Consider the following 115343-nt stretch of genomic DNA (forward strand, 5'->3'; position numbering starts at 1 on the left):
CCTCGTCGAGCGACTCGGTCGCCGTCGCCATCTCACCGAGGTGGAACAGCACGGTGACGAGGTTGCCGGGGCTCGCGTCGATCTTGTCGGCGAAGTCGCTGATCGAAGCCCCACGGCGCAGACGGATGACGGTGTTGCCGTCACCGCGGGGAACGCTGACGCCACCGAGCGACGGGGCTTCCCGCATCTCGAATTCGGCCCTCTTCGTCCGCTTCGACTTGCGCGATTTGCTCTTGCTGCCACCGCGACCGAACGCACCGGCCGTGCCACCGCCGGGGCCACGGCCACGGCCGCCACCACCTGCGGGACGAGGACCGCCGAAGCCACCGCCCGGACGGTTGAATCCGCCCGCACCAGCACCGGTGCCGGCACCGGCACCGCCGGGACGCTGGAAGCCGCCTGGGCGACCGCCACCTGCGCCGGCCGGACGCGGCCCGCGCTGCCCGGCACCGGCCGGACGCGGACCACCGGGACGCGGCGAACCGGGGCGAGGAGCCTGCGGACGCGGGATGTTGCCCGGCGTCGGGCGCTGGCCCATGCCCTGCGAGCTCGAGAACGGGTTGTTACCCGGACGCGGCGTGCCGGCCGGGCGCTGACCCATGCCCTGCGAGCTCGAGAAAGGATTGTTGCCCGGACGCGGACCACCGGGACGCGGCGAACCGGGACGCGGCGCGGAATCGGCCGACTTCGGGCTCGCGGGCTTCGTGTCCGCAGGCTTCGCCGCGGCTGGCTTCGCCTCCGCGGGCTTCGCCTCTGCGGCGGGCGCGGGCGCAGGGGTCGGCGCGGCCGGGGGCTTCGGCGCGGCGGGGCGCGGCGCAGCGGCACCGGCCGGCACCGTTGCGGGTGTGCCCGACTGTCTCGATGCCGGAGTCGCGACCGGCTTGGCCACCTCGGCCGGTGCGGCCGAACCGGTGCCCTCAGCCTGCAGGGCAGCCCTCAGCTTGCGAGCCACCGGGGGTTCGATGCTCGACGACGGTCCCTTGACGAATTCGCCGAGTTCCTTGAGCTTCGCGAGCGCGACCTTGCTGTCGACGCCGAGCTCGCTCGCGATCTCATGTACACGTGGTTTTGCAGCCACAATTCTCCTGTTCGGGGCTTGCCCGAGCAGGGGCAAGCCTTAGTGGTGGACGGGTCTCATTTCGAGCCGCTCATCAGTTGTCCATTAGCCGTTCAGCCCGTTCTCTAGTGGCCGAGTGTCCAGAGATCCTTCGACTCGCAGCGCACGCCCGAAGGCTCTGCGTCGGAGTGCTTTGTCGAGACACTCGGAAGTCGGATGCAGCCACGCTCCTCGACCGGGCATCCGGGCGGACTCGTCCACCACAAGTTGCGAATTCCGGGCGACGACCCTCAGAAGAGAAGATCGGGGGGCGCGGGAACGGCATCCGACGCACGTTCTCACAGCTACAAGCTTACCCCACGGAGGACCGAGGGCGGTGCGGGTGTGCTCAGACGGCCGAGGCCGACGCCGTGGTCGAGGCGCGCGGCCTCACCCGTGACGAAAACCGGAGGGATCACGCTCTCAGCACGAAAACCGGACGAAAGCTCCGGTATTCGATGCGTTCTCCGGTATTTGGAACGGATGCCACCGGCGTCGCCGGGCTGCTGTCCCTCCTGACGTCCGGGCATGCAACCGAGCGCAGCACAGCTGCGCTCGGCGCTGGCGTCGCGGGGGGGGGGAGAAGATCGACATCAACCCGACGCGGCTATTCAGCCGTGTCGGGTTGGATGTCGATCTTCGCGCCCGTCAGCTTGGCGGCGAGGCGGGCGTTCTGCCCCTCCTTGCCGATCGCGAGCGACAGCTGGTAATCCGGCACGAGGGCGCGGACCGCTTTCAATGACTCATCCACCACGAACGCCTTCGTCACCTTCGCCGGCGACAACGCGCTCGCCACGAAGGTGGGCAGGTCAGGCGAATAGTCGACGATGTCGATCTTCTCGTTGTTCAACTCCGCCGTGACGGCACGGACCCGCTGACCCAGCTCACCGATGCACGCACCCTTGGCGTTCACGCCGGGCTGATTGGCACGAACGGCGATCTTGGTGCGGTGTCCTGCCTCGCGTGCGAGCGACACGATCTCGACGACTCCGCTGGCGATCTCGGGCACCTCGAGCGCGAACAGCTTGCGCACGAGCGCCGGGTGCGTGCGCGACACGGTGATGGACGGCCCCTTCGGCCCCTTCGACACGCTCGTCACGTACACCCGGATCCGCGATCCGTGCGCATAGTCCTCCCCCGGCACCTGCTCCTCCGGGGGCAAAATGCCCTCGACGCTGCCCAGGTCGACGTGGATCATTCGCGGGTTCGGACCCTGCTGGATGACGCCGGCGACCACGTCGCCCTCTCGGCCCTTGAACTCGCCGAGCACCGCGTCATCCTGGATATCGCGCAGCCGCTGGTTGATCACCTGCTTCGCAGCGAACGCCGCGATGCGACCGAAGTCGCTTGGGCTGTCCTCCGACTCGCCGACGATGACGCCCTCATCGTCGAACTCCGGCACATAGACGGTCACGTGGCCGGTCTTCCGGTCGAGGTGTACGCGCGCGGCAGGCGCCTCCTCGCTGTGGCCCTGGCTGTGCCTGTGCTCCGCCTGGTTCGTGTGCTTGAGGTAGGCCGTCAGAATCGCCTGCTCGATGATTTCCACGAGTTCGTCGAACGGGATCTCCCGCTCTCGCTCCATCAGGCGCAAGACACTGAGGTCGATGTCCACCTTCGGCCCCCTTTATTCAGTTCGTAGTTACGTTTTCATGTCAGCGCCCGCAGTCTCCGCACTGCGGATTCACCTGCGGGCGCACGACGCCTCAACCCTTCGAGGGCTGACCACTCAGGATACCGGATGCACGCGCTCCCGTCATCGCCGCAGCCGACCGAATCGACGACCGATCTGCGCATGCAGTTGGATGACACGCGGATCGCCGGGGATGCCGTCACCGGCGTCAGCACGGAAACACGACGTGCGCGAGCGCCCGCATCCGGTTCGCGCCATCCATGACACTTCATCCTCGAGGGCCATCGGCGCCGAGCGCAGAAATGCTGCTCTCAGTTCGCTGGCCCAGCGGACGGCAGTTCGTTGATCGCCCCGATCAGGGCGAACAGGTCGCCGACGCGATGCTGATCCAGCCGGAGCACGAGTCGTGGCAGCTCGAGCCGATCCTGGTCCCTGCGCTCGGCGCGCAGCGGCTCGCTTCGTCGGATGCCTCCGGGAGCGAAGTCACCGAACCTGTCGTTCAGAGCCAGCAGTTCGTCATCCGTCGGCTCGTTCCTCAGCCGGAGGACCAGGGTGTCTCCGACCCAGCGCAGCGACTCGTAGTTGCGCCAGAAGCCAGTGATCTCGGCCACTGCCTTCTCCACCGAGTCGGTGATCAGGATGCGGTCGAAGTCATGTGGGGAGATGACGCCGGTCGGGATCAGCTGCTCATCGACGAAGCGCTGCAGCGCCGCCCAGAACGTGCCGCCGACGGCGTCGAGCAGGACGATCGGAACGGGTTCGGCCTTTCCCGTCTGTTGCAGGGTGAGCAGCTCGAACATCTCGTCGAGCGTGCCGAACCCTCCGGGAAGGCAGATGAAACCACTCGATTCCTTCACCAGCATGAGCTTTCGGGTGAAGAAGTACTTCATGGTGACGGTGTTCGGATCGTTCTGCACAGCGGCATCCGGATGCTCCTCGAACGGCAGCCGGATCGATACGCCGATCGAATGGTCCAGCCCGGCGCCCTGCACCGCGGCCTGCATGATGCCGGGCCCGGCTCCCGTGACGGCCATCCAGCCGCGGGTCGCAAGCTCCTCCGCCACGCGCGTGGTCTGGCGGTACAGGGCATCCTGTTCCCTGGTTCTGGCCGATCCGAAGATCGTGACCTTGGGGATGCCCGCGAACGGCGCGAACACCCGGAACGCGGCGCGCATCTCGGCCAGCGCCGCTTCCGCGATTTTGAGGTCGAGGCGGCCAGGGGCATCGGTGCCGAGGCCGAGCGCCGTCACCACCATGCGCTCGACGAGGTCGCGGTCGGCCTGGACGCCGGCGTCCTCGATCATGCGTCTGATCTCGATCTCCGGCTCGTCTCGGACGGGATCGATCGAATCGTCGGACATGCAGCCAGAATGTCACGCGGACGCTGTCCTGCGGAGGACCGGCCCCGCCTGAGGACGGTATCGCGCGGATGCGCACATGCGACGATCGTCTCGTGGCTGCGATCTTCACCGGACCGCGCCACCGATGCGCGGCTTCCGCTGACCGATCGCTTGCGGGCAGCGGACCGGCGCTTCGCCCGATTCGGCAGCGATCAGGCGGGTATGCCGAGCCCGTCGAGCGCGCTTTCGACGATCTGCAGTCCGTCGAGCCCAGGAAGCGCCGCGATCGACCTGTCGACCTTGCGCGCAGCATCCCTTCCCGTCTCCCCGCTCATCAGGTGGGTCATGACGTGCACGACGTCGTCGCGCTCCATAATGGTGGACCCGACGGGCGCCCAGAACCGACTCAGCGCGAAGCGTGTCAGCTTCTGAGCCTTCGTGCTCGCGGCAAGCCTGGCCCGCGCCTGCGACGTGTAGAAGGCGACGTGGCGAGCCTCCTGCTTGGCGATGCGGCGCAGCAGCTCTGCCAGTACGGGGTTGTCCTCGAGCTCGGCCATCCGGTTGTACGCGGTGATCGCCGACCACTCGTTCGCCGCGCCCCATGCCATGTGCGTCGCGATGAAGTCACTGCCGACGAGCGTGCCGAGCACGGACTGCTTGATGGGATCGAGTTTGTCCTTCCAACCGAGTTTCAGGCGCTTCGCCCTCAGCTCGTCGTACTGCACGGTGATTCCGTGCATCGCCAGCACCGCGGCGAGCGCTTCGCCGTGCCAGAACTCCTCGCGATTCCACATGGTCATGAAGGCGCTGACATCGGGGTCGCGGTGCGACGGTGTCGTGAGCAGATCCCGGGTGTAGCAGACCGTGTGGTACTCGACGTCGGTCATGTAGCGCAGTGTACGCAGGGAGCGTTCGTCGAGCGGATGCGCGCGAAAGCCCTCGAAATCGAGGTCGCCCCAGTGCACCGCGGCGCTGGTCGCCGTGTACTTGTCGATGTCGAACGCCATGTCAGGCTCCCTTCGCCAGTGCGCTCGCGAGTGCCGACGCCGTCGTCGCAGCGATGCCCGGCAGCCGCGCGATCCGTTCGGCGACGGCCTCGGCACGTCGCACGCCCTTCGCGCCGCCGAAGACGGTTGCGGTGAATGCGTCGCCGTCGTCGGTGTCCAGCAGCAGTGCGCCGATGGGCCATGGCCCGCGGCGGATGCTCAGTCCCGCCAACCGACGTGCTCGACCGTCCTCGCTCAGCAGGCGACGAGACTCGGCCGCGAAGAAGGCGGTGTGCCTGGCTTTCGTGTCTCGGATGGCCGCGAGCAGCTCGTGCAAAGAAGCCGTCGCCTTCAGCGCCACCACGTCGTACGCGGCGTCGAGCACGAGATCATCGACGAGTCCGGCGACCGTGTGAACCGGGACGATGGACGTTCCGGCGAGGAATCCGCCGATGGACCGGCGCACCGGACCGCCTGGCAGGCCGGTGCGCGCTGGTCTGCCGGCGAGCGGCGAGCTGCCGGGAGTCGACGCGACGGATCGGGAAACAGCGGCGAGCGCATCCGCTATCCAGTACTTCTCGAACGCCCAGGTGACGAGGAAGGCCGTGACGCGTGCGTCCTTGTGCGTCGCAGTGACGAGCACATTGCGCAGATGCGCCATCGTGGCGCCTTCGAGCACGGAGAGCGTCGCCAGCAGCCGCGCGGCGTCGACGTCGACGTCGACGGCGATCGCGTCCAGGTCGAACCGTTCGCGAAGGCTTCCCCGTGCGGTGCGCGTGAAGGCGGGCACATCGAACACGTCCTGGTCATCGATGGTCGTCGGCGAGCGCACGCCCTCAAGTCTGCACCAGGAGCCGCCGGGAGGTCCTTGCGCCCGCGCCCGTCGCCGGAGCTCACCCGCGGAGTCGCTCCTCGGGCCGGATCCGCCCCTCAGCTCAGCGCGGACAGCGTCGCCGCGACCTCGTCGACGGCCACCTTCGTGCGCTCACCCGTGCGGCGATCCCACAGCTCGGCGACCCCGTCGGCGGCATCCCGTCCCACGATCACGATGTGCGGAACGCCCACGAGCTCGGCATCCCCGAACTTCACGCCGGGCGACACCTTGGGGCGGTCGTCGTAGAGAACGTCGAACCCGGATGCCTCCAACGAAGCGACGACGCCGTCCGCGACCTCGTACACCGCGGCATCCTTGCCCGTCGCCACGACGTGCACGTCGAACGGGGCGACGGACTCCGGCCAGATCAGGCCCTTGTCGTCGTTGTTCTCCTCGGCGATGATCGCCAGGATGCGGGTCACGCCGATGCCGTACGAACCCATCGTGACGGTGACGAGCTTGCCGTTCTCGTCGAGCACCTTGAGCCCGAGCGCCTCCGCGTACTTGCGGCCGAGCTGGAAGACGTGTCCGATCTCCATGCCGCGCGCCAGCTCGACGGGACCGGAGCCGTCCGGCGCGGGGTCACCGGGCAGAACCTCGGCGACCTCGACCGTGTCGTCCCACGTGAAGTCGCGGCCGGCGACAAGGCCGAGCACATGCTTGCCCTCGATGTTCGCTCCGGTGATCCAGCCGGTTCCGTCAACGACCCGAGGATCGACGACGTAGCGGATGCCGGTGAGCGATTCCTCGCCGAGCACCTGGCCCGCGGGCGACCACGGTCCGATGTAGCCCTTGACGAGTCCCGGATGCTTCGCGAAGTCCGCATCCGTCGCCGGCTCGACCTCGGCCGGCGCGAACGCCACTTCGGCGCGCTTCAGGTCCACCTCGCGGTCGCCCGGCAGACCGACCACGACCACCTCGCGCGTTCCGTCGAGGTTGGTGAGCCCGAGCACGACGTTCTTGAGCGTGTCGGCGGCGGTCCACGCACGACCATCCGGACGCGGGTGCTTCTCGTTCGCGATCGTCACCAGCGACTCGATCGTCGGAGTGTTCGGGGTGTCGACGACCTCCTGCGGCGTCAGCTTCTCGTACGAGCGCGCGGGCGGCGCGGTCGTGACGTACGCCTCGACGTTGGCCGCGTATCCGCCGGCGGACTGCACGAACGTGTCCTCGCCGACGGGCGTCGGGTGGAGGAACTCCTCGCTGCGCGAGCCGCCCATGGCACCGGCATCCGCCTGCACGATGACGTAGTCGAGCCCGAGGCGGGTGAAGATGCGTTCGTACGCGTCGCGCTGGGACATGTAGCTGGCGTCGAGGCCGGCGTCGGACGAGTCGAAGGAGTAGGCGTCCTTCATCGTGAACTCGCGGCCGCGCAGCAGGCCAGCACGCGGACGCGCCTCGTCGCGGTACTTGTCCTGGATCTGGTAGATCGTGATCGGCAGGTCCTTGTACGACGAGTAGAGGTCCTTCACGAGCAGCGTGAACGCCTCCTCGTGCGTCGGGGCGAGCAGGTAGTCGCCGCCCTTGCGGTCCTGCAGGCGGAAGAGCAGGTCGCCGTACTCGTCCCAGCGGCCCGTCGCCTCGTACGCCTCGCGCGGCATGAGCGCCGGGAAGTGCACCTCCTGCGCACCGGCGGCCGTCATCTCCTCGCGGATGATCTGCTCGATCTTCGCCTTCACGCGAAGTCCGAGCGGCAGCCAGGCGAAGATGCCTGCAGCCTGCGGTCGGATGTATCCGGCGCGGATCAGCAGCTTGTGGCTGGTGACCTCTGCGGCTGCCGGGTCTTCACGGAGCGTGCGGAGAAAGAAGTTGCTCAGACGGGTTGCCACGAGCATCAAGTCTAGGGTCGTGCCGAGCACCCGCCGGTCAGCCCGAGCACCGGGCCCGATCCGGCCTACGGTGGACGGGTGCCCACCCGTCGCGCCCGCCTCACAGCCTCGACCGCTCAGGGACAGCTGGCCGAAGCCCTCGCGAACCTCAGGACCGAACTCGGCCTGCCCGTCGACTTCTCCTCAGACGTGCTGGCTGAGGCGGAGGCCGCGTCCGCAGCTCCCCCGCGATTCGACCTGCGCGACATCCCGTTCGCCACCCTCGACCCGGCCGGTTCCCGCGACCTCGACCAGGCGTTTCACCTCGAGCGCTCGGGCAGCGGTTGGCGTGTCCGGTACGCCATCGCCGACGTGCCCGCCTTCGTGCCGGCGGGTGGTGCCGTCGATGCCGAGGCCCGTCGTCGCGGAGAGACCGTCTACGCGGCAGACGGAACCGTGCCGCTGCATCCGACCAGGATCAGCGAAGACAAGGCGTCGCTGCTGCCCGATCAAGACCGGTCCGCGTACGTGTGGACGTTCGAGCTCGACGACCACGGCGCAGAGGACTCGCACCGCGTGGAGCGCGCGCTAGTGCGCTCACGGGTGCAGCTCGACTACGCGTCGACTCAGGCGGACCTGGATGCCGGTGCCACCGACACGCCGGCGGCTCTGCTTCCCGAGATCGGTCGCGCCCGCCTCGAGCAGGAGCGTCTGCGCGGCGGGGCGAGCCTCAACCTGCCTGACGAGCAGATCGTGCGCGACGCCTCCGGTTCGTACAGCATCGAGCGTCGTCGTCCGCTCCCGGTCGAGGACTGGAACGCGCAGCTGTCCCTGATGACGGGGATGACCGCCGCGTCGATGATGTTGGACGCCGGGATCGGCATCCTGCGCACCATGCCCGCCGCCGACGACGAGGCACTGAGCGCGTTTCGCGTGCGCACCCTCGCGCTCGGGCTGCCCTGGCCGGAGGGCGTGCAGTACGGGGACTACCTGCGCGGACTCGACCGTGAGGATCCGCAGACGCTCGCTGTGCTGCAGGCAGCCGCATCCCTGTTTCGCGGCGCGGGGTACGTCGCGTTCGACGGCACGCTGCCGCCGAATCCTCGGCAGGCCGCCGTCGCCGCGCCATACGCTCACGTCACGGCACCTCTGCGTCGGCTCGTGGACCGCTGGGGACTCGTCGTCTGCGCCGCGGTGTCGAGCGGAGCATCCGTTCCCGACTGGGTGAGGCAGAGTCTTCCCGACGTTCCCGGGCTGATGCACACGGCGATCGAGAGGGAGTCGCGACTGGCATCGGCGTCGATCGACCGTGTGGAGGCCGCGTTGCTGCGCGACCGTGTCGGCGAACGGTTCACCGCCTGGGTGCTGGAGATGCGGGGCGGCAGGGCTCGCGTGCAGCTGACCGACCCGATCGTCACGGCGTCGTGCCGTGTCGCGGCCGACGTCGTCGCAGGCGACACGATCACCGTCGTGCTGCAGGCCGCAGACATCGCCGGCGGAACCGTGCGTCTCGAGGCCGAGCCGGTCGGGCCGGCGGATGCGACGCACGAAGGATCGCCGGGCTCGCGGTCCTCCGGTACGGCATCCGCCGACACGAGAGCGGAGACCCGGTGACCACCGTGCTGCTGACCGGGTTCGAGCCGTTCGGCTCTGACGCCGTCAACCCGTCGGGCGACGCCGTGCGCCTCGTGGCGTCGCGATGGCGCGGTCCGGAACGTCTGGTCACCGACATCCTGCCGGTGTCGTTCCGCGGGTCGGCCGAGCGTCTCGCAGAACTCATCGCGACGACCGATCCCGATGTCGTGATCGCGACGGGCCTGGCCGGCTGGCGGTCGCGGGTGTCCGTCGAGCGCGTCGCCGTGAACCTCATCGACGCGCGGATCCCCGACAACGACGGCGAACAGCCCGTCGACGTGCCGTCGCGTGTCGGTGCACCGACCGCCGTGTTCGCGTCGCTGCCGGTGAAGGCGATCGTGCGCGACATCGCTGCCGCAGGCATCCCGGTCGCCCTCTCGCTGACCGCCGGTTCGTTCGTGTGCAATCACGTGCTTATGCATGCCGCGGCGTGGGCCCGTAACGCGAGCAGGAAGGCCGGCTTCATCCACGTTCCGTGGGCACTAGGGCAAGCTCCGAACGGTGAACCGGAGCTGCCGCTCGACGACCTCGCGCATGCCATCGAGATCGCGGTGCGTACGACGCTCGACACCGGAGTGGATATCGACACGGTCGGCGGGACGCTGCACTGACGAAGCTCCATCCGTCCCCAACCGATGTGATCCACCGCCTGGTCACAGTTGTGGTTCGAGCTCGAATGGTATCAAGCGCGATACCATAGCTTAATGGCCATGACACTTCGATTGACCGACGAGGAAACCGAGGCATTGCGTCACCGCGCTGCTGCCGAGAATCGTTCGATGCAGGAGGTCGCCCGAGACGCGGTACGGCAGTACATCCAGGCTACGGACAAGCGTGAGTTGCTGCGGCAGGCGATCGAAAGCGAGCTGCCTCGCTATGCGGAAGCCCTGAGACGCCTGGGCGAGGAAGAGTGAACTATCCGGACTCAGACGACCTACGGCTGCTCGCTGCCGTCATCCTTGGAGGCGAGCCCGCAATCCGTGACCTGGGACTGCTCGAATCCGCTGTCGCCAGGCCGGCCGCGGGCTATGGCGGAGAGGACCTCTACCCGACGATCACGCTCAAGGCAGCAGCACTGTTCCACTCGATCGCGCGCAATCACGCCCTGGTCGACGGAAACAAACGGCTAGCCCTGGGATCGTTGCTCACGTTCCTCTGGATGAACGGTCATCAGCTGACGATGACCAACGACGAAGCGTTCTCCTTCACCAAACGCGTCGCGTCCGGCGAACTAGACGATGTCGCCGACATCGCCGCAGCTATCGCAAACCGACTCCGCGATCGGGACTGAATCGACAGCACGCTCCGATGGTCGCCGCTCTCGTCGTGCTCTCAGTGCCCGACGGCCACCGTCGGCTCGCCGGACGGCCGCTCGTCGGCCATCTCGGCCGCGATGCGGTTCGCCTCTGCGATGAGCGTCTGAACGATCTCCGACTCCGGCACGGTCTTGATGACCTCGCCCTTGACGAAGATCTGCCCCTTGCCGTTGCCGGAGGCCACGCCGAGGTCCGCCTCGCGCGCCTCCCCTGGACCGTTGACAACGCATCCCATGACCGCCACGCGCAACGGCACGCTCATGCCCTGAAGGCCCTCGGTGACGCTGTCCGCGAGCGTGTAGACGTCGACCTGGGCGCGACCGCACGACGGGCAGGAGACGATCTCGAGCTTGCGCTCGCGCAGGTTCAGCGACTGCAGGATCTGCAGGCCCACCTTGACCTCTTCGACCGGCGGAGCGGAGAGCGAGACGCGGATCGTGTCGCCGATGCCCTCTGCCAGCAGGATGCCGAACGCCGTCGCCGACTTGATCGTGCCCTGGAACGCCGGCCCGGCCTCGGTGACACCGAGGTGCAGCGGCCAGTCGCCGCGCTCTGCGAGCTGCCGGTACGCCTTCACCATGACGATCGGGTCGTTGTGCTTGACCGAGATCTTGAAGTCGTGGAAGTCGTGCTCCTCGAACAGGCTCGCCTCCCAGACCGCGGACTCGACGAGCGCCTCGGCCGTCGGCTTGCCGTACTTCTGCAGGATGCTCGGCTCCAGCGATCCCGCGTTCACGCCGATGCGGATGGAGACTCCAGCCTCCTTGGCACGCCTCGCGATCTCACCGACCTGGTCGTCGAACTTGCGGATGTTGCCGGGGTTGACGCGCACCGCGGCGCACCCCGCGTCGATGGCCGCGAAGACGTAGTTGGGCTGGAAGTGGATGTCGGCGATCACCGGGATCTGCGACTTCTTCGCGATGATCGGCAGTGCCTCGGCGTCGTCGCGGCTCGGCACAGCCACGCGCACGATGTCGCATCCGGATGCCGTCAGCTCGGCGATCTGCTGCAGCGTCGCGTTGATGTTCGTGGTCGGAGTGGTGCACATCGACTGCACGCTCACCGGAGCGTCACCGCCGACGAGCACCTTGCCCACCCGGATCTGCCGCGATTTGCGACGAGGGTGGAGCACTTCGGGGACGGTCGGCATACCGAGATTCACTGCTGGCACGGCACTCAGTCTAGGTCGCGCGACCCGGGCGGACCCGGGCGCGACCTGCACGTCCGGGTCCACGTGGCACGCCGCGCAGACTTGACTGCACGACCCGCCCGGCCCCGCTCAGCTGCCCGACTCGCCGCCGAGCACGACCGCCAGCGGTGGCTCCGTCGCCGCCGTCACGTCGTCAACGGTGACGCCGGGAGCGAGTTCGCGCAGCACGAGGCCGTCCGGCGTCACGTCGATCACGGCGAGATCGGTGATGATCCGGTCGACGACGGCCTTGCCGGTGAGCGGCAGGGTGCACGCATTCACGATCTTGGGTGATCCGTCCTTCGCGACGTGCTCCATCAGCACGATGACGCGGCCTGCACCGTGCACGAGATCCATGGCACCGCCCGGACCCTTCACCATCTTTCCGGGGATCATCCAGTTGGCGAGATCGCCGGATGCCGACACCTGCATGGCGCCGAGGATGGCGGCATCGATCTTGCCGCCGCGGATCATGCCGAAGCTCAGCGCGGAGTCGAAGAACGCGGCACCGGGAAGGACCGTCACGGTCTCCTTGCCCGCGTTGATGAGGTCGGGATCGACGGCGTTCTCCTCCGGATACGGGCCGACGCCCAGGATTCCGTTCTCCGACTGCAGAACGACCGTCACCCCATCCGGCACGTAGTTGGGCACCAGCGTCGGCAGCCCGATCCCGAGGTTCACGTAGGCGCCGTCCGGCAGCTCTCTGGCGGCACGCGCCGCCATCTGCTCTCGCGTCAATGCCATGGTCAGTCCGCCTTCCGCACGGTGCGGCGCTCGATGCGCTTCTCGATGTCGGACCCGACGCCGACGATGCGGTGAACGTACGCGCCGGGCAGGTGCACGGCATCCGGATCGATGGTCCCCGGTTCCACCAGTTCCTCGACCTCGGCGATGCACACCCGGCCGGCCATGGCCGCCAGCGGCGAGAAGTTGCGGGCCGACTCGTGGAAAACCAGGTTGCCGTGCCAGTCGCCCCGGATGGCGTGCACGAGCGAGAAGTCCGTGCGGATCGCCTCCTCCAGCACGAACTCCTTCAGCACGCCGTCGACCTCGAACGGCCGCACCTCTTTGGCGGGCGAAGCCAACGCGACGGATCCGTCCGGGTTGTGCCGCAGCGGAAGGCCGCCGTCGGCCATCTGCGTTCCGACACCGGTCTGCGTGAAGAACGCCGCGATGCCGCTGCCGCCTGCGCGCAGCTTCTCCGCGAGCGTGCCCTGCGGCGTCAGATGCACCTCGAGCTCGCCGGTGAGGAACTGCCGCTCGAATTCCTTGTTCTCCCCCACGTACGACGAGGTCATCCTGCTGATGCGCTTCTCCTGCAGCAGGATGCCGAGCCCCCAGTCATCCACTCCGCAGTTGTTGCTGACCACCGAGAGTCCGCCGACACCCGAGTCCAGCACGGCCCGGATGAGTGCCATCGGATTTCCGCACAGCCCGAAGCCGCCCACCGCGATGCTCGCGCCCTCCGTGATGTCGGCGACGGCATCCGCCGCGCAGTCCATCCGCTTGTCTATCGTCATGCCCGTTCAGCCTCCTTGCTGACCACAGCGACGCCGCGAGCGTTCTGCCCGACGACGGGACGTGAGGCACGAGACGATTCCTCGTGGGAACCGTTCGGTCGCCGATGACGTCCTCGTTCCCATCATGCCCGCCGCGCTGCACCGTCGGGTCGGCGACCGTCGCGAATGCCGGAACGAGTCGAAGGCAGCGGAGCGGTGAATTCGGCGAGCTGAGGCGGAGAAGGACGCGATCAGCCGGGCAGCGTGATGGGCTTGACGATGTCGGCGTACGCCAGCAGCAGGCTCATCGCGCCGAGCACGATGATGACGGCGTACGTGACGGGCATCAGTCGCGCCATGTCGACGGGCTTCGGCGAGGCTGCCCTGCGGGTCGCTCTGAACCAGCCGCGCTTCACCCACTCCCAGATGGCGCCCGCGATGTGGCCGCCGTCGAGCGGAAGCAGCGGGATCATGTTGAACACGAAGAGCGCGAGGTTCAGCGAGGCCAGCAGGCTCAGCATCAGCTGGATCTTCGCGATGAAGGCGTAGGAGTCGCTGTCGGCGATCTCGCCGGCCATGCGTCCGACGCCGATGATGCCGACCGGAGAAGATGCCGAGCGCTCGCCCGACCCGAACGCCGCGTTCCACACGCCGACCATCCGCTCCGGGAGGTTGATGACCACACCGGCGACCTGACCCAGCTGTTGTCCGGTGGTGGCGACGGCGGTGCCGAACGACTGCGGCTGCAGCTCGGTGGTGGGCGCGATGCCGATCATGCCGACGTCCTTCACGACCGTCCCACCTGAGGCGTCAGACACCTCGGCCTGTGTCTGCTTCGGCGTGACCTGCAGCGTGACGCGTTCACCGTCGCGAACGACGACGACGGGCACGGTTCGGCCGGCCGAGCCCTGGATCCTCGTCGACAGCTGCGTCCAATCCGTGATGGCCGTGCCGTCGTACTCGACGACCCGGTCGCCCGCCTTGAAACCCGCGGCAGCGGCCGGGGATGCCGGATCCGACGTCGAACACGTGGTGGACGTCGACGACGCCGGCTTGAGGCACTCCGATACCGATTGCACCGTCGTGCTCGCACCCTGCACGCCGATTCCGCACAGCATGATGGCGATCAGGACGAACGCGATCACGAGGTTCATGAACGGCCCCGCGAACATCACGACGATGCGCTTCAACGGATGCAGCAGATAGAAGGCGCGGTGCTCCTCGCCCTCGGGAATGGTCTCCGCGCTCGCCTGCCGCGCCTCGTCGGCCATCGTGCCCAGCACGCTCCGTCGCTGCTGCTCACGCTCCTCGCGCGGCGCACCGATCGCGCCGTCGGTCACGACGAGCGAGTTGTAGAAGCCGGTGGAGGCGTCCCGCGGCGCCTCTCCAGGATGCTTGGGCGGGAACATCCCGATCATCGCGATGTACCCGCCGAACGGCAGCATCTTCACGCCGTATTCGGTCTCGCCCTTGCGGAACGAGAACACGGTCTTGCCGAAGCCGATCATGTACTGCGTCACCTTGACGCCGAACGCCTTCGCAGCCGTGAGATGGCCGAGTTCGTGCAGCGCGATCGAGACGGCGAGGCCGACCACGAAGATCAGCACGCCGACGATGAAGGGCAGCACGGAGGACATGCAGAAATGCTAGCCGCGCCCGCCTGGATGCTCCCCCGAAGTCCCTGCCAGGACGGAGCATCCGCAGCGTCTGCTCACGAAACGCATAGCCCGGTCACGTTAGGGTGATGATCTGTCGCCGGTGCTCACATCGGCTCACCCGCTTCCACTACTCCCCTGAACGAAGAGGACGTCAATGGCTACTGGCCGCGGTGCGAACGGTCCGAGCAAGAAGGACCGCCGAGAGGCTGCGCGGGAGCACGCCCGCCTCATGCGTGAGGAGGCCGCGAAGAAGGCCAGGCGCCGCAAGTGGTGGATCCAGGGATCCGTCGGCGTCGTGATCATCGCTGTGCTCGCCGTGGTGGCTCTGGTGATCGTGAACTCGATTCCGCAGGGACAGACATCCGCCGGCCCGAAGAACATGATCAGCGACGGCATCGTGATGACCTCGAGCACGAAGGCCGTGCGCACTCCTGCTCTGCAGGCCGGCGACTCGCCGACGCCGACCACCCAGTCGGACACGTCGACCAAGGCCTACATCACCATCTACGAAGACCTGCAGTGCCCGTACTGCCAGCAGTTCGAGCAGACGAACATGTCGCAGATCACGCAGTGGCTCGACTCCGGCCTGGCCACGCTGGAGCTGCACCCGCTGAACTACCTCACCAACAAGGGGAACGGCGGATACTCGCTGCGGGCGGGCAATGCGCTCGCGTGCGTCGCGAACTACTTCCCCGACAAATTCATCACCGTGAACACGGCGTTGTACGCCAAGCAGCCCCAGGAGAACACGGGTGGCTTGCCGAATTCCCAGATCCTGTCGATTCTGAAGAGCGCAGGGGTGAGCTCCGACAACGTCACCAAGTGCGTGAACAACACGAGATTCTCGAGCTGGCTCAACGCTGCGACGACCCGCGCCACGACGAAGAAGCTGCCCAACTCGAACGTCACGACGTTCGGGGGAACCCCGACGGTGATCGTGAACGGTCAGCAGTACAAGGGATCGCTCACCGACGCGTCGGCGTTCGCCTCGTTCGTGGAGTCGGCCGTCGGATCGTCTACCTCGACGCCGACCCCCACCCCGACGGCCACGCAGTGAGGCGGTGGCCTCGTCAGTGTCCGGATGACGACCCGGCCGCCGATGAGGCCGATGGCGGCTCATCGGGCTCGGGCAGACCGAGACGTGCAGCCATGAGCACGATGAGCGCTTCGGTATAGGCGTCCACGTCGTCGATCACGCCGACGTAGTGCCCGAAGAGCTCGAACGAGATGTGGCCGAAGAGCTGCGACCACACCTGAACACCCGCGACCAGAGACGGACGCAGCGCCGGCGGGAATCCGAGCTCGTCGCCGAGACGCACGAACGAGGGCGCGAGCACGTCGCGTGCCGGGTCCTGCGGAGGGCGGCATCCGGCGGCCGCGGCGTCCTGGAGCAGCCTGGCGAGAAGCCTGCCGATGATCGATGCGGGTTGCAGTGTGCTCGGCGGAACGCTGTATCCGGGCACCGGCGCGCCGTAGATGAGCGCGTACCTGTGCGGGTGCTGCTTCGCCCACTCCCGCGCACTGCGGACGATCACGGCGAAGCGTTCGCCGAGGCGCTCCCTGCCGATGTCGTGCTCGGCATCCGAGACCCATTCGCCGAGTTCGGTGTGGGCCTGCACGATCAGATCGGTGAGCAAGGCATCGCGACTCGGGTAGTGCCGGTAGATCGCCGAGCTGACCACCCCGAGTTCGCGGGCGATGGCGCGCAGCGAGACGGTCTCGGCTCCGCTGTGTTCCAGGGTGGCCGCGGCCGCGTCGAGCACCTGCTCACGCGAGATCACGGGCTTCCGACCGCGATGGACTGACCGGTCTGTCACCCTTCCATCCTGCCATCGTTCTTCTCGAATTAGTGATCGATGCTCTTGAAATCCCGCCGCCGATCCCCTAGGTTTCCGGTGAGCGGTGCTCACAAATCATGCGGGCTCTCGTACTCGTCGATGCGAGCTCGTGACCATTGCTCGTGAAGACTGCTCGCGAATCGCGGTGGTTTCGCACAGCGGGATCATCGCGTGCTGTCGTCCCCCACGACAGCCGTCGAAACGGAAACACGAGGCACATGACGACTCGACTGGTCCTCGGAGCCGGCCTCATCGGCTCCCTGCTCACAGCACAGCTCGCCGAGCGGGGCGACTCGGTACGCGTCGCGAGCCGGAGCGGTACGAAGGTGGACGGCGCGCTCTCCATTCGACTCGACGCGTCCGACCCGGATGCCGTCACCCGCGCCGCCGAGGGCGCCGAGACCATTTTCGTGGTCACCAATCCCCCGTACACGTCGTGGCCGCGCGACTGGCCGCCCGTGTTCCGGGCCGTGATCGCCGCCGCCGAACGATCGGGGGCATCCCTCGTCGTCATGGGCAACCTGTATCCGTACGGCTCACCGACCGGACCGATGTCCGAGAACTCGCCAGAGCTGACGAACGAGACGAAAGGCCTCGTGCGCAAAGCCGGATGGCTCCAGGTGCGCGAGGCGACGCAGGAGGGGCGCATCCGCGGGGTCGAGGTGCGGGCCAGCGATTACTTCGGTCCCGGATCGGACGCCACGGCACACCTTGGAAAGGCCTTCTTCACCGGAATCCTGGGGTCGAAGACGGTGCGCGGTGTCGGCGGCGTCGATCTCGACCACAGCTGGAGCTACCTCCCCGATATCGCGGCCACACTCGCGGCGGCGGCCGACTGGACCGGAGACTGGGGTCGCGTGTGGCACGTGCCGAGCGGCGCCCCGCATCCCCGAGCGGAGATCGCCGCCCAGCTGAACGCGCTGTACGGGACGACGGGCGAGGCCGCTGCGATACCGCAGTGGGTGCTGCGCGCCGCCGGACTCGTGAGTCCGATGATGCGCGAGATCCACGCGTCCAGCTATCAGTTCACCGTGCCGTACGTGATCGACGCAGCCGAGACCAGCGAGCTCCTGGGCGTCGAGGAGACGCCATGGCACGAGTCGCTCACCACCACCGCGGAGTGGTACCGCACCCGGATGTGATCACGCACCCGCCGGGCCTCCGCGAGACGCCCGCCGGGCTCCTGCGCGTCGTCCGCCGGTTCACAACTCAGGAAGCGACGGCGCGCAGTGCGTCCGGACGATGAGGATTCGCGGCCAACGGGCGCCGCAGCGCGCTCCGATCCTGAATTGTGAACGTCGACCGGTGCGAGCCGGCCGCGACCGGCGGTGGTCAGGCGGAGGCGATGATCTTCTCCGCCCGCTCCCTCGCCCAGCGCTCCGCTTCGGCGAGCGTCGGGAGATCCAGCGCCACCGGCGCATCGTGCTCGTCGACGACGCGCTCGATCGTGTCGACGATGCCGAGGAAGCCGAGACGCCCGGCGTGGAACGCAGCGACGGCCTGCTCGTTGGCGGCGTTGAACACCGCCGGATAGCTGCCGCCTGCTCCGCCGACGCGTTTGGCGAGGGCCACGGAGGGAAAGGCGTCCGCGTCGAGGGGCTCGAACGTCCACTGCTGAGCGCTCGTGAAATCGAGCGGGACACCGACGCCTGCGACGCGGTGCGGCCAGTCGAGTCCCAGCGAGATGGGCAGCCGCATGTCGGGTGGCGATGCCTGGGCGATCGTCGACCCGTCGACGAACTCGACCATGGAGTGCACGATCGACTGCGGATGCACGGCAATGTCGATCCGCTCGTACGGCACGTCGAACAGCAGGTGCGCCTCGATGACCTCGAGACCCTTGTTCACGAGGGTCGCCGAGTTGGTCGTGACGACGAGCCCCATGTTCCAGGTGGGGTGCGCGAGCGCCTGCTGCGGGGTGACATCCGCCAGTTCGGCGCGGCTGAAGCCCCTGAACGGACCGCCGGATGCCGTGACCACCAGCCTGCGCACCTCGCCCTTGTCCCCCGCGAACAGCGCCTGCGCGATGGCGGAGTGCTCCGAGTCCACCGGCACGATCTGGCCCGGATCCGCACGTGAGGTCACCAGGTCACCGCCGACGATCAGCGACTCCTTGTTCGCCAGCGCGAGCGTGACGCCCTTGTCCAGGGCGGCGAGGGTCGGGCCGAGTCCGACGGATCCGGTGATGCCGTTGAGCACGACGTCGGCGTCGACGTCGCGGATGAGCTGCTCGGCCTCGTCCACGCCGAGGGCGGTGTGCTCAACAGCGAACTCCGCGGCCTGGGCATCCATCGCGTCGCGGTTGCGGCCCGCCGCGAGCCCGACGACCTCGAAGCGGTCCGGGTTCGCACGGATGACGTCGAGCGCCTGGGTTCCGATCGAACCGGTGGATCCGAGAATCAGTACCCGTCGCATCCGCTCATCGTATCGGCGGGCGGAGTGATGAACCCGCCCACAGCGATCAGTGCTGCGTCTCCAGGATGTCGATCACGAAGACGAGCGTGTCGGTGCCCTTGATGCCGGCCTGCGACTGACCCGTCGTGCCGTATCCGTCGGCCGGCGGGATGACCGCGACCACCTGAGAGCCGACCTTCTGTCCGACCAGTGCCTTGGTGAACCCGGGGATCACCTCCGAGGTCTGCATCGTGGAAAGGCCGCGACCCCAGCTCTGGTCGAAGACCTTGCCGGTGCGCCAGTTGACGCCCTGATACTGCAGCGTCACCGAGTCGCCGTCCGCCACCGTGGCGCCGTCACCCTGCTTGAGCACCTCGACCTTGGTCTCGGTGGGAGCCTTGAGGCTCTTCGGGATGGTGACCGTCGGCTGGCCACTTGCCGCCACCTTCACGGTGGGGAATCCGGCCTGCGCGGCCTGCGGCGCGCCGTCGGCCTTCGACGGAACGGAAGAGAGGATGTCCACCACGAAGACGACGGTGTCCGTGGCCTTCAGACTGCTGACGTTCGACGACGGGTCGCCGCCCCAGGCGTCCTTCGCCGTTGCCGTCGTGACCAAGCGGGATCCGACGGGTGCGCACTCGACGGCCTGCGTCAGGCCGGGGATCAGCGAGCTGCCGCCCACGGTGACGGGAATGGTCGCGGTGCCCGCGTAGCCGTTGCTGGTGAGCTTCGTGCCGCTCGTGCCGTTGTAGACGACCATCGAGATGTCGACCGTCGCACCCGTCTTGGCCTGCTCGCCGTCGCCCTTGCTGATGTAGCTGCGCTGGGTGTCCGAGGCCTTCAGCGGCTTCGAGAACGTCACCGTCGGCTCGGCGGCGGAGTTGTCCTTGGCCGCGTCGCCCGCCACCTTCACCGAATCGGACACGCTTCCCGACTTCGGCGGGTTGCACGCCGTCGACGCGGACTTCGCGGAGGCGGAAGGCGTCGCCGTGCTCGTTCCGTTGCCCGAGCCGGCGCATCCGGCGAGCAGCAGGGCGGCAGCGGCGGACACGGCGAGGACTGCTGGGATCTTCAGGCGCACGGCATCGCTTTCTGAATGTGGAGTGGGGGCCACCTCAGTGTGCACCATGCGCCTAGGCTCCCGCTGGGAACGGGCGTGCACGCACCCTGGAATCGACATCCGCCCGCCCACCGTACGATGGTGGGATGCCCCGCGAATTCTCCGTGCCGCAGTCTCGTGCCGTCGTGACCCCCCTCCCCGGACCGCGGTCCGTTGAGCTGCAGAAACGCCGCGAAGCATCCGTTTCGCGCGGCGCAGGCACACTGGCCAACATCTACATGGACCACGCCTCGGGCGCCATCCTCGTGGACGTCGACGGCAACCGGCTCATCGACCTCGGATGCGGCATCGGCGTCACGACGATCGGTCACGCGCACCCTGCTGTGGCGGCCGCCGCCTTCGAGCAGGCGAGCAAGCTCACGCACACGCTCTTCACGGTGACCCCGTACGAGAACTACGTTCGGGTGGCCGAGAAGCTCGCCCAGATCACGCCGGGCGACTTCGAGAAGCACTCCATCCTGGTGAACTCCGGCGCGGAGGCCGTCGAGAACGCGGTGAAGATCGCGCGCAAGTACACGGGACGCCGCGCGATCGTCTCACTCGAGCACGCCTTCCACGGCCGCACGAACCTCACGATGGCGATGACCTACCGCCCGTGGCCGGAACGTGCAGGCATGGGTCCGTTCCCCGGCGAGCTCTACAGCGTCCCAGGCAGCTATCCGTTCAAGGACGGTCTCAGCGGCGACGAGGCCGCCGACCGGACGATCGACTACATCGAGACCCACATCGGCGCGAGCGAGATCGCGGCGTTCTTCGCCGAACCGATCCAGGGCGACGGCGGCATCGTCATCCCGGCCGACGGATACTTCACCCGCATCGCCGAGTACTGCCGCGAGAACGGCATCGTCTTCGTCGCCGACGAGATCCAGGCCGGCATCGGCCGCACCGGAACCTGGTATTCCATCGAGCACTTCGGCGCGGTTCCCGACCTCGTGACGAGCGCGAAGGGCATCGCGGGCGGCTTCCCGCTCGCAGCCGTGACCGGTCGCGCCGAGATCATGGATGCCGTGCAGCCCGGCGGCATCGGCGGAACGTTCGGCGGCAACCCGGTCTCGACGGCCGCCGCACTGGCGACGTTCGAGGCCATCGAGAACGAGAACCTCATCGCGGAGGCGCAGCGCGTCGAGCACGTCCTGCGGGCACGGATCGGCGACTGGGCCGAACGCTTCGGGGTCGTGGGCGAGGTGCGCGGCAAGGGCGCCATGTGGGGCATCGAGCTCGTCGTGCCCGGAACACGCAAGCCCAACCCCGAAGCGTTGACCGCCGTGCTGCGTCACGCGACGAGCAACGGCGTGATCGCTCTCGACTCGGGCAGCTGGGACAGCGTTCTGCGCCTCCTGCCCTCCGTCGTGATCAGCGAGGAACTCATCGACGACGCGGCGAGCGTGATCGAGGTCGCACTGGCGGCGCAGTCGGTCTGAGCCGACCTCCTGCCGCTCAGGCCGCGAGCAGCAGCGGCTTCCCGGCCGCTGACACGAATGCGCGCACCTCGCCGACCGGCGGCCGATGCGCCGGCGCAGGCATCCGTGCCTCGCTCCTGCGCGGTGCTCCCGGATCGCTGGCGCTCGGCAGAAGGTGCCGCGTGCCCGTCGATGCGGCCTCTTCCTGGTCGCGACGTCTGGCCGTGAGGTCGAGGATGGGCGCCATGCCTCGGGCGGCCGCGCGTTCCGCGACGACGAGTTCGACATCCGTCTCCCTCATCAGCTCGCGCAGCGTCACGCCGAGCACGACGCACACCGTCTGAATGATCTCGCTGGAGGGCTCCTTGCGGCCGCGCTCGATCTCGGACAGGTAGGGAAGCGAGATCGCTGACGCCTGCGACACCTCCCGCAGCGTGAGCCCGCGTGCCTGCCTCAGTCGCCGGATCGCCGATCCGACCGCGTGCCTCAACAGCATCACCGCTCCCTCCCGTCGGTCCCATCAGGCTACGCGTCGTCGGCCATCGGATCGTCAGGACGCGTTCTGCTCTGCGCGAAGTCGCCGTGGGCAGAAACCACGGTCCCGGAACGGGTCGCCGCCCCAGCATGGGCACACGACGACAGGAGACGACACCATGACGGAGTCCCGCACCATCAGCCCAGCGCAGCAGCCCGTGTTCGACCGCCTGCTGGACGACCGCATCCTCTTCCTCGGCGTTGAGGTGGACGACGGCATCGCCAACGAGCTCTGCGCCAAGCTGCTGCTGCTCGCCGCGACGGACCCGCACCGCGACATCCAGCTGTACATCAACTCCCCCGGCGGATCGGTCACGGCGGGCTTCGCCATCTACGACGCCATGCAGTTTGTCAGCCCGGACATCGTGACCGTCGGCATCGGCTTCGCCGCCTCGATGGGCCAGTTCCTGCTGAGCTCCGGCACGCCTGGCAAGCGCTTCGTGCTGCCCAACACGAGGGTGGTGATGCACCAGCCGCACGGCGGATTCGGCGGCACGGCGGCGGACATCAGCCGGCAGGCCGAGCAGATCGTGAAGTTCAAGAACGAGATGGCGCGACTCACCGCGGAGCAGACGGGACACACGATCGAGGAGATCCTGCGGGACGGCGACCGGGATGCCTGGTACAACGCGAGCGAGGCCGTCGACTACGGGTTCGCGGACGCGGTGATCTCCTCGCAAGATGCGCTGTCGGGTGCAGGCATCCGCTGACAACGCGCCGCCGATGACCCGGCATGTGCGCACGCCTGGGCCAGCGTCTCCCCCGGGTACGCCCTAAGGTCGAAGGCATGCCCGAGCGCGACCGCGAGACAGCACGCATCGGCGACTGGACGGTCCGTGCCCCGACCGCCGACCTCGTGATCGTGGCGATCGCCGCGCTGTCCGTGATCGTGTTCGCCTTGGCGGTGGCGCTCGCGCCCCGAGCAGAGCCGGAGCGAGCGCCGTCCGACGCCCGATTCCGTGCAGGCCTGATCATCAGCGACGCAGCCTTCTACGACCCGGACACCATGACGGTCGGGCAGGTGCAGCGCTTCCTCCAGAAGCAGCGATGCTCATCGGACGACGGATCCCCGTGCCTCGCCGACTATCGTCAAGACACGCCGGACGAGCCAACGCAGTATGCCCACTGCGCCGCGATCACCGGGCAGAAGGCGGAGCGTGCGAGCTCGATCATCGTGCGCATCGCGCAGGCGTGCCGCATCAGCCCGAAGGTGCTGCTCGTGCTGCTGCAGAAGGAGCAGTCTCTGCTCACGCATCCGAGCGCGTACGGGTACCAGCGGGCGACCGGATACGGATGCCCGGACACCGCCGCCTGCGACACCCGATACTTCGGATTCTTCAATCAGCTCTACAACGCAGCGTGGCAGTTCCGCGAGTACACGGTGGGCGGCACGTCGTGGCGCTACCACGTCGGGAAGGTCGCCATCCAGTACCACCCGAACGCGGCGTGTGGATCCAGCGTGGTCGACATCCGCACGCAGGCGACGGCGAACCTCTACAACTACACGCCGTACCAGCCGTCGCCGCAGACGCTCGCGCATCCGGATGTCGTCACCGACTGCTCCACGTTCGGCAACCTCAACTTCTGGCGCCTGTACACGGAGTGGTTCGGGTCGCCTCTGGTGGAACCGTTCCCGCCCCAATACGACGGATGCCTCAACCTCACGGGCGGAACACGCTGCTCCATCGATCCCCGCACCGGGCTCTGATACGGGAACCGGCATGCCATCGCCGGAATACGACGCTACGTAGGGTCGCATCATGACCACACTGTCGCGGCCGGAGCGCCCCATCGCGTCATCCGCAGTCCTTCCGCCCCTGGCCACGACAGCCGGACGAACGGACATGGCCTCGGCCGGACGGCCGGGATCTGGGGCTCCGGCCGCATCCGCCGCCCACGCCGACGCCCACGAGACGCGTCAGGCCGCGTCCAGCCCGCGCCCCGGATTCCTGTACTCCTTCGGCCGTTTCGTCGTGGCGCCCGTCGCCCGCGTGCTCTACCGTCCGCGCGTGGTCGGCCGCCGTAACGTGCCGAAACAGGGTGCCGTCATCCTCGCCAGCAACCATCTGTCGTTCATCGACAGTGTCGTGATCCCGGTGGTCGCGCCGCGGCGCATCCAGTTCCTCGCCAAGTCGCACTACTTCGAGGGCACAGGCATCGTCGGCTGGATCAAGCGCACGTTCTTCGCGGCGATCGGCGCCGTCGGAGTGAAGCGGGGTGCGGGACGGGACTCCCAGACGGCGCTCGAGATCAGCCGGAGCATCCTGGATGCCGGCAGCGCCTTCGCCCTCTACCCCGAGGGCACTCGGTCGCGTGACGGTCGCATCTACCGAGGTCGCACCGGCGTCGCCTGGCTCGCACTCACCACGGGAGCGCCCGTCATTCCCGTCGGCCTCATCGGCACCGAGCGCCTGCAGCCCGTCGGCAAGCGGATGCCCCTCTTCGCCCCCGTGACGGTCGCGTTCGGCGAGCCCATCGACCTGTCGTCGTTCGGTCCGGCGACCAGCGGCAAGGCGCGCCGTGAGGCGACGGATGCCGTGATGGCCGCGATCCAGAAGCTGAGCGGCCAGGTCGAGGCCGGCATCTACAACGAGGCACCGTCGGACGAGCCCGTCGCCTGAGGCGATGCGTCACGGCCTCCTCCGCGGTGGGCCGCTGCGACACGACGCCTGCGGACGGACGAATCGCGGCGTTTCCGCGTGCCGGGCCGGTTCAGGCGCTGCGCGTCACGGGCTCATGCTCCACGGGGAAGTTCACGGATGACGCGATGAAGCACAGCCGCGACGCCTCGGCATGCAGGCTCTCCGCGAGCTCGAGCTGCGCCGCATCGGCGATCGTCACCTCGGGGCGCAGGGTCACGACCGTGAAGTGACCTCCCCCATCGGAGGTCGCCGTCATGGTTCCGGTCGGCGTGTCGACGTAGGCGGTGACGACGACGCCGTTGCGCTGGGCCACATGCAGGTAGCTGAGCATGTGGCACTGGCTCAGCGCCGCCACCAGCAGCTCCTCGGGGTTCCAGCGATCGGCGTCTCCGAAGAACGCCCGGTCGCTCGAACCTTCGATCGGCGGATTGCCCTCGGCGCTGATCAGGTGATCGCGACCGTAGTCCCGATATCCGCTCGTGCCTGATCCCCGGTTTCCTGTCCACTCGATGGTCAGCGCGTAGTGGTGATCGACGTTCATACGCTCGTAGTCCTCGTCTCGTGCGGGTGTGGCCCGTGCCATCGCTCCGCGGTCATCGGCTGCAGAGCACCGGATGACGACTACTCTGCCGGATCGTCGACGGCGCCGCAGGCGATGAGGCCCACCGCCTGTCGTCGCCCGTGCCACTCGCGACGAGCGGACGGCCTCCGTGATGAGCGACCGTCCCGACGAGATCCCCGGCCGTCATCGGCGGAGCGCACGGCGTTGCGCCATGGCCGCATGGCACGCACGAATCGTGCGCTCCCCGGCCGCATCCGCGGCAACCCGCCTGGCTAGACTCGAAAGCACCATGAGCGATTCGGTGCGTGTTCCGCGGCCCCCCATCGGCACCTTCGAAGCAGCGAACGCGGTGGAACTCGCCGTGCAGGAGCGCAGTGGGTTCGTCGAGAACCGGCACGTCGGATCCGCCGTGGTCCTCGGCTCGGACGGCGAACGCGTGCTCGCCCTCGGCGATCCGGAGGCGCTCGTACTCCCCCGGTCCACCATGAAGCCGTTCCAGGCCGTCGCGTCGATCGGCGCCGGGGCCGTACTCGATCCGGAACAGACGGCGATCGCCACGGCCAGCCACGCGGGAACGGCGGATCACGTCGCGCTGGTGCGCGGCATCCTCGCCAGCGTCGGGTTGGACGACAGCGCGCTGCTGTGTCCCGCGGCGCTTCCGGCCGACCGGGAGTCGCGCGAGCAGGTGCTGCGCTCGGGCGGATCCGCCGCATCCGTCTACATGGAGTGCTCCGGCAAGCACGCGGCCATGCTCGCCGCCTGCGTTGCCAACAGCTGGACGACGGCGGACTACACGGATCCGCGGCATCCGCTGCAACAGCACGTCAAGGACGTCGTCGAGCGCCTCACCGGCGAGAAGATCGCGCACACGGCCGTCGACGGATGCGGCGCCCCGGTGTTCGCCATCTCGCTGACCGGACTGGCACGCGGCATCCATCGCATGGCGAGCGCCTCGGAGCAGTCGCCGTTCGCTCTTTACAGAAACGCGGCGCGGGTGCACCGGAGCGCCAGGGAGCATCCGTGGGCGATCTCCGGCCGTGGGCGCCCCGACACCGTGCTGATGGAGACGCTCGGCGGGTATGCGAAGGCCGGAACGGACGGCGTGATGACGATGTCGACGGTCGAGGGCGCGACGGTGGCGGTGAAGGTGCTGGACGGCAGCGTTCCCGCCGCTCGCGTCAGCGCAGTGGCACTGCTGGCGGCGGCGGGCGCGATCGACAAGGCCGCCGCGGCACAAGCTCTGGAGCACGTGGACACCACGATCCTGGGCGGCGGCGCCCCGGTGGGTCGGATGCGACCCGTGGTCTGAGCCGAAATCCCTCTGGTCGAGGGCGGAGCTTCGCGGTCAACGAAGACCGCGATCGGGCCGGTCGGTCCGAGAGGCAAGAGAACGGAACACGATGAGAATCTCCATTCCTCGCGAGATCAAGAACAACGAGTACCGGGTGGCGATCACGCCTGCCGGAGTACACGATCTCGTCTCGCACGGGCACGAGGTGCATGTGGAGCGCGGAGCAGGCGACGGCTCATCCATTCCCGATTCGGCATACGTCGAGGCGGGGGCACTGATCGAGCCGGATGCGGCGTCCACCTGGGCGAGCGCCGACCTGCTGCTCAAGGTCAAGGAGCCGATCGAGTCCGAGTACGCGCACTTCCGCGACGGGCTCGTGTTGTTCGCGTACCTGCATCTCGCGGCCGAACCCGCGCTCACCCGTGCCCTCGTGGACAACGGCGTGACGGCCATCGCGTACGAGACGGTGCAGCGCGCTGACCGCACGCTGCCGCTCCTCGCACCGATGAGCGAGGTGGCCGGACGGCTGGCCCCCATCGTCGGCGCGAACGCGCTGCTGAAGCCGCAGGGCGGATCCGGACTGCTCGTTCCCGGCGTGCCGGGCACCTATCCGGCGAAGGTCGTCGTGCTCGGCGGCGGGGTGGCCGGTACGAATGCGGCATCCGTCGCCGTCGGCCTCGGTGCCGACGTGACCGTGCTCGACACGAACGTGGGTCGGTTGCGCGAGCTCGACGCGCTCTATGCGGGACGGATCAAGACCGTGGCATCCACGGCCTTCGAGGTGGAGCGAGCCGTGATCGATGCCGATCTCGTGATCGGATCCGTGCTCGTGCCGGGGGCCAAGGCGCCCAAGCTGGTGCGCAACGACATGGTGGCCAGGATGCGACCGGGCAGCGTGCTCGTCGACATCGCCGTCGACCAGGGCGGATGCTTCGAGGACTCGCATGCCACGACGCACGACGCACCGACCTTCCGCGTGCACGACACCGTCTTCTACTGCGTGGCGAACATGCCGGGTGCCGTGCCGCACACCTCCACCCACGCCCTGACCAATGCGACGCTCCCCTACCTGAGGGCCATCGCGAACAACGGATGGAAGGCGGCACTGGGCTCGGATCCGGCGCTCGCGCTCGGGCTCAACGTCGTGGACGGCAGGATCACGAACCCCGGTGTCGCCGAGGCGAACGGGATGCAGGCCACGCCCTTGAGCGCCGCCCTGGCTTAGGCCTGTCAGATGATCAGGGCCGGCGACGGTGCGCTCGGCGCGATCGTTCGACGCAGAGCCGTCATCACGTCTCATCCCTCGGGTCCGGCCACGCCGCGCGAGCGAAGGTGCCGGAGGAATCGCAGACCAGCAGGCGACCCGCCGCCGTCACCGGCGGCAGCACCCGCGAATGCAGCGTCGACCGGATCTGGGCGAGACTGCATCCGTCGAACACGATCGAGGCACGGGGGCGCAGACGCCCGAGGAGGGACCACTGCGCCTGCCACGCATCCGGATCCCCGACGATCACGGTGGGCGGATTGCCGTTGCTCACGCGAAGGGAGCCAGGGTTCGCGGCGTTCGCAGGACCCTCGTCCGGCCCACCGAACAGATCCGCAGCGAGTCCGGTCACCGGGCGGGCGCCCTTCCGGACGACTCCGTCGGCCAGGCTCGTCGTCGCCCCGAGGGATCGGCGTGGGTCGAGCTCGTCCAGTGCGATGACCTCCACCTCGGTGTCGGCAGCGCGCACCCGGCGCGCCGCTTCGGCCGGCGCCGCGGTGACGACGAGCGTGACGGTGCCGGAGCCGAAGGCCAGGGGAACCGTGCGTGCGGGGACGGCGCTCGATGCGGGCGCTCCCGCCGGTGCGGGGGCAGATCCCGACGTCGGCCGAGCCGGATGGGAGCCGATTTCGCCCGGCGAACCATTTGACCCCTCTGCGTGCGGCGCAACGAGCACGACCTGAGCGGCTCTGTCGTGCCACACGCCGCGTCCCGGAGGCGCCTCCGGGTCGAAGAACTCGGTCGGGGCCCCAGCCAGCGTGTGCTCCTGCCTGTCGGCCTGCCGAAGCAGGAGCCGCTCGCCGAAGTGCGACGCCACGCCTCTGAGCGCGCTCGGCAGCACGGATCCGGAGCACACGACGGCGATGCCGGCCCGCGGACCGTCCACCAGCAGTGCCCGCAGGCTGTCCGCGACGGCATCCCTGTGGTCGTCGTCGAAACGAGCGAGCAACGCGTCGACGTCGTCGATGATCACGAGGCACGGGGACGTCCCTGATGACGCTTGCCGTAGTCGAGCTTCGGCGGCTTCGACCGCATCCCAGGCTCCTTCGGCGTCGGCCGGCACGACGATCGTGTCGCCCGCCCACTGGGCTGCGACGGCCCGCAGCGTCGTGGACCTGCCAGACCCGCGGACACCGAGCACGAGCAGGTGCGCCAGCGATGGTCGGTACACGATCCCTTCCTGTCGTTGACGATCCGGATCGTCGAGCGCGCCGAGGACCACCGCACCCTCAGGCGGCGCGCCGAACGCGGCCAGCGGTATCTCGGTGGGCAGCGCGGGAAGCCAGGGGGCCGGCGGACGGCGGGATCCGTCCTGGAGCCGAGCTACGGCATCCACGTCAGCCGGATCGGATGACGCTGCCTGCGCGAGGATGACCTCGCCGTCTCTGGCGACCACGAAGCGTCCGGGGACGGAATGTGGGAGGTGCGCTGCGGCATCCGTACCGAGCAGGGCGACACTGTCGGCCTCGGATGACAGCCGAAGCGAGAGCCGGAGAGCACAGTTGGCCACGAGCGCATCGCTGAGCACACCTGTCGCACGTTGGGTGCCGAGCACGAGATGCACGCCGAGCGCTCGGCCTCGCGCCGCGACATCGGCGAAAAGGTCGGAGAGCTCGGGAAACGCGGCGAGCATGGCGGCGGCCTCGTCCACGACGATGACGAGGCGGGCGAGACCGTCGCCGGCGTCGCGCACATCGGCGACGCCGAGCTCGGCGAGCACGGATTCGCGTCGACGCAGCTCCGCCCGCAGGCTCCGCAAGGCTCGTCGGGCTTCGCCGTGACCGAGGTCGGTGACGACGCCCACCGTGTGCGGCAGCGCGCGGAGTGCCCGGAAGGCCGTGCCGCCCTTGAAGTCGACGAGGAGGAACGACACCCGCGAGGGCGACGCGGACGCGGCCATCGCGAGCACCCAGGCCACGAGGAGCCTGCTCTTCCCACTGCCCGTGGTACCGGTGACGATCGCATGCGGGCCCGATGAGACAAGGTCGAGTACCAGCGGACCCGCCGCAGACATGCCGATGGCGGCCGAGAGAGAGCTGTCGGCCGCGGTTCCGGACGTGTCGGGTGCGGCGGCGGGGGGCACCGCATCTGTCGTGCGCGCGGTCGCCGGAGCGACAGCAGCAGAGTCCGCGACTGCGGGGAGCAACGAGTGGAGCTCCGACCAGCGCACGACGGGCGGGAGAGTCCGCTGCGGCGCGACGCCCTTGGACCGTGCGGCGGCGGCGAGAGCGCGCCCGAAATCGGCACCGGCCTGAGCGGTCAGCAGCTCGCCGTGGAACGCAGCGATCCCCTCGGTCGGCGACAGCACCGTCAGCGCACCCGATGCGTCTGCGCGCAGCACGAGCCTGCACCCGGCGGGAAGGTCGTCCACGTGCTCCGCCACCGCCACCGTGCCGGTCATCGGCGAGGACGCCGCTGCACGAAGCGGGCCCGCATGCGGAGGACGCTCCCACGCAGCGTCGGCCGTGCCGCCCGCGTCTTCAGCTGTATCGACGATCCGGAGAACCAGTGACTCGCCGCCGAGATGTGCGACGTGCGGATAGTGCTTCAGCCACGCGTACTGCTCGCCTGAGGGTGCGCTGAAGGCGAGCACGCCGGGCGGATGAGCGAAGGCAAGCTGCATCACGAGGCCGCGCACGTACGCCCGCGCTACCGGCAGGGGTGCGACGACGCCGATGCCGGCGCCGGGATCCGCGACGATCGGCGCATCCGTCACGGTTCGCGCCTTCGCCATGAGCGCGCGGTCTGATTCATCGTCCACCGAGCCCGTGACGGGTGTGGCGGCCGTCACGGAACCCGTCCCGGCCCTGACCGGTGCGAAGCGATCGCCGCCCTCCGCCCAGCGCCGCGCGCCGTATGCCGCGTCCGTCGTCAGTGCCGAGGTCGTCGGATGGCGGGCGTTCAGCGCGCGCCGCTCGACGTCGTGTGCGGCGGCCACATCGTCGAGGAAGCGGGCCGCGGAGTCCGCGTAACCGCGAGCATCCGCTCGGCGACGCCGTCGTGCCCCGATGCGGCCGTCGATCGTGCTCGCGACCGCGATGACGGGACTGAGCCCCGCGAAGGCGATCATGAGGGTGGATCGAGTGACGGCGAAGAGCACCGCGGCACCGATCAGCGGGGCGAGCACCGCGAGCAGAGGGAACGGCGATCGGAGCGGCGGAGCGGGATGCCGTGGCAGCGTGAGCGGTTCACCGACGGCGGGATCGAGGGATGGCATGCACCCATTCAGGGCCATCCGGCGAGACCGCGAGCTCGATCGGACGTGATCCGTGCACTCCTGGCCGATCGGCAGCTTGGGGATGACGAGACCCGCGCCGCCTCAGCGCTCCGCACATCACCGGCTCAGCGCTTCGCGCACCGCTGACTCAACGTCGCGTATCGCTGCCCCAGCGTTCCGCGTACTCGCGGTCCAGCGAGCCTCGGACCGGCGGCTCAGCGCACGTCGAACCAGTGATCGCCGATCTCGACGCGGCCACCGCGCGGCACGCGATAGCGCCGCCCCGGCTCGCAACGGTGCGGTGCCCCCGCCGGCGGGATGATCACGGTTCCGTTCGCCGAGTAGCGATCGCACACCCAGAGCTCGCCGGTCTCGAGGCCGAACTCGAGGTGCGTCTTCGAGACCGAGCGCTCATTGTCCGCGATGGACACCAGCTGGTCGAACCGTTCCGTCTGCTGCGGGTACGGCCGACGTCCGAGCAGCCCTGCGCCGACCACCACGACCCGCTCCCCCGTGGAAAACGACAGCACGTACGGCACGGGCGCGCCCCGCTGCTGCGACGCAGGCACGCTCTCGGATGTTGAGACGACCGGCGACTCCGCGGTCGGCACGTCGGCGGCGGACGGTACGCCGGGGCGGTCGTCCGCCAGCGGTGCGTAGCCTGCGGAGCCGGACACCGCATCGTCTGCATACCTGGCCCGAACGCTGGACGCCGGGCGCGGCGCCGGCAGGTCGTCAACGGAGAACCCCCGAGCGCTCGGGTCGGATCCGTCACGATCGGACCGAGTTCCGCCGGCACCGGCACCCTCCGCCGAATCGAGGCCGTCGACCGCGTCATCCTCGTCGTCGCCCTGAACCGTGACGACGGACGCCGACGCGCCAGGGTCCGGCTCGCCAAGATCCGCCTCATCCGACGCCGGCTCGCGCGGTGCACCGGCTGTCGACGCCGCTGCATCGTCGGGCTCGGAGACGTCTGGTTGATCCTGAACGTCTTGCGCGGCATCCTGCCCCCCGTCGGTGGCCGAGTCGGACCGGCCGGCACCGAGATCGGCGAACACCCAACGCGACGTCGGACGGATCACCATGGTGTCACCGGGCCGCGGGTCCACGATCCGCGCACGCGGAGTCGTCGCCGCTGTCACAGCTCGCCCGCAATTGCCGCAGAACAGAGCACGCTCGGGCAGCGCAGCCCCGCACGACGCACACTTCACCGTGCATTCCCTCCGGGTCCCGGGTCTTTTCCACCCGCGCTACCACGGTAGCCGCCCAGCGAACGCAGCGAGACACGGGCGCGGATGCGACCCCACCTGGTCGTGCGCGCATCGAGGTCGCGACGCAGTTCGTCGACGGCTCGCCACACCTGGTCGGCATCCCCCTCTGTCGGCTCGGCGAGACCGAACGCGGAGCGGTCAGCCACCGAGGCGAGCAGAACGGGCCTCGCTCCGCCCACGTGTTCGGCGACTTCGGATCGGGTGGGCGATCCAGGCGGTGTGTAGCCGTGATCGAGCGCGGTGTCCGCGAACTCGAGCCACGCACCCGCGATGCGTCCACGTGGCAGGACCCGTGACGACCGTCTCGCCCGTCTGCGACGCCACTTGGCGGCGATCACGGCGAGGAAGGGCGAGGCGACGAGCGCGGCGATCAGCAGCACCCATCCGAGCACGGTGAGCACCGTGAGCAAGATGCTCAGCCAGGCCGGCAGATGCTTCACGTGCTGCTGAGCGACGTGCGCCTGCGGCGGAGGGTTCTGGTCGCGATCCGTGGTGTCCTTCGGCGGGTCGACGACGGACTGCGGACGCGAGATCTGCTTGGGCACGTCGGGCTGCTTCTCCGGGATGGACCAAACCTGCGGGTTGGGGTCGACGTCGACCCAGCCGTCCTGAGCGGTCTGCACCTGGATCCAGGCGGTGATGTCACTCCCCTTCACCGTGACCGTGTTCCCGCTCGGGGCCACCTCGAACCCGAGCACGACCCTGGCAGGGAACCCCAGCTGCCGCGCCATCAATGCCGCCGTCACGGCATACTGCTCCTGGTCGCCCACCATGGGAACCTCGGTGAGCAGAGCGTCGATCCGATCGGCGCCGTGACCGGACAGGCTCTTCACCTGACCGTCGAGGCCGTGGCTGATGTACCCGGTCTCGGCGAGCCGCTTCAGCACGAGCGCCAACCGCGCGCCAGGCGTCGTCGCGTCGCCCTGAAAGCGGTGAACGGTGTCGACGAGATGATCCGGAAGCACATCGAGCGCGGGGAGCTGTGCTTTCCCGGGGCGCGCCGACGCGAGCTCGGCGATCGTCTTGGACGGCGTCGGAGACGCCGTGAGGCTGTACGTGTCACCGGATTGCAGCTCGCTGACATCGGCCATGCTCGCCGTCACCGAGTTGTAGTAGAAGCCGTCACCCAGCGCGGACGGGTCGGTGCCGCCGAACGAGATGCGCTCGAGGTCGCCGAACGTGGGCAGCCAGGGTCCCTGCAGCCCATCGATCGTGACGTCGACGGTCTGTGCTGCAGCGCCGTTCGCGGTCGTCATCGGCCGGGACACGGTGTCAGGGATGCGCGCGAAGGCACCGGAGTCTCCCGGCTGCATTCCGACCGCGTAGACGACGCCGTCATACGTGTCGAGGGTGGCGATCCGCACCCGCTTCAGATCGCTCACACCGTGCAGCGTGAAGAGAGCTCCGTCCGCCTGATCCGGCTGCAGGTACGACCGGAAGCCGGACAGCGGGCTGGGGTAGTCGCGCGGATCGAACGGCGGAGTCGTCGCCGATCGCGCCACGGTCCGTGCCGCGCTGGACGGCAGCCCGACGGCCAGTCCGGCACCCATCGCGATCGCCACGGCGAGAGCCACGACGGCGATCACTGCCGACCGAGCCGCCGCGACGGAACGCTCGCTACGGCGCACGCCATCGGCGTGCTCGCTCGCCAGCGAGACGAGGCGGGAGAGGCGCCTGCGACGGCGCATCCAGACGAGCCAGACGACGCTCAACGCGACGATGCAGAGAGTGAGCGGAAGGGGGGTGGCCGACGTGTCGGAACCGAGCACGATGGCCAGGCCGAAGACGACGAGCGGTGCGACGAGGGCGAGCTCCGGCATCCGGGAGCGCAGTGCGGTCGTCACGGCGACGACCGTCGCGACGAAGGCGAGCGTATAGGCAGGCGTGAGCAGCGCCTGGTACGAGCCCACCGGGACGCTGATGGTGACGAGCTCCTTCCAGCCCACCGCGATGGTCCTCACGAGGTCGAGGAAGCCCTGCAGCGTGGGAACCACCCGCCACAAAGTCTCGTCCGGCACCGCGAGCGGCACCCCGACGAGGAGGAAGACGACGGCCGACACGAGCGCCGTGACGAGCGAGGACCAGCGCCGCCATGCCCCGACCACCGCGACCGCGGCACCCGCGAGAACGGCTCCGATCCCCATCACGACGAAGTCGAGATCGCGATAGACAGGCCAGAAGGCGGCGACGCACGCGGCCGTCAGCGCGATCACGTACGCCGTGCCGACGATGCGGAAGAAGGCGTCCCTGCGGTTCATGCGGCGCTCGCTTTCGCGAGGCTGGAACGCAGGTCGTCGAGATATCCGATGGTGAGGATGCTGACGTCACCGACCCGACGCAGTCCGGGCAGGTCGCCCGGAACGCAGCGCACGGCGACGACCTCGACGCCGGCGTGGAACATGGTGGCGGCGTGCCGCAGGTGGGCGGAGGACACCGTCGATCCGCACACCAGGTAGGCGACCGACACGTCGGGTGCCTTGTCCGCCGCGACCTTCGCCACATCGGAGATGCGCAGCGCGGCCGACACCAGTTCGACCCGGCACAGGGCGTCGAGCAGCCGCGTCGGCGTCACAGTGTCGAGCTCCCGGACGTCGAACACCTGCTTTCTGGCGAAATCAGGGGTCTGCTCGCTGATCACGAACGCCACGGAACGTCCGTCCCGCACGGCGCGCACGCCGATCGAGGCCGCGGCGCTCACGGCGAGCTCGAACTCGTCTTCCGACGCGAAGTCGGCCTCCGCCAGCGACAGCGCAACCATCAGGTTGCTGCGCCTGGTCTGCTCGTACTGACGCACCATGAACGCGCCGGTCTTCGCGGTGCTCCGCCAGTGGATGTGCCGCCGCTCGTCGCCCCTGGCGTACTCGCGCAGCGCGTGGAACGACATATCGCTCGTCGTGAGATCCCTCGTCGAGCTGCCCTCCAGGTCGCGCACCAGCCCGGAGCTCATCCCGGGGATCGCGACGGTGAGCGGATGCACGAACAGCTCGGCGGTCTCCTGCCAGTCCGTCTCGCGGCGCAGCAGCCCGACCGGATCCGCACGAACGGACCGCACCGGCCCGATCGTGACGACGCCGCGCCGCGTCGTCGGCACCAGGAAGACGTCGCGGAACTCCGCACCCGGTCGCAGCCCCGGCATGGCGAACTCGGCGACACCCTCGCCGACCGGCACCTCGATCCTGGCCGAGAGCAGACCCCGTTTCGTGGGGTTGGAGACCACCACGTCCACGGGCGCGGACACGCCGACCACCACCCGGGGATTCGGCAGGTGCAGCGCGGCCCGGTAGGCGACGAATCCCAACTGGTACAGCACGGCGACGACGAAGAGCGCGATGCCGACCCATCCGAAGATCAGCGACTCCGACAGGCCTGCGGCATAGCCGACGACGAACGCGGCGATGGTGACGAGCGCTATGCACACGCCGGCCACGGTCACGACACGATGGACGGCGCGCCAGATGCGCGAGCATCCGTCCGCGAAGGTCCGCCAGCCGCGCACGGACGCCACGATGGCATCGGCGAGGCGTCCGTCGCGCGCGCCGACGATCCGGGTCCGAGCGTTGTCGAGTCCGGTCGTGTCGGAGTGCTGGTCGAGGCTCACACCGGGGTCCTCACACCGCTGTCCCGTCCAGGGGCGGCGGGGTCTCCAGTACGACGCCCGCGATGACGCTCTGCGTCGTGACGCCGTCGAACTCGGCTTCCGGATCGAGCACGATGCGGTGCGACAGCACCGGCTCGGCCAGTGCCTTCACGTCGTCTGGCACCACATAGGGGCGGCCCAGTCCGGCCGCGTACGTCTTCGCCGTGCGGATGAGCGAGAGTCCCCCGCGCACGCTGACGCCCAGGCGAACCCCGTCGGCATTGCGCGTGGCGTCCACCAGTCGCGACACGTAGTCGTTGATCGCGGGATCGACGTGCACGGCGCGCGCCAGCTTGGACATCGTGGTCACCATGTCGCCCATCACGACGGTCGGGACGACGGTGTCGTGCGCCGAGTGGTCGGCACCCTCGAGGATGCGCACCATCGACGCGTGATCCGGGTATCCGATGGATGTCTTCATGATGAATCGGTCGAGCTGCGCCTCCGGCAGCCGATACGTGCCTGCCTGCTCGATCGGGTTCTGCGTGGCGATCACCATGAACGGGGGTGCGAGACGGTGGGTGACGCCGTCGACGCTGACCTGCCGCTCCTCCATCACCTCCAGGAGCGCGGACTGCGTCTTGGGGCTTGCACGGTTGATCTCGTCCGCCAACACGACGTTGGCGAACACCGGGCCCTTGTGGAACTCGAAGTCGCCGGCGCGCTGGTCGTACACGCCGACGCCCGTGATGTCTCCCGGCAGCAGGTCGGGCGTGAACTGGATGCGGCTGCTCGTTCCCGAGATGCTCTCGGCGAGAGCACGCGCCAGCGACGTCTTGCCCGTTCCTGGCACGTCCTCGAGCAGCAGGTGTCCCTCGCTGAGCAGCGCCGTGACGGCGAGCCGGATGACGTGCGTCTTCCCGAGCAGCACCCGTTCGACATTGGAGACGATTGCGTCGACCGTGCTGGCGAACCAGGATGCCTGATCCTCGGTGAGCGGGGTGAGTTGCCGCGACGAGGCGGCGGGGGCATCCGGCATGGCGGGGATCCTCTCGTGCGAGTTCTGACGATCTGCTGACTGGCTGCGGCCGGGCAGCGTGTCATCCATCTCGGCGTTCAGGACGTCGTTGCTGCTCATTGCGGGTACTCCATCGTGTAGGTCTTGCCGCCGTTGGCCGTGACACGCACGGTCAGGGTGCCGCCTGGAGACGGGCAGGTCCCCGTCGCCGGCATGGCGGCAAAGGCGGCGTCGTTTCCGCAGCGGTAGTCGACGGCCTCGTAGCCCGGGCCCGTGGGGATGGACGACCACGTCAATGTGCCGTTCGCGTCCGCCTGCACGGTGGCCGTCGCGTTCACGGCGACGCCGACCACGTCGGGTCCGACCGGATCCGACCAGGTCGTGAGGCTCACGCCGCCCGGATAGCTGGCCACAACGCCGATCATCACCGTCAGCCCTGAACCGAACGTCGTGGTCACGATGGATCCGCCCGGCGAGATCGGCTGCGAGGTGGAGCCGCCGTCGAGGCTGTACACGTAGCCGATGCCCGTGGCACCCGGTCCGGCTTCGGCGGGGCTGGCGCCGCCGAAGACCGGGAAGAACACGCCGTTCGGCGACGATCCCTGCGGAGCCATCGAGATCGATACGGACGTGGGTTTCGACGGGTACGAGGCCGGAGTGACGCCGATCGATGCGGAGGTCGTCGACCCGACGCCGTTCGTCGCCGTCACCGTGATCGTGGTCCGCGCTCCTGCCGTGAGGTGGCACACGGCGGATGTCGCGCCGGGTGCGACGGCATCGCAGGATCCTGCCGACGGCGTGACGGTGTACCCGGTGATCCCGGATCCGTTGTCCGAGACGAGACCGCCCCACGAGACGGTGACGCCGCCGGATCCGTCGCCGGCATCCGCCACAGTGGGCGAGCCCGTCCAGATCGGCTTGCCCGCCGGGACGACGGTGACGGGTCCTGCGGTGTTCCAGACCGGCTGGGTGCCGTAGAAGTCGTTCATCGCGGCGACCGAGACTGCCACCTGTTGTCCGTTCGTCAGGCCTCCGATATCGACGGATGTCGTGCCTGCGCCGACGACGCGCACGATGGATCCCACTGTCACCTGATACTGCGTCACGGCGCTGGCCGAGCCACCCTGGGCCGGGGCCGTCCACGAGACGTGCACCGACTGGTCGTCAGGGGTCACCGACAGGTTCGTCGGCGCGCCCGGCACCACGTTCGACCAGACCGCGTCGGAGTACGCGACCGGATCCGAGGTCCCTATCGCGTTGTTCGCCGTGACCCGCACGGTCACGGCGTTCTGCGGACCGTTGCCGGGGGTCGGCACGACACACGTCGTCGCCTGGCAGACCGTGGATCCGACGACCGCGCCGCTCGAGCCGACCAGGGAGACCGTGTATCCGGTGATCGGCGAATTGTTGGCGGAACTCGCATCCCAGGCGACGGTCAACTGGCGGTCGCCGACGCCCGTGATGCGCAGGTTCGCCACCGGACCGGGGCGGTCCTGCACGGAGATGGTCACGGTGCCCCAGGTGTAGCGGTCGGGGTCGCCCGTGGCATCCGCCACCTCGTATTGCAGCGTGGTGTCGACGGGCTGCGCGTCCTGCGACACCGAAACGGTGAGCCGGGATCTGTCGGCACTCGGCGTGACCTGCACGCCGGCAGGCAGCGCGGCATCCGACGCTCCTCGCACGGCCACCACCGTGAGCGGCGTGGACGGGAACGGATTGGTCGCCGCGTCATTGGTCAGCACGTCCACGCTCGTGGTCGCCCCGCGCCTCGCGATCACCTGGTCGGGCTGCGGCACGGCGAGCGGTCTCGTCGACGGCACAACGGTGATGTCGATGCGCCCGGCCTTGCCGTCGTTGACGGCGTCGCGCACGCCGACGATGACGCTGAGATGCGTGCCCTTCGGGGTCTTGTCCGACACCTGCACGGTGAGCTGCTGGCCCTGCAGTGAGACGGATGCCCCGGCCGGCTTCGGATCGAGCACGCGGTACTGCAGCTCCTTCTGGTCCTTCGCGTAGGGGTACCGCGTGAGCTTCACGAGATCCAGCGTCTTCTGCTGGCCGGGCTCGAATTCCACCTGCGCGCCCGTGAACGTCGGCGGCTGGTTGGTGCGCGCCGTCACGTCGATCGGAAGCACCAGGGTGGCGATGTGCGCGCCGCGGGCGCCGGATGACGACCCGTCCGTCACCTCGAACGAGATGGATGCCGGGCCGAAGTACTGCGCAGCACTGGTGAACACGAGGGTGTGGCTGTCCCGCACCAGGCTGTCGCCGTTGGCGTGCGTGGCGTGCACGTGGGAGGCATCCGTCAATCGCACCTGCTTGCCGCCGGCCGTGACCACGTAGTCGTCGAGGTCGATGACGAGCGTCTTCTCGCTCGGCACGGTGAGTTTCGGCGCTCCCGGTTTCAACTGGGGAAGGGCGTCGTCGTAGCCCGGCACCCAGATGAAGCCGTACGAGGCGACGGAGGCGTCGTCGGGATGGGCCACCTTGAACGGGATGATCTGCGACTTGTCCAGGATCTTCACCTGCACCCGGCCGTTGGTCGTGATCGTGGCTGTTGTTCCGTAGCCAGGCACGAGCGAGAGCTTGAGACTCGAGACCGGACCGTCGGCGAAGAACACGTTCGCCAGCGGATTCACCGTCACCTGGCTACGGCCGAGGATGTCGGCCAGGCTCACGACGGTGTCCTGGACGACGGGTCGCGACAACGGGGCGTCCTTGCGCACCACGACGGTCAGGAAGTTCGAACTCGTGCCTCCCGTGTCGTTCTGCGCGGTGTAGATGAACCCGTATCGTCCTTCCTTCTGCGGTGCCGTGACCTTGACGACCTTGCCGCTGATCTTCGCCTTCGCGATCCCCGTGGACGTGCGCTGCACCGACGTGATGTGCAGTGGACTGCCGTCGGGGTCGAAGTCGTTGGCCAGCACCTGTACCGAGACCGTTCGTCCTGGCCGCACCGTCACCTGATCCTCGACGGCCACCGGATTCCGCGCTCCCCCGGTCTGCGGAGCGATGCCGACGCGTACCGTCCCGTCGGCGTGCGCGCCCAGCGCGTCCACCACCGTGTAGTCGAACGTGTCGGTTCCCGCGGCGTACTCGCCGGCCTGGTAGTCGATCCAGTCCGATCCGACCGCCGTCACCGCGCCCTTCTGCGGGTTCGTGGACTGTCCGATCAACTTCACGGAGTCGCCGTCGGGATCGATCCCGTCGAGCGTGATCGGGATGCGCACCGTGTTGCCCGAGAGAACACGCGCCGTGATGGTGCGCGGGATGGGCGGACGGTTCGACTCCGAGTCCACCTCGCGCACCGAGATGGAGACCTGGGCCGTCGCCCACTGACCGTCCGCGTCGTCGACGCGATAGACGGCGGTGTAGTTTCCCGGCTTGTCGGGCGCCAGATACCGCAGCTGGTTGCCGGAGGCGAAGAGCAGTCCGTCGCCCTTCGGCAGCGGCGTCGGCAGCACCGTGTCCAGCGTGAGATCGTCGCCGTCCGCCTGCGTGTCGTTGTCCAGCACCGGGATGTCGATGGCGTCGCCCGCTCGCACCGTCGCAGAGTCCGGAGTGGCCACCGGCGGCTGTCGCACCGCGGGCCGCGGTATCTCGACAACGCGAACGCTGCCGTCGGTCTGCGCCGTCCCGTTGCTCACGGTGTAGGTGAACGAGACCGGTCCGCCGAGCGGCCTGGTCAGCGTCACCCTGAGGATCCTCTGGTCAAGCACCTCGACCTTCACACCGACGGACTCCGCAGGCGACTGGGCCGACGTGATCAGCAGAACCCCGCCAGCAGGATCGAAGTCCGTCGCCAGAACGTCGACCTCCTGCGAGCTCTGCTGCTCGATGAAGGCGGTGTGCGGAACCGTCACGGGAGCGTCGCCCGCATCCTGCGGGGCACTGACGACCACGCGCACTTCACCGGATGCCGTCGTCGAACCGTCCGTCACCGTGTAGTCCACGTAGTGGCTGCCTGGCACATCGGAGGAGAACCCGAACGTCCCGTCGTCGAAGTTCGGACTCAGCGTCACATCCGGTTTGTCCGGAACGGATGCCAGTCGCACCGGACCGACTCCGCCCCTCACGTGACCGAGCGGCGAGATCGTGATCTCGTTTCCCGCGATGGCGGTCGCGACGAAAGGCTCGGCGATGATCGGCACGTCTGTCGGCGGCCGCACGGTCACCGCGAGTGTGCCGTACCCTTCGGTCCGGCCGTCCGAGACGGCGAGCGCGACGTTCTGCAGGCTTCCGGACTTGCCGGCATCCGTGTAGACGACGGTTCCCTGTGGTGTGGAGCTGGCGCTGTTCGGCGCCGCAGTGGTGGCCGAGCTGAGATAGACGGGATCGCCGTCGGGGTCGTACCAGTCGCCGAGCACGTCGGCGGTCACTCGGCCGCCGGCGCCGACCGTCGCCTTCGTGGACCTGACCTGCACCGGTGCCGAGTTCTCGTCCGCCGCGCGGACCGTCACGGTGACATGGGCGGTGGTCTGACCGCCGCGACCGTCGCTGATGGTGTAGTCGAAGTCGATCTGCCCGTGGGCGTCCGTCGGAAGCGTGATCTGCAGTTCCTGGTCGTCCGCCGTGCGCTGGATGCGCGCCGTCGCCTGCGGCACCGGTGTGAACGAGTCGATGACGAGCACGTCGCCGTTCGGGTCGTAGTCGTTGAGCAGCACCGGGAGCGGACTCGTCACGCCGGGCCGTGCTCCGAAGTGGTCGTCGACGGCGATCGGCGGCACCTCCGCCTTCTCGTACGTCGGCGGCTTGTCCTCGATGTTCTCTTCGGTCTGCTGTTTGTCGTCGTTCGGCTTCGCGAAGTCGGCCCAGTTGTCGATGAGTCCGTTGCCGTGCTGCACGGACCACGAGGTTCCGTGCGTGGTGTCGTTGAGCACCACGGTGTTTCCGTTGACGCGGAAGGCGAGATTCGCGCCGGGTCGCACGTCGCTGAGGGTTCCGCCGCGACCGGCGGCGCCGCCCGTGCACGAGCGCCACGTCCGCCCCGTGTTCCAGGCCGTGTACAGGCATCCGTTCACCCACACGGGAGCCGCCGCGATGCCGTACGACCCCTCGACAGCGGTGCGAACAGCGCCTCCGCTCATCGGGATCAGGTAGACGCCGGACTCCGAGGCGACGGCGAGGTCGCTGCCTGTGTCGGATGCCTGCTGCAGCACCGCATCGCCGCCGACGGCATCCGGCAGCGTGCGGCTGCCCTCTGCCGTGCGGAGCCGCCGCGACTGCGAGTCGTACACCGCCCACTGGCCGCCGACCGACGTGATCTGCAGCGTCGAGGTCGACACGGACGAGCGTCGTGTGGGAGCGGACGCCTTCCACGTCTGTGCGACGGAGTCGCCGCCCGCCGCGTCGATCCGGTACACGGTGCCGGATTGCGGCGAGTAGGCGAACAGCACGCCGTCGGGCGCCAGGGAGGTGACGATCTTGCTGCCGAGATCGATGGTCGGCGCCGACGAGGAGGTGAAGGAGTCGAGATCGGTGAGCGGAACGAGCCAGATCTGTCCGGTGGTCCGCGACTCGATCACGGCCTTCGAACCTGCGATGCCGACCTGTGGATCACGCGGCGGAAGGGCGACCGCCTTGCCGGCTGTGACCGATGCCGGGTCCACCTTCGCGACGGTGTTGTTCGCCTTGTCGACGAGCAGCACCGATTTGCCGCGCTGCGCGACATCCAGCGACTCACCGGCGGTGACCGCAGAGTTGAGCGAGTTCACCTGCGTGTTCGCCCTGCCGAGCATCTGCGTCGCCGAATTGGTGACCCAGACTGCGGCATCGCCGAGCACCATGCGCTGCTGCACGAAGCCACCGGAGACGATCGCGATCGTCGCGACCAACGCCACGACGACGGCGCCCACGACGGCGGTGATCGCGACGGAGCGATGGTGCGTGAAGAGCGAGCGGATCACGGCGAGCCGGCTGGATCGACGCACTTCGGCGTGCTGGGCGCTCCTGTGCGGCCGGAGCGGTTCACCGTGACGGTGAGGCACACCCTGTGCTGCGGAGCGTCGACGGTGAACGTCGAGCTGCGCTGCACGCTCGGGGCGCCGCCGTCGACGCTCACCTGGTATTCATCCGACGGCGAGATGCCCGGATCCGGCCAGCTGAACTCCACGGATCCGCCGACCAGCCGGCCCTCGACATCGTGCACGGTCGGGATGTCCGACGGTGACCCGGAACGCACGAGCACGGTCGACAGCGTCACGATGAATGCCACTCCGAGCACGACGCAGACGGCGATCAGCCACGCGGCGCCCTTGCTCAGCCGGGTGGCTGCGGCACCGGAGGTCGCGCCGGTCTCGCGCACCGGCGCGACCTCCCCCGCCTGCGGTTCGGGATCTCTGCGACGGCGGCGGCGCTGCGCACCGGTCACGGCAACGACGCCCTTCACCCGGGTCCGATCGTCGTCTTCGACGGTGGGGGCGGCGACCCAGACATCCGTCGCGACATCGGCCGGAGTCGGCGCGAATCCGAGCTCCGCCTCCACTGCCTGGAGGTCGCGGATCAGCTCGAGGACACTCTGCTGGCGCGCCTCAGGCTTCTTCGACATCGACCGACGCAGCACGGCCTCGAGTCGCGGAGGCACGTCGGTGCGGCCGATCGGTTCGGGCTTGGCGCGCTGAATGCGCGAGATGAGCTGGGCTGACGAGTTGTCCGTGCCCGGCACCTCGAACGGCGACCGTCCGGCGATCAGCGAATAGACGGTGGCGCCGAGCGCCCACACCTCGCTTGCGACGGTCCCTGTCGTCTGGTCGGTGATGACCTCGGGCGCCGACCACGGGATCGACAGGCCGACGGCATCCGCAAGGTCGACGTCACCGACGGTCGCCGCGATGCCGAAGTCGGAGAGCACCGGATGCCCGTACGCCGTCGTGAGGATGTTCGACGGCTTCACGTCGCGGTGCAGCACCCCGGCTCGGTGCGCGGTCTCCACGGCGCCCGCGATCTTCACGCCGATCGCGAGAGCGTCGGGAACGCTCAGCGGCTCGGCGCGGTACCGCTGGTTCAGCACCGGCGAGCACAGTTCCATCACCAGATACGGCCGCCCGTCGGATGCCACGCTCGCCTGATAGACGGTGAGCACGGCCGGATGCGAGCTGAGCTGGGCCATCAGGTTGGCCTCGGCCTGGAACATCGCCCGCACGCTCGGCGTCACGACCTCGCTGAGCAGCACCTTGACGGCCACCTGGCGTCGCGGCATGTTCTGCTCGTACAGGAAGACGTCGGCGAAACCGCCGGATCCGAGCGCACGCACGTACGAGAACCCGGGAAGCACAGGCGGGGTTGACGGCAACCTCTTGACCATGACACCTCCCGTCAGCTGGGTCGTCCTCGTCCCCGGGCGGGGTCAACGTGCACCCATTGTAGGCGGGAGCAGTTGCCGGCCGCCTGGGGTCGGCTGAGGCCGGAACCGCACGGCTCCGACTCGGAGTTTCAGCGTCTTCTGCCTGTGCGCCGTCCAGCAGGCAGAGGCGCTTCAGGGGTCTCGAGCACGTCGACGACGACGACCGTGACATTGTCGCGACCGCCGTTGCCGAGCGCGGCGTCCATCAGCTGGCCGGCGGCGTCCAGCGGGCTCGAACCGACGGTCAGGAAATGGCGGATGCCGTGCTCCGTCAGTTCCTTCGTCAGGCCGTCCGAGCAGGCCAGCAGCCTGGTGCCAACGGTCAGCGGAACGAGACTGAAGTCGGGCACGGGATCCTCGTTGAAGCCGACAGCACGCGTGATCACGTTCGAATGCGGATGCACCTCCGCCTCCGACGGCGTGATGGCACCGGCGTCGAGCAGCTCCTGCACGATCGAATGGTCGACCGTGAGCTGTCGGAGTTCGCCCTCCTCGAGCTCGTACACCCTGGAGTCCCCGATGTTGAAGACCAGCCAGCTCGGTTCGCCGCCGACCATCGTCAGGGCGAATCCGGTCACGGTGGTCCCCGTGCCCAAGTCGCTCTGCCCAGCGCCCTTCTCCATGTCGACGACCGCATCGCGGAGCGCCGTGTCGATCGAGGACTCGTCGACGAACGACGGCGCGGTGTGCTCCGCGAGCCTGTTCACGACGGCGGCGCTGGCGACATCGCCCGCCGAGTGTCCCCCCATGCCGTCGGCCACGGCGAAGATCGGGGACTTCGCGATGAAGCTGTCCTCGTTGACTGCGCGCCGGTAGCCCTTGTCTGTGACGGATGCCCACGCCAGCGTGATCCGTGCGCCGTCCTTGCCGGGGACCGTGATGTGGTGCCTCTTGCTGCTGCGCCCGATTTGTGTCACGCGGGCGTCCTCTCGGGTGGGGTCTGCAAGCCGGGCCAATCGACGATCGTGTCGGTGCGGCGCGCTCACCGTGCTACGGGGGTGATCTCGATGATAGTCCCGTCCCCGATTTCGACCGTGGCGGCCCCTGGCACGGCGAACGATTCGCCGGGACGCAGCCGCCTCGGTCGCGCACCGGGAACCGTGATCGACGTGCCGTTCCTCGACCTCAGGTCGGTGACCACGACGACGCTCCCCTGACGCTCGATCCTGAGGTGCGATGCCGACACGACCTGGCCTGGCGAAGGAACCGTGACCAGCAGGGGCTGGATGCCGTGCCTGCTCGTCCCCGCCGGATGTCGTCCGACGATGATGGGCGCGTCCAGCAGTACGGAGTCCCGGCCTCGGACACCGACGCGCACCGGGGACGGTTCAGCCGGCGCGTTCGAGACGGATGCGGGGGCACGACCCGGTGCGGCGGCCGGCGACGAGGCTGCGCTCACCGGCGCCCCGACGGACATGCCTGGCAGCCTGTGCGTGGACTGCTGCGGCATCGCGGCAGTCGGCTCCAGCTCGCCGGGCGCTGAGCGCTTAGCCTTCGAGGCGGCCGCTTCGCCGTCGAGCGAGGCCGGATCGTCACGGTCGAGTTCGACCGGTTCGACCGTGCGCTCCTGCCGGTCGGTGGGACGCCCCCGGGGAGTCGCCTGTTCCGCCCTTCCTCGGCGTGCGGCGGTTCCATCGGCCTCGGGAGAGCCCGCGTCCCCGTCGCTGGAAGGCTTCGAGCTCGCGCCGGCGCCCTGGCTTCCACCCTGATCGGACTCCACCGGCGGACGGAAGAATCGGGCGACGGATGCCCGCGCCACCGTGAGCTCGTCCGCTTCGCGTCGGAGAGCATCCGGTGCGGGACGATCCGTCGCGTCCTCGAACGGTGCGAGGTCGCCGATGCGGTGCCGCTCGACCGTTTCCTCCGCGTCGAGGACGCCGGCCGTGTCGGACGGCTCAGCGGTCCGCCCTCCGTCCGGCCCGTCCGCTCTCCCGGGCTGCCCTCCGTCCGGCTCGTCCGCTCGCCGGACGGATCTCCCCGCGAGCGGCGACCTGCGCACCGTGTCGTCGTCGAGTGCGGCCGCCGACCGGACGTATCCGACGTCGCCGTCCGTCGCGTCGGCGTCCGAGCGATCGATCGAGTCCATCGACCAGAGGAGCGATCCGGCGTGCGCGGTTCCCAATCCGATTGCCAGAGCGCTCGGGTTGCGGTGCGTCACGGCGTCGAATCGCCGAGCGGGACCGCCTAGACCGACCGCCACCACATCCCGGAACGTGGCGATCAACCAGGGCTGGACGCCCGACGAGGAGAACCTTCGCGATCCGCCCTCCGAGTAGAGATCGACGAGAGCGCGGCCGCGTGCGACGGCGGTGACGCGCCAGCCGTCGTCGGCAGGCTCATCCAGGTGGACCACCGCGAACGAATCCACGCCGTCGGGACCGGCGGGAATTGCCGACACGATCGCTTCGAGCGCGGCATCCGCCGAACGCGCCAGCTCGGTCAGGGCTTCGACACCGCGTTCACCAGGTCCGGATTCGATGAGCGCGACGAACGTCTCCGCCGCAATCGCGATCCAGTCGTCTTCCGGTGGGCGTGGGACAGCGATATACACGAATCCGTGCTCGCGACCGAACGGCTGCGCTGCGCCCACCGCCCCCCCCTCTCGCCCGACGTCATCGGCGTTGCACGTGGACGGCTGACGGGTCCCGCTTGTGGCGAGCGGGGATCCGCCCGGCGCCTGGACGCGGCCGGTGCCTTCCGACGGCAAACCCGAGTGTAGTGTCGGCGCGGATCGCGTCCGCACGGGACACGTCCCTAGCCGACCGAGCTCTCATGCTCCCCGCGGCGCGACGGCTCGCCATCCCGTCTCATCATGCCGTCGGCCTCACGGCGTCGACCCGGCTGCGACGTCCCGCCCGCGACGACGAGTCGGCGATGAATGCCCACTCCGGGAGAACCCCGTGCGACAGGATGGCGTCCAGGAGCTCGGCGAGGCCGTACGACGGGTCCGCAGCTCTCGCCTGCCTGACATACTCACCGGCGACGGAACTGCGACCGAGCGTCCAGCTGAGCCAGGCCAGGGCGGCCAGGGCCGGTGCCCTCTGCGTCTCGGCCAGATGCGCTGCCACGCGGCGCAACAGCGCGATCGCGTGCTCGACCGACGGGACATCCGGACGCCCCAATGTGGCCGCACCCGAGAACGCCGCGGCGAATCGCGCGTCGACGACGGGTCCGCCTCGGAGGAAGCGCTCCTGAAAGCGCACCGCGCGTCTGCCGGCCCTGCTGCCCCACGCCCAGGTGTACAGGAGAACGTCCCGTGCGGCCGGATCGGCGAGGACACCGGTCAGCAACGCCGACGCCGCAGGCCCGACGTCGCCAGGCCGCCAGCCGGCGCTGTATCCGGCGAGCCAAACCGGATCCACATCCGAGCCGTCATGGTCGACGGCCGCGAGCGCGGTCGCCGTGCGCCGGCGATCGCGCTCGGAGACCGGCGGGAGCATCGCGGCCTCGCGCGGCGAAGGCCCGAGGTCGGGGACATCCGGATCCAGTCTGCGCAGCCTGGTGACGGCATCCACTTCGCGCCGCGGTCGCGCCTCACCCGTGTAGCTGCCCCATCCGTCTGCTGCGACGTACAGGGCGTCGATCATCCGGATCCGTCGAGCGGATGCCGCCCGACCTATCTCCGACACCATCCCGATGTGCGGCGGACCGTCGGCGCAGGAGGCATCCGTGTAGACGATCGGGAGGATCCGGTCCACGCCCGGGATTCGCCGCACGGATTCCAGGAGCGCAGTGGCCAGCTGTCGTGGAGTCGTCGCTCGTTCGTGTTCCGATTCCGATGACGCGCACTCATCGAGAGGCCCCTCCGGCGCGGGAGGCGCGTCGGGCGGGAGGTCGACACGGAAGGTTCCCGAGCTCGTCTTCCCGCAGAAGGTGACGAGCACGAGAGACTCCCGCGGCTCGAACCCCACGAGATCGGGAACGACGGACAGCAGGCTCAGCGGATCAGAGGCGACAAGGTGTTCGGACATGCCGGCCACCCTCGCGGATCCCCGGGCCCGGCGATGCCGCGAAAGCGGCATCCGTGGACGCCCGGCCACGATGAGCCTCTGGGGACGACGAGTGAGCCGGCCAAGGCGGCTGTCTGCCTGCCTGCGGATGCTGCGCGACAATGGCCCCGCAGCATCCGCACTCGTCGTCGATCAGATGTCGTCGGTGACGGCTCCCGCGAACTGCGCGTTGTAGAGCGAGTAATAGGCGCCGCCTGCAGCGAGCAGCTGGGCGTGCGTGCCCTGCTCGACGATGTTCCCGGCCTCCATCACCAGGATCAGGTCTGCGTCGCGGATGGTCGAGAGCCGGTGGGCGATCACGAAGCTCGTGCGGCCGGAGCGCAGCGCGCTCATCGCCTTCTGCACCAGCAACTCGGTGCGCGTGTCGACCGAGCTCGTCGCCTCGTCGAGGATGAGCACGCTCGGCCGGGCCAGGAATGCCCTGGCAATGGTGAGCAACTGCTTCTCCCCCGCACTCACATTGGACGCCTCGTCGTCGAGCATCGTGTCGTAACCGTCGGGCAACGAGCGCACGAACCGATCGACGTAGCTCGCCCGCGCCGCTTCGACGATCTCGTCCTCCGTGGCATCCGGCCGCCCGTACGCGATGTTCTGCCGGATGGTGCCGGCGAACAGCCACGTGTCCTGCAGCACCATGCCGATGCGGCCGCGCAGTTCGTCCCTGGTGAGCCTGGTGATGTCGACACCGTCCAGTGTGATGCGGCCGGAATCCACCTCGTAGAACCGCATGATCAGGTTCACCAGCGTGGTCTTGCCGGCACCCGTCGGGCCGACGATCGCGACGGTCTGCCCCGGTTCGGCGACCAGCGAGAGGTCGTCGATCAGCGGCTTGTCCGCCACGTACCGGAACGCGACGTCCTCGAACTCGAGCCGTCCCTTCGTCTCGTCGAGTGCGGCAGGGGCATCCGGATCCGGCGACTGCTCGTCGGCATCGAGCAGCTCGAACACCCGCTCGGCGGATGCCACGCCCGACTGCAGCAGATTGGCCATCGACCCCAGCTGGGCAAGCGGTTGGGTGAACTGCCTCGAGTACTGGATGAACGCCTGCACATCACCGATCTGGATGGCACCGGCCGCCACCTGCAGACCGCCGATGACCGCGATCGCCACGTACACGAGGTTCCCGACGAACTGCATCGAGGGCATGATGACGCCGGACACGAACTGAGCGCCGAAGCTCGCCCGATACAGCTCATCGTTCTTCAGCGCGAATCGCTCGTTCGCTTCGCGCTGGCGGCCGAACACCTTCACGATCGCGTGTCCAGAGTAGGTCTCCTCGATCTGCGCGTTCAGCTGGCCGGTGTTCTTCCACTGTGCGACGAACATCTTCTGCGACCGCTTCGCGATCACCATCGTGACCACCAGCGTGAGCGGAACGGAGATCAGGGCGATCACGGCGAGCAGGGGCGAGATCACGAACATGATGACGAGCACGCCGACGACCGTCAGCAGCGACGTGAGCACCTGGCTGACGGTCTGCTGAAGGCTCTGCTGCACGTTGTCGATGTCGTTCGTCACCCGGCTGAGCAGTTCTCCACGAGGCATGGTGTCGAAGTACTTGAGCGGCAGCCGGTGCACCTTCTCCTCCACCTCCTTGCGCAGGCGGTACACCGTTCGCATCGTGATGCCGTTGAGGAGGTATGCCTGCAGCCAGCTGAACACGGACGAGAAGACATACAGCGCGAGCACGATGAGGAGAATCTGCGACAGCGCCCCGAAGTCGATTCCGTGCCCCGGGTTGAGCTCCATTCCGCTGAGCATGTCGGCGAGCTGTCCCTGCCCGCTCTGTCTCATGCCAGCCAGCACCTCGGCCTTGGTGGCCCCGGCCGGCAGGCTCTTGGAGACGAAGCCGGCCACGATGATGTTGGTTCCCTGACCAAGCAGCTTCGGCCCCAGCACGCTGAACGTGACGCTGAGCACGGTGAGCAGGATGACGAACACCAGCCCCAGCGACTCCGGCTTCAGCCTTCCGATCAGCCGCTTGGCACTCGGGCCGAAGTTCATCGCCTTCTTCGTGGGCATGGCGAGCCCCGCCATCGGACCTCCGCCGCCGGGACCCGACCGCGCCGGCGCCTGTGTCGCACCTGACTTCGTCTCGCTCATGCTGCTTCCTCCGCCCCGAGCTGGGAGGACACGATCTCCGCATAGGTCTCGGACGTCGTCAGGAGCTGTTCGTGGGTGCCGGAGTCGACGATCCGTCCGTTCTCCAGCACCAGGATCTGATCCGCATCCGTGATCGTGGAGACACGCTGCGCCACGATCACGAAGGTGGAACCTCGTTCACGCTCGCGGAGCGCCCGTCTGAGGCGGGCATCCGTCGCCAGGTCGAGCGCCGAGAACGAGTCGTCGAACACGTAGACCTCCGGGCTCTTGACCAGAGCACGGGCGATCGCCAACCGCTGCCGCTGACCGCCGGACACATTCGTGCCACCCTGGGCGATCGCGGCGTCGAGGCCGCCGTCCATCGCCGTGACGAAGTCCTTGGCCTGTGCGATCTCCAGGGCGCGCCAGAGCTCATCCTCCGTGGCGTCCGGCTTGCCGTACCGCAGATTGGATGCGACGGTTCCGCTGAAGAGATACGGCTTCTGCGGCACCAGGCCGATCTTCGACCACAGCACGTCTGGGTCGACCTCTGCCACATCCGTGCCGTCGACGAGGACCTGACCGCTCGTGGCGTCGAACAGGCGCGGCAGCAGGTTGATGAGGGTGGTCTTGCCGGATCCGGTCGACCCGATGATCGCGACCGTCTGCCCGCGCTCGATGCGCACGTTGATGTCACTCAGCACCGGGTCCTCCGCACCCGGGTAGGCGAATCCCACCTCGAACAGCTCGATGGTCCCGTGCTCGGGGAGTTCCGTGATGGCGTGGTCGGATGCCGTCACCGTCGACTCCGTCTCCAGCACCTCGCCGATCCGCTCCGCGCACACCGCGGCGCGCGGCACCATGACGAACATGAAGGTCGCCATCATCACGCCCATCAGGATCTGCATGAGGTACTGCAGGAAGGCCGTCATGGTGCCGATCTGCAGCGAGCCGTCGTCGATGCGGAAGGCCCCGAACCAGATGACGGCGACGCTCGAGAGGTTCAGCACCAGCATCACGGTCGGGAACATCAGCGCCATGAGCCGTCCCGCCCTGATGGCCGTCTCTGTCACTTCCAGGTTCGCCGTGTCGAACCTCTCGCGCTCCACATCCTCACGCACGAACGCCCGCACCACGCGGATGCCGGACAGCTGCTCGCGCAGCACCTGATTGACCTTGTCGATGCGGGTCTGCATGAGCCGGAACTGCGGAACCATGCGCGAGATGATGAGCACCACGCAGACCAGCAGCACCGGCACGCTGACCGCGATCAGCCACGACATGCTGAGGTCCTGCTGGATCGCCAGCACGATGCCGCCGATGCAGAGGATGGGCGCCGACACGAGCAGCGTGCACGTCATGAGCACGAGCATCTGCACCTGCTGCACGTCGTTCGTGTTGCGGGTGATCAGCGACGGCGCCCCGAACTTCGTCACCTCGCGCTCGGAGAACTCGCCGACGTGCGAGAACAGCGCGCCGCGCAGGTCACGGCCGAGACTCATCGACGCCTTCGCACCGAAGTACACGGCGACGATGTTGCACACCACCTGCCCGAGCGTCACCAGGAGCATGAAGCCGCCGTTGGCGAGGATGTATCCCGTGTCGCCCTTGATGACGCCCTTGTCGATGAGATCGGCGTTGAGCGTCGGAAGATACAGGGACGCGATCGACTGCAGCAGCTGGAACAGCACCACTCCCACCAGCAGCGGCCAGTGCGGTCTGAGGAACCGCACCAGGACTCTCATCAACATTGCTTCGCCTTCTCTCCAGGTCGGGAGTGCTCAGACACGCGTGGGCACGCCTTCCTCGTCGTTCGTCACGCCGCCGTCCGCGGCGGTGGTCTCCGCATCCGCGACCGTCACCCGAGCGGATGCCGGTGCCTGCCTTCCAGCGAGAGCTCGCGCGGCCCGCTTGCGCGCGGCATCCTCCTCACCGGTGTTCGTGTCGCCTGCGATGCCGTACACGATCAGGCGAGCCAGCTCGCGGGAGCCGAAGGCCTTCTCCTGATTGAACGCGGGGATGGCGCTCGCGAAGGCGATCAGACGGATGAACGGCGCGATGTCCTCTGGCGGCACGTTCAGCCGATCGAGCTCGGGCTCCACCAGACGTGCCACGACCGACGCGTACTCGATCGGCGACTGCGCGGGACGCCGGCTGATCTGCTCGGGACGGCCGCCGGCCAGCCCGAGCGCTGCCATGATGCTGACCACTCCGTGGAACCGTTCGGTGAGCACCTCCAGCACCCCTCGCACCTTGTCTTCCAGGGGCAGGGACGCGTCGAGCCCGCGAAGGCGCTCGCGCACCGGCGCCGGATCGAGGTAGACCTCTGCTGCCTCACGCAGCAGCGTCTCCTTGTCGCCGAACGCCCGAAAGATCGTCCCCTCCGCCACTCCGGCAGACTCAGCGATCTGACGCGAGGTCAGTGCTGCGCCGTACTCGATCATGACGGGGATCACCGCCTGGATGATGGCGGCTTTGCGCTCCTCGGGAGGCAGCGGGCTCGCCCGGTTGGGGATTTTCGGCACGCCTCGAACACTAACTGAGTGTGCACTCACTCCGCAATGGGCGGACCTCGAAACATTACTGCGCGGGCGGTCGCCTACGCCGTGGCGAGAACGGTGAACTCGCGCGAGTACGCGGGAGATCCCGCGCCCTCGCGCCACGTGACCCGGATGCGAGGTGGAGGCGTCCCCCGCCCGGCGGTCACCCGGAACTGCAGCACGTCGTCGCGGTCGACATCGCGCGGAATCACCTCATCGGGACGAACGAACTTCGGCGGCACCGTGGCGTCGGAGAGCAGCGCGTCACGCGCCTTGGCGAAGCCCGTGTTGCGCAGCACCCAGGTCGTGTTCCGAATGCGTTCCAGCTTCCAAGTGACCTGCACGACCCGTTCCGTGCCTCCGGAGGCGCCACCCGGCATCAGGTGGTCCTCAGCACGCTGGACCGTCGCGCGCCCCGCGGCCTCCGCACTTGCTTCGGCTTCGCCGGCAGCCGACGGGGCCGCGACCTCCGCACCCGCGTCCACGCCATCGCGGAACGCCGTCGCAACGCTGAGCTGGGTGGCCTCCAGACGCGCGGCCTCGGCACCGGACTGCGCTGCCTCTGCCTCGGCCTCCGCCCGCGACGCCTTGTCGGCTGCAGCCTCCGCCTCACGCCGGCTGACGGCGGCCGACGCGGATGCCTGGGTGGCCGCCTGCGCCGCTTTCGTCGCCTCTCGCACGGCGTGCGCCGCGTCCTGACGCGCCTGTACGACCCTGCCCTCGAGCTGTTCCAGCCCCGCCTGGGCCGCCTGCGCGCTGGTCTCGGCCTTCGCCACGACGGATGCCGCGGCCGCCGCTCGCTCGTCGGCTCCGCGTGCTCGCATCAGGGCGACCACGGCGAAAGCGATCGCCACCAGTGCGACGACGAGGCTGATCACGTCGAGGAGTATCACAGCGGAATTCTAGGCTCTGCGGTGGTGGCCGCACCGTGAACGGCGCTCGCGGTGAGAGCCCTTCGCGCTCGTAATCGGGTCTCGATTCGCGCCGGTTCGTGCGAGAGGGGAAGCCTCGACTTCCCGTCCCCACGCGCAACGGATGCCGCCTCTCCACATCGAACCGCTGCCGGGCGATCCGTGTCGGGAGCCGCCCGTATGGTCAAGGTATGGACGCCTACCTGCTCCGCATCCCGAGCCCCATCGGGCGGCTCGAACTCGTCTCCGACGGGTCGAGCGTCACGTCTCTCACGATCGAACGCGACGGCCGTCTGCCGCTCGACGGATCCCCCGACCGTCCCGACGATGTGCTGCGCGACGCGGCGGTCGAGCTCGAGCAGTACTTCGCCGGGGAGCGGCAGGTGTTCGACGTGCCGCTGAACCCGTACGGCACCGAATTCCGGAGGTCCATCTGGACCAGCCTCCTCGAGGTCCCGTGGGGTGAGCACACCACCTACGGCGAACTCGGCATGGCGGTCGGCAAGCCGACGGCCGGACGCGCGGTCGGCGGCGCCATCGGCGCCAATCCGATCCCCCTCTTCATCGGATGCCATCGCGTGCTCGGATCCGACGGCCGCATCACCGGCTACAGCGGCGGTGAGGGCATTCCCACCAAGCTGTGGCTTCTCCAGCACGAAGGGATCACGCTGGCAGCATGAGCGAGACGACCACCGCCGAATCAGACTCCGCCGTCGGAGACACGGTCCCCGACGCTCGCGGAGCCGAGGCGAAGGCCGCACCCGCCGGCCGAATCGACCGCCCGAACGTGCTCGTCGGCGACGACGACGTCGCTCGGTGCGCCTGGGTCGGCAGCGACCCGGAATACCAGCGTTACCACGACGAGGAGTGGGGCACGCCGCTCCACGACGATCGGGCGCTCTACGAGAAGATCTGCCTCGAGGGATTCCAGGCCGGGCTCTCGTGGCGCACCATCCTGCTGCGTCGTCCCGCATTCCGCGAAGCGTTCCACGGATTCGACGTCGAACGGGTTGCGGCCATGACGGAGGACGACGTCGAACGCCTCGTGCAGAACGCCGCCATCATCCGGCATCGCGGCAAGATCGAGGCCACGATCGCCAACGCACGCGCCACTGCCGCTCTGAGCGAACCGCTGTGGCAGGTGATCTGGTCGTTCGCTCCCGCCGAGCGTCGACAGCGACCACCGCGGAGCCTGTCCGAGATCCCGGCCGTGACCGCCGAGGCAACGGCACTCAGCAAACGGCTTCGAGCGCTGGGGTTCCGGTTCGTCGGACCGACGACCATGTACGCGCTGATGCAGTCAGCGGGGCTCGTCGACGACCACGTCGCCGGATGTTGGCGGGCGCGCGAGCCGGCCTGACGGTCCACGAGTCCTTTGACCTGGTCTCTGACCGGGGATGCTGCGGTCTGGGTGCAATCCTCCGGACGCGGTCAGCGAGTGCGAACGACCGAGTGCAGCCATCCGATTCCGTCTCGAGGTCGAATCGAGCGAGTGCCGTTCTCGCCAGCGTGCAGTCAGCCGGATGCCGCCCTCCGAACGGGCGCTGCTCTCCGCTGCTCGTCTTCCGAGTGCCGGTGTCCGAGTGCCGGTGCTTGTATGCGGGGTGCCTGTACGCGCGGGGTCGCTGTAAGCCGCGTCGCTGTAAGCCGGGTCACTGTAAGCCGGGTCACTGTAAGCCGGGTCACTGTAAGCCGGGTATCTGCAGGCGTCCGGGTGCCGCAACGATCGGGCGCCCCTCTAGTCCACGAGACGAGAGACGCCACGACAAGGTCGGGTCGGCGTGAGATCCGGTGATCCTGACGGTGTGCCTCGTGGTGACCGGCATCGCACTAGCCCGACCGCAGGCGATCAGAAATCCGATCATCGCACCGTGAACGATCGCACTGGCGCACGGAGGGGACGCGCGCCGACCTCATTCGCCGACCCGACGGTATTGCGTTCGCTCGCGTGGACAATCCTCGCGAAGAGCATCACGAGCGCCCTGATTAGAAGACCGTGGACGTCGCCCCGCTGCATCGCCGTTCGATCACGTCGCGTTCACCGTCACGTGTCGCCCGTTTCGCATCGTGCCGACCCCCGCAGGCACATTGTCGATACTAGCTCAGGGGGCCAGGAGCTGAACCTCGTGATTGCCTGCGTATTCGGTGCGGAACCCTGCGGAGGAGGCCCAGCGCACGAACGCGTCCACCGAGTGGATGCGCGGGCGGTCGAGCGCGAAGGCACGCACGAGCATCCCCTTCGTGTGCTTGTTGAAGTGGTTGAGCGCGCGCGTGACGCCGTCCGGTCCTTCGGCGACCACGCGCACGAAGACCGAGTGCTGCGTCTCGGGCACGGGCCCGAGCGCGACGTAACTCTCGGAACGCAGATCGATGATGGGTCCAGCCACGGCGCCGAGAGCGTCCGCCACAGCCGGCGTCCACAGCTGACGCAGCCGGAGCCCCGGGAGCCGCGACGTCGCGGACATCCGGTAGTCGGGTATGCGGTTGAGCGCGCCGATCGGCCCGAACACCGCCGAATGCACGGCGACCGTGCGCCCGAGGTGGCGCCGCGCCTCGGTCGGCAGCGACGCCGCGTCCAGGGCGTCGTACAGCACCCCGGTGTATCGGTCGATCGCGGGCATCACCGGCGACTCGAAGAGCTCGGCGTTCGCGGCGAGCTCGCCGACGAGCGTTCGAGGGATGCCCAGCGATTTGGCCGCGGAATCCGCATCGCCGCCGCGTGCCAGTTCGACCAAGGCCTGTGCCGTGATCGATCGCGCGGAGGCGAGCTCCGGGAACCGCAGACTCGCCAGCTCGAGACGGGCGCGCGCGGACCCGCCCGCCCGCTTGGATTCGGACGGCGGCAGGAGGATCAGCACCGCACGCTCGAGGCCGGAGTCACGGGGCGAGGAAGCGGATGGCGGCATCCACGTTCTGGCCGAGTGCGTTCACCGTGTCGAGCGTGATCCGCGGCAGCGCGGCGCACTCGCCCTTCCATGGCTGGTAGTCCTCGAGGCTCTGCTCGACGGCGCGCCAGGACGGCTCCTCGAAGTGCGGCAGGTTGCGCACCCGCTTCTCGAGGCGCTCCCTATGCAGTTCGGGATCGGAGCACTCCACCTCGATGACGCGGAGCGGAACATCCGCGCGAAGCGCGAGGTCGCGCCACTGCAGACGCGCAGGCTCAACGGCGTTGACTGCGTCGACGATCACGCTGTGACCAGACATGAGCACCTGCTCGGCGAGTGTCTCCGCGACGAGGTAGGCGGCAAGGCCCGTCGGCTGGTCGGCGTCGATTCCGGCGTGCAGGATCGCGGACTCGATCGGATCGACGGAGACGATCGTCGCTGAAAGTCGGGCGCTGATCACCTCCGCGATGGTCGACTTGCCGGCTCCTGGCAACCCCGCCATTGCGATCAGGACCGGAACCCGGATGTCTCCGAACTGCCGGTCAACCGTCGTCTGCGCCACGTCGGCCCCTCCCGATGATTGATCTCGACTCTAGTGAACGTCCCGGGGCTTCCGCCCGGCTCACGCGAACGAATCCGGGTCCTGATCGCGGCTCGTACCGACCGCGATCGTCACCCGGTCGATCGTGCTGTCGCATCGCCGTCGGCCGCGCGGACGATGCGAAGAGCGGATGACATGGTGTCGGCCCCATGGCATCCGCTCTTCATGTCGTCAAACCAGTTCGGCCTTGCCTGCGACGACGGCGACCATGTTGCTCTCCACAGAGAGGAATCCGTCGGAAGCGTCGGCCGTGATCTTCTCGCCACCCGGCAGCGTCACGCGCACCTCGCCTGTGGCGAGGATGGCGAGCATCGGCTCGTGACCGGGCAGGATGCCGATCTCACCCTCGACCGTGCGAGCGACCACCATGGCGGCGTCGCCCGTCCAGATCTCGGCGTCGGCGGAGACGACGCTGACCTTCAGCGTGGCCATGGTCAGCCGTTCTCCTTCTGGATCTGCGCCCACTTCGCCTCGACGTCGGTGATCGGGCCGACGTTGAAGAACGCCTGCTCGGCGACGTGGTCGAACTCACCCCGACAGATCGCGTCGAACGACTCGATGGTGTCCTTCAGTGCGACCGTCGAGCCATCGACGCCCGTGAACTTCTTGGCCATGTAGGTGTTCTGCGAGAGGAACTGCTGGATACGGCGGGCGCGCGCGACCGTGATCTTGTCTTCCTCGGAGAGCTCGTCGACGCCGAGGATGGCGATGATCTCCTGGAGTTCCTTGTTCTTCTGCAGGATCTGCTTCACCGTGGTGGCCACGCGGTAGTGGTCCTCACCCAGGTAGCGCGGGTCCATGATCCGTGACGTCGAGGTCAGCGGGTCGATCGCGGGGTACAGTCCCTGCGACGCGATCTCGCGGGAGAGTTCCGTCGTGGCGTCGAGGTGGGCGAACGTGGTCGCCGGCGCCGGGTCGGTGTAGTCATCAGCCGGCACGTAGATGGCCTGGAGCGACGTGATGGAGTGACCGCGCGTCGAGGTGATGCGCTCCTGAAGGACACCCATCTCGTCGGCGAGGTTCGGCTGGTAGCCGACGGCCGACGGCATGCGGCCGAGAAGTGTCGACACCTCCGAGCCCGCCTGCGTGAAGCGGAAGATGTTGTCGATGAAGAGCAGCACGTCCTGCCTCTGAACATCGCGGAAGTACTCCGCCATCGTCAGCGCGGACAGTGCGACCCGCAGGCGCGTCCCCGGCGGCTCATCCATCTGACCGAAGACCAGTGCGGTCTTGTCGAAGACACCGGCTTCCTCCATCTCGTGGATCAGGTCGTTGCCCTCACGGGTGCGCTCGCCGACACCGGCGAACACGGACACACCGCCGTGATCCTGCGCAACGCGCTGGATCATCTCCTGGATGAGGACCGTCTTGCCGACGCCCGCACCACCGAAGAGGCCGATCTTTCCTCCCTGCACGTACGGGGTGAGGAGGTCGATCGACTTGATGCCCGTTTCGAACATCGTCGTCTTCGACTCGAGCTGGTCGAAGTTCGGCGCCTTGCGGTGGATCGGCCAGCGCTCGGTGATCTCGATCTGCTCGCCGGGCTCCGCGTTGAGCACTTCGCCGATCACGTTGAACACGCGACCCTTGGTCACGTCGCCGACCGGCACGGAGATCGCCGCACCCGTGTCGCGCACCTCCTGGCCGCGAATGAGGCCGTCGGTCGGCTTCAGGGCGATGGCGCGCACGAGGTCGTCGCCGAGGTGCTGTGCGACCTCGAGAGTGATCTCACGGTTCGCCTCCTCGCCCTCCTCGCCGTAGGCGATCGTGGTCTTGAGAGCGTTGTAGACCTCAGGGATGGCGTCGTGCGGGAACTCGATGTCGACGACCGGGCCCGTGACGCGGGCGATGCGGCCGACGCCCGGAGTCGTCTCCGCTGCCGCGGCCTGGGACTCGGCGGTAGCTGTCGGTGTCATTTCTTCTCTCTCTGTTTCTGAAAGACCTGTGGTGTCGGCCGTTAGCGGGATGCCAGCGCGTCGGCGCCGCCGACGATCTCGGAGATCTGCTGCGTGATCTCGGACTGGCGCGCGTTGTTGGCCAGGCGCGTGTAGTTGGTGATGAGCTTGTCGGCGTTGTCCGTCGCCGACTTCATCGCCTTCTGTGTCGCAGCGTGCTTCGCGGCGGCGGACTCGAGCATCGCGTTGTACAGGCGGCTGTGGATGTAGACCGGCAGCAGCGCGTCCAGCACGGTGTCGGCATCCGGCTCGAACTCGTACAGCGGAAGCACGTCGTTCTCGCCCGGCTGCTCGACACCCTCGACGATCTCGAGCGGGAGCAGACGGACGACCCTGGGCTGCTGAACGAGCATGCTCACGAAGCGGTTGTAGACGATGTGGATCTCGTCGACGCCGCCGTCTGCGGCATCCTTCGTGAACGCCTCGAGCAGCTCCTCGCCGATCTCCTTCGCCGTGTCGTACACGGGCGAGTCGGTGCTGCCAACCCAGTCGCGCACGCTGGCACGCTTGCGGAAGGCGAAGTATCCGACTGCCTTGCGACCGACGAGGTAGAAGACGACCTCTTTGCCCTGCGACTTCAGCAGCGACTCGAGTTCGAGCGCCTCGCGGATCACCTGCGAGTTGAAGGCACCGGCAAGACCGCGGTCGGAGGAGAAGATCACCACTGCAGCACGGTCGACATGCGCCGGTTCGGTGGTCAGCAGATGGCTGACCTTCGAATGCGTCGCAACCGCCGACACGGCGCGCGTGATCGCCCGCGTGTACGGAGCGGATGCCTGCACCCGCGCCTGCGCCTTGGCGATGCGGGATGCCGAGATCAGCTCCATCGCGCGGGTGATCTTCTTCGTCGTCTGGGCAGAGCGAATGCGCTGCCGGTAGACCCGAAGTTGCGCTCCCATGGGACTCCTGTCTAGCTAGTCGAGAATGTCGAGGTGATCGTCACGGCGCTCAGCGGCGCGCGGCGACGATCTTCTCCTGGTCGACTTCGTCTTCCTCGATCGCCTCGTGCTCTTCGCTGCCGGGTCCGGCAAGCGGCTTGCCCTCGCCGGTCTGGAAGCCGCGCTTGAACTCGACGACCTCCTTCTCGAGCGTGGCGACCGTGTCGTCGTCGAGCACGTTGGTCTCGCGAAGGGTGTCGAGCACGGTGCTGTTGCGACGCAGGTGGTCGAGGAACTCCGACTCGAATCGGAGAATGTCCTCGACGGGCACGTCGTCGAGCTTTCCGTTCGTTCCCGCCCAGATGGAGACCACCTGCGACTCGACGGGGAACGGCGAGTACTGCGGCTGCTTGAGCAGCTCGGTGAGACGGGCGCCACGTGCGAGCTGGCGGCGGGATGCGGCATCCAGGTCGGAAGCGAACATCGAGAACGCCTCGAGTGCGCGGTACTGGGCGAGCTCCAGCTTCAGCGTTCCCGAAACCTTCTTGATCGACTTCACCTGCGCGTCACCACCGACGCGGGACACCGAGATGCCCACGTCGACGGCCGGACGCTGGTTCGCGTTGAAGAGGTCGGACTGCAGGAAGATCTGGCCGTCCGTGATGGAGATGACGTTCGTCGGGATGTACGCCGACACGTCGTTCGCCTTGGTCTCGATGATGGGCAGACCCGTCATCGAGCCGGCGCCGAGTTCGTCCGACAGCTTCGCGCAACGCTCCAGCAGGCGCGAGTGCAGGTAGAACACGTCGCCCGGGTAGGCCTCACGTCCCGGCGGACGGCGCAGCAGCAGCGAAACGGCACGGTACGCCTCAGCCTGCTTGGACAGGTCGTCGAAGATGATCAGCACGTGCTTGCCTGCATACATCCAGTGCTGTCCGATGGCAGAACCGGTGTACGGGGCGAGGTATTTGAAGCCGGCCGGGTCGGAAGCAGGAGCGGCGACGATGGTCGTGTACTCCATGGCTCCTGCGTCTTCGAGCGCGCCCTTGACGGAGGCAATCGTCGAGCCCTTCTGGCCGATGGCGACGTAGATGCAGCGGACCTGCTTGTTCGGGTCGCCGGACTCCCAGTTCGCCTTCTGGTTGATGATCGTGTCGATCGCGATGGCCGTCTTGCCGGTCTGGCGGTCGCCGATGATCAGCTGGCGCTGTCCGCGACCGATCGGGATCATGGCGTCGATGGCCTTGATGCCGGTCTGCAGCGGCTCGTGCACGCTCTTACGCTGCATGACGCCGGGCGCCTGAAGCTCGAGCGCGCGACGTCCCTCCGTGACGATCTCGCCGAGACCGTCGATCGGGTTGCCCAGCGGGTCGACGACGCGACCCAGGTAGCCGTCACCCACCGCGACGGAGAGGACCTCTCCGGTGCGGGTGACTTCCTGGCCCTCCTCGATGCCGGCGAACTCGCCGAGGACGACGACACCGATCTCGTTCTCGTCCAGGTTGAGGGCGAGACCGAGGGTGCCGTCGCCGAAGCGCACGAGCTCATTGGCCATGACGCCGGGCAGGCCCTCGACGTGTGCGATGCCGTCAGCGGCGTCCAGCACGTGGCCGACCTCGGTCGCCTCGGCCGATGTCGGCTCGTACGAGTCCACGAAGTCTTTGAGCGCAGCGCGGATCTCGTCGGGGCTGATGGTCAGATCTGCCATGATGTTCCTTCTTTGCTTGAGGCGGCTGAAGCCTCAGGGTTGTCGGGCTTTCTCAGCCCGCGAGCTTCTGGCGCACGTCGCCGAGACGCGCGGAGATCGAACTGTCGATGACGTCGTCACCGATCTGCACGCGAACGCCGCCGATCAGCGACGGTTGCACGACGGCGTTGACGACGAGGTCGCGCCCGTAGCGACGCGAAAGCGAACCGCGCAGGCGTTCGAGCTGCTCTCCATCGAGCGGTGCGGCGGTGATCACCGTCGCGAGCGTCGCTCCTGCCTGATCCGCGACGATCTCGGCCGCCCACCGAAGCGCCTCGCGGATGCTTCGACCGGCCGGTCGCTGCACGAGCTCTCGAACTATGGCGTGGGTGGCGTTCGACGACTTGTCTCCGAGAAGCCGGTCGACGAGCGCGACCTTGGCATCGACGGGACCGAGCTTGCTGCGCAGCGCGAGCTCGAGCTGCGCGTCCGAGCTCACCGCCCTTGCGACCTCGAACAGCTCGGCGTCGACGCGATCGGACGCATGTGCCGTCGAGGCAAGCGCGCGGATGCCGAGCTCCTCCAACCCGCCTGGCAGGTCGGCCGGATCAGACCAGCGTTGCGCGACGGCCTCTTCGAGAATCGACTGCGCCGACGCGGTGACCTTGCCGCCGAAGATGGCGCGAACGAGCGCCGTCTTCGCGGTCGGGTCAGCCGAGGCGTCGCCGAGAACACTCCTCAACTGCACGGACGAACCCGCTGTGCGGGCCGCCGAGAAGAGGTCCTCGGCCGTCTGACGATCCACGCCCTGTTGTGCCGCGAGCGTGGATCGCAGTGCACCGAGCGCACCAGTGGTCGCGCTGCCCATTACGCCTTCGATCCTGCCTTGTCGTCCTGCTCCAGCTCGGCGAGGAAGCGGTCGACGACGGCGGTGGCCGTCTTGTCGTCCTTGAGGCTTTCGCCGATCACGCCGGAGGCGAGGTCGATGGCCAGCGTGCCGACCTCGGCGCGCAGTGCGACGGATGCCGCCGTGCGCTCCGCCTCGATCTGCACCTGGGCGTTCCGCGTGATGCGGTCTGCCTCGGCCGTCGCCTGGTCACGATGCTCGGCGACGATGCGCTTGCCCTCGTCGCGGGCCTGCTCACGGATGTGGGCCGCCTCGCTGCGGGCATCCGCGAGCTGAGCCGTGTACTCCTCGAGCAGCGCCTCGGCCTTGTTCTGCGCCTCGTCCGCCTTCGCGATGTTGCCCTCGATCGCCTCTGCCCGCTCGTCGAGCAGCTTCCGCATGCGCGGGAGCCCGAGCCTCCAGAAGAAGATGAGGATGACGACGAAGCACAGCGCCGACCAGACGAGGTCGGACACCGACGGGATCAGAGGATTCGTGGCCTCTTCCGCCGCTGTGACGACTGCGTGAATCATCACGCCTCCTTATCGGTGCCGGGTGTCTTAGGACGTGAAGATGAAGTAGGTCGCGATACCGATGAGCGCGAGCGCCTCGGTGAAGGCGATACCCAGCCACATCAGAACCTGCAGACGGCCGGCGAGCTCGGGCTGGCGAGCGATCGACTCGATCGTCTTGCCGACGACGATGCCCACGCCGATGGCCGGGCCGATGGCAGCAAGACCGTATCCGACGGTCGCGATGTTTCCGCTGATCGCAGCGACAACGGTGGTTGCGTCCACGTTGTTTTCCTTCCGTGATGGTGAACGGCGCCTTGGCCGTTCTTTTAGTGCTCCTCGGCCAGCGCGAGCTGGATGTAGACCGAGCTGAGCAGAGTGAAGATGTACGCCTGCAGGACGGCGACCAGGACCTCGAAGAGCGTGAAGACGAATCCGAGGGCCAGAGTGCCGACGCCGAACAGTTTGAAGAATCCGGGTGCGGTGAAGAAGAAGAACGTCGTTCCGCTGAAGAACAGCACCAGGAGCAGGTGACCGGAGATCATGTTGAACGTGAGTCGGAGGACCAGCGTGATCGGCCGGAGGATGAAGGTCGAGAAGAACTCGATCGGCGTCACGATGAGGTACAGCGGCCACGGCACACCGGCCGGGAAGAGCGCGTTCTTGAAGAACCCGGCCGGGTGCTTCTTGATGCCCGCGTACATGAACATCACGTACGACACGACGGCCAGAACGATCGGGACGCCGATCACCGACGTTCCCGCGACGTTCAGGAACGGCACGACACCGGTGAGGTTCATGAACAGGATCATGAAGAACATCGAGGTCAGGATCGGCAGGAACCGACGACCGTCCTTGCGCCCGAGCAGGTCTTCCGAGATGTTGATGCGCGCGAAGTCGAGCGCCATCTCCACGATGGACTGGAAGCGACCGGGCACGATGCGCATCTTGCGCGTTCCCAGCCAGAACACGAGGAGGAGAGCGATGACCGCCACGAACCGCACGAGCATGATGCGGTTGATCTCGAACGGCGTTCCCTCGAAGAAGAGCACCGGAGGAAAGAACTCGTCGATCGACGGTCCGTGGAAGGTTCCATCACCATCGGCGGCGTGGACCAGCAGGTTCACAGCGTTAGCTAACAGCGCTATCTCCTGATTCGAGGGCGTCGAGCTGAGCTCAATGCGACGATGAACAATTACCAAGACATCGCGCCCTGCGCGAATACTCGCGGGGCATGACGGGGGAAATCTTCGAACAACTGTACCGGAGATTCCGTCTTGTAACGAATCGATATGAATCGGTCGGCCGCCGGCATCCGCTGCTTCGTGGAGGCCCGCGCGACGTGATTCTACGATCCGTCGAAAACGATTCTACGGTATGTCGAAGAGCGATCTGACCACTTTCGCAGGATCGGGTCGCCGACCCGGCGGAACGTCGGCGGATCGACCGTCTACGACCGGCCGCCGGGGAGTCGGGCGTCGCTCGCGTACGGCATCCGGGACCTCAGCACGACGACCACGTCGACCACCAGCGAACCGATGACGCCGACGATGAGACTCAGGAACATCACGAGCGGATTCACCCACGGCTGACCCTTGAGAACGACGGCGATCACGATGAACAGCACGAATTTGACGATCCAGCCGCCGAGCACGATGCCGAAGAACACCCCGACGAACAGGTCGCTGCCCGAGAACCGGTTGGCGAGCAGGATGCTGCCGGCCGTGATCCCGAGATAGACGACAGCGAGCGCCGTGCCGATCAGGGCGCTCGCCACTCCGCTCCAGCCGTCGAGCACGCCACCGATCACGCCGGCGACGACGGCGATCACGAGCGCGAGCAGGCCACCCCAGACCAGTGCGGTCTTCAAGATGGGGTTGGATGCCGGCGGACGATGCTCGGCGGACGGAGTCCCGCCGAGCACGGTCTGCGCCGCATCGTTCTGCGCCGACGAGTTCTGCGCAGCCGCCTGCGTGGCCGAGGTGTCGGGGGCCGAAGGATCCTGCGAGTGCGGGTCCTGGGGCTGCTGGTCGGTCACGAGGCGCGTTCCTTCTGTTGCTGATTCGGGGTCTGTTGGTGGTTCGGAGCCCCAGAGGCGCTGATCGGCCGGTGCGCAGACGGTCCGTGACCGGACTCGGATGCCGCATCGAGCGGATCGAGCCGGGCAGCGGCATCCGCTCCGAGTGCGGTCACCGGCGTGAGTTCTGCGGCCGCCTCGGCGCTCTTGCGACGGCTCAACGGGGCGAGCGTGATGGCTGTGCACACGACGAGACCCACGCAGAGGAACACGATGGCCGGCCAGACGGGCTGGAAGAAGAAGAGCAGGCATCCGATGGAGACGACGGCGGTCCACGCGTAGAAGATGAGCACCGCGTGCAGGTGCGAATGGCCCATGTCGAGCAGGCGGTGGTGCAGGTGCTTGCGGTCGGCGCTGAACGGCGACTTGCCGGCTCGCACGCGCCGGAAGACTGCCAGTCCGAAGTCGAGCAACGGCACGACGAGCACGGCGAACGGCAGGATGATCGGGATGAACGCGGGGAACAGAGCCCTCGGGCCGCCCTGCTGGATGGACACCGGATCCAGCTGGCCCGTGACGGCGATGGCGGACGAGGCCATCAGGAGCCCCACCAGCAGAGCGCCGGTGTCGCCCATGAACATCTTGGCCGGATGCCAGTTCAGCGGCAGGAAGCCCGCGCATGCCCCGACCAGGATGATCGCGATGACCGACGCCAGGCTGAAGTAGTTGGACGGACTCGTCTTCACGGTGATCAGGTAGCTGTAGAGGAAGAACGCGCCGTTGGCGATGAGGGCGACGCCCGCGACGAGACCGTCGAGTCCGTCGATGAAGTTGATGGCGTTCATGACGAGCACGATCGCGAAGACGGTCATGATGACGCTCATCCAGGGCGAGCCGACCGTCACTCCCCCGCCAAGCGGCAACGAGTAGATCTGCACGCCGAGCCACGCGACGAGACCGGCCGCCACGAACTGGCCGGCGAGCTTCGTCATCCAGTCGAGATCCCACAGGTCGTCGGCGACGCCGATCACGACGATGAGCAGCGCAGCGCCCAGGATGGCGAGCACCGGCGTCGGATCGGAGAAAACGACGCCGAGCAGCGGACCGCCGAATCCCTGGAACACCAAGGAGAACAGGTAGGCGACGCCGAACGCGACGACGATGCCGAGGAACATCGCGACGCCGCCGAGTCGGGGCGTCGGCCGAGTGTGCACGTCGCGCTCGCGGATGCGCGGATACAGCTTGTACTTCAGCGCCACCCGCCACACCACGATCGACAGCACGAACGTGACGATCGCGGTGATCAGACCGATGACGAGAAGGAGGGTCATGTGGTCTGCTGATCCTCTGCGGATTCAAGCGCGTCGCCGACCACCTCGCGGAGCTGGTCGTCGCTGATGACGCCGTGGCGCAGGATGCGCAGCTTGCCGGTTCCGGATGCGAGTGCCGTGGCGTCGACGATGGTCGAGGAGGTCTCCTCCACCTCGGCGTCGGCGTAGTCGACACCGACCGTTCCGCCGTCGAGGTACACGCTCACGGCATCGCCGAGCATCGCCTCGGCCTCCTGCGCAGTCGTCGCCGCCGGCATGCCCGTCTTGTTGGCCGACGAGACGGCGAGCGGTCCGGTTGAACGCAGAAGGGCGAGTGCCACCGGGTTGTTCGGCATGCGGAGCGCGACGGTGCCCTGAGTCTCGCCGAGATCCCACGACAGGGAGGGCTGAGCTGGCAGGACGACGGTGAGTCCGCCCGGCCAGAAGGCGCCGGCCAGATCCCGCACCTCCTGGGGCACGGTCTCTGCGAGCGCATCGAGCGTCGTCAGGGCTGGGATGAGCACGGGAGGCGGGGACTGGCGTCCCCTCCCCTTCGCCGCGAGCAGCTGGGTGACGGCGTAGCCGCTGAAAGCGTCGGCGCCGATGCCGTACACGGTGTCGGTGGGAAGGACGATGAGGTCGCCGTTCTCGATCGCGGAACGCGCTTGCTTCGTGCCCTCGGCGAGGCCGTCGTCGTCGGAGCAGTCGTAAAAGGTGGTCATGACCGCTCGATTCTATGGGCGATTGAGGGGAAGGAGATGTGAGCGAGCTCGCGTCTCCTTCCCCGATCCAGTCCCAGAGCGGCCCAGCCGCGATATGGGCGATCGAGGTGAGCGCCCTGTGAGCTCCATCGCAAGGCCAACCCGATTGATCGGGACTTGCATTCTTACTGCTTACGTCGCACACTGTATACGCCATACACATTGCGTATGCGGTACGCAGTTCATTCCGTATCGCTCGCGAACATCCATCACTCCACGACATGCAAAGGAACACCGATGAACGACACGGTCACCTCCGCCGATGGCGGGGTCGTCGCGTACAAGACAGTTGGCACGGGACCCGACGTGGTGGTCATTCCCGGCGCCGTGAGCACGGCGGCGGACTACTCGCGATTCGCCGAGGCACTCGCCGGCCACGGCTTCACCGTGCACACGATCGAGCGGCGCGGTCGCGGCGGAAGCTGCCCGCAGGGCGCCGACTATTCGATCGCCACGGAATGCACGGACGTCGCCGCTCTCCTCGAGTGCACGGGGGCACGACTCCTCGTCGGACACAGCTACGGAGGCCTCATCGCGCTCGAAGTCGCCGCATCAACCGATCTCGCCGGGGTCGCCGTCTACGAACCCGGAGTCTCGATCGACGGCGCCATCCCGTCCGACTGGCTGGATGAGGCGCAGCGACGCCTGGATGACGACGATCCGGCCGGCGCCTTCGTGACGTTCGTCAAGGCGATGAACCCGGAAGCACAGGCGGCACCGGACGCCGTGCTCCTCCAGATGCTCCCTCAGGCCATGGGCGTGGAGGGATGGCAGCACAAGGTCGAGCTGATGGGTACGACGGTGAACGAACACCGCGAGGTGTCCCGGCTGAATGACACGTATGCGAAGTACGAGAACATCTCGGCCGATGTTCTGCTGATGTACGGCGGAAGCGGTGCGGGCACGGGACGCGAGACGCGCGACCGGCTGGCTGGAGTCATCCGCCGGGCAGCAACGCACGAGTTCGCCGAGCTCGACCATTTCGGCATCGACGAGAAGGACCCGGAGACGGTCGCCGCCGTGGTGGCGGGAGCCTTCGCCGCGCTCACCGCCTCGGCGAACGCATGAGATATCCACCCACGACACGCAACGGAAGGAAAGCGACATGACAGCGACACATCAGCCGCCGGCCATCGAGGTGTCCGGGCTGCGCAAGGCCTACGGCAAGCACACCGTGCTCGACGGCGTGGACTTCCACGTCGCACGCGCCGAGATCTACGCCTTGCTCGGGCCCAACGGGGCGGGCAAGACGACGACGGTGAACATCCTCTCCACACTCATCCGGCCCGACGCCGGCACGGCGAGAATCGCGGGCGTCGACGTGCTCGCCAGCCCGGCGCAGGCCAGGCGGATGTTCGCCCTCACCGGTCAGTACGCCTCCGTCGATGAGTTCCAGACCGGGACCGAGAACCTCGCCATGATGGCCGTGCTGAACCATCTGCCGGCATCCGAGAGGCGCTCCAGGGTCACACGGCTCCTCGAAGCGTTCGACCTGGTCGATGCCGCGGACAAGAAGGTCTCCGGCTACTCGGGCGGGATGCGCAGGCGCCTCGACCTGGCGATCAGCCTGGTCGCCACGCCGCCCGTGCTCTTCCTCGACGAACCGACGACCGGACTTGATCCGCGCAGCAGAGCGCAACTGTGGTCGCTGGTCGAGGAGCTCGCGGCGGCGGGCACGACCATCCTCCTCACCACCCAGTACCTCGACGAGGCCGAACGGCTCGCCGACCGGGTCGGGGTCATCGACGACGGCGTCATCGTCGCCGCCGGTACCCCTGACGAGCTCAAATCCCAGGTGAGCGGGGACCACATCGTGTTCTCGTTCGGGACCAGGGAGGACGTCGCGGAGGCGGGGCGCCTCGCGGCGGGCGGATGGGAGGTCGAGATCGACGACGACGACCTGACTGTGCGGATGCCGACGGCGGACGCCGTGGAGGACATCCGGGCGTACCTCGCCCGGACGGCCGCGGCGGGCATCCAGGTGACCGACATCGCGATCGTCGGCCCCACCCTCGACGACGTGTTCCTCACGCTGACCGGACGCGCCACATCCTCGAGCAGTGCCGCCGAAGGCACAGACACCCGCAACGAGAAGGAGAAGGCAGCATGACCACCATCACCATGGCGCCGGAGGCGACGGCCGTCCGCGGCCAGGGATTCGGCACGGGCGTGTCCGACATCGTCGCGATGGCCGGACGCGAGGTACGGCGCACGCTGCGCAGCGTGGACTCGCTGGTCACCGCGTTCGCGATCCCGGTGTCGATCATGCTCGTCTTCGTCGTGATCTTCGGCGGCGCCATCGAGTCGGATGGCGACTACGTGAACTACGTCGTGCCGGGCACGCTCGTGCTGTGCCTCGGACTCGGCGCGGCGAGCTCCGCCGTCGGCGTCGCGCAGGATGTCGCGACAGGCACCGTCAACAGGTTCAAGACACTGCCCGTGCTGGGGTCGGCCGTGCTCTACGGTCACGTGATCGCGAGCGTTCTACGCAACATCGCGGCATCCGTGCTGGTCGTCGGCGTCGCGCTGCTGCTCGGATACCGGCCGGGCGCCGACCTCGGCGGCTGGATCGCCGCCGTGCTCTTCGCCGTGCTCGTGATCGTCGCGTTCACATGGCTCAGCGTGCTGAGCGGGCTGCTGCTGAGCGTGGACGCCGCCGCGTCGATCAGCTTCGTGTTCCTCTTCCTCCCGTACGTCTCCAGCGGATTCGTCGCCGTGGACACCATGCCCGGCTGGCTGCACGGATTCGCCCAACACCAGCCGTTCACGCCGATCATCGAGACGCTGCGCGATCTGCTCAGCGGGACGGCGCCGGGCGGCACCTTGTGGGTGGCGCTCGCGTGGCTGGCGGGGATCCTGCTCGTCGGCGTCGTCGGATCGTCGCTCGTGTTCGGTCGGCGCGTCAAGGGCTGAGACGCACGACAGCCGACCCGCTGGTTGAGCCCGTCGAAACCAGACCACGCGGGTCGCCGGTCGAGCCCGTCGAGACCAGACCACGCGGGTCGCCGGTTTCGACGGGCTCGACCGGCGTCATCAGTGTGCGCCATAAGCTGAGACGACAGCCGCGTGAGACGCGAGGAGCGTGATGTCGGAGAACGAAGCATCCCCGGAGATAGCACTGCCGCACGCCGTAGCGCTGTCGTGGGGCGTTGCGGAGCGGCCGCAGCGCGGGCCGAAGCGCGAGCTCAGCATCGAGCGCATCGTCGAGGCAGCGATCGAGATCGCCGACGCAGAGGGACTCGGCGCGCTCTCCATGGCGAAAGTGGCGTCGGCACTCGGCTTCACGACCATGTCGCTCTACCGCTACGTGACGAGCAAGGACGATCTGCTCCTCCTCATGCAGGATGCGGCAGCCGCCGTCGAACTCCCAGAGCCGCCAGAGGACGACTGGCGCACCGGCCTCAAGCAGTGGACTCTGGCGAATGTCGAGGCGCTGCGGCGCCATCCGTGGTACAGCCAGATCCCGGTGACGGGAACGCCGATCACGCCGAACGTGATGCGACTCATCGACACGGCGCTGCGGGCACTGCGACCGGCGCACTTGAGCGACCACGAGAAGATGGCCTGCGTGCTGCTCGTCGCCTCGTACGCGCGCGCCGTCGGGAGTCTGCAAGCCGAGATCGACGACACGGGAGCCCCGTCCGAGGAGGTGAGCGGCGCCTCGTACGCACCGGCACTCGCCGCCCTCATCACGGAGGATCGGTTCCCCGACCTCGCGCCGGTCGTCTCGTCGGGCGCATACACGTCAGAGGACTACGACGACTTCGGGTTCGGCCTGGAGCGCGTGCTCGACGGGATCCAGCGCTACATCGACGAGTCATCGCATCCGGATGCCGCAGCCACAGACGCGGACGCGTCCGAGCCGAAAGGGTCGGCTCCGCACCTCGATCGCGAGGCGGAGGACGCCGCGCTGTACGCATCCGACAAGCGCGTCAAGGAGGCTGCCAAGGCCAGGCGGGAGGCCGAGAAGGCGCTTCGCGACGCGCGCAAACGCGAGCGGGAAGCCTTGCGCAACGCACGGGAGCGCGCCGAGAACGCGCGAGCCAAGGCCGCTCGTTGAACCACGGCTCGGCCCTCGCACCGCCCAGAGTCCGTCGGCTGCCCGTCCCGTGCCGCCTCGGCCCCGTGCTGCCTCGGCTTGTGCCGCCTCGCTGAGCGCCGCGCCGCTCAGCGCACGGCGGTGGTGACCCTGTCGCGCAGCGTCAGGTCGCGATGCGTCGCCGCAGCGCGCCAGTCGTCTGCCGTCAGGATGCCGCGCACTTCGGCCCCCTGATACTCGCCGTGCTCGATGGCGAGGAGTCCCCCTGGCCGCAGCAGCCGTAGCGCCCGCTGCGAGAGCACGCGCACGACATCCAGACCGTCCGCGCCGCCGTACAGCGCCACGGAGGGGTCGAAATGGCGCACCTCGGGATCCCGCGGGACAGCATCGTCCGGCACGTACGGCGGGTTGGATGCGACGACCGCAACGCGCCCGTCGAGTGCGGGAAGGGCATCCCCCAGGTCACCCTCGACGAGTTCCAGGTTGTCCGCCGCGACCTCGGCGACGTTGCGACGGGTCCAGACGAGCGCCTCGGGCGAGCGCTCGACCGCGTACACGCGCGCGTGCGGCACCTCGGTGGCCATGGCGAGTGCGATGGCGCCGCTGCCCGTTCCGAGGTCAACGCCGATCGGCTCCGGCTCGGCCGACGCACGCAGTGCATCGACGGCCAGCTGCGCCAAGAGCTCCGTCTCCGGCCGCGGGACGAAGACGCCCGGTCCGACCTGGAGGTCGAGCGACCGGAACGGGGCGCGGCCCGTGATGTGCTGCAGAGGCTCTCGCGTCGAGCGCCGCGCGACCAGCTCGCGAAAGAAGGATGCCTGTTCGGGCTGCACCGCGGCATCCGTCACGACGAGCGCCTGCACGCGACCCCGGCTCGCGTTCAGCACGTGGCCGGCGAGGAGCTCCGCGTCGACGACCGGATCCGGAACGCCCGCCCCAGCGAGCGTCTCGGCCGCCTCGCGCAGCAACAGCCGAAGCGGCGTCTCGTCGGCGGAGTCGCGTGCGGGAACACCGGCCGAATCGCCGGAAGAACGGGCGGCCGCCGCAGCATCCATGATGGTTCGTTCCTTCCGTCTGGCCTGCCCCGGCCATACACCATGCACCGCGACAGCCGGAGCGCAACGTCATAAATCGGAACGCGTCCGAGCGTCAAGAATAAGCTTCTCGGGAGGCCCTGGCATCGTCGCACGACCGCGCCGGGTGTGCCATCAACCCCAGTCAAGCGCAGTCCGAAAGGCAGGCCATGTCCGGCTCCATTCACTCCGACATCACCGAGGTCGTCGGCAAGACGCCGCTCGTCCGCCTCAACCGCGTGACAGACGGCGCCGACGCCACCGTGGTCGCGAAGCTCGAGTTCTACAACCCTGCCGCCAGCGTGAAGGACCGCATCGGCGTGGCGATCATCGACGCGGCGGAGAAGTCCGGCGAGCTGAAGCCGGGCGGCACCATCGTCGAGGGCACCAGTGGAAACACCGGCATCGCGCTCGCATTCGCCGCCGCCGCTCGCGGTTACAAGCTCATCATCACGATGCCGGAGACCGCCAGCAAAGAGCGCCGCGTGCTGCTGCGCGCCTACGGAGCCGAGGTGATCCTCACGCCGGGTGCCGACGGCATGCGCGGGGCCGTCGAGAAGGCGCAGGAGATCGTCGCGGGCACCGAGAACGCCATCTGGGCGAAGCAATTCGCGAACGAGGCCAACCCGGCCATTCACCGGGCGACAACAGGCCCCGAGATCTGGGAGGACACCGAAGGCGACATCGACGTGCTGGTCGCCGGGATCGGCACGGGCGGCACCATCACGGGAGCCGGCGGTTACCTGCGCGAAAAGAAGGCGGACATCCGCATCGTCGCGGTCGAGCCTGCGGAGTCGCCGATCCTCAACGGCGGACAGCCCGGACCGCACAAGATCCAGGGCCTCGGCGCCAACTTCGTGCCGGAGGTGCTCGACACCGACATCTACGACGAGGTGCTCGACGTGAACGCGGATGCCGCGATCGCGATGGCGCGGCGCCTCGCCGTCGAGGAGGGCATCCTCGGCGGCATCTCCTCGGGTGCCGCCGTGCACGCCGCCGTCGAGGTCGCGAAGCGTCCGGAGAACGCGGGCAAGACGATCGTCGTCGTCGTGCCCGACTTCGGCGAGCGCTACGTCTCCACGGTGCTGTACCAGGACCTGCTGGATTGAACTGTGTTGTCTGGTGCGCCGGTCCCTGCCCGGCGCACCGCGGTCGGCTAACGGCGTGGTCGCGTCCGGCGGCGTACGCGCCGCCGCCTCGAAGAGCGTGTCGCGAACCGCGCGCAACACCCTTCAGCCAGGCCCGGCGCACCGCGATCGGCTAACGGCGTGGTCGCGCCAGGCGGCGCACACACCGCCGCCTCGCAGAGCACGTCGCGAACCACGCACAGTGCACAGGGACACGCCAGCGCGAGACGCAGTCGGCAGACAATGCATCGCGCCCGGCAGTCGAATCGGCTGCCGGGCGCGACCATGAGCGGCCGGGAGACCGCCATACGATGGAGTGACCGTGAGATCCCGCAGGCGCGAAGAGTCTCACCGGATGCCACGAGGAAGGCTTCGATGACGGTACTCTGCCGGATGCGCGAGGACATCGAGAACGCGCGCAGGCACGATCCTGCTGCGCGCAGCGACCTCGAGATCATGCTGTCGTACTCGGGCCTGCACGCCATCTGGCTGTACCGCATAGCGCATCGCTGGTGGATCTCCCCCGGCCTGAAGCTGCCAGCTCGCCTCCTCTCGCAGTTCGCCCGATTCCTCACCGGCATCGAGATCCATCCGGGCGCGCGCATCGGACGCCGGTTCTTCATCGACCACGGCATGGGCGTCGTGATCGGCGAGACGACGATCGTCGGCGACGACGTCATGCTTTACCACGGAGTCACGCTCGGCGGGAAGTCCAGGGGACACGGCAAACGGCATCCCACCCTGCAGAGCGGCGTCGTGGTCGGCGCGGGCGCGAAGGTACTGGGCGACATCGTGCTGGGCGCGCGATCGGTCGTCGGCGCGAACGCGGTCGTCGTCAAGTCGTCGCCGCCGGACTCGGTGCTGACGGGCATCCCCGCGCACGCGCGACCGATGGACACCCCGCACCACCTCGCCCAGACCCGCGAAGACGAGGCGTGGCTCGACCCCGGCATCTACATCTGATTGAGGCGAGAGGGGAGCGAGCTTGCTCGCTTGCCCGAGCCGATTGAAGATGTCGAGCGATGAAGCCGCGACCACATCTGAGGTGACGCGGATGGCGCGCACGCCCGCGACGCGCGCTGATCCGGGCGAGATGACGTCAACGGGACCGGCCGCGCGCCGACAGCCTGTGCCAGAGACGCAGCAGCGTACGGCGGAAGTACCAGACCGCGGCGAGCACGAGCAGGACGATCGGCAACGCCTCCGGCGCGGCGAGGAACGTTCCGAGAAGGATCTCGAGCACCTCGAAGCCGACGAGCGAGGCGGCTGCCACCCACACCCATCCGCTGAAGAGGGCGAGGCGCAGGCGCGCTCGTCGGACCCCGCGCGCGATGAGCAGCAATGCGAGTCGTGCTCGCCGGGCGGAACGACGACGAGTGGGCGATGGTGTGGAACTGGACATGGAACTCCGAATGCGAGGCGAGCTGGGTCGGTGGGAACCGCCCACGACGGCCACTTCGCTCGTCCGGAGACCCGGAGAGCCGATCAGCGCGTGCTGTCGCGGGTGAGAACGAGCCCACTGCCCGGCGCACGCGGACCCCGACCGCCGACGCGGTGCGGGCGGCCGCTCGGAACATCGAGATGGCTGCTCCCAGCCTGATGCTCACCGGCGACCGAGGGGGCGCGTGCCGCTCGATGCGCCGCGATCAGCGCGTCGCGCACGGCAAACCCTGCGACGGCCGCGAGCATACCTATGGTGACGGCGATCGCCACGATCGTCAGCGAGGTCGGCTCGGCGTCGACGCTCAGCCGGATCCACGTGTCGGCGACGACCAGCCAGGTCAGCAGCACTGTGCCGACGCCCGCCATCACGCTTCTGTTACGCATCCCGTGCACACTACCGCGCTGCCGCCGGAATCGGAGTCGACCGTCTGCACGCCGAGAAGATGCCGGAGCACCGTGATGACGCCCTCTTCGGTGTTGGACGGAGCGCGGAATCGCGCGACGCGCGCGATCTCCGGATGAGCGTTCGCCACCGCATACGAGAGGTCGGCGACCTCCAGCATCTCGAGATCGTTCAGGTAGTCGCCGAATGCGGCGGTCTGGGCGGGCGTGACATCGAGGGCCAGCTGCAGAGCACGCAGGGCCGTTCCCTTGTTGACGTCAGCCGCCATGATGTCCACCCAGTGTCCGCCTGAGACGACGACCTGGTGTTCAGGGCGGTGACGGGCGAGTGTCGGCTCGACGTCGCGTTCGATGTCCCCGAATTCGAAGACGGCGATCTTGATGACGTCATCGGCGTGATCGGAGAGATCTCGAACCGTCTCACGGGAGTAGTAGTACTTGGCGGTCTCCTCGAGGAAGGGCGGGTCGTCGCGATCGGTGTAGGCGACATCCTTGCCGCAGAGCACGACGCCGGCGTCGATGCCGTCCCGCACCAGTCGACGAACGTCGTCGATCACGGTTCGCACGAACGAAGGCTCCAGCGTCGAGGAGCTCACCTCCTGCCCGTCGTGGACGACGTACGCGCCGTTCTCGGCGATGAAGGAGAGCTCGCCGGCGACGGAATGGAACGTGTGCCTGAGCGTGGCATACTGGCGCCCGCTCGCCGGGACGAACGCGATCCCGCGCTCGCGCATCACCGTCAGCAGGGGCCACAGCCGGTCGGGCACGCGTCCCTGCTCGTCGAGGAGGGTGCCGTCCATGTCGGCGGCGACCAAGCGGAGATCGGGAAGCGTCACCGTTCGAGCGTAACCGGAGCGATCAGGACGTACCGTTCCCGGGTCGGGCGTCTTCACCTGTGTCCGTGTCAGTGGTCGTGGCGTCCCACCACGCAAGGGCAAGTGCCGCAGAGAACGTCAGCCACTTCGACGGCTCGCCCTCCGGCACGTCCACGTCGAACCAGACCTTGCCGTCGTCGCGGCGCCCCTGAAGCCACGTTCCGTCTGCCGTGCGTGCCGAGCGGATGACGTCGACGGCATCCGCCAATCGAGGATCCGGTGGGGTTCCATCGAACAGCGCCGCCTCACGGAAGTAGTCGACGGCCTTGATCGCCGAGCAACGCCAACGCAGCGGATACGAGAACTCGTCGGTCCACTCCCCCACCCGCTGCCCCGTCGACTTGCGATACAGCAGGCGGCGTTCGAGCAGGTACTCCTCACCGCCGTGCCTCGCCTCCGTGAGAGCGGGCGTGCTGCCCACCGCCTTCTGGTAGTAGAGGATGCCGCGCAGCGCGTTGAGCGTGGAATGGAACGACGAGCGCACCGAGCCCTCGACCCACTCGCAGTTCCAGCCGCCGTCGGCGAGACGGTGCTCCGGAAACCACGCGGCGAGCCCGGACACGTCGGCGCCGAGCCACGCGCCGCTCGCCAGCGTGAACGAGTTGATGCAGACGTCCACCTCGCCGCCCCAGAACGGCAGGTCGTCGTACTCCCAACGTGCGTTGGCGTCGAGAAGATCGGCGGTGCCGGCGAGCGCATCGGCAGGCAGGCCCCAATCGCGGAGCGTGTTCAGCGTCCAGGTGGTCGCTGTCCACGGCTGCGGGGCGCCATCTTGCTGCGATTCGAACCAGGAGGTGCCTCCCGGGAAGAAGGCGCCGCCATCCCACTGGCCGTCGGGATCCTGCAGGGCGATCAGACGCGCGGCCATCCCTTCGGTCGCCATGCTCCGTCGCGTCCAACCCCACACCGATTCTGGCGCGCCCACGAGGTCTCGCTCGACCTGCCAGCGCAGGGCGGGATCCGAATCCAGCAGCCAGGTCGTCACCTTGTCGAGCAACTCCATGACGGGAACGCTACGACCGAGTACCGACAGCGCGACAGGGCTCCTAGACCTCGATGGTGAAGCCCAGCTCCTTGTCGCTGGCGGCGACGCCGCCACCACCCCAGTTCTCCCGGTCGCTCTCCCGCAACAGGATCGAGACCTTGTCGCGCGGGATGCCCAGCTGCTCCAGACGCTCCACGATCTCGCGATAGAGGTTGCGCTTCGCGTCGATCGAGCGTCCGGAGAAGCAGTCGATCGTGACACGCGTGTACTCGTCGGACGTCCCGGCGGCAAGGCCGTCCACCATGCGGTGCGGCGCATACGAGATGAGCCGGCTGAAGCGATCGTCTTCGGGGATCGTGAACGCCGCCACGAGCGCGCCATGGACGGCGTCGATGATGGCGACCTCTTCGTCGGAGGTGTAGTCGCGACGGACCTCGATCAGAACGCTCGGCATCCGCTCACGATAGCGGTACGCCGGCGTCGCAGGCGAGACGGGTGTACGGAATCAGCCCTCGTCGCCGAGCGCCGCCAACTGCGCCTCTTCGTCGGCCTGGATCGCGGAGTCGATCACCGGATCGAGCGCGCCGTTCATCACCTGGTCGAGGTTGTAGGCCTTGTATCCGGTGCGGTGGTCCGCGATGCGGTTCTCCGGGAAGTTGTACGTGCGGATGCGCTCCGAGCGGTCCATGCCACGGATCTGCGACTTGCGGGCGTCGGATGCCGCGGCATCCAGTTCCTCCTGCTGCTTCGCCAGCAGCCGGGCGCGCAGCACGCGCATGCCCGCCTCGCGGTTCTGGATCTGGGACTTCTCGTTCTGCATCGACACCACGATGCCGGTCGGCACGTGCGTGATGCGCACGGCGGAGTCCGTCGTGTTGACCGACTGGCCGCCGGGACCCGATGAGCGGAACACGTCGATCCGCAGGTCGTTCGGGTTGATCGCGATCTCTTCCGGCTCGTCGACCTCCGGGAAGACGAGCACGCCGGCCGTCGACGTCTGGATGCGTCCCTGCGACTCGGTCACGGGAACGCGCTGCACGCGGTGCACGCCGCCCTCGTACTTGAGGTGTGCCCACACGCCCTGGGCCGGATCGGGCGAGTTGCCCTTGATGGCGACCTGAACGTTCGTGTAGCCGCCGAGGTCGGTCTGGTCCTGCTCCAGCAGCTCGGTCTTCCAGCCCTTGGAGTCCGCGTAGTGCAGGTACATGCGCAGCAGATCCGCGGCGAACAGGGCGGACTCGGCACCACCGGCACCGCCCTTGATCTCCATGATCACGTCGCGTCCGTCATCCGGGTCGCGCGGAATGAGGAGTCGACGCAGCTTCTCCTGCGCGACGTCGCGGGCCTCCTCGAGCGACGGCACCTCCTCTGCGAAGGCCTCGTCCTCCTTGGCCAGCTCGCGTGCGGCATCCAGGTCGTCGCCGAGGTGCTTCCAGGACTCGTACGCCGCCTTGATCTGGCTCAGCTCCGCGTACCGGCGGTTGACCTTCTTCGCGCGCGCGGCGTCGGCGTGCAGCGCGGGGTCGGCGAGCTGCTCCTGCAACTGCTCATGCTCGTCGAGGAGGGTCTGGATGGAATCAAACACTTCGTGCGGCTTCCGTGCGATGGCGTGTGAGCGGAGAGGGGAAAGAGGGATGCCCACCACGGCATGCCCCGGTGCAGAGACATGCCGCGATGGGCATCGTTCGGTGGTTAGCGGTGGTCGTTCTCGTGTGCGTGCGAGTGCGCGACGCCGTGGCCCGAGGTGGGCGCCGGCATCGACTTCTGCATCTGCACGAGGAATTCCACGTTGGAGCTCGTCTCCTTGAGCTTGCCGAGCACGACCTCGAGCGCCTGCTGCGGGTCGAGGCCGGCGAGCGCGCGGCGCAGCTTCCAGGTGATCTTGACCTCGTCGGAGCTCATCAGCATCTCTTCGCGGCGCGTGCCGGACGCGTTCACGTCGACGGCCGGGAAGATCCGCTTGTCGGCGAGCTGACGCGAGAGGCGGAGCTCCGAGTTTCCGGTGCCCTTGAACTCCTCGAAGATGACCTCGTCCATCTTGGATCCGGTCTCGATGAGCGCCGTGGCCAGGATGGTGAGCGATCCGCCGTGCTCGATGTTGCGGGCGGCGCCGAAGAACCGTTTCGGCGGGTACAGCGCCGACGCGTCGACACCGCCGGAGAGGATACGACCGGATGCCGGCGCCGCCAGGTTGTAGGCGCGGCTGAGGCGGGTGATGGAATCGAGCAGCACGACAACGTCGTGTCCCAGCTCCACCAGGCGCTTCGCACGCTCGATGGCGAGTTCGGCGACCGTGGTGTGGTCCTCTGCAGGACGGTCGAACGTGGACGCGATGACCTCGCCCTTGACCGTGCGCTGCATGTCGGTGACCTCTTCGGGCCGCTCGTCCACGAGCACGACCATGAGGTGCACCTCGGGGTTGTTCGTGGTGATCGCATTCGCGATCTGCTGCATCACGATCGTCTTGCCGGCCTTGGGCGGGGCGACGATGAGGCCCCGCTGGCCCTTGCCGATCGGGGCGACCAGGTCGATGATGCGCTGCGTGAGCTTCGTCGGTTCCGTCTCCAGGCGCAGGCGCTCCTGCGGGTACAGCGGCGTGAGCTTGTTGAACTCGACGCGGTTCTGCGCCTCGTCGTTCGACTGGCCGTTGACGGAATCCACCTTGACGAGCGCGTTGTACTTCTGGCGCCCGGTGTTCTCACCCTCGCGCGGCTGGCGGATGGCCCCGACCACCGCGTCGCCCTTCCGCAGGTTGTACTTCTTCACCTGGCCGAGCGACACGTAGACGTCGCTCGGTCCCGGGAGGTAGCCGCTGGTGCGCACGAACGCGTAGTTGTCGAGCACGTCGAGGATGCCCGCAACGGGGATGAGCACGTCGTCGTCGAGGATCTCCGGCTCGACGTCGTCACCCGCTGCACCACGGCGCTTGCGGTCTCGGTAGCGGTTACGGCCGGCCTGGTCCCCGTCCTGCTGCTGGGCGGCGTTCTGACGCTGGCCCTGCTGGTTCTGCTGACTCTGCTGGCCGCGCTGGTTCTGGCCGCCCTGCTGACCCTGCTTCTGCTGGCTGCCCTGCTGGTTCTGGCCGTTCTGGTTCTGGCCGTTCTGCTGCTGAGCGTTCTGCTGGGTGTTCTGGCCCTGCTGCTCGCTGTCGCCCTGCTGGCCGTCCTGGCCGTTCTCGCCGCGACGGTTCTTGTTGCGGCCGCGGTTGCGGCGGCCCTGACGCGGCTGCTGCTCGCGCTGAGCCTCATCGGATGCCTGAGCGTCGCCCTCAGACTGCTCGGCGCCCTGCTCGGCACGCGCCTCGTCGGCGTTGCCGCCCTCGGTCGCGCTCTGCTTGGCGCCCGCGAAGTCGGATGCCGCACGCGGCTCACGCGCACGGGCACCGGCCGTCGAGTCGGTCGCCTGGTCTGCATCGCCGACGACCGCGTCACGGTCGTCGTTGCCGGCATCCACGGCCGGCAGACCCGCGTCGCCCGCGTTCACGTGCGCGCTGGCGGACACGGTGCGACCGCCGTCGACGCTGGTGACCCGCCGCGACCCGCGACGGGTGCGCGCCGGAGGGGTCTGGAGGTCGAGCGCTGCACGGAGTGCCGCCTCGGCCTCGGCAGGGCTGAGCCGCTGGTCGGGAGTCGTCGCTGCGGCGTCGTCCGCCTGCTGCGCGTCGTCTCGCGATCCGGAAGGCTGCGACGCCTGCGCGGCATCCGCAGGCTCGGCGGCCTGCTGCCCTGCGGACTGCTGCTCGGCTGCGGGAACGGCGACGTTCTCGGCGACGGGCTGCGCTGCATCCGTGGTCGGCTGGTCGATGGTCTGCGTCGTGGCGCGCGTGGCCTCGATGGCCGCGACGAGCTCGCCCTTGCGCAGCTTGGCCGCGCCGGGGATGCCGAGGCTCGTGGCGAGCGTCTGCAGCTGCGGAACGCGCAGCGACGACAGATCGAGATTGGGTTCCACGCCGTCGGCGTGGAGATTGACATCGGTCACTGAAGAGGATTCCTTTCCTCTGGCGGGCATAGAACCGCCTCGCTCAGAGCGCGTGTCGTGGGATAGCCGCCCGGTCATGTTTCGACCGCGTGCGTCGGGGATCGCATGCGCGGGTTTCGGGCAGGCACGACAGCAATGAGTTACAAGAATTTCACCCGAACACCAGATTCGCGAAGCTAACGCGCCGTCTGGCAGGTGCGGCCCAGTCTATCACCCCCGGCATGCCAGACGGATCACGTACACGCCGGTGGCCCGACGTGTGCCTCCACCGGATCAGGCCGGGTCCTGCTCCACCCGGTGCACCGTCGCACCGAGGAAGTCGACGGCGAGCATGAGCGGCTGCCACGGCGTCTCGGCACGATCGGCGACGAGCTGTGCGGCAGCCAGGCGCTGCGCAGGATCGCTGCACAACACCAAGATCGATGGACCGGCTCCCGAGACGACGGCCGGGAAGCCGGCCACCCGGAGCTCGGTGATGAGGCGATTGGTCTCAGGCATCGCCTTCGCCCGGTAGTTCTGATGCAGCTTGTCCTCCGTGGCAGCGTGCAAGAGTTCAGGACTCTGCACAAGCGCCGCGACGAGAAGCGCGGAACGGGACACGTTGAAGACGGCGTCCTCATGCGGCACCGAGTCCGGCTGCAGGCTGCGTGCGAGCGCCGTGGACATCACGTGCTCGGGGACGAACACCAGCGGTGAGACTCCGCGGTGCACGATGAGCTTCTTGTGGGCCGGACCGGCCTGCGACATCCACGCGATGGTGAGGCCGCCGAAGAGCGCAGGCGCCACGTTGTCGGGATGACCTTCAAGCTCCGTCGCCAGGGTGAGCAGCGTGGTGGAATCCAGCTCGGCGATGCCCTCGAGCAGGCCCTTCGCCGCCACGATGCCGGAGACGATCGCCGCGCCGGAGGATCCGAGGCCGCGACCGTGCGGGATGGCGTTGTGCGCCACCAGGTCGAGTCCAGGCAGCGGCACGCCGACGGCCTCGAACGTGTGGGCGATGGAGCGCACGACGAGGTTGGACTCGTCCGTGGGGACCTCGCCCTCCCCGACGCCGTGCACCGCGACCGTCACGCCCGCCTGCTCGCGCACGGTGACCGTCAGGTCGTCGTACAGTGCGAGCGCGAGTCCCAGTGTGTCGAATCCGGGACCGAGGTTCGCCGACGTCGCGGGTACCTTGACCCGCACGGAGCGGCCTACGGGAACCTGCGACGTCACGTGCGCGCCGCTCACACGACGTCCGGCGAGCTCTGCGCCACCCGGCTCAGCCCCAGCACGTCGGCGATCTCCGCCGTATCGACGGGAACCGAGGTGGGCTGCACCTGGCCGCCGTCCGGGAGGCGGAGCGCCCACTGCGGGTCCTTCAGGCCGTGGCCGGTGACGGTGAGCACGACGCGCGATCCGGCAGGGATCTCCCCCGCCTCGGAGCGCTCGAGCAGACCCGCGACGCTGATGGCGCTCGCCGGCTCGACGAAGATGCCCACCTCGGCGGAGAGGAGGCGCTGAGCGGCCAGGATCTTCTCGTCGTCGATGGCGCCGAAGTATCCGTTGGTCGCGTCGCGCGCCGCGAGGGCGAGCTCCCAGGAGGCCGGGTTGCCGATGCGGATGGCGCTGGCCACCGTGTCCGGATCCTTCACCGGGTGCCCGAGCACGATGGGCGCGCTCCCCGCAGCCTGGAAGCCGAACATGCGCGGCAGCTTGGTGGAGACGCCGCGCTCGACCTCCTCCGTGTAGCCGCGGGTGTACGCGGTGTAGTTGCCTGCGTTGCCCACAGGGATGAACTGGAAGTCGGGCGCATCGCCGAGAACCTCGACGACCTCGAACGCCGCAGTCTTCTGGCCCTCGATGCGGTCGTTGTTCACGGAGTTGACCAGGTGCACCGGGTACTCGGCCGCGAGGTCACGTGCGATGTCGAGGCAGTCGTCGAAGTTGCCGCGCACCTGCAGCAGTTCGGCATTGTGCGCGATCGCCTGGCTGAGCTTGCCCATCGCGATCTTGCCCTCGGGAACGAGCACGACGGCCTTGATGCCCGCGTGGGTGGCGTAGGCGGCGGCGGATGCCGAGGTGTTGCCGGTCGAGGCACAGATCACGGCCTTCGCGCCGCCCTCGACGGCCTTGGAAACCGCCATCGTCATGCCACGGTCCTTGAAGGAGCCGGTCGGGTTCATGCCCTCGAACTTGACGTAGACATCCGCTCCGGTGCGACGCGACAGGGCGGCGGCCGGAATGAGCGGCGTTCCACCCTCACCCAGCGTGACGATCGGCGTCGCCTCGCTCACATCGAGGCGGTCGGCGTATTCGCGCAGAACGCCCTGCCATTGGTGCGCCACGTCAGACTCCTTCAACTCGTAGAACAGCGGTGACCCGCACGACCTCTTCGCTCGTCCGAAGGGTCTCGACCGTCGCCGCAAGTGCGGACTCGAACGCCACGTGCGTTCCGATGACCAGCGTAGCCGTGCCCGATGGGACTTCCCGACCGTCCGCTGAGGCCGCTGCGGACGCCGACCGGGCCGTCGTGGAGGCGACGGTCTGGGTCACGGTCTCGACGGAGACGTCGTGGCGGGCGAAGACGGCGGCGATGCGCGAGAGCACGCCGGGGGCATCCGTCACGAGGAGCGTGATCTGGTAACGGGTGCGGATCGCTCCGACGTCGAGAACCGGCAGATCGGCATGCGTGGACTCGGCGACGCCGGGTCCGCCGACCACGTGCCTGCGTGCAGCCGAGACGACATCGCCGAGCACCGCCGAGGCCGTCTGCAACCCACCGGCTCCCGCTCCATAGAACATGAGGTCTCCTGCCGCCGCCGCCTGCACGAATACCGCGTTGTGCACGCCGCGCACAGCGGCGAGCGGATGCTCGCGCGGCACGAGAGCGGGATACACCCGCGCCGACACGCCTTCCGCTCCGTCCTCGTCGGTGACGCGTTCGCAGATCGCGAGGAGCTTGATCACGTATCCGCCCGCGCGAGCCGCCTCCACCTGCTGTGCGGTGACGGACGTGATGCCCTCGCGATGCACCGCATCCAGCGGCACGGTGGTGTGGAAGGCGAGGCCGGCGAGGATCGCGGCCTTGGCCGCTGCGTCGTATCCCTCGATATCCGCCGACGGATCGCTCCGCTCCGCGTACCCGAGTTCGGTCGCCACCTCGAGCGCGGATTCCATGTCGTCGCCCGCGGTGTCCATGCGGTCGAGGATGAAGTTCGTCGTGCCGTTGACGATGCCGAGGATCCGCTCGACGCGGTCGCCGGCAAGGCTGTCGCGCAACGGGCGGATGATCGGGATCGCTCCCGCGACGGCCGCTTCGTAGTAGAGCTGTGCGCCGACCTGTTCGGCGGCGGCGAAGAGCTCCGGTCCGTGCTCGGCGAGCAGGGCCTTGTTGCCCGTGACCACATCGGCGCCGGAGGTGAGCGCGAGCAGCACGTACTCCCGAGCGGGCTCGACGCCGCCCATCAGCTCGATCACGATGTCGGCACTGAGGATCAGGGAGCGTGCGTCCGTCGTGAACAGCTCGCGCGGGAGGTCGGTGCGCCTGGGCGCGTCGACGTCGCGCACCGCGATGCCGACGAGCTCCAGTCCGGCGCCGACACGGGCGGCCAGCTCGTCGCCGTGGTCGAGCAGGAGCTTGGCGACGTTGGATCCGACGGATCCCGCGCCGAGCAGCGCGACCTTGAGAGTCCGGTAGTCGATCACTGCTCCTCCTGGGCTTCGTGTCGGGCGTGACCCTCGCCTGCAGCGCCGCCCAGCCCCGCCGGGTGGTGGCCGGCGCGGGCGAGCGGGCCAGGGGCATCCGCGTCTCTCGCGGGTGGATGCGCGGTCGCCGCACTGTGCCTGGCGCCGAGGTCGCGAGAGAGCAGATCGTCGATCGTCTCGCCGCGCACGATGGCGCGGGCTTCGCCGTCGCGCACCGCGACGACCGCCGGCCGCGGGAGGTAGTTGTAGTTGCTGGACAGCGACCAGCAGTATGCGCCGGTCGCGGCGAGCGCGAGGAGGTCGTCCGGTGCGACGTCGCCCGGCAGGTATTCGGCGTCAACGACGATGTCCCCTGACTCGCAGTGCTTGCCCGCAACGCGCACGAGTGCCGGGTCCGCAGCGGAGGTGCGTCCCACGATCCGGGCGGAGTAATCGGCTCCGTAGAGCGCCGGCCTCGCGTTGTCGCTCATACCGCCGTCGACGCTGACATACAGGCGCTGGGCGGCCGTGCCTGCGGCGTCCAGAGTGACTGCCTTGGTGGTGCCGACGGTGTAGAGAGTGATGCCGGCGCGTCCCACGATGGCCCGGCCCGGTTCGAAGCAGACGATGGGCACGGGAACATTCGCGTCCTCACACGCCGCAGCGACGACCTGGGCGATGCGCTCGGCGAGGGTCTCGATCTCCTCGGCCCGGTCGGCCGTGGTGTACGCGATGCCGAACCCGCCACCGAGGTTCAGCTCCGGGACGGGACCGCCGGAGAGAAGGCGCGCGTGCACCTGCAGGAGGCGCGCCGCCGACTCGGCGAAGCCATCCGATCCGAAGATCTGCGAGCCGATGTGGGCGTGCAGGCCGACGAACTCGAGTCCGTCGTGCGAGCGGATGTCTGCGACGATGCGCTCCACATCGTCGAGCGCCACACCGAACTTCTGGTCCTCATGGGCGGTGGCGAGGAACTCGTGCGTGTGCGCGTGCACGCCGGTGCGCACGCGCAGTCGAACGCGCTGTGTGCGTCCATGAGCGGATGCCGCTGCCGCTACCCGCTCGACCTCCTGCTCCGAGTCGATCACGACGGTGCCGACGCCGACGCCGACCGCCCGGTCGAGTTCCGCCGCGGACTTGTTGTTGCCGTGGAATCCGAGGCGCGCGGGATTCACACCGGCGGCAAGGGCCACGGCGAGCTCGCCGCCGCTCGCGACGTCGATGCGCAGGTCGGCCTCGGTGACCCAGCGGGCGACATCCGTCGTCAGGAATGCCTTGCCCGCGTAGTACGCCTCGGCGGTGGATCCGACGCGCTCGAACGCCTCGGTGAAGGCGGAACGCACGCGATGGGCGGTGTCACGGACATATTCCTCGTCGAGCACATACAGCGGAGTGCCGTAGTCGCGCGCGAGCTCGTCGACGCGTACGCCGGCGATCCTGGCGACGCCGTCGGCGTCGCGTGTCAGGCTCGGCGGCCACACGTCGGGTGCGAAGGCGTTCGCATCCTGTGGAGCGTGCAACCACGCAGGGGCCAGCGGATTGTCGGGCACGGAGAGTCACCTCGAACAGTTGGGTGGGCTGGCGAGCGGACCCGGATTGGCCCCTGAAGCCTTCAGACATGCGCGAATGCGCGTTCCGAAATCCTATCCGCTGGTATCCCAGCTCCCGAAAACGGCCCCGTCATACTTCAGTGTCGGTCGGCGCGTCACCCACGAAAGTGCGACCCAGACCCACGGCCTTGCACTCACCCGGATACTGACGTGCACTCGCGGGAGGACTAACGGGCACCCTCGAGAGGACTAACCGGCACCCTCGAGGGCTAACAGGCACCCTCGAGAGGACTAACAGGCACCCTCGAGAGGAAAATCGGGCACCCTCGGGGATGGGGTCAGCCGCAGGTGCCCTTCGTCTGCATGGTCTTCTCGTCGAGCACGATGTCGTCGGCGCCCACCGAGACGTGCGCTTCTCCTTTGGAGATGGCGAGTCCCGTGGCGTCCACGCCGTCCGGCAGATACTGGGCGACGCAGATCGAGATGGTCGACGGCAGCAGGTCCTTCGCGAAGCGCGTGACATCGAGCGATCCGCCTCCCGCGGTCACGCTGACGTTCAGCGGGGTGAGCACGATGGTCTTGGCATCCTTCAGGGTCGGGCTCACGCTCGCCGTGTACCCCACGTCGATCCCGAGGATCTGCCCTGTGCCCTTCAGCCCGACCTCATGACGGTTCAGCGTCACTGTCGTGTCGTTCGGGAGGTCGACGAGACCGTTGACGGCATCCTGTCCGATCGTCATCGAGCCGTCGATGCGGTGCACCGGCTTCGACGAATCCAGCGGGATGCCGTGTGCAACGATCGTGCCGCTCAGCCGATTGCCATCCACGCGGACATCGTTCGAGTGCAGGTCCACCTTGTCGAGCGATCCGCCGATGAGCTGCGCGATGACGGAGAATCCCTGGATCGTCACGTCGAGATTCTTCACGGTGACGTCGGACGGCAGCTGCTTCTCGAGCTGGTCGCGCACGGTGTTCTGCGCGATCTGCCGCACGACGGCATCCGCGGCGAAGAAGAGTCCGACCACGACGACCACTGCCCCGACGACCCAGAGCCAGGTGCGCAGGGTGCGACGGCGACGACGGGCACCGCCCGACGGAGCGTTCGGGGCACCCGCGCCGTTACCGACGGAGTTCTCCTCGTACGGGTTGCGTGATCCCTCCCCGCCGGATGCCGGCAACGGCTCGGTCGGCTGATCCTGCGTCGACATGTTCCCCCGTTCACGTCATGGGCTGCCGATCGCACCGGTGAAGGGCGGCCGCCCGGTGTGGTGTCGCTACATGCGCTCCGGCGCGGACACTCCGAGGAGTCCGAGCCCGTTGCGGATGACCTGGCCCGTCGCGTCATTCAGCCACAGACGGGTGCGGTGCAGGTCGGTGATCGGCTCCTCGCCGAGCGGGATCACGCGGCAGCTGTCGTACCACTTGTGGTACAGCCCGGCGACCTCTTCGACATAACGGGCGACGCGATGCGGCTCGCGCAGGTCCGCCGCCAGGGCAACGAGGCGCGGGAATTCCTGGAGCGCACCGAGCAGAGCCGACTCGGTTTCGTGCGTCAGCAGCTCCGGCGCGAAGGCGCTGCGCGTGACCCCGGCCGCCTCGGCATTGCGTGCAACCGAGCGCGTGCGCGCGTGCGCGTACTGCACGTAGTACACGGGGTTGTCGTTGGAGTGGCTGCGCAGCAGTTCCGGATCGAGCGTGAGCGGCGAGTCGGCAGGTGAGCGCCCCAGCGAGTATCGGAGGGCATCCGTTCCGAGCCACTTCTGCAGGTCCGTCAGCTCGATGATGTTGCCCGCGCGCTTCGACAGCCGCGCGCCGTTCACGCTGACCAGCTGACCGATCAGGATCTCGATGTCGCGATCAGGTTCGTCGCCCGCAGCGCCCGCGAGCGCGCGCAAGCGGTGTACGTAACCGTGGTGGTCGGCGCCGAGCAGGTAGATCTTGTGCTGGAAGCCGCGGTCGGACTTGCTCAGGTAATAGGCGGCATCCGACGCGAAGTAGGTGTACACGCCGTTGCTGCGGCGGATGACGCGGTCCTTGTCGTCGCCGAAGTCGGTGGTGCGCACCCACACGGCGCCGTCCGCATCGAACACGTGGCCCTGCTTGCGCAGCCGCTCCACCGCGTCGTCGACGAGGCTCGTGCCGGTCTGCGGATCGGTCTCGTGAAGCGTCCGCTCGCTGAAGTAGACGTCGAACTCGACGTTGAAGTCCTTCAGCGCCTGGCGGATCTCGGCCAGCTGCAGTTCGTAGGCCAGCTCGCGGGCGCGCGCCAGGGCATCTTCGTCGGACAGCGACAGCAGACCCGGCTCGCGCTCGAGCACGGCCGTGGCGAGGTCCGCGATGTACTGCCCCGGGTATCCGCCTTCCGGCGTCGGCTCACCCTTGGCGGCTGCGAGCACGGAGGCACCGAACTTGTCCATCTGGCTGCCGGCGTCGTTGATGTAGTACTCGCTGGCGAGCTCGGCACCGGACGCCTTGAGCACACGGGCGATCGAGTCGCCGAGCGCCGCCCAGCGCGTGTGGCCGATGTGCAGCGGCCCCGTCGGGTTCGCGGAGACGAACTCGAGGTTGATGGTGCGTCCGGCCTGCGTGACGTTCTGGCCGTACGCCTCCCCCGCGTCGACGATCGTCTTCGCCAGCGCACCGGCGGCGGCGGCATCGAGCCTGAAGTTGATGAAGCCGGGACCCGCGACCTCGGCGGATGCCACGCCGTCGAGCCGCTCGCTCTCCAGCGCGATCTCCTGCGCCAAGTCACGCGGGTTGACGCCGAGCGGCTTCGCCAGCCGCATGGCCGCGTTCGACGCCCAGTCGCCGTGGTCGCGGTTCTTGGGACGCTCCAGCCGGATGTCCGAGCGCGCGAGCAACGGCGCCGTCTCGGCGGATCCCTGCTCCGCGCGTCGAGCGTCCACCACGCGCGTGACGATGGCGTACAACTGGTCGGCGAGCTGATCGGGATTCACGACCGCCAAGTCTATCGGGCGGCGCCTGGACGCCCTGCCCAGCCGGCGGATGCAGAGGCATCATCCGGTGTTGGTATCCTCGTCCGCACGCGACCCCCACCGCTTTCGGAAGTCCTCCCATGCGCATACCTCGTCTTCGCCGTCCGAGTCGTTCGCTGTCCGGCAGTGCCGCCGCAGTGACTCTCGTCGCGGCAACCGCCCTTCTGCTCACCGGATGCCAGTCCTCGCCGACCCCAGCAGCCTCTGCGTCGCAGTCTGCCGCGGCGAAGGCATCGGACGCGCCCTCCTCTGCGCCCAAGGCGTCCGCCGGTCCGACTGCGACGCCGACTCCCGTGGCCCTGACGTGCGATCAGGTGCTCACAACCGAGCAGCTCGCCGCGATGCTTCCGGTGCTGGTTCCCGCGTCCGACTACCAGCCGGCCAAGGGGTCCGACGCGGCCAAGGCGGTCTCGTACTCCGGTGTGGCGTGCGGCTACGCGAACCCCTCGAGCGGCAACACCGTCTCGGTGTCCATTGCGCAGCCGGCCTCGGGCGAACTCACCGGCCTCAAGAACGACGCCATCACCCAGAGCAACGTGGTGCCGACGTACGGTGTTCCGCCGAAGGTGATGGGCTACTTCAGCGTCGACCACGGATCCGGTGTCGCGCAGGCGTTCACCGGAAAATACTGGGTCGTCGCGTCGTCGAAGGACTTCACCGAGCCGGGCGATGCCGGCCCCGTGATCGCCGGAGTGCTCGCGAATCTGCCGGGCTGACGCTGACGCCGGCCGGACTCTCCGTGCCCGCCGTAGCCCGTGTGTTCCAGCGGCGATTCGGCTCGACACGCCGCCGCCCGGCCGCGACACGCCCGCCATATCGTCGCAACTGCAGCGCGAGCGCACGCCGGGCCGCGCCCACCCGTGAAACCCGTGCCAGATCGGATGCTAGCCTTGACGGGCACTGAGCCCCCATAGCTCAGGGGATAGAGCGTCTGCCTCCGGAGCAGAAGGCCGAAGGTTCGAATCCTTCTGGGGGCACCGATGATTGAGGTGAGAGCGGTGGGATCTCGCTCACACCGCCGAACCGATTGAATCGGTTGAGCGGCGCAGCCGCGATCACAAACGATTGAGGCCCGGACGAGAAAGCTCTGCTTGCTCGGACGGGCCGATTGAGTTTGTCGAGCGGCGCGGCCGCGATCACCGATGACGTCACACGAGTTCGACGTCGATCCCGAGCTGCGCGTACGTGACGGCAGCTCGCCTGTCGCAGCTGAGCAGGCGGATCCCAGCTTCGCGGGCGGCGAGCGCGACGAGGCCGTCGTACACGGATCCGCCCGAGATGCCCGCCGACTGTAGGGCCTCGATGCTGGTCCGCGCGGATGCCACACCGAGGCTATGGCTCGCCGGAAAGTTGTTGCGAATGATCGCCAGTGCCGCCTGGGTGCTCACCCGCTGCGCCCCTGGCAGCCGGGTGAGCACCGAATACGTCTCGATCGCGGCGTGACCGCAGAGCCCGAGCGTCTTTCCGGAGACCTGCCGGACGACGGGATCGTGATTTTCATGAGTCGTGAGCACCAGCGCAATGGCGGCGCTGGTGTCGAGCAGCAGTTCAGCGCTGGACGGCAAGCCGCAACTCCCGCACGTCGTCCGCGGTCGTCTCCGGTCCCTCCGCGTCGATCATGAGCAACCCTTCGCGTTCGACCACGTTGTCTTCCTCCGGAATTTCGACCCGCAGCCCGCTTCCATCGATGCTGATATCGACGGGCCCCGGCTCGAGTCCGATCTGCGCGCGCAGTTGCGAAGGAACGACGATCCGTCCCGCCTTGTCCATCGTCGTGCGCATGTCATCATCCTACCAATGCATCGCCCATTGCGATACCACGAAGACATCCATGATGTGTGCCATGACGCCAAGGCGCCACGATCCGCGCCGTGGCGCGGCGGCGTCTCGCCGTCTCAGTATCGGATCGCGTCGATCGGACGCACCCGCACCGCGACCGCCGCGGGGAGCACTCCGGCGAGCGCGCCGACGCCGATGGCCACGAGCATCCCGAACGCCGCGGCGGACAGCGGGAACGCGGGCACATCCTGCAGGCCGTGAGTGCGCAGGAAGCCGAGCACGATCGGGTTCTCGAGGGCGAGGATTGCGACCATCACCCCGACCACACCGGCCGCCGCAGTGGCGACGACGCTCTCCATCATCACGCCGACGAACACACGCCCCGATGTGGCGCCGAAGCTGCGCCGGATGCCGATCTCCCGAATCCGAGCACGCACAGTCACCATCGAGATGTTGAGCAGCCCGAGCGCGCCGAGCACCAGGATCAGCCCCGCCGCCGCGCCGCCGATGATCTTGAGGAAGAGCAGGGGATCCGGCCCGTTCGACGCCTGGTAGTCCTGGCGGTTCACCGACACCCTCGCGCCATCACCCGAGTCGTGCGAGAGGTCGCCCTCCAGTCGGCTCATCAGTTCGCGCGCGCGGGTGGGCGGCACCCAGGCCAGGTAGCTCGTCTGCGTCGCCAGCTGCTGCTGGGCGTCGGCCGACGCCAGCTTCTGGTACGCGCCGTACAGCATCCAGAGTTGTCCCGAGTGCTCGTCTCCCCCGCTCGTGACACCGACCACGACGGCGTCGGTCGCAGACGGCGCCAGAAGATGCAGGGTCGGATGCGTGCGCAGGTCCGGACTTCCCAGCAGCTGCCACAGTCCCGTGTTGATGACGACTGCGGGCACCAGGCGACGCTCATCGCCCGCCGCGAACCACGTTCCGTCGGTGACCTGGGTACGGAACATGGCCGCGTACGAGCTGTCCACGACAGTGGCACTGAGGTTCGCGTCCTGTGGCACCCCGCGCGCGCTGACCTGCGCGTATCCCTGCCGTGACCAGTAGCGGATGCCATACCTCGCCATTTCAGCGCTGAGATCGCTCTGGAACGCCTCGGGGGCCACCAGCGGCTCGCCATTGTCGTTCGAGGCGGGGTAGACGCTCACCATCGCGGGGCGTCCGGATCCGCGCTCTAATCCCTCGATCACCGCCTGCTGGGCGACGGCCGAGATCGCGGCGATCGCGGTGAGCGCCATGATCGCCACGGCCACCCCGATGATCGACATCAGCACCCTCGCGCGGTAGACGCGGAACTCCGCCCACGCCTCGACGAGGACGCTGAACACGCTCGTCACCGCCCTCATGCGGCCACCTCGCCGAGCTCGTCGGATCGCTCGCGCGACTGATCCTGCCGGTCGTCGGTGCCCTCCGGGTCGCGCTGTTCGATCGTGTCGCCCGGAATCGTGTCTGCCGGGTCCGGGCTCGTCGTGCGATCCACGGCGTGCAGGACGCCGTCTTGAAGCCGGTAGGAACGGTCGGCCAGCGCCGCGATGCCGGGATCGTGGGTGATGGTGACGAGAGCTGCGCCGGTGTCGTGCGCGACGGCATCCAGGAGCGCCATGACGGATCGGCCGGTCTCCACGTCGAGAGCACCGGTCGGCTCGTCGGCGAGGATCACACGGGGTCCGCGCACGAGCGCCCTGGCGATCGCCACGCGCTGCTGCTCGCCGCCGGAGAGCCGGCTGGGCAGCCATTCGGCGCGGTCCGCGAGGCCGACCTGGTCCAAAACGTCGAGAGCGAGCCGGGTGCGACGCCAGAACTTCCGCGGCTCCGCATACAGCAGCGGCGTCGCGACGTTCTCCGCTGCCGTGCGTCCGGGCAGCAGGTTGAACTGCTGGAAGATGAAGCCCACGTCGCGTCCGCGTCGTTTGTCGCGCGCCGCGCTCGACATCCGCTTCACCGTGATGCCGTCGAACGCGATGCTGCCGGCCGTCGGCTCGTCGAGCAGGCCGAGGATGTTCAGCAGAGTGGACTTGCCGGATCCGCTCCGCCCCACGATCGAGACGTGTTCGCCGGCGTCGACGACGAGATCGATGCCGCGGAGGATATGCAGGGGATCCGCGTCGGGGAGCGGCACAACCCGGGTCACGCCCTCCAGTTCGAGGATCGGCATCAGCCCCTGACCCCCACCACGGCATCCGTCTGCTCGTCGGACTTCGACGGGACGTACTGCAGGATCTCGTCGCCCTTCTTCAGGCCGGACACGATCTGCACCGACGTGCCGTCGAAGATCCCCAGCTGCACCTTGTGCGGGGTCGGATCGCCGGATCCGCTCCGTGTGTACACCGTGCCCTCGCCTCCGCTGATGCCCTCGACGGCGGTGGCGGGAACGATGAGCGCGTGATCCGCCTTGCCCGCCGCGATGGTGAGCTTCGCGGCGAGTCCCGCGAACACCGTGACGTCGGCGGGGACGGAGCAGCGCACCGTCGGACCGGAGGCGGTGCCGCTGGACGGCTCGGTGCCCTGTCCGGACGTGCTCGGCGTGCTGCTCGCACCGGCGAGCGGAGCGCTCACCGTCAGGCCCGTGCACGTGAACGGCGCCGGGCCGCCGGAGATGACGACCTGTGCCGTCGTGGGATTCGACAGCAGCCGGTACTGATCCGCTGCGGCGATCGACCCCGTGACGTTGAACGTGGGCGGAGCGACCTGCGCCAGCACGTCGCCGACACCGACCTGCTGGCCGACCAGGGCCGTCAGATCCGAGACCGTTCCGACGGCCGGGGCGACGACCGTGACGTGCGTCTGGTCGTCCGCCTTCTTCACCACGATGACCGCCGCACCGCTGTCGACGTGCTGCCCGACCGCGATGGACACCGCCGTGATCTCGCCCGTTGCCGTCGCGCGGACGGGCACCGCGGCATCCGCGAACACTGTTCCCTTCACTGTCAGGTCATCACTGATCGAGCCGGTGCGCACGATGCTCGTCGGATCGCTCACGACGCCCGTCGCGCGCAGGTCGTCGCTGCCCGCCGTCGCGCCGCTGAAGAACGCGAGTTTGACGAGGGCGGCGGCGATGGCGGCGAAGATCAGGATGCGGAGGATCGGGAAGACCCAGCGGCGGGTCACGCCAGGGGAAGCGGCAGTCATCCCGCCATGCTGGCAGCGGATGCCGGCCTGGGACATCATCACGAAGGAGGAAATCCGAGAATCACGGCGTCTGGCAGTGGCGCGTCAGACGATGTCCCCCGTCTGGGCACTGCCCGGCTCGGTGCACTCCTGGTACCGTCACCGCGTGTCCGCACAGTTCGACGAATCCTCATCTTTGGATGTCCGCAGCGGCTTCATCGCATCGCGCGAGCGGGCGAGGAGCGCATCGTGATCACCGTCGACGAGCTGCGTGGCATACCGGTGTTCGAGCCGTTGCCCGCCGAGCCGCTGGAGTATCTCGTGCGCGCCGTCGAGGACATCCGCCTCCTCCCCGGCGAGTATTTCGCTCACGAGGGCGACGAACGCGCCTTCTTCGTCGTCGTCGAAGGCGGCGCCGAGATCACCAAGCTCGTGAACGGCGACGAGATCGTCATCGGCACGCGCAAGCCTGGACAGTTCTTCGGCGAGGTGCCGATGACGCTGAGCACGCCGTTCCCTGCGAGCGGCCGTGCGGCCGGCACCACACGCATCATCAAGCTGGATCCGACCGCGTTCTACACGCTCGGGGGCATGGCACCGAGCATCCCGGCGAAGGTCGCCGCCCTCGCTCGAAGCTATCTCGACGATCTGCAGCATTGGGCGTCGGAGCAACCGGACATCGAGGTGCACGTCTACGGACCCCGCCAGGATGCTGCGACCCACGACGTCGCAGGATTCCTCACCCGCAACCAGGTCGCATTCGACCTGGTCTCCGTCGAGCCGGAGCCCGGGCGACGGTACCCGGTGGTCGAACTCGCGGGCGGACGCCGGATCGAGGCGCCGAGCGCGCGCGACCTCGCCGGAGCCGTCGGCCTCGACGTGCAGCCCGCACGAGGTGCCTACGACCTCGTCGTGCTGGGCGCCGGTCCGTCAGGACTCACCGCCGCCGTGAACGGTGCTGCCGAAGGTCTCGCCAGCGTCGTCATCGAAGCACTCGCACCCGGCGGACAGGCCGGCACGTCCACCAGGATCGAGAACTACACCGGCTTCCCGTTCGGCATCTCCGGCGACGACCTCGCCAGCCGAGCCCTGAAGCAGGCGAAGCGACTCGGCGCCGAGATCGTCGTGACGCGATCCGTCGTCGACGTCCGTCCGGATCGACACGAGGTCATGCTCGACGGTGGGGACCTGCTCCGCGCACGCGTCATCGTGCTCGCCACCGGGGTGCAGTGGCGGACGCTGCCGCTGGCATCCGTCGGCCGCTACCTCGGCACGGGCGTCTACTACGGCGCTGCGCGCAGTGATTCCGGACTCGCGCAGGGCGCCGACGTCTGCATCGTCGGTGCGGGGAACTCGGCCGGGCAGGCCGCGATCTTCTTCTCCCGGTACGCCCGATCGGTCACGATCCTGGTGCGGGGTGACTCGCTCGAGGCGAGCATGTCGCGCTACCTGATCGATCAGATCGTCGCGAACGACGGCATCCGGGTGCGCACGCGCAGCGAGATCGTGGGGCTGCACGGCGACTCGGCACTCGAATCCGTCGACGTCGTCGACAAGCGAGACGGCAGCACGACCAGCGATCCGTTCTCCGTGGTGTTCGTGATGATCGGAGCGGATGCCGTCACCGGCTGGCTCCCTGCGGAGATCGCCAGGGACGACCACGGCTTCATCCGCACGGGCGCAGACGCGGCGGACACGCCGCAATGGACGGCGGATCGGCGTCCGTTCGCGCTCGAGACGAGCGCGCCGGGCGTCTTCGCCGTAGGCGACGTGCGATCCGGATCCGTCAAACGCGTCGCCGCAGGAGTCGGCGAGGGCGGAATGGCGGTGGCGTTCGCGCATCAGTACCTGGCACTGGGTGGCCAGGAGGGTCAGTCGGATCCGGGGTGAGCCGCTCAGTCTCCCCAGGTGTCGTTCCTAGGCCGGCGGACCGTCCACGAACGGCGCCAGCAGCCCGGCGATCGTGCGATTCACCGGGGCGTCCCGTCCGACCTGTTCCGCAAGGTCGACCACTCCCCCGCTCAGCCACGGCAGCTCGAGGCGTCTGCCCTCTGCAAGGTCGTTCGCCATCGAGGCCGTCATCGACGGGGCGACCGTGTCGATGAACGCGAGACGCTCCTCGACAAGTCCCGGGTCGAGAGCGACACCGCGTGCTCGACCCACGTCGAGCACCTCGCCCATCACGGCGCCGAGGAGACGCCTGGTCTGCGGGTTCGACCGGATCGGGCCGATCGGAAGACGCGTCGCCGAGGTGAGGGCGGACATCCCGACGAGGAAGACGTATTTCTCCCACAGCACGCGCTCGATGTCGTCGCTGACGTCGGCATCGATGCCGGCGTCACGACACCGCTCGACGAAGTCGACGACGCGATCGGAGGGCTGCCGGTCGTACTCGCCGACCACGATGCGCTGCATCGCGCCGTGGTGCGCGATCACGCCGGGGCGCTCGATGAACGCCGAGATGTAGCAGGCGCCGCCGAAAACACTGGCGGCGGAGACATGGCGTCGAAGGACGCCGTCCTTCAGCACACCGTTCTGCAGCGACACGACCGAGGCGCCGGCAGCGGCGAGCGGGGCCAGCCGCGCGGCGACGTCCTCGGTGTCCCAGAGCTTGACCGCGACGATGACCAGGTCTGCCTCGCCGACGTCCTCTGGTCGCTCGACGACCGTCGGATGCTCGAGGTGCTGCGGGTGCACGTCACTCGTCACGACCAGTCCATGCTCCCGGATGGCCGCGCCGTGTGCGCCGCGGGCGACGAAGACGACGTCCTCCCCATTCGCAGCCAGCTGGGCTCCGAAGTATCCGCCGACCCCTCCGGCACCGATGATGGCGATTCGCACGACGACACTCCCCTGACTCGACCGATGCCATGCTCAGTGGGGCCGTGCCCGCCGGTGCTGTCACCGGGCCGGTTGCCCGCCGCGGTGAGGCGGTACCCGGATCGGGAACGGATGCCGCAGCACCGGAGCCTATCCAGTCGACCGCATGCCTGCGATCCTCGGGAGGACGTCGCGCCTCATCCCGCCGGGTGCTCCCCCCTCGCAGCGACCCGGGCGAGGAACTGCCCGAGCAGCCGGGCCGTCTGCGCCGTGTCCTCCAGCATCGGCGTGTGCCCGACGCCCGGAAGCAGCTCGAGCCGTGCGCCGGGCGCCGCGAGGTACGCGGAGGCCGCCGACGGGTTCCAGCGCTTGTCCGCGTCGCCGAAGATCACGAGAAGCGGCAGTCCGAGCGGCGCGAGCCGCGATGGCAGGTCGCGTTCCGCCAGGTAGCCCCGCGCTGCCCGATCCGTTCCGACGAACGCGGGATACGCCATGTCCATCGCGGCCTGCACCAGCTCGTGCGGCAGTTCGACCTCGCGCGTGACGGCGCTTGCCGCCGCCGCCCGTACCATCCTTTCGTTGCGCAGCGCCCACACGAGTCGTCCGATCCCTGGCGCGAGCAACACCTTGAACGCCGGGCCGTCGGGTGCCGCGGCGTCCAGATCGGGCCCGCCGTCGATCAGCACGACGGCCGACACGAGATCCGGTCGTGCCTCGGCCAGCGCGGTTGCCACCAGGCATCCCATGGAGTGCGCGACCACGCTCACCCGGCCGACGTCGAGCCGGTCGAGCACCTCGCCGATGCGCCGGGCCTGAGCGAGGATCCCGTATCCGTTCGTCGACGGCGTCGAGCGTCCGTGTCCGAGCAAATCGACCCTGATCACACGGAAGTCCGCGGCGAGCGCGGGCACGATCGGATCCCAGACGTGTACGTCCGACGCGGTCCCGTGGATCAGCACCACGGCAGGTGCCGCCCCGTCCCCATCCACGACGACGTGCATCGCGCCTGCGTCGAGCGGGACGTACGTGTCCTCGGTCGTTTCGTCTTCAGTCATGCCGTCAGCGTGGTTGAACGACGACGGCGATGTCTTGGACGAATGTTCCCGACGTCGTCGCCGAGTCGTCGTCGGATCATCCTCCGAACCGTCGACGGGCCGTCGCCGAGCCATCGCACCACGCCGTCACACCATGCCGTCGCCGACGGCGACGTCACACCGCGGCGTATCCCGGATTGCGCCAGGCCACGTCGTCGACGTCCAACCACGGTGCCGTGGCGATTGCAGCGGGCGTCGACCCGGTGAAGTCCGCGACCTCCCGGCTCAGGTGCGACTGATCGGCATATCCGATCTCCGCGGCGACCATGACCGCTGCGCTGCCACGCGCCAGGCGATGCACGGCCTGATCGAAGCGGATGAGACGGCCCGCGCCTTTCGGGGTCAGTCCTGTCTGCGTACCGAACCGCGACCACAACCGCTTGCGACTCCAGCCCACCTCGGTCGCCAGTGCCCCGACCCGCACCGATCCACGCGAAGCGACGAGGCGACGCCACGCCTGACCGACCTCCGGATCCGGTGCAGCGGAAGCCGACGCGCGCGAGGCGACCGCCTCGGCGACAAGCGCGAATCGCTCCTCCCACGAGGGTGCGCGCCGCAACCGACCCTCAAGGCGTGCCGCCGAGCTGCCCCAGACATCCGTCATCGTCGCGGCGGAGCCGAATTCGGATGGCAGCCCGATCGCGTGCGCCAGCAGAGGAGACAGCCGCACCTGCAGGCACTCGACATCGCTGCCGCGCCCGTGCAGCGACTTCGGGGCCAGACCGAGCGCCACGCTGCCGCTGAGCCGCGCCCCGTTCCCGTCGTCGACGTGCAGCGGCTCGCCTCCCAGGTCGAGGAACAGGGTCACCGCCGGGTAGGGCACCACCTGCAGATCACCGAAGCCGCGACGGGCGCGGAAGCCGGCCATGGCCATCCCGGCGGGAAGGACATGCGAGGGAACGACGACGTGAACGGAGTCTCCGACACGGCCGTCGGATGCGACCGGCCCCATGGGGTCATGATACGAAGCCGGAGCGAGGAGCCGTGGGACTCAATCGTGTGTGACCGCCGCTGCGCCGATCAACACAATCGGGTGGGAATGGAAGCGAGCTTCCATTCCCGTCGCTCAGTCGCTCGTGACGAAGTCGATCAGCTCTTCCACGCGTCCGAGGAACGCGGGCTCCAGGTCACGGTACGTCGTCACCGTCGACAGGATCCGCTTCCACGCTCGGGCGATATCCGCCTGATCCTCGTGCGGCCAGCCGAGCGCCGCACAGATGCCCTTCTTCCACTCGATGTTGCGCGGGATCTGCGGCCACGCCTTCAGGTGGACACGCTCCGGCTTCACCGCGGCCCACACGTCGATGTACGGATGTCCCACGATCTTCACGTGGGCTCCGTGCGGGCCGCGCGCCACGGCGTCCGCGATCCGCGTCTCCTTGGAGCCGGGCACCAGGTGATCGACGAGCACGCCGATGCGCTTGCCCGGCCCTGGTCGTGTGTCCCGCAGGATCTGTGCGAGGTCGTCGATGCCGCCCAGATACTCGACCACGACGCCCTCCACCCGAAGGTCGTCACCCCACACCTTCTCGACGAGCTCGGCGTCGTGCCTGCCCTCCACGAAGATGCGGCTGGCGCGCGCGACGCGAGCAGGCGCATCCGCGACGTGGAACGAACCGGATGCCGTGCGCACTCGCCCCTGTCGGCCCGTCTTCGTCGGCGGCACGAGCACCACCGGCTTGCCGTCCACCAGGAAGCCGCCGCCGAGCGGGAACGCCCGCACCCGCCCATTCCGGTCCTCCAGCTGCACGAGCCGGTTCTCGATGCCGACGATTGCTCCCGTGTAGCCGGAGTCGGCGAGTTCGACGACGAGGTCGTTCTCCGCCTCGATCGTCTTCGGCTGCACGAGTCCCCTGGCGCGCCAGTTGCCGGCGAGGACGTCGGATCCGTACGGGTCGTCGAAAGTCACTCGTCCACGCTAGGGGCTGCTACCGGGTTCCGCGCACCGCCGGGAGCGCGATTCGGGTCCACCCACCCGCCGGGTTCGTCCACAATTCAGAACCGGGCGGCGGCAGCAGCGAGGCAACCACCGGAAACGCGCGCCCATCCGCCGCCGCGATCGGCCACGTCCTGAGTTGTGAACGCGTGAGCTCCCTGACCGGGGTACGAGCGAGGTAGGGGCCGCGCTGACAGGATCGAGGCATGGCTTCGAAGACGATCCTTTTCATCGGCGGCACCGGCACCATCAGCTCGGCGTGCGTGGCACGCGCTCTCTCGCGCGGCGCATCCGTCACCGTGCTCAACCGCGGGCAGTCGCAGACCCGTCCGCTGCCCGACGGCGTCGAGGAGCTGCAGGCGGACGTGCGCGACGCGTCCGCCGTGGATGCCGTGCTCGGCTCGCGCGAGTTCGACACGGTCGCGCAGTTCATGGCCTTCACTCCCGAGCACGTCGCCGCGGATATCGCGCGGTTCTCCGGCCGCACGGGACAGTACGTCTTCATCAGCTCGGCGAGCGCGTATCAGACGCCGCCGGCACGTCTCCCGGTCACCGAGTCCACGCCGCTGCGCAACCCGTTCTGGACTTATTCGCAGGACAAGATCGCGTGCGAGGACCTGCTCGTGCACGCGTACCGCGACGACGCGTTCCCGGCGACGATCATCCGTCCGTCGCACACGTACGACCGCACGTCCATCCCGACATCCGGTCACTGGACCGACATCGCGCGCATGCGCGCCGGCAAGCCCGTCGTCGTGCACGGAGACGGCACGAGCCTGTGGACCATCACGCACAACACCGATTTCGCCGTCGCCTTCGACGGGCTCATGGGCAATCCGCTCGCCGTCGGCGACACGTTCCACATCACAGGCGACCACGCGCCCACCTGGAATCAGATCTACACCTGGCTCGGCGAGGCGGCAGGGGTGGAGCCGGTGCTGGCCCACGTGGCGTCGGAGACCATCGCGCGCATCGCTCCCGACCTCGGTCCCGGCCTGATCGGCGACAAGGCCCACTCGATGGTCTTCGACAACAGCAAGGTCAAGGCGCTGGTTCCGGAGTTCGCGACCACCGTCACGTTCGACCGCGGCGCGCAGCAGATCGTCGACTGGTACGACGCCCATCCCGAGCAGCAGCGCTTCAACCCCGACCTCGACGCGGCGTTCGAGCGGATGCTCGCCACGATTCCCGCGTGACCGGCTGATCCGCTCGTCCCTGCCTCGCACCTCGCTGAACGCTCCGGCGGTCGGAGGATGTGATTGAGAGAAACGATCCGACATCCGGGAATCGTTCAGGGCCCGTGCCGGTTGGCCTGAACCATGACGACCATCGGACTCATCGGAGCAGGACACATCGGATCGCAGATCGCCCGCCAGGCGGTCGCGCACGGCTACGACGTGGTGGTGAGCAACTCGAGAGGCCCGGAGACACTCGCCGACCTCGTGGCGGAACTGGGCGACCACGCCCGCGCCGCGACGGCAGCAGAGGCGGCAGCGGCCGCCGACATCGCCGTGGTGACGATCCCGTTCCTCGCCATCGACAAGGTCCCGGTCGAGCCGCTGAGCGGCAAGCCGGTGATCGACACGAACAACTACTACTGGGAACGCGACGGACACGTCGCCGAACTCGACGACCTCAGCGAGACCAGCTCGGAGAAGCTGCAGCAGCATCTGCCTGACGCGCACGTCGTGAAGGCGTTCAACCACATCTTCGCGTCGGCGATCACCGACGAGGCGCAGGATGCCGGCACCCCCGACCGTCGAGCGCTCGCGATCTTCGGAGACGACGCTGCCGCGGGCGCGACGGTCGCCGCCTTCATCGATGCCATCGGATTCGACACTGTCGACGGCGGACCGCTGAGCGAGAGCTGGCGGATCCAGCGCGACACCCCCGCATACGGCCCCCGTCTCACCGCTGACGAGCTGCGCGCGGCGCTGGCCTCAGCGACCAAGTAGCGCAAGCACAACGGCTAGGCCCCTGGGTCCGGCGAGAAGCAAGAGGGAGCGTCGCGGCGGAGGCCAGAAATGGCCTCCGCTTTCAGCTCCAGCGCCGAACCCGACCGCCGAGACGGCGGTCGGCGCTGGCGTCGCGGCGGAGGCCAGAAATGGCCTCCGCTTTCAGCTCCAGCGCGCAGGAAAAGTAGTCTGTTCGAATGCCGACCCGCTTTCTGATCGTCCCGCAGTGGCAGGGATCGAGTTCCTCTCGTGCGATGCAGCTGATGGATGGTGCCGCCGCGATCGCCGGCGACCTTCCGGCGTCGGCGACGACCACGGTCGACGTGCCGATGGAAGCCGGCGAGTCGCTCGGATCCGGGGTGAACCGACTGTCGTCCATCTCGATGGTGCGCGACCGAGCCGCGGCAGCTCTCACGGAGCTGTCCGCCATCGGCGACGGCCTGATCGTGACGATCGGCGGCGACTGCGCCGCAGACCTCGCGAGCGTGCAGCACGCGGTGTCGAGGCTGCCGTCCGGATCCGTCGCGCTGGTCTGGCTGGATGCGCACGGCGACCTCAACACCCCGGAGTCCTCGCCGTCGGCAGCCTTCCACGGCATGGTGGTGAGGGCGCTGCTCGGCGAGGCGCCGGATCCCGTGGCATCCGTCGGCGACGCCGTCCTGAATCCGCGCTCCGTCGTGCTGGCCGGAACGCGGGAACTCGATGAGGGCGAGACGGCGTACGTGGACGAGGCGGGCATCCGGGTCGTCACGGTCGACGAGCTGCACACGCCGGACGCGCTCGTGGACGCCGTCGCTGCCACGGGCGCCGACTCCGTGTACGTGCACGTCGATCTGGATGTTCTCGACCCCGGTGCCGTGTCGGGTGTGCAGTTCCCGGAGCCGTTCGGGCTGCAGCCGGATGAGGTGGTCGCCGCGATCACCGGGCTGCGTGCGCGCTTCGAGCTTGCGGGGGCCGCGATCACCGAGTTCGCTCCCCGCACCCCAGATGCCGCGTCCGACGACCTCACCGTCATCCTGCGCATCCTCGGCGCCCTCACGCGGCGGCTGCCGGATGGCGACACCGGAGCGAGCTGAGTGCAGGAGCGGCCGGATTCCCCGACGGGCGGGCCGAGACGGCGCACCGGGAGAGGGCGCACTTCGAAGAGGCCAGGCGCCCGAGGGTTCGGTGCCGAACGATCCCTGGTCCGTTCACCGGCCGGTACCCGGGACACCCGCTGACCGGCCCACCCGAGCGGACACCGCGGATAGTCTGCGAGCGTGAACGAGATCGAATACGACGTCATCGTCATCGGAGGGGGTGCGATCGGCGAGAACGTGGCCGATCGTGCCGTGCAGGGCGGCATGAAGACCGTTCTCGTGGAGTCGGAGCTCGTCGGCGGTGAGTGCTCCTACTGGGCGTGCATGCCGTCGAAGGCGCTGCTGCGCAGCGCTGCGCTGCTGCGAGTCGCGCGCAACGTGGACGGCGCCGAACAGGCGGTGACGGGCGACCTCGACGTGGCAGCCGTGCTGCGTCGTCGCGACAAGGTGACGAGCAACTGGAAGGACGACGGCCAGGTCGAGTGGCTGAACGGCGCGAACATCGATCTGGTGCGCGGCCACGCCCGGCTGACGGGTCCGAAGCGGGTCGAGGTGACCGGCGCTGACGACGGGGTGACCGTCATCACCGCGAGGCACGCGGTAGCCGTGTGCACCGGATCCGCTTCGCTGCTGCCCGACATCCCCGGCCTCGCCGACGCCGACCCGTGGACCAGCCGCGATGCGACGAGTGTGCACGAGGTGCCGTCGTCGCTGGCCGTCATCGGCGGCGGTGTCGTCGCGGCGGAGATGGCGACCGCGTACGCCGGATTCGGCGTGGACGTCACGGTCATCGCGCGCAGCGGACTGCTCGGCAGGAACGAGCCGTTCGCCGGCGAGCTGGTTCAGGCGTCGCTCGAGGACCTCGGCGTCATCGTGCGCACGGGCGTCTCACCCGTCAGCGTCAGCCGTGATGACGAGACGGATGCGGTGACCATCGTGCTCGACGACGGATCATCCGTCACCGCCGACGAGGTGCTCGTGGCCACAGGCCGCGTGCCGAACACGCTCGACCTCGGCGTGGAGACGGTCGGCCTGACCCCGGGCGAGTGGCTGCCGACGGACGATTCGCTGCGCGTGCTGGATCCGTCCGGTTCGGACTCGGCTGGCGGGCTGCTCGGCGGTGCGGGAGAGGATGCCTGGCTCTACGCGGTCGGCGATGTCACGCACCGCGCGCTGCTCACCCACCAGGGCAAATACGATGCCCGCATCGCCGGGGATGCCATCGCCGCCCGTGCGAAGGGCACGACGCCGTCCCTGGCACCGTGGTCCACCTATGCCGCGACGGCCGATCACGCGGCCGTTCCGCAGGTGACGTTCACCGATCCGGAGGTGGCATCCGTCGGGCTCTCCACCGCCGACGCGGAGAAGGCCGGCATCCGCTCCCGTGTCGTTGACTACGACATCGCAGGGGTCGCCGGCGCGACGATCGCCAGCGACAAGTACGTCGGCCGGGCACGCATGGTGGTGGATGAGGACCGCCGGGTGCTCGTCGGCGCCACGTTCGTCGGCCTGGATGTCGGCGAACTGCTGCACTCGGCGACCGTGGCCATCGTCGGAGAGGTGACGATCGACCGGCTGTGGCATGCCGTGCCGTCGTATCCGACGCTCAGCGAGGTGTGGCTGCGTCTGCTCGAGGCTTACGGACGCCCGACCGAATGAGCGAGTCCGGCAGACCGGGCAGTTCCCACAGGCCGAGCGAGCCCGACGAGCCGACGGGGGCGTCACTCGCTGACGGAGCCCGGCGCGTCGTCTCCGCGTTCACTGCGCTCCCCCGCCTGTTCCTCGTGGACTCCGCGCTGTCGTATCTCGGCTACCGGTATGCCACTGCGGTCGGCTTCGCCTGGGGCTTTCTCTGGAGCGTCGGCCGCGTGGAGAAGCGCAACGGGCTGTGGGTGTTCCGAGGGATGCCACGACGCACGTTCGGTCGCGGCGGCTCGTGCGTTGGCGGTTGCTACCTCACGAACGACACCCTCTCGGACGCCGTGCTGGAGCACGAGGCAGTGCACCAGCACCAGTGGCGGAGATACGGCATGCTGTTCCCGGTGCTGTACTTCGTGGCGGGACGTGATCCGCTGCGCAATCGGTTCGAGATCGAGGCCGGCCTCGAGAAGGGCGGATACCTGTGAGCGGTTCAGAGAACGCGAGCGGTTCAGGGAACGCGAGCGGTTCAGAGAGCGTGAGCGGTTCGGGCAGCTCGCGCGGCTCGAAGCGCACGGTCGTGATCACGGGAGCGAGCTCCGGCATCGGCGAGTACGCGGCGGAGGCGCTCGCGCGCCAGGGTGCGCGAGTCGTGGTCGTCGGACGCAACCCGGAACGCACGCGGGTCGTCGCGGATCGGATCGGCGCGGAAGCGCTGCTGGCGGACTTCGAGCGGCTGGACGAGGTGCGGGAGCTTGCATCCGCTCTGCTCGAACGGCTCGACCGCATCGACGTGCTGGCCAACAACGCCGGCGGCCTGTACGGAACGCGCGAGGTCACCGTCGACGGGCACGAGCGCACCATCCAGACCAACCACCTCGCACCGTTCCTGCTCACACATCTGCTGCGCGACCGCCTCGTCGAGAGCGCGAAGGATGCTCCCACCCGCGTCGTCAGCACCGCGAGCATGGCGAACATGTTCGGATCCCTCCGCCTGGACGATCTCGACTGGGAAAAGCGTCCGTGGCGCGGCGGATGGCAGGCGTACGGCACGTCGAAGCTTGCCACGATCCTGTTCGCGTGCAGGCTGGGCGAGATCCTGACCGGGACGGGCGTGACCGCGTACTCGTTCCATCCGGGCACGATCGTCACCCGGTTCGGCGGCCAGTCGCCGCTGATCCGTTTCGGCAACGCCGTCACGGGCGGCAGATACGGACGTTCTCCGGAGGGCGGTGCCGGTCCGCTGATCGCGCTGGCAGGCGAAGCCGAGGTGCTCGAGCCGACGGGCACCTACTTCGACAGGTTCACGGCGAACGGCCGGGTGAACGCCCAGGCCCGCAACCCGCAGCTTGCGCGCGACCTGTGGGACGCCACGGAGCGAGTACTCGGCATCGCCGACGAGCGTGCGGCGAGCGACCTCGCGGGTTGAGCGCCGAACCGCTGGTTGAGCGCCGAACCGCTGGTTGAGCTTGTCGAAACCAGCAGCCCAGGGACGCTGGTTTCGAGAAGCTCAACCAGCGGGGGACGGCCCAATCAACCAGCGGACGTACGGGTCAGCGCTGGATACGCAGGCCGAAGCGTTCGGGTGCCGTGATGTTCTCGTCCGCCATGCCGGTGCGTCCGGCCAGCACTTCGTAGACGCCGCTGACGCTCCGATAGTCGCCGGTGAGAATGGCCTGCGTGTCGCCGGGGCCGTCACAGAGCATCTCGGCGCTCCACGCGCCCACCGCGCGACGCAGCGCCTGACCGGGAGCGCAGCGCTCCCCCGTTCCAGGCCGTCCGCCACGCACGGACCGCGGCAACCAGGTCACGGTCATGCGCATGGGCACCTGCAGCGGAAAGACGTCCGCAGGCTCCGGAACCTCCACGAACACACGTCCCTTTGCGCACAGCGGAAGGAGCGCGAGCTCGCTCTGCAGCTCGGCGAGCGACGTCTCGTCGCCCGTCACAACGAACTGCACGCGGTCGTCGCGGTGTGCTGTCGCGCCGGTGTGCGCGGAATGGTCGGGTCGATACATGGCGATTCCAGTATAAGGGGAGCCTTACCTAAGGTTGGCCGGGAGTCCGCCCTGCCTTTGCTCTAGGCTCCAGCGCGCCATACGGGCGGACGCCGTCGCTGCCATCCGATCCGCCGCTGCAGCTGCGCCCCGAGGGCGAGCAGCGTGGCCTCTCCGCCCGGTCGTCCGATGAGCTGCACCCCCATCGGAAGCCCATCGGATGTCTGCCACACCGGCAGCGTGATCGCCGGCAGGCCGCTCACATTGAGCATCGATGTGTACGGCGTGTACTGCACCTGCTGTGCGAAGTTGAGCTCGGCATCGTCTGCGTCGTACCAGCCGATCGGGCGCGGCGTCATCGCCAGCGCCGGCGTCAGCACCGCGTCGAACGACGACAGCTGACGGATCAGCGAACGCTCGAATGCGGTCAACGCGGCGAGCGCTCCGACGAGCTGACCGGCGCTCAGCGCACGCCCCTGCTCGACGAGCCAACGTGTGAGCGGCTCGAGCAGATTCATCGCGTCACCCTCCGCGGGGATGCGCGCCGCCCCCGCCTTCCACACGGTGATGAACGCGGGCGCGTAGGTCGGATCCGGCGTCAGCGCCGTCTCCTCGATGCCGTGCCCGAGGGCGGCGAAGGCGTCGACAGCGGCGTCCAGAGCCGCGCGGGCGTCCGGATCGATCGTGATCTCGTAGTCCAGATCCCAGGCGCTCGTCGTCATCACCCCGAGCTGGAAGCGTCCCTCGCCACGCACGGCGTGCGGGAGGAAGGCGGTGTCGTCGCCGGGCGCGAGGGTCGCGAACCGGTGGTCGACGCGTCCGTTCCGCCTGGCGATCATGCCGTCGAGCAGCAGGGCGGCATCTTCGACCGTACGCGCCAGCGGGCCGTCGACGACGAGACCGCCCAGTGACTCGAGCCCGCTGCCGGAGGGCACCCGACCGCGGGACGGCTTCAGCCCGACGAGCCCGCACGCCGCAGCGGGAATGCGAACGGATCCGCCGCCGTCCGAGCCGGGCGCGAAGGGCAGCATTCCGCTGGCCACGGCGGCGGCCGCTCCCCCACTGGATCCGCCGGCACCGCGAGCGAGATCCCACGGCGTGCGCACCGGCGGCGCGACAAGAGTCTCGGTGTACGACGGAAGGCCGAACTCCGGCGCTCCGGTCTTGCCGAGGCTGACCGCGCCGGCGGCATCCAGGTCGAGCACGATCTCGTCCGACTCGTCGGGCACGTACCCGGTGAGGAGCCGCGATCCGAATCCGGTCGGCACGCCTGCGCGGCGCCACAGGTCCTTGTCGCCGATGGGCAGCCCCCAGAGCGGTGCCGTGCGGGGAACGGATGCAGCGACCTGCGCTGCTCGCTCGCGTGCGGCATCCGGTGTGACGGTCACGAACGCGCCGACCTGCGGATTCAACGCCTCGATGCGTCCCAGGTAGTGGTCGGCGAGTTCCGGCGGCGTCACCTCGCCCTTCTGCAGCAGGTTCCACTGGGCGAGCGCGGTGAGTTCGTGGAGGTCGTCGGCCATGTCACGAGCCTAGGGTCCCGGCCCGTCCGGCCCTCGCTTTCGGCGAAGGGTTGACACCGCTTGGTGGGTTAGTTACTCTACTAATGAACCAAAGAGGAGAGCCGGTGATCGACGAAGGCAAGCCGATCTTCCAGCAGATTGCGGAACAGATCGAGAACGACATCATCTCGGGCACGTTGCCCGAGGAGAGCCAGGTGCCGTCCACGAACGAGTTCGCATCGTTCCATCGCATCAATCCGGCGACGGCCGGAAAGGGCGTCGGGCTGCTGGTCGACGCCGGCGTCCTCTACAAGAAGCGGGGCATCGGCATGTTCGTCGCCACCGGTGCCCGCGAACAGCTGCTGGCGAAACGGCGGGACAGCTTCCGCGCCGATTTCGTGATCCCGCTCCTCGCGGAGGCGAAGAGCCTCGGGATCACGCCCGCGCAGCTCAGCCAACTCATCACGCACGAAGGAGAAGCATCGTGACCACATCGACCGCACCCGTGGTCGAGATCAGCGGCCTCACCAAGCGTTTCGGTGACGTCACCGCGCTCGACGACGTGAGCCTCTCGTTCCAGACCGACGCCATCACCGGCCTTCTCGGTCGCAACGGGGCAGGCAAGACCACGCTCATGCAGACCATCACCGGCCAGGACTTCGCCACCGCCGGAGAGATCCGCGTCTTCGGTGAGCACCCGGTCGAGAACGCGAAAGTGCTCTCCCGCGTGTCCTTCATCAAGGAGAGCCAGAAGTATCCGGACGAGTTCAAGCCCAAGCACGTCTTCGGGTGCGCGCCGTGGTTCTACGAGAACTGGGACGCCGACCTCGCCGCCCAGCTCGTCGATGACTTCCAGCTTCCGGTGAACCGTCGCATCAAGAAGCTGTCCCGTGGGCAGCTGTCCGCCGTCGGCGTCATCGTCGGCCTCGCAGCCCGCGCGCCGCTCACCTTCTTCGACGAGCCGTACCTCGGACTGGATGCCGTCGCCCGGCAGATCTTCTACGACCGCCTTCTCGCCGACTACAGCGAGCATCCGCGAACGATCATCCTCTCCACGCACCTGATCGACGAGGTGGCGAACATCCTCGAGCACGTGGTCGTGATCGACAAGGGCCGCATCGTCATGGACGAGTCGGCAGAGTCCGCACGCGACTCTGCGACGACCGTCGTCGGTTCGCGCGGCGCCGTCGAGGCGTTCATCGCGGGACGCAGGGTGCTGCATCGCGAGGGCATCGGAGGGCTGGCATCCGTCACCGTGGAACGCCTGGACGCCGACGAGCGGCGGGATGCCCTCGCCGCCGGTCTCGAGCTCGCCCCGGTCTCCCTGCAGCAGCTCATCGTGCGCTCCACCAATTCCACCGGTGCCGAGTTCGGCGCCGAAACCCAGGTAGCCGGAAACGGAGCACTGTCATGACCGCCATCAGCACACCGGCCGCCGTCGCCGAGTCCACCGCAGTTCAGGGTGCCGGGCACCGCGTCTGGACGATCACGCGGCTCCACTTCGCCAACGGTTTCACCATGATCGCGCTGCCCTGGATGATCATCGGCTTCGTGTTCCTGGTCAACATGATCATCTGGATCTCGATCTTCCTCTCCACCGGCGAGCAGCTCGAAGGAACAGAGTGGTCGGGCGCCACGGCGTACATCTACGTGTACTTCGCCGTCGCGGCCGTGCAGGCGATGAACCTCACCTTCCGGTTCGCGCTGGGCATGTCGGCCACGCGTCGCGACTACTACCTCGGCACGGTCGTGGCCTTCGCCATCCAGGGCGTGCTCTTCACCGCCGTGTCAACGCTGCTCTCGTACGTCGAGGACTGGACGAGCGGCTACGGAATGAGCGCCCACATGTTCAGCAACGTCTACTTCGGCGCCGGCCCGCTGTGGGAGCGCCTGTTCTCCAGCTTCGCGGCCTTCATGATCTGCTTCGGGCTCGGCGCCCTGGCCGGCAGCGTGTTCGTGCGGTGGCGTGCCAACGGCCTGTACGCACTGGGCGCGATCGTGGTGCTGCTGGTCGTGGCAGGGGTCGCGGTCGCGACGCTGACCGACTCCTGGCCCGCGGTCGGCGCCTGGTTCCTGCAGATGAGGGCGATCGGCGTCGTCGCATGGCTGCTGATCCCCGGGTTGGCTGCCGCCGTTGTCGGATTCTTCGTGCTGCGCAAGGCTCCTGCACGGGAGTGACGCACGCCCAGACGGACTCCGTTCTCGCTCCGCCGCACCGATGAACTGGACGAGGCCTGCCGCATCAACTGATGCCGGCAGGCCTCGATTCGTACAGCGTCGTGTCGATCGCCTCGAGTGACGGGAGACGCCCGGCTGTGACGGTGAGATCACTGTATTGCCGGGCCGCGGCGTCCGCCAGGGCTTATTACGAATTGATAACGCCGACGGGGTGAACACACAGAATCGTCGCGCGCTGAAGCGTCACTTCAGGCTCTTCTGCATGAGCACCGTGCCAAGCCAGCGGTCGAACTTGTAGCCAACGTGGCCCATGCTGCCGACCTCTTTGAAGCCGAACGATCGGTGCATGGCGATGGAGGCCTCCGCGCCCTGGTCGGCGATCACGGCGATCATCTCCTTGAGACCGGCGGCCTTCGACTTCTCGAGCAGCGCCCCCATCAGCACCTTGCCGAGCCCCTTGCCGGTGGACGCCTGACCCAGATAGATCGAGTTCTCCACCGTGTAGCGGTACGCCTTCTTCTGCTTCCACGGCGTGGCGAGCGCATAGCCAAGGATCTGCCCGCTCGGCGACTCGGCGACGAGGAACGGCATCCCGATCTTGCGCAGGTAAGCGTACTTGGACTTCCACTCCTTCAGCGTCGTCGTGTCCTCGTCGAAGGTCACGGTGCTGTTCGTGACGTAGTAGTTGTAGATCTCGCGCACGTGGGGCAAGTCGGCCGGCGTCGCATCCCGAATCTCGTATGCGAACGGCGCCTCCCGCGGCTCCGGCTTGCGCAGGTGCGCCGGGAGCACCCGTCGCGTCTCGTATTCCTCTTCCAGCACGGCACCAGGGTAATCGCCGGTTGTTGCGGATCTGTTTCGGCATCGACGACGACGGGAGCGGATCGCGAGCGGATGTCGCTCCCCGGGTGATTTCGCGCGCCACTGCCTCATCCGCCGCAGTCAGCGCCTACTCTGCCCGGCATGCATTCCTTCGTGTTGTCCACGCTGTTCTTCGGCTTTGAGTGGATAGCGGTGCTGATCATCAACGTGCTCGCGCTCATCTACATCCCACGCGACCGCAAGCCGACAGCGGCGATGGCCTGGCTGCTGCTGATCTTCATCGTGCCGCTCATCGGACTGGCGATCTATCTCCTGATCGGCAACTTCACCCTGCCGGCGAGACGGCGCAACGAGCAGGCGCGCATCAACGAGTTGATCCATCAGAGTGCACACGGACACGAGGCGGATGCCACGTGGCCGCGCTGGTTCCAGCGGGTCACGCAGCAGAACGAGGCGCTCACCCGCCTTCCGCCGCTTGGCGGGAACGGCGCGACGCTGATCGACGACTATCAGGCGTCCATCGACGCCATGGCAGCCGCCATCGACACGGCCGTCGACTGGGTGCACGTCGAGTTCTACATCGCGGCGTGGGACGACACCACCGAAGGATTCTTCGCGGCGATGGAGCGCGCGGTGCAGCGCGGCGTCACCGTGCGGGTGCTGATGGATCACATCGCCTCGCGCAAGATCCCGGACTCGAAGAAGACGTTCGCCGAGCTCGACCGCATCGGCGTGGCGTGGTCGTTCCTGCTGCCCGTGCAGCCGTTCAAGGGCAAGTTCCAGCGTCCGGATCTGCGCAACCACCGCAAGCTCGTGGTCGTCGACGGACGCGTCGCGTTCCTGGGCTCGCAGAACCTCATCTCCCCCGACTACAACTCGAAGAAGAACATCAAGCGCGGTCTGAAGTGGCACGAGCTGGTCACGCGTCTCGACGGTCCGATCGTGTCCCAGGTGAACGTGGTGTTCCTGTCGGACTGGCTGATCGAGACCGGGGAGGACCTCTCCCAGACGGAGCACCTGCCGGCATCCGTTCCCGAGCACGCCGCCGAGGACCTGACCTGCCAGCTCGTGCCATCGGGGCCGACGTACACGACGGAGAACAACCTGCGGCTGTTCCTCTCGCTGATCAGCGCCGCCACCGAGCGCGTCATCCTCACGAGTCCGTATTTCGTGCCGGATGAGGCCATGCTCTATGCGATCACCACGGCCTGTCAGCGTGGCCTGGACGTGCAGCTGTTCGTCTCCGAGGTCGGCGATCAGGGTCTCGTGTACCACGCGCAGCGCTCGTACTATCGCGCGCTGCTCGAGGCCGGCGTGCGGATCTTCCTGTATCCGGCACCGTTCATCCTGCACGCCAAGCACTTCTCGATCGACGACGACGTCGCGGTCATCGGATCCAGCAACATGGACATCCGCTCATTCAGTCTGAACGCGGAGATGTCGCTCATGGTGCGCGGAGCGTCGTTCGTGAACTCGATGCGCCGCGTCGAGGACGCGTACCGCAACGCGGGCAGGGAGCTCACGCTCGAGGAGTGGAAGCGCGAGCCCGCGCGACGCACGTTCCTCGACGGCCTCGCCCGGCTCACCTCCGCCTTGAACTGAGGCTCCCCTGCCGGGCACGTTTCTCCCACCGTTCGCCTGCCTGGCACCGACCGCGCACGTGTCTGCCGCCGACCGTGTGTCTCCGACACCCGGTGTGCGCGGTCGGGATGAGGTCAGGCGCCACGGACTCCGTCCGCGTTCGTGTCCGCCGGAAACGCGACGGGGTACGGCTGCCCGAAATCGGCGGATCGGCTGACGTCCTGCCACGCCAGATCGCTCTCGAGCTGCGCCCGGTCGAAGCCGACGGACAGCCGGGTCGCGTTCGCCCCGAGCGGCAGGTTGGTCGGCAGGTCTGCTCGTCGTGAGAGGCGCACCAGGATGGCCGCCGCGCGCTCCGGATCCCCCGCCTGCAGGCTGGACTCCGCAGAGGCCGCATCGGAGTATCGCGCGCCGAGCGCTGCATACTCCTGCGGCAGGTCCGCGACGCTCATCGAGCTGCCCGCCCAGTCCGTGCGGAATCCGCTCGGCTCGACGACGAGCACTCGGATGCCGAACTGCTCGGTCTCGGAGCGCAGCACGCGGCTGAACCCGTCGATCGCGAACTTCGCAGCCTGGTAGGAGCCGATCCCGCCGGATCCGCCGACACGTCCGCCGACGGACGAGAACTGCACGATCAGCCCGCCGCCCTGCGCCCGCAGCACGGGGATCATCGCCTTCGAGACGTTGTACACACCCCAGAAGTTCGTCTCGAACTGGGTGCGGAAGTCCTCGTCATCCGCGGTCTCGATCGGCGCGACGTTGGCATAGCCGGCGTTGTTCACGACGACATCGATGGATCCGAAGGCTTCACGCGCAGTGGCGATCGCCTCATGCACCGAGTCGACGTCGGCGACGTCGAGCCGGAGCGCCCGCACCCGATCACCGTACGTCGCCACCAGGTCGTTCAACTGCTCGGGACGACGCGCCGTGGCCGCCACCCTGTCGCCCGCTGCGAGCGCCGCGACCGCCAGGGCGCGACCGAAGCCGCGCGACGATCCGGTGATGAACCAGGTCTTCGTCTCTGCACCGGATTCCGTCGCCGCGCCTTCCGCGCGGCTCATCAACATGTCGTGTTCATTGTTCGTCCGTACTGTCTCGTTCTCGATCACACAGTTAGTACAACACCGTTCTCTTATTTAGTCAACACCGTTTTGCTAAGATGTCCGGCATGGACTCAGCAGCGGCCTCAGACGGTGCGCCCTCCCCCGCGCCCGCGGACTTCCAGCGGGCGAGGAGTCCCGAGGCGAAGCAGCAGCGCGAGGAGGCGATCCTCGCCGCCGCGCGGGAGCTGGCGGCCGAGCGCGGCATCCGGCAGATCACCCTCACCGACATCGCCGACGCCGTCGGCATGCACAAGTCCGCACTGCTGCGGTACTTCGAGACGCGGGAGGAGATCTTCCTGCGTCTCACGTCCGACGGCTGGCGCGACTGGTCAGCAGCACTCCGTGGAGAGTTGGACGCGCTCGACGTGAGCGACGCGGGTCCGGATGCCGTGGCATCCGCCCTCTCCGGCACGCTCGCCTCGCACGGCATGTTCTGCGACCTGCTCGCCCAGGCCCCGATGAACCTCGAGCGCAACGTGTCGCCGGATGCCGTTCGCCGCTTCAAGTACGGCACCCACGCCGAGGTCGAGGCGATCGTCGCCTCGATGCAGCGAGTGCTTCCCGCGTTGTCCGACGCGGACGGCGTCGATGTCGTCGCCAGCGCGACCGCACTGGCCGGGGCGTTCTGGCAGATCGCGACGCCCGGCCCGGAGATCGCCGCCCTCTACCGTAGCGACCCGAGGCTCGCCCATGCGATCGTCGAGGTCGGACCCCGACTGCGGCGCATCCTGCGTGAACTGCTGACCGGAGCCCTGACGGACTGACGCGGACTCTCGCGGGGAGCAACGTGCATCCTCACGAGGAGAAACGTGCACTCTCGGCGGGAGAAACGTGCACTCTCGGCCGGTGGAACGTGCACTCTCGCGGGGTGAACGCGCGCGGTCGCCTCAGGCGAGCGACCAGTCCACTGGCTGCGCGCCCTGCTGCTGGAGGAGGGCGTTCGCGCGGCTGAAAGGCTTGGATCCGAAGAATCCGCGGTCCGCGGACAGCGGGCTGGGGTGCGGCGAGGTGATGACCGGGGTCTGGCCGAGCAGGGGGCGAAGTCCCGCGGCATCCCTCCCCCACAGGATGGCGACCAACG

Annotated in this window: 104 protein-coding genes and 1 tRNA gene (2 of these 105 only partly in view); 34 read left to right on the forward strand and 71 right to left on the reverse strand. The window is 68.4% G+C overall.

Annotated features, from left to right (window positions below):
• From infB to ACX9R5_RS14880, 7 genes are all read right to left on the reverse strand, one after another.
• Positions 1-1078: the 5' portion of a translation initiation factor IF-2 gene (gene infB / locus ACX9R5_RS14850; RefSeq protein ID WP_459409820.1), read on the reverse strand. It extends 1667 nt beyond the left edge of the window; only the first 1078 of its 2745 coding nucleotides appear in the window; it begins with the start codon at positions 1076-1078; its stop codon lies off the left edge, out of view.
• An 84-nt stretch (positions 1079-1162) separates the two neighbouring features.
• A complete protein-coding gene (locus ACX9R5_RS14855) occupies positions 1163-1399 on the reverse strand; it encodes a YlxR family protein (RefSeq protein WP_459409821.1) in 237 nt (78 codons plus the stop codon).
• Positions 1400-1703: 304 nt separating this feature from the next.
• A complete protein-coding gene (gene nusA, locus ACX9R5_RS14860; RefSeq protein WP_459409822.1) occupies positions 1704-2708 on the reverse strand; it encodes a transcription termination factor NusA in 1005 nt (334 codons plus the stop codon).
• 329 nt (positions 2709-3037) lie between these two features.
• Positions 3038-4087, reverse strand: a complete 1050-nt coding sequence (locus ACX9R5_RS14865) for an LOG family protein (protein WP_459409823.1) — start codon at positions 4085-4087, stop codon at positions 3038-3040.
• Positions 4088-4278: 191 nt separating this feature from the next.
• On the reverse strand, positions 4279-5073 hold the full coding sequence (locus ACX9R5_RS14870) for a ferritin-like domain-containing protein (protein ID WP_459409824.1): 795 nt from the start codon (positions 5071-5073) through the stop codon (positions 4279-4281).
• Position 5074: 1 nt separating this feature from the next.
• Positions 5075-5884 carry a hypothetical protein gene (locus ACX9R5_RS14875; protein WP_459409825.1) on the reverse strand — a complete coding sequence of 270 codons (810 nt, stop codon included), beginning with the start codon at positions 5882-5884 and terminating at the stop codon, positions 5075-5077.
• A gap of 98 nt (positions 5885-5982) precedes the next feature.
• Positions 5983-7755 (reverse strand): proline--tRNA ligase, encoded by a 1773-nt coding sequence (locus tag ACX9R5_RS14880; RefSeq protein ID WP_459409826.1) that lies wholly within the window; start codon positions 7753-7755, stop codon positions 5983-5985.
• 78 nt (positions 7756-7833) lie between these two features.
• Here ACX9R5_RS14880 and ACX9R5_RS14885 point away from each other — a divergent pair, with 78 nt between their 5' ends.
• The 4 genes from ACX9R5_RS14885 (at position 7834) to ACX9R5_RS14900 (ending at position 10660) form a co-directional block, all read left to right on the forward strand.
• Entirely contained in the window at positions 7834-9348 is a 1515-nt protein-coding gene (locus ACX9R5_RS14885; protein ID WP_459409827.1) for an RNB domain-containing ribonuclease, read from the forward strand.
• The gene (locus ACX9R5_RS14890; protein WP_459409828.1) at positions 9345-9980 is read left to right on the forward strand and encodes a pyroglutamyl-peptidase I; all 636 of its coding nucleotides are present in this window, start codon (positions 9345-9347) and stop codon (positions 9978-9980) included. Before ACX9R5_RS14885 ends, ACX9R5_RS14890 begins: the two co-directional genes overlap by 4 nt.
• Positions 9981-10073: 93 nt before the next feature.
• A complete protein-coding gene (locus ACX9R5_RS14895; RefSeq protein WP_459409829.1) occupies positions 10074-10283 on the forward strand; it encodes a ribbon-helix-helix protein, CopG family in 210 nt (69 codons plus the stop codon).
• On the forward strand, positions 10280-10660 hold the full coding sequence (locus ACX9R5_RS14900; RefSeq protein WP_459409830.1) for a type II toxin-antitoxin system death-on-curing family toxin: 381 nt from the start codon (positions 10280-10282) through the stop codon (positions 10658-10660). The genes ACX9R5_RS14895 and ACX9R5_RS14900 overlap by 4 nt, the downstream gene beginning before the upstream one ends.
• A gap of 41 nt (positions 10661-10701) precedes the next feature.
• On the opposite strand, the gene ispG is transcribed toward ACX9R5_RS14900, so the two are convergent.
• From ispG to ACX9R5_RS14920, 4 genes are all read right to left on the reverse strand, one after another.
• The gene (ispG, locus tag ACX9R5_RS14905) at positions 10702-11835 is read right to left on the reverse strand and encodes a flavodoxin-dependent (E)-4-hydroxy-3-methylbut-2-enyl-diphosphate synthase (RefSeq protein WP_459410101.1); all 1134 of its coding nucleotides are present in this window, start codon (positions 11833-11835) and stop codon (positions 10702-10704) included.
• A gap of 129 nt (positions 11836-11964) precedes the next feature.
• Positions 11965-12618: a CoA transferase subunit B gene (locus ACX9R5_RS14910; protein WP_459409831.1), complete on the reverse strand. Its 654-nt coding sequence runs from the start codon at positions 12616-12618 to the stop codon at positions 11965-11967.
• Between the two features lie 2 nt (positions 12619-12620).
• Positions 12621-13394 carry a CoA transferase subunit A gene (locus ACX9R5_RS14915; RefSeq protein ID WP_459409832.1) on the reverse strand — a complete coding sequence of 258 codons (774 nt, stop codon included), beginning with the start codon at positions 13392-13394 and terminating at the stop codon, positions 12621-12623.
• A gap of 230 nt (positions 13395-13624) precedes the next feature.
• Positions 13625-15010, reverse strand: a complete 1386-nt coding sequence (locus ACX9R5_RS14920; RefSeq protein ID WP_459409833.1) for a M50 family metallopeptidase — start codon at positions 15008-15010, stop codon at positions 13625-13627.
• A gap of 175 nt (positions 15011-15185) precedes the next feature.
• On the opposite strand from ACX9R5_RS14920, the gene ACX9R5_RS14925 reads away from it, so the two are divergent.
• Complete coding sequence (locus ACX9R5_RS14925; RefSeq protein ID WP_459409834.1) at positions 15186-16088, forward strand: DsbA family protein; 903 nt, start codon at positions 15186-15188, stop codon at positions 16086-16088.
• 13 nt (positions 16089-16101) lie between these two features.
• On the opposite strand, the gene ACX9R5_RS14930 is transcribed toward ACX9R5_RS14925, so the two are convergent.
• Positions 16102-16848 carry a TetR/AcrR family transcriptional regulator gene (locus tag ACX9R5_RS14930; RefSeq protein WP_459409835.1) on the reverse strand — a complete coding sequence of 249 codons (747 nt, stop codon included), beginning with the start codon at positions 16846-16848 and terminating at the stop codon, positions 16102-16104.
• Positions 16849-17087: 239 nt separating this feature from the next.
• On the opposite strand from ACX9R5_RS14930, the gene ACX9R5_RS14935 reads away from it, so the two are divergent.
• Positions 17088-18011 carry an NAD-dependent epimerase/dehydratase family protein gene (locus ACX9R5_RS14935; RefSeq protein WP_459409836.1) on the forward strand — a complete coding sequence of 308 codons (924 nt, stop codon included), beginning with the start codon at positions 17088-17090 and terminating at the stop codon, positions 18009-18011.
• 190 nt (positions 18012-18201) lie between these two features.
• On the opposite strand, the gene dxr is transcribed toward ACX9R5_RS14935, so the two are convergent.
• Both dxr and ACX9R5_RS14945 read right to left on the reverse strand, forming a co-directional pair.
• Positions 18202-19284, reverse strand: a complete 1083-nt coding sequence (gene dxr / locus ACX9R5_RS14940; RefSeq protein ID WP_459409837.1) for a 1-deoxy-D-xylulose-5-phosphate reductoisomerase — start codon at positions 19282-19284, stop codon at positions 18202-18204.
• 46 nt (positions 19285-19330) lie between these two features.
• A complete protein-coding gene (locus tag ACX9R5_RS14945; protein WP_459409838.1) occupies positions 19331-20392 on the reverse strand; it encodes an FKBP-type peptidyl-prolyl cis-trans isomerase in 1062 nt (353 codons plus the stop codon).
• A 77-nt stretch (positions 20393-20469) separates the two neighbouring features.
• Here ACX9R5_RS14945 and ACX9R5_RS14950 point away from each other — a divergent pair, with 77 nt between their 5' ends.
• A complete protein-coding gene (locus tag ACX9R5_RS14950) occupies positions 20470-21804 on the forward strand; it encodes an aminotransferase class III-fold pyridoxal phosphate-dependent enzyme (protein ID WP_459409839.1) in 1335 nt (444 codons plus the stop codon).
• Between the two features lie 16 nt (positions 21805-21820).
• On the opposite strand, the gene ACX9R5_RS14955 is transcribed toward ACX9R5_RS14950, so the two are convergent.
• Positions 21821-22279 (reverse strand): helix-turn-helix domain-containing protein, encoded by a 459-nt coding sequence (locus ACX9R5_RS14955; protein ID WP_459409840.1) that lies wholly within the window; start codon positions 22277-22279, stop codon positions 21821-21823.
• A 157-nt stretch (positions 22280-22436) separates the two neighbouring features.
• On the opposite strand from ACX9R5_RS14955, the gene ACX9R5_RS14960 reads away from it, so the two are divergent.
• The 3 genes from ACX9R5_RS14960 to ACX9R5_RS14970 all read left to right on the forward strand — a co-directional run bounded on the left by ACX9R5_RS14960 (position 22437) and on the right by ACX9R5_RS14970 (position 24938).
• Positions 22437-23027: a ClpP family protease gene (locus tag ACX9R5_RS14960; RefSeq protein WP_459409841.1), complete on the forward strand. Its 591-nt coding sequence runs from the start codon at positions 22437-22439 to the stop codon at positions 23025-23027.
• A 77-nt stretch (positions 23028-23104) separates the two neighbouring features.
• On the forward strand, positions 23105-24025 hold the full coding sequence (locus ACX9R5_RS14965) for a hypothetical protein (protein ID WP_459409842.1): 921 nt from the start codon (positions 23105-23107) through the stop codon (positions 24023-24025).
• A gap of 52 nt (positions 24026-24077) precedes the next feature.
• Positions 24078-24938, forward strand: coding sequence for a lysophospholipid acyltransferase family protein (locus ACX9R5_RS14970; protein ID WP_459409843.1), 861 nt, complete (start codon positions 24078-24080; stop codon positions 24936-24938).
• Positions 24939-25029: 91 nt separating this feature from the next.
• Here the strand turns inward: ACX9R5_RS14970 and ACX9R5_RS14975 are convergent, their stop codons facing one another.
• The gene (locus ACX9R5_RS14975; protein WP_459410102.1) at positions 25030-25500 is read right to left on the reverse strand and encodes an OsmC family protein; all 471 of its coding nucleotides are present in this window, start codon (positions 25498-25500) and stop codon (positions 25030-25032) included.
• Positions 25501-25810: 310 nt separating this feature from the next.
• Here ACX9R5_RS14975 and ACX9R5_RS14980 point away from each other — a divergent pair, with 310 nt between their 5' ends.
• Both ACX9R5_RS14980 and ald read left to right on the forward strand, forming a co-directional pair.
• Positions 25811-26830 (forward strand): asparaginase, encoded by a 1020-nt coding sequence (locus ACX9R5_RS14980; RefSeq protein WP_459409844.1) that lies wholly within the window; start codon positions 25811-25813, stop codon positions 26828-26830.
• A 91-nt stretch (positions 26831-26921) separates the two neighbouring features.
• Positions 26922-28037, forward strand: a complete 1116-nt coding sequence (gene ald, locus ACX9R5_RS14985) for an alanine dehydrogenase (RefSeq protein WP_459409845.1) — start codon at positions 26922-26924, stop codon at positions 28035-28037.
• A gap of 64 nt (positions 28038-28101) precedes the next feature.
• Here the strand turns inward: ald and ACX9R5_RS14990 are convergent, their stop codons facing one another.
• From ACX9R5_RS14990 to ACX9R5_RS15055, 14 genes are all read right to left on the reverse strand, one after another.
• Positions 28102-31293: an FtsK/SpoIIIE domain-containing protein gene (locus ACX9R5_RS14990; RefSeq protein ID WP_459409846.1), complete on the reverse strand. Its 3192-nt coding sequence runs from the start codon at positions 31291-31293 to the stop codon at positions 28102-28104.
• Positions 31294-31508: 215 nt separating this feature from the next.
• The gene (locus tag ACX9R5_RS14995) at positions 31509-32378 is read right to left on the reverse strand and encodes an FHA domain-containing protein (RefSeq protein ID WP_459409847.1); all 870 of its coding nucleotides are present in this window, start codon (positions 32376-32378) and stop codon (positions 31509-31511) included.
• 122 nt (positions 32379-32500) lie between these two features.
• The gene (locus ACX9R5_RS15000) at positions 32501-34822 is read right to left on the reverse strand and encodes a DUF4129 domain-containing transglutaminase family protein (protein WP_459409848.1); all 2322 of its coding nucleotides are present in this window, start codon (positions 34820-34822) and stop codon (positions 32501-32503) included.
• Complete coding sequence (locus tag ACX9R5_RS15005) at positions 34819-36162, reverse strand: DUF58 domain-containing protein (RefSeq protein ID WP_459409849.1); 1344 nt, start codon at positions 36160-36162, stop codon at positions 34819-34821. The genes ACX9R5_RS15000 and ACX9R5_RS15005 overlap by 4 nt, the downstream gene beginning before the upstream one ends.
• Before the next feature lie 10 nt (positions 36163-36172).
• Entirely contained in the window at positions 36173-37180 is a 1008-nt protein-coding gene (locus ACX9R5_RS15010) for an AAA family ATPase (protein WP_459410103.1), read from the reverse strand.
• 95 nt (positions 37181-37275) lie between these two features.
• Complete coding sequence (locus ACX9R5_RS15015; RefSeq protein ID WP_459409850.1) at positions 37276-43089, reverse strand: Ig-like domain-containing protein; 5814 nt, start codon at positions 43087-43089, stop codon at positions 37276-37278.
• Entirely contained in the window at positions 43062-44462 is a 1401-nt protein-coding gene (locus tag ACX9R5_RS15020) for a serine/threonine-protein kinase (RefSeq protein WP_459409851.1), read from the reverse strand. Before ACX9R5_RS15020 ends, ACX9R5_RS15015 begins: the two co-directional genes overlap by 28 nt.
• Positions 44463-44590: 128 nt before the next feature.
• A complete protein-coding gene (locus ACX9R5_RS15025; protein ID WP_459409852.1) occupies positions 44591-45418 on the reverse strand; it encodes a PP2C family protein-serine/threonine phosphatase in 828 nt (275 codons plus the stop codon).
• Between the two features lie 65 nt (positions 45419-45483).
• Positions 45484-47091 carry an FHA domain-containing protein gene (locus ACX9R5_RS15030; protein WP_459409853.1) on the reverse strand — a complete coding sequence of 536 codons (1608 nt, stop codon included), beginning with the start codon at positions 47089-47091 and terminating at the stop codon, positions 45484-45486.
• 220 nt (positions 47092-47311) lie between these two features.
• Positions 47312-48472: a DUF4192 family protein gene (locus ACX9R5_RS15035; protein WP_459409854.1), complete on the reverse strand. Its 1161-nt coding sequence runs from the start codon at positions 48470-48472 to the stop codon at positions 47312-47314.
• Positions 48473-48643: 171 nt separating this feature from the next.
• Entirely contained in the window at positions 48644-50614 is a 1971-nt protein-coding gene (locus tag ACX9R5_RS15040; RefSeq protein ID WP_459409855.1) for an ABC transporter ATP-binding protein, read from the reverse strand.
• Positions 50611-52344: an ABC transporter ATP-binding protein gene (locus ACX9R5_RS15045; protein ID WP_459409856.1), complete on the reverse strand. Its 1734-nt coding sequence runs from the start codon at positions 52342-52344 to the stop codon at positions 50611-50613. Before ACX9R5_RS15045 ends, ACX9R5_RS15040 begins: the two co-directional genes overlap by 4 nt.
• A gap of 30 nt (positions 52345-52374) precedes the next feature.
• Positions 52375-53118 (reverse strand): TetR/AcrR family transcriptional regulator, encoded by a 744-nt coding sequence (locus tag ACX9R5_RS15050; protein ID WP_459409857.1) that lies wholly within the window; start codon positions 53116-53118, stop codon positions 52375-52377.
• 74 nt (positions 53119-53192) lie between these two features.
• Complete coding sequence (locus ACX9R5_RS15055) at positions 53193-54026, reverse strand: hypothetical protein (RefSeq protein WP_459409858.1); 834 nt, start codon at positions 54024-54026, stop codon at positions 53193-53195.
• A gap of 209 nt (positions 54027-54235) precedes the next feature.
• Between ACX9R5_RS15055 and ACX9R5_RS15060 the strand changes: the two genes are divergently transcribed.
• A complete protein-coding gene (locus ACX9R5_RS15060; RefSeq protein WP_459409859.1) occupies positions 54236-54724 on the forward strand; it encodes a methylated-DNA--[protein]-cysteine S-methyltransferase in 489 nt (162 codons plus the stop codon).
• Positions 54721-55404 carry a DNA-3-methyladenine glycosylase I gene (locus ACX9R5_RS15065; protein WP_459409860.1) on the forward strand — a complete coding sequence of 228 codons (684 nt, stop codon included), beginning with the start codon at positions 54721-54723 and terminating at the stop codon, positions 55402-55404. Before ACX9R5_RS15060 ends, ACX9R5_RS15065 begins: the two co-directional genes overlap by 4 nt.
• A gap of 742 nt (positions 55405-56146) precedes the next feature.
• Here the strand turns inward: ACX9R5_RS15065 and ACX9R5_RS15070 are convergent.
• The 13 genes from ACX9R5_RS15070 to ACX9R5_RS15130 form a co-directional block, all read right to left on the reverse strand.
• Positions 56147-56950, reverse strand: coding sequence for a YaaA family protein (locus ACX9R5_RS15070; RefSeq protein ID WP_459409861.1), 804 nt, complete (start codon positions 56948-56950; stop codon positions 56147-56149).
• A complete protein-coding gene (locus ACX9R5_RS15075) occupies positions 56922-57491 on the reverse strand; it encodes an AAA family ATPase (RefSeq protein ID WP_459409862.1) in 570 nt (189 codons plus the stop codon). Before ACX9R5_RS15075 ends, ACX9R5_RS15070 begins: the two co-directional genes overlap by 29 nt.
• Positions 57492-57701: 210 nt before the next feature.
• Positions 57702-57962 carry a F0F1 ATP synthase subunit epsilon gene (locus tag ACX9R5_RS15080; protein ID WP_459409863.1) on the reverse strand — a complete coding sequence of 87 codons (261 nt, stop codon included), beginning with the start codon at positions 57960-57962 and terminating at the stop codon, positions 57702-57704.
• Positions 57963-57964: 2 nt separating this feature from the next.
• Positions 57965-59446 (reverse strand): F0F1 ATP synthase subunit beta, encoded by a 1482-nt coding sequence (gene atpD, locus ACX9R5_RS15085; protein WP_459409864.1) that lies wholly within the window; start codon positions 59444-59446, stop codon positions 57965-57967.
• Between the two features lie 41 nt (positions 59447-59487).
• Entirely contained in the window at positions 59488-60384 is an 897-nt protein-coding gene (locus tag ACX9R5_RS15090; protein WP_459409865.1) for a F0F1 ATP synthase subunit gamma, read from the reverse strand.
• 49 nt (positions 60385-60433) lie between these two features.
• A complete protein-coding gene (atpA, locus tag ACX9R5_RS15095; RefSeq protein ID WP_459409866.1) occupies positions 60434-62071 on the reverse strand; it encodes a F0F1 ATP synthase subunit alpha in 1638 nt (545 codons plus the stop codon).
• Between the two features lie 52 nt (positions 62072-62123).
• Positions 62124-62918 carry a F0F1 ATP synthase subunit delta gene (locus ACX9R5_RS15100; RefSeq protein WP_459409867.1) on the reverse strand — a complete coding sequence of 265 codons (795 nt, stop codon included), beginning with the start codon at positions 62916-62918 and terminating at the stop codon, positions 62124-62126.
• Complete coding sequence (locus ACX9R5_RS15105) at positions 62918-63469, reverse strand: F0F1 ATP synthase subunit B (RefSeq protein ID WP_459409868.1); 552 nt, start codon at positions 63467-63469, stop codon at positions 62918-62920. The genes ACX9R5_RS15100 and ACX9R5_RS15105 overlap by 1 nt, the downstream gene beginning before the upstream one ends.
• A gap of 27 nt (positions 63470-63496) precedes the next feature.
• Complete coding sequence (gene atpE / locus ACX9R5_RS15110) at positions 63497-63733, reverse strand: ATP synthase F0 subunit C (RefSeq protein ID WP_459409869.1); 237 nt, start codon at positions 63731-63733, stop codon at positions 63497-63499.
• A 44-nt stretch (positions 63734-63777) separates the two neighbouring features.
• Positions 63778-64575, reverse strand: coding sequence for a F0F1 ATP synthase subunit A (gene atpB, locus ACX9R5_RS15115; protein WP_459409870.1), 798 nt, complete (start codon positions 64573-64575; stop codon positions 63778-63780).
• 323 nt (positions 64576-64898) lie between these two features.
• Positions 64899-65486: a hypothetical protein gene (locus tag ACX9R5_RS15120; RefSeq protein ID WP_459409871.1), complete on the reverse strand. Its 588-nt coding sequence runs from the start codon at positions 65484-65486 to the stop codon at positions 64899-64901.
• Positions 65483-66796, reverse strand: coding sequence for an MraY family glycosyltransferase (locus ACX9R5_RS15125; protein WP_459409872.1), 1314 nt, complete (start codon positions 66794-66796; stop codon positions 65483-65485). The genes ACX9R5_RS15120 and ACX9R5_RS15125 overlap by 4 nt, the downstream gene beginning before the upstream one ends.
• Positions 66793-67497 (reverse strand): L-threonylcarbamoyladenylate synthase, encoded by a 705-nt coding sequence (locus ACX9R5_RS15130; protein ID WP_459409873.1) that lies wholly within the window; start codon positions 67495-67497, stop codon positions 66793-66795. The genes ACX9R5_RS15125 and ACX9R5_RS15130 overlap by 4 nt, the downstream gene beginning before the upstream one ends.
• Positions 67498-67773: 276 nt before the next feature.
• Here ACX9R5_RS15130 and ACX9R5_RS15135 point away from each other — a divergent pair, with 276 nt between their 5' ends.
• From ACX9R5_RS15135 to ACX9R5_RS15150, 4 genes are all read left to right on the forward strand, one after another.
• Positions 67774-68604, forward strand: coding sequence for an alpha/beta hydrolase (locus ACX9R5_RS15135; protein WP_459409874.1), 831 nt, complete (start codon positions 67774-67776; stop codon positions 68602-68604).
• 37 nt (positions 68605-68641) lie between these two features.
• A complete protein-coding gene (locus tag ACX9R5_RS15140; RefSeq protein ID WP_459409875.1) occupies positions 68642-69646 on the forward strand; it encodes an ATP-binding cassette domain-containing protein in 1005 nt (334 codons plus the stop codon).
• Positions 69643-70449: an ABC transporter permease gene (locus ACX9R5_RS15145; RefSeq protein ID WP_459409876.1), complete on the forward strand. Its 807-nt coding sequence runs from the start codon at positions 69643-69645 to the stop codon at positions 70447-70449. Before ACX9R5_RS15140 ends, ACX9R5_RS15145 begins: the two co-directional genes overlap by 4 nt.
• 172 nt (positions 70450-70621) lie before the next feature.
• Positions 70622-71596: a TetR/AcrR family transcriptional regulator C-terminal domain-containing protein gene (locus ACX9R5_RS15150; RefSeq protein ID WP_459409877.1), complete on the forward strand. Its 975-nt coding sequence runs from the start codon at positions 70622-70624 to the stop codon at positions 71594-71596.
• A 107-nt stretch (positions 71597-71703) separates the two neighbouring features.
• Here ACX9R5_RS15150 and prmC read toward each other — a convergent pair whose 3' ends face one another.
• On the reverse strand, positions 71704-72630 hold the full coding sequence (gene prmC, locus ACX9R5_RS15155; RefSeq protein WP_459409878.1) for a peptide chain release factor N(5)-glutamine methyltransferase: 927 nt from the start codon (positions 72628-72630) through the stop codon (positions 71704-71706).
• A 188-nt stretch (positions 72631-72818) separates the two neighbouring features.
• Here prmC and cysK point away from each other — a divergent pair, with 188 nt between their 5' ends.
• Positions 72819-73757, forward strand: a complete 939-nt coding sequence (gene cysK / locus ACX9R5_RS15160) for a cysteine synthase A (protein WP_459409879.1) — start codon at positions 72819-72821, stop codon at positions 73755-73757.
• Between the two features lie 393 nt (positions 73758-74150).
• Positions 74151-74738 (forward strand): serine O-acetyltransferase EpsC, encoded by a 588-nt coding sequence (gene epsC / locus ACX9R5_RS15165; protein ID WP_459409880.1) that lies wholly within the window; start codon positions 74151-74153, stop codon positions 74736-74738.
• A gap of 136 nt (positions 74739-74874) precedes the next feature.
• On the opposite strand, the gene ACX9R5_RS15170 is transcribed toward epsC, so the two are convergent.
• From ACX9R5_RS15170 to argS, 13 genes are all read right to left on the reverse strand, one after another.
• A complete protein-coding gene (locus tag ACX9R5_RS15170; protein WP_459409881.1) occupies positions 74875-75177 on the reverse strand; it encodes a hypothetical protein in 303 nt (100 codons plus the stop codon).
• Between the two features lie 83 nt (positions 75178-75260).
• Positions 75261-75602 (reverse strand): hypothetical protein, encoded by a 342-nt coding sequence (locus tag ACX9R5_RS15175; RefSeq protein ID WP_459409882.1) that lies wholly within the window; start codon positions 75600-75602, stop codon positions 75261-75263.
• Positions 75584-76456, reverse strand: a complete 873-nt coding sequence (locus ACX9R5_RS15180) for a Cof-type HAD-IIB family hydrolase (RefSeq protein WP_459409883.1) — start codon at positions 76454-76456, stop codon at positions 75584-75586. The genes ACX9R5_RS15175 and ACX9R5_RS15180 overlap by 19 nt, the downstream gene beginning before the upstream one ends.
• Positions 76457-76478: 22 nt before the next feature.
• Positions 76479-77498, reverse strand: coding sequence for a squalene cyclase (locus ACX9R5_RS15185; RefSeq protein ID WP_459409884.1), 1020 nt, complete (start codon positions 77496-77498; stop codon positions 76479-76481).
• Positions 77499-77541: 43 nt separating this feature from the next.
• Entirely contained in the window at positions 77542-77934 is a 393-nt protein-coding gene (locus ACX9R5_RS15190; protein WP_459409885.1) for a tautomerase family protein, read from the reverse strand.
• A 51-nt stretch (positions 77935-77985) separates the two neighbouring features.
• Entirely contained in the window at positions 77986-79065 is a 1080-nt protein-coding gene (gene prfA, locus ACX9R5_RS15195) for a peptide chain release factor 1 (protein ID WP_459409886.1), read from the reverse strand.
• Positions 79066-79172: 107 nt separating this feature from the next.
• Positions 79173-81458 carry a transcription termination factor Rho gene (rho, locus tag ACX9R5_RS15200; RefSeq protein ID WP_459409887.1) on the reverse strand — a complete coding sequence of 762 codons (2286 nt, stop codon included), beginning with the start codon at positions 81456-81458 and terminating at the stop codon, positions 79173-79175.
• A gap of 273 nt (positions 81459-81731) precedes the next feature.
• Positions 81732-82673: a homoserine kinase gene (thrB, locus tag ACX9R5_RS15205; protein WP_459409888.1), complete on the reverse strand. Its 942-nt coding sequence runs from the start codon at positions 82671-82673 to the stop codon at positions 81732-81734.
• Between the two features lie 11 nt (positions 82674-82684).
• Positions 82685-83785, reverse strand: coding sequence for a threonine synthase (gene thrC, locus ACX9R5_RS15210; RefSeq protein ID WP_459409889.1), 1101 nt, complete (start codon positions 83783-83785; stop codon positions 82685-82687).
• Position 83786: 1 nt separating this feature from the next.
• Positions 83787-85145: a homoserine dehydrogenase gene (locus ACX9R5_RS15215; protein ID WP_459409890.1), complete on the reverse strand. Its 1359-nt coding sequence runs from the start codon at positions 85143-85145 to the stop codon at positions 83787-83789.
• Entirely contained in the window at positions 85142-86674 is a 1533-nt protein-coding gene (gene lysA / locus ACX9R5_RS15220; protein ID WP_459409891.1) for a diaminopimelate decarboxylase, read from the reverse strand. The genes ACX9R5_RS15215 and lysA overlap by 4 nt, the downstream gene beginning before the upstream one ends.
• Before the next feature lie 338 nt (positions 86675-87012).
• Complete coding sequence (locus ACX9R5_RS15225; protein ID WP_459409892.1) at positions 87013-87882, reverse strand: LmeA family phospholipid-binding protein; 870 nt, start codon at positions 87880-87882, stop codon at positions 87013-87015.
• A 66-nt stretch (positions 87883-87948) separates the two neighbouring features.
• Complete coding sequence (gene argS / locus ACX9R5_RS15230) at positions 87949-89631, reverse strand: arginine--tRNA ligase (protein ID WP_459409893.1); 1683 nt, start codon at positions 89629-89631, stop codon at positions 87949-87951.
• 176 nt (positions 89632-89807) lie between these two features.
• Here argS and ACX9R5_RS15235 point away from each other — a divergent pair, with 176 nt between their 5' ends.
• Positions 89808-90386, forward strand: a complete 579-nt coding sequence (locus ACX9R5_RS15235; RefSeq protein WP_459409894.1) for an iron ABC transporter ATP-binding protein — start codon at positions 89808-89810, stop codon at positions 90384-90386.
• A 188-nt stretch (positions 90387-90574) separates the two neighbouring features.
• Positions 90575-90647: transfer RNA gene (locus tag ACX9R5_RS15240), tRNA-Arg, on the forward strand.
• Between the two features lie 171 nt (positions 90648-90818).
• Here the strand turns inward: ACX9R5_RS15240 and ACX9R5_RS15245 are convergent.
• The 5 genes from ACX9R5_RS15245 to ACX9R5_RS15265 form a co-directional block, all read right to left on the reverse strand.
• Positions 90819-91235 (reverse strand): PIN domain-containing protein, encoded by a 417-nt coding sequence (locus tag ACX9R5_RS15245; protein ID WP_459409895.1) that lies wholly within the window; start codon positions 91233-91235, stop codon positions 90819-90821.
• Positions 91219-91452, reverse strand: a complete 234-nt coding sequence (locus tag ACX9R5_RS15250; RefSeq protein WP_459409896.1) for a division/cell wall cluster transcriptional repressor MraZ — start codon at positions 91450-91452, stop codon at positions 91219-91221. The genes ACX9R5_RS15245 and ACX9R5_RS15250 overlap by 17 nt, the downstream gene beginning before the upstream one ends.
• A gap of 113 nt (positions 91453-91565) precedes the next feature.
• Positions 91566-92795 carry an ABC transporter permease gene (locus ACX9R5_RS15255; protein WP_459409897.1) on the reverse strand — a complete coding sequence of 410 codons (1230 nt, stop codon included), beginning with the start codon at positions 92793-92795 and terminating at the stop codon, positions 91566-91568.
• Positions 92792-93604 carry an ABC transporter ATP-binding protein gene (locus tag ACX9R5_RS15260; RefSeq protein WP_459409898.1) on the reverse strand — a complete coding sequence of 271 codons (813 nt, stop codon included), beginning with the start codon at positions 93602-93604 and terminating at the stop codon, positions 92792-92794. The genes ACX9R5_RS15255 and ACX9R5_RS15260 overlap by 4 nt, the downstream gene beginning before the upstream one ends.
• Positions 93604-94578 (reverse strand): biotin/lipoyl-containing protein, encoded by a 975-nt coding sequence (locus ACX9R5_RS15265; RefSeq protein ID WP_459409899.1) that lies wholly within the window; start codon positions 94576-94578, stop codon positions 93604-93606. The genes ACX9R5_RS15260 and ACX9R5_RS15265 overlap by 1 nt, the downstream gene beginning before the upstream one ends.
• Before the next feature lie 228 nt (positions 94579-94806).
• Between ACX9R5_RS15265 and ACX9R5_RS15270 the strand changes: the two genes are divergently transcribed.
• Complete coding sequence (locus ACX9R5_RS15270) at positions 94807-96447, forward strand: FAD-dependent oxidoreductase (protein ID WP_459409900.1); 1641 nt, start codon at positions 94807-94809, stop codon at positions 96445-96447.
• 27 nt (positions 96448-96474) lie between these two features.
• Here ACX9R5_RS15270 and ACX9R5_RS15275 read toward each other — a convergent pair whose 3' ends face one another.
• From ACX9R5_RS15275 to ACX9R5_RS15290, 4 genes are all read right to left on the reverse strand, one after another.
• Positions 96475-97398, reverse strand: coding sequence for a ketopantoate reductase family protein (locus ACX9R5_RS15275; protein ID WP_459409901.1), 924 nt, complete (start codon positions 97396-97398; stop codon positions 96475-96477).
• A 176-nt stretch (positions 97399-97574) separates the two neighbouring features.
• Entirely contained in the window at positions 97575-98432 is an 858-nt protein-coding gene (locus ACX9R5_RS15280; RefSeq protein ID WP_459409902.1) for an alpha/beta fold hydrolase, read from the reverse strand.
• 154 nt (positions 98433-98586) lie between these two features.
• Entirely contained in the window at positions 98587-99423 is an 837-nt protein-coding gene (locus tag ACX9R5_RS15285; protein WP_459409903.1) for a helix-turn-helix domain-containing protein, read from the reverse strand.
• 114 nt (positions 99424-99537) lie between these two features.
• Positions 99538-100380, reverse strand: a complete 843-nt coding sequence (locus tag ACX9R5_RS15290) for a DUF3097 domain-containing protein (RefSeq protein WP_459409904.1) — start codon at positions 100378-100380, stop codon at positions 99538-99540.
• Between the two features lie 233 nt (positions 100381-100613).
• Here ACX9R5_RS15290 and ACX9R5_RS15295 point away from each other — a divergent pair, with 233 nt between their 5' ends.
• The 6 genes from ACX9R5_RS15295 (at position 100614) to ACX9R5_RS15320 (ending at position 106508) form a co-directional block, all read left to right on the forward strand.
• Positions 100614-101603: an SDR family oxidoreductase gene (locus tag ACX9R5_RS15295; protein WP_459409905.1), complete on the forward strand. Its 990-nt coding sequence runs from the start codon at positions 100614-100616 to the stop codon at positions 101601-101603.
• A gap of 123 nt (positions 101604-101726) precedes the next feature.
• Entirely contained in the window at positions 101727-102362 is a 636-nt protein-coding gene (locus ACX9R5_RS15300; protein WP_459409906.1) for an NADPH-dependent F420 reductase, read from the forward strand.
• Positions 102363-102559: 197 nt separating this feature from the next.
• On the forward strand, positions 102560-103438 hold the full coding sequence (locus tag ACX9R5_RS15305; protein ID WP_459409907.1) for an arginase family protein: 879 nt from the start codon (positions 102560-102562) through the stop codon (positions 103436-103438).
• 183 nt (positions 103439-103621) lie between these two features.
• Positions 103622-105100, forward strand: a complete 1479-nt coding sequence (locus ACX9R5_RS15310; protein ID WP_459409908.1) for a dihydrolipoyl dehydrogenase family protein — start codon at positions 103622-103624, stop codon at positions 105098-105100.
• On the forward strand, positions 105097-105567 hold the full coding sequence (locus ACX9R5_RS15315) for a Fe-S oxidoreductase (protein WP_459409909.1): 471 nt from the start codon (positions 105097-105099) through the stop codon (positions 105565-105567). Before ACX9R5_RS15310 ends, ACX9R5_RS15315 begins: the two co-directional genes overlap by 4 nt.
• Entirely contained in the window at positions 105564-106508 is a 945-nt protein-coding gene (locus tag ACX9R5_RS15320; RefSeq protein WP_459409910.1) for an SDR family NAD(P)-dependent oxidoreductase, read from the forward strand. The genes ACX9R5_RS15315 and ACX9R5_RS15320 overlap by 4 nt, the downstream gene beginning before the upstream one ends.
• Before the next feature lie 124 nt (positions 106509-106632).
• On the opposite strand, the gene ACX9R5_RS15325 is transcribed toward ACX9R5_RS15320, so the two are convergent.
• Together ACX9R5_RS15325 and ACX9R5_RS15330 are read right to left on the reverse strand one after the other, a co-directional pair.
• Positions 106633-107097 carry an SIP domain-containing protein gene (locus tag ACX9R5_RS15325; RefSeq protein WP_459409911.1) on the reverse strand — a complete coding sequence of 155 codons (465 nt, stop codon included), beginning with the start codon at positions 107095-107097 and terminating at the stop codon, positions 106633-106635.
• 62 nt (positions 107098-107159) lie between these two features.
• Complete coding sequence (locus ACX9R5_RS15330; RefSeq protein WP_459409912.1) at positions 107160-108599, reverse strand: amidase; 1440 nt, start codon at positions 108597-108599, stop codon at positions 107160-107162.
• A 104-nt stretch (positions 108600-108703) separates the two neighbouring features.
• On the opposite strand from ACX9R5_RS15330, the gene ACX9R5_RS15335 reads away from it, so the two are divergent.
• The 3 genes from ACX9R5_RS15335 to ACX9R5_RS15345 are packed head-to-tail and all read left to right on the forward strand — an operon-like array spanning position 108704 to position 110756.
• Positions 108704-109066: a GntR family transcriptional regulator gene (locus ACX9R5_RS15335; RefSeq protein ID WP_459409913.1), complete on the forward strand. Its 363-nt coding sequence runs from the start codon at positions 108704-108706 to the stop codon at positions 109064-109066.
• Positions 109063-109992 carry an ABC transporter ATP-binding protein gene (locus ACX9R5_RS15340; RefSeq protein ID WP_459409914.1) on the forward strand — a complete coding sequence of 310 codons (930 nt, stop codon included), beginning with the start codon at positions 109063-109065 and terminating at the stop codon, positions 109990-109992. Before ACX9R5_RS15335 ends, ACX9R5_RS15340 begins: the two co-directional genes overlap by 4 nt.
• A complete protein-coding gene (locus tag ACX9R5_RS15345; RefSeq protein WP_459409915.1) occupies positions 109989-110756 on the forward strand; it encodes a hypothetical protein in 768 nt (255 codons plus the stop codon). Before ACX9R5_RS15340 ends, ACX9R5_RS15345 begins: the two co-directional genes overlap by 4 nt.
• A gap of 243 nt (positions 110757-110999) precedes the next feature.
• Here the strand turns inward: ACX9R5_RS15345 and ACX9R5_RS15350 are convergent, their stop codons facing one another.
• Positions 111000-111578 carry a GNAT family N-acetyltransferase gene (locus tag ACX9R5_RS15350; RefSeq protein WP_459409916.1) on the reverse strand — a complete coding sequence of 193 codons (579 nt, stop codon included), beginning with the start codon at positions 111576-111578 and terminating at the stop codon, positions 111000-111002.
• A 141-nt stretch (positions 111579-111719) separates the two neighbouring features.
• On the opposite strand from ACX9R5_RS15350, the gene cls reads away from it, so the two are divergent.
• Complete coding sequence (cls, locus tag ACX9R5_RS15355; RefSeq protein ID WP_459409917.1) at positions 111720-113180, forward strand: cardiolipin synthase; 1461 nt, start codon at positions 111720-111722, stop codon at positions 113178-113180.
• Between the two features lie 113 nt (positions 113181-113293).
• On the opposite strand, the gene ACX9R5_RS15360 is transcribed toward cls, so the two are convergent.
• Positions 113294-114226: an SDR family NAD(P)-dependent oxidoreductase gene (locus tag ACX9R5_RS15360; protein ID WP_459409918.1), complete on the reverse strand. Its 933-nt coding sequence runs from the start codon at positions 114224-114226 to the stop codon at positions 113294-113296.
• 101 nt (positions 114227-114327) lie between these two features.
• Here ACX9R5_RS15360 and ACX9R5_RS15365 point away from each other — a divergent pair, with 101 nt between their 5' ends.
• Positions 114328-115026: a TetR family transcriptional regulator gene (locus ACX9R5_RS15365; protein ID WP_459409919.1), complete on the forward strand. Its 699-nt coding sequence runs from the start codon at positions 114328-114330 to the stop codon at positions 115024-115026.
• A gap of 123 nt (positions 115027-115149) precedes the next feature.
• Here the strand turns inward: ACX9R5_RS15365 and ACX9R5_RS15370 are convergent, their stop codons facing one another.
• Positions 115150-115343 carry the end of a uracil-DNA glycosylase gene (locus ACX9R5_RS15370; RefSeq protein ID WP_459409920.1) on the reverse strand. Its footprint extends 496 nt past the window's final position, so only the last 194 of its 690 coding nucleotides appear in the window; its start codon lies beyond the right edge, outside the window; it ends in the stop codon at positions 115150-115152.

The organism is Rathayibacter sp. CAU 1779 (genome assembly GCF_054551755.1).

Excerpts from the sequence above, each read along its gene's own strand:
- ACX9R5_RS14865 (WP_459409823.1), bottom strand. The coding sequence starts at position 4,087 with ATGTCCGACGATTCGATCGATCCCGTCCGAGACGAGCCGGAGATCGAG.
- ACX9R5_RS14870 (WP_459409824.1), bottom strand. The coding sequence starts at position 5,073 with ATGGCGTTCGACATCGACAAGTACACGGCGACCAGCGCCGCGGTGCAC.
- ACX9R5_RS14895 (WP_459409829.1), top strand. The coding sequence starts at position 10,074 with ATGGCCATGACACTTCGATTGACCGACGAGGAAACCGAGGCATTGCGT.
- ispG (WP_459410101.1), bottom strand. The coding sequence starts at position 11,835 with ATGCCGACCGTCCCCGAAGTGCTCCACCCTCGTCGCAAATCGCGGCAG.
- ACX9R5_RS14910 (WP_459409831.1), bottom strand. The coding sequence starts at position 12,618 with ATGGCATTGACGCGAGAGCAGATGGCGGCGCGTGCCGCCAGAGAGCTG.
- ACX9R5_RS14915 (WP_459409832.1), bottom strand. The coding sequence starts at position 13,394 with ATGACGATAGACAAGCGGATGGACTGCGCGGCGGATGCCGTCGCCGAC.
- ACX9R5_RS14920 (WP_459409833.1), bottom strand. The coding sequence starts at position 15,010 with ATGTCCTCCGTGCTGCCCTTCATCGTCGGCGTGCTGATCTTCGTGGTC.
- ACX9R5_RS14925 (WP_459409834.1), top strand. The coding sequence starts at position 15,186 with ATGGCTACTGGCCGCGGTGCGAACGGTCCGAGCAAGAAGGACCGCCGA.
- ACX9R5_RS14935 (WP_459409836.1), top strand. The coding sequence starts at position 17,088 with ATGACGACTCGACTGGTCCTCGGAGCCGGCCTCATCGGCTCCCTGCTC.
- dxr (WP_459409837.1), bottom strand. The coding sequence starts at position 19,284 with ATGCGACGGGTACTGATTCTCGGATCCACCGGTTCGATCGGAACCCAG.
- ACX9R5_RS14945 (WP_459409838.1), bottom strand. The coding sequence starts at position 20,392 with ATGGTGCACACTGAGGTGGCCCCCACTCCACATTCAGAAAGCGATGCC.
- ACX9R5_RS14950 (WP_459409839.1), top strand. The coding sequence starts at position 20,470 with ATGCCCCGCGAATTCTCCGTGCCGCAGTCTCGTGCCGTCGTGACCCCC.
- ACX9R5_RS14955 (WP_459409840.1), bottom strand. The coding sequence starts at position 22,279 with ATGCTGTTGAGGCACGCGGTCGGATCGGCGATCCGGCGACTGAGGCAG.
- ACX9R5_RS14960 (WP_459409841.1), top strand. The coding sequence starts at position 22,437 with ATGACGGAGTCCCGCACCATCAGCCCAGCGCAGCAGCCCGTGTTCGAC.
- ACX9R5_RS14965 (WP_459409842.1), top strand. The coding sequence starts at position 23,105 with ATGCCCGAGCGCGACCGCGAGACAGCACGCATCGGCGACTGGACGGTC.
- ACX9R5_RS14970 (WP_459409843.1), top strand. The coding sequence starts at position 24,078 with ATGACCACACTGTCGCGGCCGGAGCGCCCCATCGCGTCATCCGCAGTC.
- ACX9R5_RS14975 (WP_459410102.1), bottom strand. The coding sequence starts at position 25,500 with ATGAACGTCGATCACCACTACGCGCTGACCATCGAGTGGACAGGAAAC.
- ACX9R5_RS14980 (WP_459409844.1), top strand. The coding sequence starts at position 25,811 with ATGAGCGATTCGGTGCGTGTTCCGCGGCCCCCCATCGGCACCTTCGAA.
- ald (WP_459409845.1), top strand. The coding sequence starts at position 26,922 with ATGAGAATCTCCATTCCTCGCGAGATCAAGAACAACGAGTACCGGGTG.
- ACX9R5_RS14990 (WP_459409846.1), bottom strand. The coding sequence starts at position 31,293 with ATGCCATCCCTCGATCCCGCCGTCGGTGAACCGCTCACGCTGCCACGG.
- ACX9R5_RS14995 (WP_459409847.1), bottom strand. The coding sequence starts at position 32,378 with ATGGTGATCCGTCCGACGTCGCGTTGGGTGTTCGCCGATCTCGGTGCC.
- ACX9R5_RS15000 (WP_459409848.1), bottom strand. The coding sequence starts at position 34,822 with ATGAACCGCAGGGACGCCTTCTTCCGCATCGTCGGCACGGCGTACGTG.
- ACX9R5_RS15010 (WP_459410103.1), bottom strand. The coding sequence starts at position 37,180 with ATGCCGGATGCCCCCGCCGCCTCGTCGCGGCAACTCACCCCGCTCACC.
- ACX9R5_RS15020 (WP_459409851.1), bottom strand. The coding sequence starts at position 44,462 with ATGGTCAAGAGGTTGCCGTCAACCCCGCCTGTGCTTCCCGGGTTCTCG.
- ACX9R5_RS15035 (WP_459409854.1), bottom strand. The coding sequence starts at position 48,472 with ATGTCCGAACACCTTGTCGCCTCTGATCCGCTGAGCCTGCTGTCCGTC.
- ACX9R5_RS15040 (WP_459409855.1), bottom strand. The coding sequence starts at position 50,614 with ATGAGCGAGACGAAGTCAGGTGCGACACAGGCGCCGGCGCGGTCGGGT.
- ACX9R5_RS15045 (WP_459409856.1), bottom strand. The coding sequence starts at position 52,344 with ATGTTGATGAGAGTCCTGGTGCGGTTCCTCAGACCGCACTGGCCGCTG.
- ACX9R5_RS15060 (WP_459409859.1), top strand. The coding sequence starts at position 54,236 with ATGGACGCCTACCTGCTCCGCATCCCGAGCCCCATCGGGCGGCTCGAA.
- ACX9R5_RS15065 (WP_459409860.1), top strand. The coding sequence starts at position 54,721 with ATGAGCGAGACGACCACCGCCGAATCAGACTCCGCCGTCGGAGACACG.
- ACX9R5_RS15070 (WP_459409861.1), bottom strand. The coding sequence starts at position 56,950 with ATGCCGCCATCCGCTTCCTCGCCCCGTGACTCCGGCCTCGAGCGTGCG.
- ACX9R5_RS15080 (WP_459409863.1), bottom strand. The coding sequence starts at position 57,962 with ATGGCCACGCTGAAGGTCAGCGTCGTCTCCGCCGACGCCGAGATCTGG.
- atpD (WP_459409864.1), bottom strand. The coding sequence starts at position 59,446 with ATGACACCGACAGCTACCGCCGAGTCCCAGGCCGCGGCAGCGGAGACG.
- ACX9R5_RS15090 (WP_459409865.1), bottom strand. The coding sequence starts at position 60,384 with ATGGGAGCGCAACTTCGGGTCTACCGGCAGCGCATTCGCTCTGCCCAG.
- atpA (WP_459409866.1), bottom strand. The coding sequence starts at position 62,071 with ATGGCAGATCTGACCATCAGCCCCGACGAGATCCGCGCTGCGCTCAAA.
- ACX9R5_RS15100 (WP_459409867.1), bottom strand. The coding sequence starts at position 62,918 with ATGGGCAGCGCGACCACTGGTGCGCTCGGTGCACTGCGATCCACGCTC.
- ACX9R5_RS15105 (WP_459409868.1), bottom strand. The coding sequence starts at position 63,469 with ATGATTCACGCAGTCGTCACAGCGGCGGAAGAGGCCACGAATCCTCTG.
- ACX9R5_RS15125 (WP_459409872.1), bottom strand. The coding sequence starts at position 66,796 with ATGACCCTCCTTCTCGTCATCGGTCTGATCACCGCGATCGTCACGTTC.
- ACX9R5_RS15130 (WP_459409873.1), bottom strand. The coding sequence starts at position 67,497 with ATGACCACCTTTTACGACTGCTCCGACGACGACGGCCTCGCCGAGGGC.
- ACX9R5_RS15135 (WP_459409874.1), top strand. The coding sequence starts at position 67,774 with ATGAACGACACGGTCACCTCCGCCGATGGCGGGGTCGTCGCGTACAAG.
- ACX9R5_RS15140 (WP_459409875.1), top strand. The coding sequence starts at position 68,642 with ATGACAGCGACACATCAGCCGCCGGCCATCGAGGTGTCCGGGCTGCGC.
- ACX9R5_RS15145 (WP_459409876.1), top strand. The coding sequence starts at position 69,643 with ATGACCACCATCACCATGGCGCCGGAGGCGACGGCCGTCCGCGGCCAG.
- ACX9R5_RS15150 (WP_459409877.1), top strand. The coding sequence starts at position 70,622 with ATGTCGGAGAACGAAGCATCCCCGGAGATAGCACTGCCGCACGCCGTA.
- prmC (WP_459409878.1), bottom strand. The coding sequence starts at position 72,630 with ATGGATGCTGCGGCGGCCGCCCGTTCTTCCGGCGATTCGGCCGGTGTT.
- cysK (WP_459409879.1), top strand. The coding sequence starts at position 72,819 with ATGTCCGGCTCCATTCACTCCGACATCACCGAGGTCGTCGGCAAGACG.
- epsC (WP_459409880.1), top strand. The coding sequence starts at position 74,151 with ATGACGGTACTCTGCCGGATGCGCGAGGACATCGAGAACGCGCGCAGG.
- ACX9R5_RS15170 (WP_459409881.1), bottom strand. The coding sequence starts at position 75,177 with ATGTCCAGTTCCACACCATCGCCCACTCGTCGTCGTTCCGCCCGGCGA.
- ACX9R5_RS15175 (WP_459409882.1), bottom strand. The coding sequence starts at position 75,602 with ATGCGTAACAGAAGCGTGATGGCGGGCGTCGGCACAGTGCTGCTGACC.
- ACX9R5_RS15185 (WP_459409884.1), bottom strand. The coding sequence starts at position 77,498 with ATGGAGTTGCTCGACAAGGTGACGACCTGGCTGCTGGATTCGGATCCC.
- ACX9R5_RS15190 (WP_459409885.1), bottom strand. The coding sequence starts at position 77,934 with ATGCCGAGCGTTCTGATCGAGGTCCGTCGCGACTACACCTCCGACGAA.
- ACX9R5_RS15225 (WP_459409892.1), bottom strand. The coding sequence starts at position 87,882 with ATGTCGACGCAGGATCAGCCGACCGAGCCGTTGCCGGCATCCGGCGGG.
- ACX9R5_RS15250 (WP_459409896.1), bottom strand. The coding sequence starts at position 91,452 with ATGCGCACGACGATGGACAAGGCGGGACGGATCGTCGTTCCTTCGCAA.
- ACX9R5_RS15255 (WP_459409897.1), bottom strand. The coding sequence starts at position 92,795 with ATGAGGGCGGTGACGAGCGTGTTCAGCGTCCTCGTCGAGGCGTGGGCG.
- ACX9R5_RS15260 (WP_459409898.1), bottom strand. The coding sequence starts at position 93,604 with ATGCCGATCCTCGAACTGGAGGGCGTGACCCGGGTTGTGCCGCTCCCC.
- ACX9R5_RS15265 (WP_459409899.1), bottom strand. The coding sequence starts at position 94,578 with ATGACTGCCGCTTCCCCTGGCGTGACCCGCCGCTGGGTCTTCCCGATC.
- ACX9R5_RS15280 (WP_459409902.1), bottom strand. The coding sequence starts at position 98,432 with ATGACTGAAGACGAAACGACCGAGGACACGTACGTCCCGCTCGACGCA.
- ACX9R5_RS15285 (WP_459409903.1), bottom strand. The coding sequence starts at position 99,423 with ATGGGGCCGGTCGCATCCGACGGCCGTGTCGGAGACTCCGTTCACGTC.
- ACX9R5_RS15295 (WP_459409905.1), top strand. The coding sequence starts at position 100,614 with ATGGCTTCGAAGACGATCCTTTTCATCGGCGGCACCGGCACCATCAGC.
- ACX9R5_RS15300 (WP_459409906.1), top strand. The coding sequence starts at position 101,727 with ATGACGACCATCGGACTCATCGGAGCAGGACACATCGGATCGCAGATC.
- ACX9R5_RS15305 (WP_459409907.1), top strand. The coding sequence starts at position 102,560 with ATGCCGACCCGCTTTCTGATCGTCCCGCAGTGGCAGGGATCGAGTTCC.
- ACX9R5_RS15315 (WP_459409909.1), top strand. The coding sequence starts at position 105,097 with ATGAGCGAGTCCGGCAGACCGGGCAGTTCCCACAGGCCGAGCGAGCCC.
- ACX9R5_RS15325 (WP_459409911.1), bottom strand. The coding sequence starts at position 107,097 with ATGTATCGACCCGACCATTCCGCGCACACCGGCGCGACAGCACACCGC.
- ACX9R5_RS15330 (WP_459409912.1), bottom strand. The coding sequence starts at position 108,599 with ATGGCCGACGACCTCCACGAACTCACCGCGCTCGCCCAGTGGAACCTG.
- ACX9R5_RS15345 (WP_459409915.1), top strand. The coding sequence starts at position 109,989 with ATGACCGCCATCAGCACACCGGCCGCCGTCGCCGAGTCCACCGCAGTT.
- cls (WP_459409917.1), top strand. The coding sequence starts at position 111,720 with ATGCATTCCTTCGTGTTGTCCACGCTGTTCTTCGGCTTTGAGTGGATA.
- ACX9R5_RS15360 (WP_459409918.1), bottom strand. The coding sequence starts at position 114,226 with ATGTTGATGAGCCGCGCGGAAGGCGCGGCGACGGAATCCGGTGCAGAG.
- ACX9R5_RS15365 (WP_459409919.1), top strand. The coding sequence starts at position 114,328 with ATGGACTCAGCAGCGGCCTCAGACGGTGCGCCCTCCCCCGCGCCCGCG.